General features: G+C 40.6%; 82 protein-coding genes, 3 tRNA genes and 1 other RNA gene. 74 read left to right on the forward strand and 12 right to left on the reverse strand.

The features are described from left to right. Positions 1-1225 precede the first annotated feature (1225 nt). From AAC000_RS18490 to AAC000_RS18595, 22 genes are all read left to right on the forward strand, one after another. On the forward strand, positions 1226-2050 hold the full coding sequence (locus AAC000_RS18490; RefSeq protein WP_339724806.1) for a flagellin: 825 nt from the start codon (positions 1226-1228) through the stop codon (positions 2048-2050). Positions 2051-2132: 82 nt separating this feature from the next. Further along, positions 2133-2555, forward strand: a complete 423-nt coding sequence (locus AAC000_RS18495; RefSeq protein ID WP_339724808.1) for a flagellar protein FlaG — start codon at positions 2133-2135, stop codon at positions 2553-2555. A 59-nt stretch (positions 2556-2614) separates the two neighbouring features. Continuing rightward, on the forward strand, positions 2615-4072 hold the full coding sequence (gene fliD, locus AAC000_RS18500; protein ID WP_339724810.1) for a flagellar filament capping protein FliD: 1458 nt from the start codon (positions 2615-2617) through the stop codon (positions 4070-4072). A 40-nt stretch (positions 4073-4112) separates the two neighbouring features. Next, the gene (gene fliS, locus AAC000_RS18505; protein WP_339724812.1) at positions 4113-4544 is read left to right on the forward strand and encodes a flagellar export chaperone FliS; all 432 of its coding nucleotides are present in this window, start codon (positions 4113-4115) and stop codon (positions 4542-4544) included. Beyond that, positions 4541-4849, forward strand: a complete 309-nt coding sequence (locus AAC000_RS18510) for a hypothetical protein (RefSeq protein ID WP_339724814.1) — start codon at positions 4541-4543, stop codon at positions 4847-4849. The genes fliS and AAC000_RS18510 overlap by 4 nt, the downstream gene beginning before the upstream one ends. Positions 4850-4939: 90 nt before the next feature. After that, complete coding sequence (gene pseB / locus AAC000_RS18515) at positions 4940-5941, forward strand: UDP-N-acetylglucosamine 4,6-dehydratase (inverting) (protein ID WP_339724816.1); 1002 nt, start codon at positions 4940-4942, stop codon at positions 5939-5941. A gap of 12 nt (positions 5942-5953) precedes the next feature. Beyond that, on the forward strand, positions 5954-7099 hold the full coding sequence (gene pseC, locus AAC000_RS18520) for a UDP-4-amino-4,6-dideoxy-N-acetyl-beta-L-altrosamine transaminase (protein WP_339724951.1): 1146 nt from the start codon (positions 5954-5956) through the stop codon (positions 7097-7099). Further along, positions 7096-7797 (forward strand): pseudaminic acid cytidylyltransferase, encoded by a 702-nt coding sequence (gene pseF / locus AAC000_RS18525; RefSeq protein WP_339724818.1) that lies wholly within the window; start codon positions 7096-7098, stop codon positions 7795-7797. The genes pseC and pseF overlap by 4 nt, the downstream gene beginning before the upstream one ends. Continuing rightward, on the forward strand, positions 7790-8848 hold the full coding sequence (locus AAC000_RS18530) for a hypothetical protein (protein WP_339724820.1): 1059 nt from the start codon (positions 7790-7792) through the stop codon (positions 8846-8848). The genes pseF and AAC000_RS18530 overlap by 8 nt, the downstream gene beginning before the upstream one ends. Further along, positions 8841-9893 (forward strand): pseudaminic acid synthase, encoded by a 1053-nt coding sequence (pseI, locus tag AAC000_RS18535; RefSeq protein WP_339724821.1) that lies wholly within the window; start codon positions 8841-8843, stop codon positions 9891-9893. The genes AAC000_RS18530 and pseI overlap by 8 nt, the downstream gene beginning before the upstream one ends. Before the next feature lie 7 nt (positions 9894-9900). Continuing rightward, positions 9901-10938, forward strand: coding sequence for a UDP-2,4-diacetamido-2,4,6-trideoxy-beta-L-altropyranose hydrolase (gene pseG / locus AAC000_RS18540; protein ID WP_339724824.1), 1038 nt, complete (start codon positions 9901-9903; stop codon positions 10936-10938). Next, on the forward strand, positions 10935-11528 hold the full coding sequence (pseH, locus tag AAC000_RS18545) for a UDP-4-amino-4,6-dideoxy-N-acetyl-beta-L-altrosamine N-acetyltransferase (protein WP_339724826.1): 594 nt from the start codon (positions 10935-10937) through the stop codon (positions 11526-11528). The genes pseG and pseH overlap by 4 nt, the downstream gene beginning before the upstream one ends. Next, on the forward strand, positions 11525-11779 hold the full coding sequence (locus tag AAC000_RS18550; protein ID WP_339724828.1) for an acyl carrier protein: 255 nt from the start codon (positions 11525-11527) through the stop codon (positions 11777-11779). Before pseH ends, AAC000_RS18550 begins: the two co-directional genes overlap by 4 nt. 7 nt (positions 11780-11786) lie before the next feature. After that, complete coding sequence (locus tag AAC000_RS18555; protein WP_339724829.1) at positions 11787-13073, forward strand: class I adenylate-forming enzyme family protein; 1287 nt, start codon at positions 11787-11789, stop codon at positions 13071-13073. A 16-nt stretch (positions 13074-13089) separates the two neighbouring features. Then, complete coding sequence (locus tag AAC000_RS18560; protein ID WP_339724831.1) at positions 13090-13815, forward strand: SDR family oxidoreductase; 726 nt, start codon at positions 13090-13092, stop codon at positions 13813-13815. A 71-nt stretch (positions 13816-13886) separates the two neighbouring features. Next, positions 13887-14840 carry a glycosyltransferase gene (locus tag AAC000_RS18565; RefSeq protein WP_339724833.1) on the forward strand — a complete coding sequence of 318 codons (954 nt, stop codon included), beginning with the start codon at positions 13887-13889 and terminating at the stop codon, positions 14838-14840. After that, on the forward strand, positions 14841-16004 hold the full coding sequence (gene glf / locus AAC000_RS18570; RefSeq protein WP_339724835.1) for a UDP-galactopyranose mutase: 1164 nt from the start codon (positions 14841-14843) through the stop codon (positions 16002-16004). Between the two features lie 201 nt (positions 16005-16205). Further along, entirely contained in the window at positions 16206-17426 is a 1221-nt protein-coding gene (locus AAC000_RS18575; RefSeq protein WP_339724837.1) for an NAD-dependent epimerase/dehydratase family protein, read from the forward strand. A gap of 2 nt (positions 17427-17428) precedes the next feature. Then, the gene (locus AAC000_RS18580) at positions 17429-18361 is read left to right on the forward strand and encodes an NAD-dependent epimerase/dehydratase family protein (RefSeq protein WP_339724839.1); all 933 of its coding nucleotides are present in this window, start codon (positions 17429-17431) and stop codon (positions 18359-18361) included. 53 nt (positions 18362-18414) lie between these two features. Continuing rightward, on the forward strand, positions 18415-19377 hold the full coding sequence (locus AAC000_RS18585; RefSeq protein WP_339724841.1) for a glycosyltransferase family 2 protein: 963 nt from the start codon (positions 18415-18417) through the stop codon (positions 19375-19377). 5 nt (positions 19378-19382) lie between these two features. Beyond that, positions 19383-20135, forward strand: coding sequence for a Stf0 family sulfotransferase (locus AAC000_RS18590; RefSeq protein ID WP_339724842.1), 753 nt, complete (start codon positions 19383-19385; stop codon positions 20133-20135). Positions 20136-20166: 31 nt separating this feature from the next. Then, on the forward strand, positions 20167-22254 hold the full coding sequence (locus tag AAC000_RS18595; protein WP_339724844.1) for a glycosyltransferase family 4 protein: 2088 nt from the start codon (positions 20167-20169) through the stop codon (positions 22252-22254). A gap of 18 nt (positions 22255-22272) precedes the next feature. Here the strand turns inward: AAC000_RS18595 and AAC000_RS18600 are convergent, their stop codons facing one another. From AAC000_RS18600 to AAC000_RS18615, 4 genes are all read right to left on the reverse strand, one after another. After that, complete coding sequence (locus AAC000_RS18600) at positions 22273-22905, reverse strand: phosphoadenosine phosphosulfate reductase family protein (RefSeq protein ID WP_339724846.1); 633 nt, start codon at positions 22903-22905, stop codon at positions 22273-22275. A 152-nt stretch (positions 22906-23057) separates the two neighbouring features. Then, complete coding sequence (locus AAC000_RS18605) at positions 23058-23687, reverse strand: class I SAM-dependent methyltransferase (protein ID WP_339724847.1); 630 nt, start codon at positions 23685-23687, stop codon at positions 23058-23060. A 64-nt stretch (positions 23688-23751) separates the two neighbouring features. Next, positions 23752-24462, reverse strand: a complete 711-nt coding sequence (locus AAC000_RS18610; protein WP_339724848.1) for a methyltransferase domain-containing protein — start codon at positions 24460-24462, stop codon at positions 23752-23754. An 89-nt stretch (positions 24463-24551) separates the two neighbouring features. Continuing rightward, entirely contained in the window at positions 24552-28061 is a 3510-nt protein-coding gene (locus AAC000_RS18615) for a 6-hydroxymethylpterin diphosphokinase MptE-like protein (RefSeq protein ID WP_339724850.1), read from the reverse strand. A gap of 249 nt (positions 28062-28310) precedes the next feature. Here AAC000_RS18615 and AAC000_RS18620 point away from each other — a divergent pair, with 249 nt between their 5' ends. The 35 genes from AAC000_RS18620 to AAC000_RS18790 all read left to right on the forward strand — a co-directional run bounded on the left by AAC000_RS18620 (position 28311) and on the right by AAC000_RS18790 (position 65587). After that, on the forward strand, positions 28311-29114 hold the full coding sequence (locus AAC000_RS18620) for a flagellin (protein WP_339724851.1): 804 nt from the start codon (positions 28311-28313) through the stop codon (positions 29112-29114). Positions 29115-29307: 193 nt separating this feature from the next. Further along, complete coding sequence (locus AAC000_RS18625; RefSeq protein ID WP_339724853.1) at positions 29308-30744, forward strand: sigma-54 dependent transcriptional regulator; 1437 nt, start codon at positions 29308-29310, stop codon at positions 30742-30744. 346 nt (positions 30745-31090) lie between these two features. Beyond that, on the forward strand, positions 31091-32287 hold the full coding sequence (locus AAC000_RS18630; RefSeq protein WP_339724855.1) for an ATP-binding protein: 1197 nt from the start codon (positions 31091-31093) through the stop codon (positions 32285-32287). A 3-nt stretch (positions 32288-32290) separates the two neighbouring features. After that, entirely contained in the window at positions 32291-33643 is a 1353-nt protein-coding gene (locus AAC000_RS18635; RefSeq protein ID WP_339724857.1) for a sigma-54 dependent transcriptional regulator, read from the forward strand. Between the two features lie 296 nt (positions 33644-33939). Further along, on the forward strand, positions 33940-34266 hold the full coding sequence (gene fliE / locus AAC000_RS18640) for a flagellar hook-basal body complex protein FliE (protein ID WP_339724859.1): 327 nt from the start codon (positions 33940-33942) through the stop codon (positions 34264-34266). 10 nt (positions 34267-34276) lie between these two features. Next, a complete protein-coding gene (gene fliF / locus AAC000_RS18645; RefSeq protein ID WP_339724861.1) occupies positions 34277-35977 on the forward strand; it encodes a flagellar basal-body MS-ring/collar protein FliF in 1701 nt (566 codons plus the stop codon). 37 nt (positions 35978-36014) lie between these two features. Then, complete coding sequence (fliG, locus tag AAC000_RS18650; protein ID WP_339724863.1) at positions 36015-37049, forward strand: flagellar motor switch protein FliG; 1035 nt, start codon at positions 36015-36017, stop codon at positions 37047-37049. 33 nt (positions 37050-37082) lie between these two features. Then, the gene (gene fliH / locus AAC000_RS18655; RefSeq protein WP_339724865.1) at positions 37083-37865 is read left to right on the forward strand and encodes a flagellar assembly protein FliH; all 783 of its coding nucleotides are present in this window, start codon (positions 37083-37085) and stop codon (positions 37863-37865) included. Between the two features lie 3 nt (positions 37866-37868). After that, entirely contained in the window at positions 37869-39203 is a 1335-nt protein-coding gene (fliI, locus tag AAC000_RS18660) for a flagellar protein export ATPase FliI (protein ID WP_339724867.1), read from the forward strand. 9 nt (positions 39204-39212) lie between these two features. Beyond that, complete coding sequence (gene fliJ, locus AAC000_RS18665) at positions 39213-39647, forward strand: flagellar export protein FliJ (protein ID WP_339724869.1); 435 nt, start codon at positions 39213-39215, stop codon at positions 39645-39647. Between the two features lie 188 nt (positions 39648-39835). Continuing rightward, positions 39836-42142 carry a flagellar hook-length control protein FliK gene (locus tag AAC000_RS18670; protein WP_339724871.1) on the forward strand — a complete coding sequence of 769 codons (2307 nt, stop codon included), beginning with the start codon at positions 39836-39838 and terminating at the stop codon, positions 42140-42142. Between the two features lie 98 nt (positions 42143-42240). Continuing rightward, positions 42241-42765 (forward strand): flagellar basal body-associated protein FliL, encoded by a 525-nt coding sequence (gene fliL, locus AAC000_RS18675; protein WP_339724873.1) that lies wholly within the window; start codon positions 42241-42243, stop codon positions 42763-42765. Between the two features lie 28 nt (positions 42766-42793). Beyond that, a complete protein-coding gene (gene fliM, locus AAC000_RS18680; RefSeq protein WP_339724875.1) occupies positions 42794-43852 on the forward strand; it encodes a flagellar motor switch protein FliM in 1059 nt (352 codons plus the stop codon). 29 nt (positions 43853-43881) lie between these two features. Beyond that, positions 43882-44304 carry a flagellar motor switch protein FliN gene (fliN, locus tag AAC000_RS18685; RefSeq protein ID WP_339724877.1) on the forward strand — a complete coding sequence of 141 codons (423 nt, stop codon included), beginning with the start codon at positions 43882-43884 and terminating at the stop codon, positions 44302-44304. Next, positions 44264-44776 (forward strand): flagellar biosynthetic protein FliO, encoded by a 513-nt coding sequence (gene fliO, locus AAC000_RS18690; protein ID WP_339724879.1) that lies wholly within the window; start codon positions 44264-44266, stop codon positions 44774-44776. The genes fliN and fliO overlap by 41 nt, the downstream gene beginning before the upstream one ends. Then, positions 44773-45528, forward strand: coding sequence for a flagellar type III secretion system pore protein FliP (fliP, locus tag AAC000_RS18695; protein ID WP_339724881.1), 756 nt, complete (start codon positions 44773-44775; stop codon positions 45526-45528). The genes fliO and fliP overlap by 4 nt, the downstream gene beginning before the upstream one ends. Positions 45529-45575: 47 nt before the next feature. Then, the gene (gene fliQ, locus AAC000_RS18700; protein ID WP_007618912.1) at positions 45576-45845 is read left to right on the forward strand and encodes a flagellar biosynthesis protein FliQ; all 270 of its coding nucleotides are present in this window, start codon (positions 45576-45578) and stop codon (positions 45843-45845) included. 33 nt (positions 45846-45878) lie between these two features. Next, on the forward strand, positions 45879-46664 hold the full coding sequence (gene fliR / locus AAC000_RS18705) for a flagellar biosynthetic protein FliR (protein WP_339724889.1): 786 nt from the start codon (positions 45879-45881) through the stop codon (positions 46662-46664). A gap of 17 nt (positions 46665-46681) precedes the next feature. Next, positions 46682-47806 (forward strand): flagellar biosynthesis protein FlhB, encoded by a 1125-nt coding sequence (gene flhB, locus AAC000_RS18710; RefSeq protein WP_339724890.1) that lies wholly within the window; start codon positions 46682-46684, stop codon positions 47804-47806. A 106-nt stretch (positions 47807-47912) separates the two neighbouring features. Continuing rightward, positions 47913-50012: a flagellar biosynthesis protein FlhA gene (gene flhA / locus AAC000_RS18715; RefSeq protein ID WP_339724891.1), complete on the forward strand. Its 2100-nt coding sequence runs from the start codon at positions 47913-47915 to the stop codon at positions 50010-50012. A gap of 45 nt (positions 50013-50057) precedes the next feature. Then, complete coding sequence (gene flhF, locus AAC000_RS18720; RefSeq protein WP_339724892.1) at positions 50058-51365, forward strand: flagellar biosynthesis protein FlhF; 1308 nt, start codon at positions 50058-50060, stop codon at positions 51363-51365. Next, positions 51362-52228 carry a MinD/ParA family protein gene (locus AAC000_RS18725; RefSeq protein ID WP_339724893.1) on the forward strand — a complete coding sequence of 289 codons (867 nt, stop codon included), beginning with the start codon at positions 51362-51364 and terminating at the stop codon, positions 52226-52228. The genes flhF and AAC000_RS18725 overlap by 4 nt, the downstream gene beginning before the upstream one ends. Beyond that, positions 52225-52956: an RNA polymerase sigma factor FliA gene (locus tag AAC000_RS18730; protein ID WP_339724895.1), complete on the forward strand. Its 732-nt coding sequence runs from the start codon at positions 52225-52227 to the stop codon at positions 52954-52956. Before AAC000_RS18725 ends, AAC000_RS18730 begins: the two co-directional genes overlap by 4 nt. A 57-nt stretch (positions 52957-53013) precedes the next feature. After that, positions 53014-53397, forward strand: a complete 384-nt coding sequence (gene cheY, locus AAC000_RS18735) for a chemotaxis response regulator CheY (RefSeq protein WP_039989185.1) — start codon at positions 53014-53016, stop codon at positions 53395-53397. 33 nt (positions 53398-53430) lie between these two features. Further along, on the forward strand, positions 53431-54195 hold the full coding sequence (locus AAC000_RS18740) for a protein phosphatase CheZ (RefSeq protein ID WP_339724898.1): 765 nt from the start codon (positions 53431-53433) through the stop codon (positions 54193-54195). Between the two features lie 12 nt (positions 54196-54207). Beyond that, on the forward strand, positions 54208-56319 hold the full coding sequence (locus AAC000_RS18745; RefSeq protein WP_339724900.1) for a chemotaxis protein CheA: 2112 nt from the start codon (positions 54208-54210) through the stop codon (positions 56317-56319). 67 nt (positions 56320-56386) lie between these two features. Then, positions 56387-57499 carry a chemotaxis response regulator protein-glutamate methylesterase gene (locus AAC000_RS18750; RefSeq protein WP_339724902.1) on the forward strand — a complete coding sequence of 371 codons (1113 nt, stop codon included), beginning with the start codon at positions 56387-56389 and terminating at the stop codon, positions 57497-57499. A 99-nt stretch (positions 57500-57598) separates the two neighbouring features. Then, positions 57599-58378 (forward strand): ParA family protein, encoded by a 780-nt coding sequence (locus AAC000_RS18755; protein WP_339724905.1) that lies wholly within the window; start codon positions 57599-57601, stop codon positions 58376-58378. After that, positions 58375-59088: a chemotaxis protein CheW gene (locus tag AAC000_RS18760; protein ID WP_339724907.1), complete on the forward strand. Its 714-nt coding sequence runs from the start codon at positions 58375-58377 to the stop codon at positions 59086-59088. Before AAC000_RS18755 ends, AAC000_RS18760 begins: the two co-directional genes overlap by 4 nt. A gap of 25 nt (positions 59089-59113) precedes the next feature. Beyond that, a complete protein-coding gene (locus AAC000_RS18765) occupies positions 59114-59608 on the forward strand; it encodes a chemotaxis protein CheW (RefSeq protein ID WP_293750551.1) in 495 nt (164 codons plus the stop codon). 90 nt (positions 59609-59698) lie between these two features. Next, entirely contained in the window at positions 59699-60121 is a 423-nt protein-coding gene (locus tag AAC000_RS18770; RefSeq protein WP_339724912.1) for a DUF2802 domain-containing protein, read from the forward strand. Positions 60122-60287: 166 nt separating this feature from the next. Then, on the forward strand, positions 60288-61208 hold the full coding sequence (gene metA, locus AAC000_RS18775) for a homoserine O-succinyltransferase (RefSeq protein WP_339724914.1): 921 nt from the start codon (positions 60288-60290) through the stop codon (positions 61206-61208). Positions 61209-61240: 32 nt separating this feature from the next. Then, a complete protein-coding gene (locus AAC000_RS18780; protein ID WP_339724916.1) occupies positions 61241-62305 on the forward strand; it encodes a homocysteine S-methyltransferase family protein in 1065 nt (354 codons plus the stop codon). A 9-nt stretch (positions 62306-62314) separates the two neighbouring features. Then, positions 62315-64978 (forward strand): methionine synthase, encoded by a 2664-nt coding sequence (gene metH, locus AAC000_RS18785; protein WP_339724918.1) that lies wholly within the window; start codon positions 62315-62317, stop codon positions 64976-64978. A gap of 21 nt (positions 64979-64999) precedes the next feature. Beyond that, positions 65000-65587: a DUF938 domain-containing protein gene (locus AAC000_RS18790; RefSeq protein ID WP_339724920.1), complete on the forward strand. Its 588-nt coding sequence runs from the start codon at positions 65000-65002 to the stop codon at positions 65585-65587. 17 nt (positions 65588-65604) lie between these two features. Here the strand turns inward: AAC000_RS18790 and AAC000_RS18795 are convergent, their stop codons facing one another. Further along, positions 65605-66768 (reverse strand): GNAT family N-acetyltransferase, encoded by a 1164-nt coding sequence (locus tag AAC000_RS18795; RefSeq protein WP_339724922.1) that lies wholly within the window; start codon positions 66766-66768, stop codon positions 65605-65607. 622 nt (positions 66769-67390) lie between these two features. On the opposite strand from AAC000_RS18795, the gene alaS reads away from it, so the two are divergent. The 8 genes from alaS to AAC000_RS18835 all read left to right on the forward strand — a co-directional run bounded on the left by alaS (position 67391) and on the right by AAC000_RS18835 (position 74462). Then, positions 67391-69988 carry an alanine--tRNA ligase gene (alaS, locus tag AAC000_RS18800; RefSeq protein ID WP_339724924.1) on the forward strand — a complete coding sequence of 866 codons (2598 nt, stop codon included), beginning with the start codon at positions 67391-67393 and terminating at the stop codon, positions 69986-69988. 139 nt (positions 69989-70127) lie between these two features. Further along, complete coding sequence (gene csrA / locus AAC000_RS18805) at positions 70128-70343, forward strand: carbon storage regulator CsrA (protein WP_339724925.1); 216 nt, start codon at positions 70128-70130, stop codon at positions 70341-70343. A gap of 286 nt (positions 70344-70629) precedes the next feature. Then, positions 70630-70719, forward strand: a tRNA-Ser gene (locus AAC000_RS18810). A 26-nt stretch (positions 70720-70745) separates the two neighbouring features. Then, positions 70746-70822, forward strand: a tRNA-Arg gene (locus AAC000_RS18815). Positions 70823-70885: 63 nt separating this feature from the next. Continuing rightward, a tRNA-Arg gene (locus AAC000_RS18820) sits at positions 70886-70962 on the forward strand. Positions 70963-71245: 283 nt separating this feature from the next. Further along, positions 71246-71512, forward strand: coding sequence for an OadG family transporter subunit (locus AAC000_RS18825; protein WP_339724926.1), 267 nt, complete (start codon positions 71246-71248; stop codon positions 71510-71512). A 25-nt stretch (positions 71513-71537) separates the two neighbouring features. Next, positions 71538-73322: a sodium-extruding oxaloacetate decarboxylase subunit alpha gene (gene oadA / locus AAC000_RS18830; RefSeq protein ID WP_339724927.1), complete on the forward strand. Its 1785-nt coding sequence runs from the start codon at positions 71538-71540 to the stop codon at positions 73320-73322. Between the two features lie 9 nt (positions 73323-73331). Further along, positions 73332-74462 carry a sodium ion-translocating decarboxylase subunit beta gene (locus AAC000_RS18835; protein WP_339724929.1) on the forward strand — a complete coding sequence of 377 codons (1131 nt, stop codon included), beginning with the start codon at positions 73332-73334 and terminating at the stop codon, positions 74460-74462. Positions 74463-74527: 65 nt separating this feature from the next. Here AAC000_RS18835 and AAC000_RS18840 read toward each other — a convergent pair whose 3' ends face one another. The 6 genes from AAC000_RS18840 to pspF are packed head-to-tail and all read right to left on the reverse strand — an operon-like array spanning position 74528 to position 80966. Beyond that, on the reverse strand, positions 74528-75316 hold the full coding sequence (locus tag AAC000_RS18840) for an ATP-binding cassette domain-containing protein (RefSeq protein ID WP_339724930.1): 789 nt from the start codon (positions 75314-75316) through the stop codon (positions 74528-74530). Beyond that, positions 75316-76311 carry an oligopeptide/dipeptide ABC transporter ATP-binding protein gene (locus tag AAC000_RS18845; protein ID WP_339724931.1) on the reverse strand — a complete coding sequence of 332 codons (996 nt, stop codon included), beginning with the start codon at positions 76309-76311 and terminating at the stop codon, positions 75316-75318. Before AAC000_RS18845 ends, AAC000_RS18840 begins: the two co-directional genes overlap by 1 nt. Then, entirely contained in the window at positions 76311-77204 is an 894-nt protein-coding gene (locus AAC000_RS18850) for an ABC transporter permease subunit (protein ID WP_339724933.1), read from the reverse strand. Before AAC000_RS18850 ends, AAC000_RS18845 begins: the two co-directional genes overlap by 1 nt. Next, the gene (locus AAC000_RS18855; RefSeq protein WP_339724935.1) at positions 77191-78222 is read right to left on the reverse strand and encodes an ABC transporter permease; all 1032 of its coding nucleotides are present in this window, start codon (positions 78220-78222) and stop codon (positions 77191-77193) included. The genes AAC000_RS18850 and AAC000_RS18855 overlap by 14 nt, the downstream gene beginning before the upstream one ends. Continuing rightward, complete coding sequence (gene sapA / locus AAC000_RS18860) at positions 78222-79859, reverse strand: ABC transporter substrate-binding protein SapA (RefSeq protein WP_339724937.1); 1638 nt, start codon at positions 79857-79859, stop codon at positions 78222-78224. Before sapA ends, AAC000_RS18855 begins: the two co-directional genes overlap by 1 nt. 9 nt (positions 79860-79868) lie before the next feature. After that, positions 79869-80966: a phage shock protein operon transcriptional activator gene (pspF, locus tag AAC000_RS18865; RefSeq protein WP_339724939.1), complete on the reverse strand. Its 1098-nt coding sequence runs from the start codon at positions 80964-80966 to the stop codon at positions 79869-79871. 218 nt (positions 80967-81184) lie between these two features. Between pspF and pspA the strand changes: the two genes are divergently transcribed. The 7 genes from pspA to tyrR all read left to right on the forward strand — a co-directional run bounded on the left by pspA (position 81185) and on the right by tyrR (position 87984). After that, positions 81185-81862 carry a phage shock protein PspA gene (gene pspA / locus AAC000_RS18870; protein ID WP_339724941.1) on the forward strand — a complete coding sequence of 226 codons (678 nt, stop codon included), beginning with the start codon at positions 81185-81187 and terminating at the stop codon, positions 81860-81862. A gap of 30 nt (positions 81863-81892) precedes the next feature. Beyond that, complete coding sequence (gene pspB, locus AAC000_RS18875) at positions 81893-82129, forward strand: envelope stress response membrane protein PspB (protein ID WP_339724942.1); 237 nt, start codon at positions 81893-81895, stop codon at positions 82127-82129. Next, positions 82126-82590 carry an envelope stress response membrane protein PspC gene (gene pspC, locus AAC000_RS18880; RefSeq protein ID WP_339724944.1) on the forward strand — a complete coding sequence of 155 codons (465 nt, stop codon included), beginning with the start codon at positions 82126-82128 and terminating at the stop codon, positions 82588-82590. Before pspB ends, pspC begins: the two co-directional genes overlap by 4 nt. A 77-nt stretch (positions 82591-82667) precedes the next feature. Beyond that, the gene (locus tag AAC000_RS18885; protein WP_339724945.1) at positions 82668-84098 is read left to right on the forward strand and encodes a YcjX family protein; all 1431 of its coding nucleotides are present in this window, start codon (positions 82668-82670) and stop codon (positions 84096-84098) included. Continuing rightward, complete coding sequence (locus AAC000_RS18890; protein WP_339724946.1) at positions 84095-85156, forward strand: TIGR01620 family protein; 1062 nt, start codon at positions 84095-84097, stop codon at positions 85154-85156. The genes AAC000_RS18885 and AAC000_RS18890 overlap by 4 nt, the downstream gene beginning before the upstream one ends. Positions 85157-85318: 162 nt before the next feature. Continuing rightward, positions 85319-86119, forward strand: coding sequence for a phenylalanine 4-monooxygenase (phhA, locus tag AAC000_RS18895; protein WP_339724947.1), 801 nt, complete (start codon positions 85319-85321; stop codon positions 86117-86119). A 305-nt stretch (positions 86120-86424) separates the two neighbouring features. After that, complete coding sequence (gene tyrR / locus AAC000_RS18900; protein ID WP_339724948.1) at positions 86425-87984, forward strand: transcriptional regulator TyrR; 1560 nt, start codon at positions 86425-86427, stop codon at positions 87982-87984. Between the two features lie 118 nt (positions 87985-88102). Here the strand turns inward: tyrR and AAC000_RS18905 are convergent, their stop codons facing one another. Continuing rightward, positions 88103-88570, reverse strand: a complete 468-nt coding sequence (locus AAC000_RS18905) for an Lrp/AsnC family transcriptional regulator (protein WP_339724949.1) — start codon at positions 88568-88570, stop codon at positions 88103-88105. Positions 88571-88784: 214 nt separating this feature from the next. On the opposite strand from AAC000_RS18905, the gene AAC000_RS18910 reads away from it, so the two are divergent. Beyond that, positions 88785-89834 (forward strand): Glu/Leu/Phe/Val dehydrogenase dimerization domain-containing protein, encoded by a 1050-nt coding sequence (locus AAC000_RS18910; RefSeq protein ID WP_339724950.1) that lies wholly within the window; start codon positions 88785-88787, stop codon positions 89832-89834. 105 nt (positions 89835-89939) lie between these two features. Next, an RNA gene (gene ffs, locus AAC000_RS18915) (signal recognition particle sRNA small type) lies at positions 89940-90036 on the forward strand. The last annotated feature ends 37 nt before the right edge of the window (positions 90037-90073 follow it).

A 90073-nucleotide genomic window follows, 5' to 3' on the forward strand; every position in this document is an offset into this window, starting at 1 on the left:
CAGAAATAACACCTAGTGATTCAAGTGATCAGTTCTTAAACGATCAGTATTACGCAAAGGCGGGAACCTCCATCAACATCTGAGAAATCGATAAAGAGCCTTGTTTTCAACTTCTTAAAAAATGAGTAAAAATATAACTTTATTGTGTTTTCTTTAAAACATTTCAATTGAGTTTACGGTCGCTATTAGTAGGTTCCCGCTTTCGCGAAAATGACGTGTAATAGCTTGTAAATCCTTACCTTCTGCAATCTGTAATAAATGCTAACTCGGCAAGCAAGCCATGACTGTCGGTAAATGGCACATCTGAGTAGTTCGGATTTGGGCGATAAGCAGAGACTAGTAATAATAAAAAGCAAAAGACTAAAGCTTCTCACCACAGAGTACACCGGGCGCCGAGCGTCGGGTGCCGAGCGTCGGGCGCTTCGCTGCACAGAGAAAAGCGATTAAAGACCCTAAATATCTTTTCCTCTGTGCTCTCTGTGCTCTCTGTGCGCGGCACCCGGTGCCCTCCGAGGTTCAATATTTTTGCTTCAAACCACCACGGAAATGACAGGTATTGGCACAAAGCACTAATTCCGGATTCATAGCTCTGTAACCGCTTTGGCACATTTTATCTACAAAAATTAGGGAGTGTGTTTCTTGAATTACTCAAACTTTCAAGAAATGCTATATAGATATTAAGGTTTGAATTTTTGTGTAACACCTTTGAGTTTTATGCCCTAACGGGCACTAGCACGGATGATGTCGCGAAGCGTGCTTATGCTCTTCCGAAATAACGCCTATATAAAATAGAGACCGAAAGTTTCCCTTGGTAATTATCGATTACGATACAACCCCTTGGTAATCACACGATTTCATATGTTTATTTTTCTCAGTGTGCTCTTAGTAGTGATGCGCTCAGTGGTGTATAACCCTTAGTCTTTAACTATCTACTATCTACTATCTACTTGTTTCTGCCTTTCGGCTTTTATCTAACTACTCGTTTCTATTCACTTTCTACTGAAAATTATTTTTCAAAAAAAACTAAAGTTACTGTTGTAAGCGTCGATAACGTTAGTTGAGGGGTGATCTAATTGATTACTTTTAGTCTCGTTTAGCAGTAGAGGTGCTACTAAACGAGTTAAGTGAGGTGATGGTCAAGAAGAGGTTTTTGACCATCAAAATTGAGGCAAACTTACTGGTACAAACACGTTATCGGCGTGCGGTGAGTTTTCAGGAGGTTTTTATGGGTTTATTTGTTAACACAAATGTTTCGTCTTTGAATGCTCAGCGACAACTGTTTAGTTCTGGGCAATCTTTGAATACATCTTTCGAAAGATTGTCTTCAGGTTTTAGAATTAATCGTGCTGCTGATGATGCCGCGGGTTTGCAGATTTCAGATCGGTTAACTACGCAAGTTCAAGGTTTGAATCAAGCTGTTCGAAATGCCAATGATGCAATTTCACTCACGCAGACTGCAGAAGGCGCATTGGGTGAAGTCACTACTTCACTACAACGTATTCGTGTATTGGCGGTGCAATCTCAAAATGGTATCAACTCGTCTGCTGATCGTGCGGCGTTACAAAAAGAAGTCACGGCACTGAAGAATGAAATCAGCCGAATCGCGTCTGATACTCAGTTTGCAGATACGGATCTATTAACAGGAAGTTTTTCGTCTACTTTCTTAGTCGGAGCGAATGGAGGGCAAAATATTGCCGTTTCTCTTGAGCGCTCGGGCGGTTATGGTGCTTCAGGTTTAAGCCTAGCTGATACCACTGTAGCCACTACCGCAGGAGCGTCGGGTGCGCTTGCAGCAATAGATGATGCAATTTCTGCTATAGGTGGTGCCCGAGCCGACTTAGGTGCGTTACAAAACCGTTTTCAGTCAACTATTCGAAACTTAAGTAATATATCTGAGAACATTGCGGGCGCTCGTTCTCGAATTCGTGATACTGACTTTGCTGAAGAAACAGCGGAATTAACTAGAAATCAGATAATTCAACAAGCATCTTTGTCAGTATTAAGCCAAGCCAACCAAAGACCGCAAGCTGCCTTGTCTTTACTGAGCTAAGCTAAACTAAACTGAATAGGATTAGGAGTCGAAAGGCGCTTTTAATTACGAGTGGTCTTTCGACCTTAATATGAGGTGATTTATGGACATTAATGTATCACAAGTTGGCCAAAATTTTGCTTTGCCTAGAGCTGAGGTTGTGCCAGAAACCGCTCGAGTTGATCTAGCAATAGAGAAAGCTGGGGAGGTAGCACAACAACAAGCTAAAGGTTTATCTGTATCTGCCGACATAGTAGAGACAGAGGAGTCTATCGACGTTAACGCTGAGCAAATAGCAACGGCTGTGACACAGCTAAGCGAATTTTTGCAAACCAGTAATAGGCAGCTTAATTTTTCGGTAGACGAAGGAAGTAATAAACAAGTTGTAAAGGTGACTGATGCTGAGTCTGGAAAAATTATTCGGCAAATTCCAACTGAAGAGGTCTTAAAACTTTCAGAACGTTTGCAGGACTTGCAAACAGAAGTTGGTACAGCAGTTGGTTTACTTTTTAATAAACAGGTTTAATATTCAGTTTTTGAAGTAAAAGTATCTCCTACAAATTTTTGTTGGAATAGAGGTGGTGTATGTCAATTCAGTCATTAGGTGTAGGTTCAGGTTTAGATCTCGAAAGTCTTGTGACTCAATTACTTGAGGCTGAAAGTGTACCTAAAACTGAAGCTTTAGATGCAAGAGAAGAAAGTGTCGAAGCGGAAATATCCGGTCTTGGGAAATTAAAGTCTACACTTGAAGACTTTCAAGATACGGTTGATTCTCTGCGCAGCGAAGCTAACCTCAAAGGTCGTGAACCGACTATAAAAAATCCATCATCAGATGTAGAACCTTTTACTGCAGATGCATCTGATAGTGCGTTAGAAGGCGATTACAATATAGCGGTAACACAACTCGCTAGCGGCAGCCGAATTGAAACGGCAGATGCAGTCAGTGGTGGATTCAATAATTCTACAGATTCAGTACTAAGTGCTGGGACTGCCAGTCTTACTTTCAAAATTGATGCAACCAGTGATTCTTTTACAATTAACTTAAATGCCGGCAATACACTGGAAGATTTACGTAATGCTATTAATGCATCTAACGATAATTTTGGTGTCACTGCCAGTATCATCGATACAGGTACAGCCGATGGTGGCGCTAAGTTAGTGTTTACCTCTAGTACCACTGGTATAGGCAATGATTTAGTTATTGTTAATGATAATGACGTGGCAGAGCTGGATCTTGTATCAACCACTAATTCTACTGAGGCCGCTACTTATTTGACACCCGTCACCTCAGCGCAAAATGCTAAAGCCACTATCGACGGTATTAAAGTCGAGAGTGACAGCAACGAGTTTGAAAATGTAATAGAGAATGTCAGTTTCGATGTATCTGAATTGTCAGAATTAAACGCTGATGGCGTAACCTTCAAAACCTCTAAACTGAGCATTGGTTTTGATAAAGAAGCGGTCGAAGAAACTATCAGAGAATTTGTGACTAACTTTAATGCGTTGCAAGCAGAAATCAAGCTGCTCACAAAATACGGTGAATCTGATTTAGAAGACGATGGAGCATTAGCCGGAGATTCTTTAGTTAGAGGCATACAGAATGGCATTAGCAATATTATCTTTTCTTCTGTTAACTCTTCGGCATTAGGTGGATTGTTTCAAATTGGTATCGAACTTAATGATGATAATGAGTTAGAAATAAGCTCTTCTGATAGAATCGGCTTAGGCAGTGGTGACGACCGTTTACAAGATGCTTTAGATGATAATTTTGATAACATTGCTGCTTTGTTTACCGATGAAGAAAATGGTATTGCGGTTCGTCTCTACGATTACTTAGAAGAATATACCAGTTACAGTGGTTTACTTAAATCTCGTGAAGATACTGCTAAGGATCAGCGTGAACAAATCTATGACGAGAGATTGACCTTAGAATTAAGACTCGCAAGTACCGAACAAATACTGCGTGCTAAATATTTGAATCTTGACCAAACAGTTGCATCACTCAATTCAACTAGCTCGGCTATGTTAGCGACCTTAGGTTAATTGCAATGCAAATGAGTAGTCAAAAACACGGAAAATCAAGATGGCGTTAAAAGGTATCAATGCCTATAAAAAAGGCAATCTTAAACAAGATGTGAGTCAAGCGGATCCCCACAAGTTAACTTTGATGTTAATGCAAGGTGCACTAGACAAGCTTGCCTATACCAAAGGTTGCATTGAGCGAAAAGATTATGCCGGTAAATCAGAGCATATTTCTCGAGCGACAGCTATATTAATGAACTTGCGTGAAACCCTTGACTTGGAATCAGGTGGAGAGGTTGCTGGCAATTTATATGCACTCTATGATTATATGGTGCAACGACTTATTGACGCTAATGTACAGAATAGCTTGAAGATTGTTGATGAAGTGATTACTCTGTTTTTACCCATTAAAGCAGCCTGGTCGCAAATTCCTGAGTCAGCAAAACAAGAGGCTTACGAAATGCAAAGGCAAAAACGTCAAGCAACGGTTTGAAAAAATTAACTCTCAATCATTCTTATACCCCTGCACCCTTAAAAAGTATTAATCAGCGCCTATCCGAGCTTACTACTGAAAATGATCCTGATGAGTCTATTTTTTTAAAACTCGCGATTGAGCGAGATGAATTTATCCAGAATTACATTAAAACCCTCTCTGATGATGAAAGAAATCATTTTGTTACTGCAGAATTGCAGGTAAATGGCGCGTTAGTTGCTTATGCTGAAGGATTATTTAAAGAGTCACTAAAACAACTAAGTGGTTTGATACGTGGCCGTAAAGCGGTAAAAAAATATCGATGACTATCAAAAATTTCAACGAATTAAATCAACTGGGTGAGACATCAAAAAACGATGGAATTTATCCAAGCAAAATGATGCTAAGGGCTGCTTATGTTTAATGACAAATCTATTTTAATCACAGGCGGAACAGGATCATTTGGTAAGCGTTTCTCTGCGTACTTAACAAAACATTATTCTCCTAAAAAAGTCATTATCTACTCACGAGATGAGTTGAAACAATTTGAAATGCAGCAACATTTTAACGCACCTTGTATGCGTTATTTTATTGGTGATGTGCGTGACAAAGAACGTTTAATATCTGCGATGCGCGATGTCGATTACGTTGTACACGCTGCGGCATTGAAGCAAGTGCCAGCTGCAGAATACAACCCAAATGAGTGTATCAAAACAAATATTTATGGTGCACAGAATGTCATTGATGCTGCTATTGATGCTGATGTGAGTCGTGTAATAGCGCTGTCTACCGACAAAGCTGCCAATCCGGTTAACCTTTACGGTGCCACTAAACTGGCGTCAGATAAATTATTTGTTGCAGCGAACAATATTTCCGGTGCAAAAGGTCCTAGATTTGCGGTGGTGAGATATGGAAATGTAGTTGGCTCAAGGGGATCTGTGGTGCCTTTTTTTCACCAGCTATTAAAAGATGGAGTTAGCAAGTTACCTGTCACCCATGAAGAAATGACACGGTTTTGGATCACCTTAGATGAAGGCGTGGAATTTGTAGTACAAAACTTTCAGCGAATGCAAGGTGGAGAGATATTTGTACCTAAGATCCCTTCTGTGCGTATCTTAGACTTAGTTGAGTCTATTAGTGGTAATAGAGATTATGAGGTTGTGGGTATACGTCCCGGTGAAAAGTTACATGAAGTGATGGTGCCGGAAGAAATGGCACATCATTCACTGGAGTTTCAAGATCATTATGTGATTACGCCAGCCATTAAATTTTTTGATAAAACAGTTAATTACCTTAAGAATAAATTAGGTGAAACCGGTAAACCTGTAATAGATAAATTTGAATATCACTCTGGTACTAACCCCCATTTTTTGAGTGTACAAGAGCTAAAAACGCTCGATAAAGAAACACTGTATTAGGGCCATTAATTGATGATCCCTTATGGTAAACATCTTGTCGATGAACAAGATATAAATGCAGTGGTAGATGTATTACGAAACCAGCATTTAACTCAAGGCACAATGGTGCCTCAATTTGAGCAGGCCTTATGTGACTATACTGGGGCGAATTATTGTGTTGCCGTTAACAGTGCAACCTCTGGTTTGCATGTGGCGTGTTTAGCCGCAGGCGTTGGTGCAGGAGATTGTGTGTGGACAGTTCCTAATTCTTTTGTGGCATCGGCAAATTGTGCCCTTTACTGCGGTGCCAGTATCGATTTTGTGGATATAGATCCTGTTACACGCAATATTGATGTAGGTGCATTAGAAACAAAATTAATGGATGCAGCAAAGCGGAATTGTTTACCTAAAGCGTTAATAGTGGTGCATTTTTCTGGCCTGAGTTGTGATATGCAGAACATTAGTCGTCTGACTCAATTGTACTCTGTCAAATTAATTGAAGATGCTGCTCATGGCTTAGGTGGCAGTTATCAGCAGTCCAAGATTGGTAGTTGTGTCTATTCTGATATGACTGTCTTAAGCTTTCATCCTGTTAAGTCCATAACCAGTGCCGAAGGTGGCGCTGTGTTAACGAATCAAAACCAGTATTATAAAAAACTACAATTATTTGCTAAACATGGTGTGACTAAAGACCCAACACAGTTTAAAGGAGACAGTCATGGACCTTGGTATTATCAGCAACTTGAACTGGGTTACAATTATCGGCTGAGCGATATGCAGGCTGCATTGGGTGTATCGCAATTAAAGAAACTAGATCTCTTTATTCAAAGGCGAACTGAAATTGCTAAGCTTTACGATAAAGCGCTTGCTGAATTACCATTGAAACTCCCCCTTGTAGAACTTGATACCCGCAGTGCTTGGCACCTCTATATGGTCGAACTTACCCATCACGATCGCCAAGATATTTATCAGCAACTTCATGCTAAAGGGGTGGCGGTTAATGTGCACTATATTCCTATTCATTTGCATCCCTATTATCAGCACCTTGGTTTTAAACTGGGAGATTTTCCTGCAGCTGAAAATTTTTACAATCACGCTTTGACTTTGCCACTTTTCCCCAGCCTAACTCATGCACAGCAAAATACTGTGATTACAGTTTTACACGAGGTTTTACAATGAACCTCGCTATTATTCCAGCTCGCGGCGGCAGTAAACGTATTCCCGGTAAGAACAGCAAACTATTTGTTGGCAAGCCTCTGATTGCCTATTCGATTCAAGCGGCCATTGACAGTGGTGAGTTTGATAAAATCATTGTGTCTACAGATAGCCCAGAACTGGCAGAATTAGCTAAAAGTTATGGTGCTGATGTACCTTTTATGCGACCCGAGGCTTTGTCAGGTGACTATGTGGGCACAGGGCCTGTCACTAAACATGCAATCGAATATTGTCAACAGCACTTTTTCGAGCCCACTTTTTGTTGTTGTATTTATGCAACAGCGCCATTTTTAGAGGGACGATTTTTATCTCAAGGTTTACATGCCCTAGAAGCGGATGAACATAAAAACTTTGCATTTTCAGCCACCAGTTTTGCATTTCCTGTGCAACGGGCGTTAAAGAGGGTCAAGAACGGAGTTGCGCCAATGTATCCAGAATATATTGGTAAGCGCTCTCAAGATTTAGAAGAAGCCTATCATGACGCAGGGCAATTTTATTGGGGCCGTCCTGCAGCATACCTACAAAACAAACCTATGTTTAGTGAGCAAAGTATTGCCATTATTCTACCTCGTCACTTAGTGCAGGATATCGATACGCCAGAAGACTGGCAGCGTGCAGAACTCATGTATCAAGCTTACATTCAGGGGCAAAAAAGTGAATGAGTTATTAGAGTCAAATTCTGAAAAAATTCTGTTTATCAGGATGTTAAGTTCGGCAGATGTAGGTGCTATTGGACTTCCTGTGTTACGTTATTTTCAAAAACAAAACCCCAATGCAGAACTACACTTTTTGACCTTTGGTGATGGCGCTGAGTTAATTAAATTGGGCGAACCTAGGGTATGTGTTCACCAGGTTACTCAGCAGCAGTGGCCAGATGATTTCTTCCTAGCGATGGAATCATTTTTAGGACTTGCAGAGCAGATTATTGGCGAAAATTACAGTCAAATTGTTAATTTAGATACTACTTTTATGCCCTGCTTTTTAGCACGTTTTCTGGCAGATGCCGGGGAGCCAGTTAGCGGTAATTATTTAAATATGTCGGTTGAGACATTATTACAACAAGTCCAAGACCAAAGTTTACAAGCTGATTACGTTAATTCGACACAGGCGTTTATGGCGAGTTCATTTACTAATATGCATAAATGGTTTGGTCGTTGGTGGCAATATGATGCAGCAGGTGAGGGCGGTTACCCAGAGTTTTATCTCACTAAATGTTGTGGATTAGTGGTTGATAAATTAGATCAGGCAATTAATGCTGGCATTGATAAACGACTGGCTAAAAAGGCTAAATCAAATAAAGTAATTGGTTTGTGTCTTAACCAATCTGATGATGGTTATCTTTATCCTTTTACAAGTCGTTTAAAAAAGTTGCTCGAGCAAAAAGGTTTTGTTGTTTGGACTGACTCTGATGCAAACAAAGACATACGCTCACTTTTAAAAATGCTTGCTGCCAGTGACTTAATGGTATGTAAACCAAGTGGCAATCGTTGGTATGCACAAGCGGTGGATTGTCCAACCTTATTGATCAGTGGAGCTGGTGAGCCTGCTTTATTAATGCCTGAATTTGCCACTGATCCCGTTGTACCCTGTTTGAAACACAGCGCCAATTCGAACATCAGTGATGCTTTAGAGTGTAACTGCGATAAGCCAGAAGATTTAGTAGAAAGCATAGAGTCGATATTTGCCCACTTCGCGGAGCAGGCCAATGGGTGAGATTAAAATTGGCCAACACATTATAGGTGCAGCTTTTCCCCCATTTATTATCGCTGAGCTAAGTGGTAATCATAATCAACAATTAGAGCTTGCCATACAAATGGTTGAAGCCGCCGCCAAAGCCGGCGCCCATGCAATCAAATTACAAACCTTTACCGCTGATAGCATGACACTAGATGTTGATAATGAGCACTTTGTGATCCAAGAAAAAGACAGCCTATGGCAAGGTCAATCCTTGCATGCTTTGTATCAAAAAGCCGCTACGCCTTACGAATGGCATCAACCTCTTTTTAATAAAGCCAAGTCTTTAGGTATGTTGGCTTTTAGCTCACCTTTTGATGAACAGGCTGTGGATTTTCTTGATGAGTTAGACGTGCCTTGTTTTAAAATTGCTTCCTTTGAATTAACCGATATTCCGCTTATTCGCAAAGCCGCGAGTAAAAATAAACCTTTGATCATGTCAACCGGTATGGCCAGTTTGAGTGAAATTGAACAAGCAGTAAACACCGCTAGAAATGTAGGATGTGACGACATTATCTTGCTAAAATGCACTAGCACCTATCCTGCCGAGCCAACCCAATCAAATATCTTAACTATCCCGCACTTACGCGATGCTTTTGGTTGCCAAGTGGGCTTGTCTGATCATACTGCAGGTGTAGGTGTTTCTGTAGCCGCTGTGGCGCTGGGCGCCACTGTGATAGAAAAACATTTTGTATTAGACAGACAAGCTGGTGGAGTGGATGCGGCTTTTTCTTTAGAGCCAGATGAACTGGCGTCTTTGGTGATGGAAACAAAACGCGCCCATCAAGCCTTAGGCCAAGTCACGTATGGTGGCACCCAAGCGGAAGAGAAATCTAAGCAATATCGCCGTTCTATTTATGTCAGTGAAGATATACTACAAGGGCAAAGATTAAGCGTAGAAAATCTTCGCATAGTGCGCCCAGCTTATGGCTTAGCCCCGAAAAACTGGGACAAAGTGTTGGGCAAAGTAGCTAAACAAAATTTAGCAAAAGGCACGCCTCTAGATTGGTCAATGTTCGAGTGACATGTTAATGCGCGTGGCTTTTCGAGTTGAAGGTAATCCCAATATTGGTTTAGGCCACTTAATGCGCTGTATGGCCTTAGCGCAAGGGTTAGTTAACAGTGGACATCACGTATTTTTTTTTATGTCCGACGCGTCACAGCAATTTTGTCGCCAGCGCACAGATTGGTTAGGCGATATTATCCCCCTTGCCGAATTAGATAAAAAAGCTGAGCCAGAATGGCTAGTTAATCAATGTGGCAGTTTACAGGCTGACTGGTTAGTGCTTGATGGTTATCAATTTGATCAAGCATACCGGCATTCATTACAATCGATTAAATTTAAACTGGCGGTGTTTGACGATATTAATAATAGTGGTGCACTGTATGCGGATTTGGTCATCAACGGCGCGCCAAATACGGCTTTGCTTGATTACCAGTCAACTGCACCTAATGCCTTACTGGCCCTAGGTCAAGACTATCAAGTACTAAGACAGGAATTCCTGCAAGTTAATAACAATGATTGGGCAGAGCGTGAAAACTTAACCCTAACGTTTGGTGGCAGTGATCCTAAAAACCTGACCATAAAGTTATTAAACGCCTTACAAAAACTTAGCCTATCTATGCCAATAACGGTTATTACTGGGGCCGCTTATCCGAGTTTGTTAGAGTTAAAAAACGTCATCAAAAATAGTGATTTAGATATTAATCATCTACATGACTGTCAAAATATGGCGCAACTATTAGAAAATACTAAATTAGCCATCTCGGCAGCAGGGGGCAGCCAGTTTGAGTTGCGCGCCTGTGCGGTGCCAGCCATATTAGTAGTGGTAGCTGATAATCAATTACTTGCCAGCCAAGAAGCAGCTAAGCAAGGTTGGTGTCAGTTAGCCAATCATGAACAAGTAAATGCCGACGAATTAGCCCAACAGTGTTTATCTTTGTGGCAACAACCTGACTTATTGCACAGTATGCATAAAATGGCAGGATTGTTTCCTGTGGTGGATGGTGCAAAAAATATCGTCAAGTTGATGTCAGAAAACACACTAGTGGGTGAGGATAAAGCATGAACACTTCGATCCCAACACATAGCTTTCAACCTTTGATGCAAGAACAATTAGCGCTTGTTTGGCAATGGCGCAACAGTGAAAGGATCAAACAAAATATGCATAGTGATTCACCGGTGAAATGGGATGAGCATTGTGCTTGGTTTGAAAAACTGCAAATGGATAGCAGTCGCCATTTCTTTGTTTTTTTACAAAATCAGCGCCCAATTGGGGTATTAAATTTTTCTGATATGCACACAGCCACACCAGAATGGGGCTGTTATTTGGGTGAAACCAATGTGTGGCCAGGCAGTGGTATTATATTAGAATTAGCCGCGTTAGATTTTACCGCCAGTCATAGCCAGTTTAGTCATTTATTGGCCCAAGTATTGTCCTTTAATCAGGCCGCCAATAAAATGCATAAAGTGTTTGAATATGAACAAGTTAGTAGTAAAAAAGGTGGCCAACGTAACGGCCTAGATTACGATATACTTCATTACAGTTATGAACTTAAACTGTGGCCACAAAAGCGTGACCAAATACTTAAAAAGTTGCCAAAAAATATCGCGTTGGCTGCGTCTCAAATCGAATTTTTAGGAACAGGATCAAAGTGAACTTAGAACAACAAATTAAACAAGCCATGCAGCAAGTTGCAGAGCTTAGTGACTGCACCTTAGTTGAACCAATTGAGCCTAACACTTTGTTGCTTGAGTGTGGCTTAGACTCTCTGGGTTATGCCATGTTGGTGGCTCAGCTTGAAGAAGACTTAGGCTTTGACCCTTTTACAGAATTACACATTGAGACTTATCCCAGTATCTTTGCTGAGTTTTTAGCGATTTATCAGCAATGTGCGAATAACCAATAATATTATTATGCCAAGCCTGCTAGCGCGATTAAAAAGTCAGCCCCAAACTGGGGTGATAACCTACGCAGGCAAGCGCTGCGCTGTGGCTGGGCTTATGACCCAAGCTGATAAAATCAGGCAGCAGCATCGGCAATTAGCGCATCAGCCCATTGCCTTAAACTTCACAAATTTGGCTGAATTTATCTCAGCCATTATCGCCTTTGATGGTTGGTGTTCCGCACTTTATTTATGCCCTCCCAATGTGTCGATAGCACAAATTGAATTGATACAATGGCCGCTTGAAAGTGACCTTAGCGACCAAAGCACTGCTAAAGAAAACAACACTGTCTCAACTAATCAGCAGACTGCTTGGTATCTGGCCACATCAGGTACCACGGGCCAACCTAAATGGTATTCCCACACTTTTGCGTCTTTAACTGCCAGCAGCAAATACAGTGAACAACTACAGAGCTTAAACTGGGCATTGTTGTATCAGCCATTTCGTTACGCTGGACTACAAGTGTTGTTGCAAACTTTGTTAAGTGGCGCTGATCTCGTGGATGCCACTGAGCATGAACCTTTGGCGCAGCTAGCAATATTAAAAAAGGCTAAGGTAACCGCCATATCGGCCACCCCTAGCTTATGGCGACAATTATTAATGACAGGGCAGTTGGGTGATTTAAAGCTCAGATATATGACCTTAGGCGGCGAAATTGCCGATCAAAGTGTATTGGATAAGTTAAAAGGGTTATTTCCCAAGGCAAAATTACGCCATATTTACGCATCAACCGAAGCGGGAGTAGGGCTGGTGGTCAGTGATGGACTGGCCGGTTTTCCTGCTAAATGGCTAGGTGACCACTCACAGTCTGTAGGCTTAAAAGTATCAGATAAGCAACATTTGCTGGTAAAACCTAAATTTAACCTTTGCCAAAACTTAACAGCTCAAACCGATAGCCAAGGTTACCTGGACACCCAAGATAAAGTGGCAATCAAAGATGACAGAGTACTATTTCTAGGGCGCGCAACAGGCACTATTAATGTAGGTGGCAATAAAGTGCACCCCGAAAAAGTCGAACAAGTGTTATTACAATGTGCCCATATCAGCCAAGTCAGGGTGTATCCTAAAACGAGTGCTTTGATGGGGGCATTGGTGGTGGCAGATGTGACAGTTAAAACTGAAGCTGATCAACAAGAGGTTAAGCGAGAGCTGCTTCAATTAGCTAAAAATCAATTGCAACGCTTTGAAATACCTACCAAAATCAATATAGTGGATAAGATCGAACATGATCCCAGTGGCAAATTAAATAGAAAGTGACACAGGAAGCGATTAGATGACTGATTACGTCATAATAACAGGCGCCAGCAAAGGCTTAGGCCTCGCCATTTGCCAACAAGCAGCAGAGCAAGGCTACGGCGTGATTGGGATCGCCAGAGCGCTTTCTGAGCCACTTAAGGCATTACAACAAAACTACCCTGAACTGGTGCACTTTTATGCTGCGGATTTAGCCGACTTAGATAATTTGTCACAGCTGTGTAAACAACTCATTAAAGAGTACGGCCGGCCTTACGCCTTAGTCAACAACGCCGCTGCAGGCCATGATGGCGTGTTAGCCACTATGCCAAATTCGTCCATTGAGCATTTAATGCGACTAAATGTGCAAGCACCGATTTTACTCAGTAAATATTTAGTGCGTTCCATGCTGCTAAACCGCAAAGGCCGGATCATCAATATCTCTTCTATTATCGCCAAAACAGGGTTTAATGGCCTAAGTGTCTACGCTGCCAGCAAAGCCGCGTTAGAAGGTTTTAGCCACTCTTTGGCACGGGAAGTAGGCAAAGCAGGGATCACGGTCAATTGTGTCGCCCCAGGCTATATGCAGACCGACATGACCAACAGTTTACAGGGCGATAAACTAGAAAGTGTAAAACGCCGAAGTCCGCTAGGTAAACTAGCCACAGTAGATGATGCGGCAGCCATGGTGGTGTATTTACTAAGTGATAAAGCGTCGGCCATTACTGGTACTGTGATGACTGTAGATGCGGGCAGTACCGCTTAAGCACATTGGCTCAAGCAATAGGTGAAAGAGCCGATAAATAAAGGCCTGTGCTTGGCATATATTGAGGACATATGAAACTATCTGTATTAGTGCCTGCTTATAATTTGCAGGATTACATCGCCCCTTGTTTATTATCAGTGTTACAGCAAAGCACTGATTTTGATTTTGAAGTGATTGTGTGTGATGACGCCTCAACAGACAACACAGCAACAAAAATTGCTGAATTAGCTTTGTTGTATCCTCATAAACTGCGACCAATTTACAAACAAAAAAACGCTGGGTTGGCCGCAAATATGCTAACTTTGCTTAACGCCGCTACTGGACAATACATTGCATATCTGGATGGCGACGATATTGCTTTGCCCACTAAGTTACAAAAACAAGTAGATCATCTAGATCAACATCAAGATTGTCAGATGGTGTATCACGAGTCTGATATGTTTGATTCGCTGACCGATAACACCATCAAGTTATATTCTAAAGAGTTTTATAACTGGTCACATATTCCATTGCGCTCAAATATCGAACATATGATCCGATACGGCACCTATATGCAAGCCAGCAGTGTGATGTTTAGAAACCATAAAAATCTGCAAAAAACCGTATCACCAGAGTGTAAAATCATCTTCGATTATGCGTTTTATATTAATAATGCAGGATATTTAGCCGCGAATATTGATTTTATTCCCGAAGTCTTAGGGCGCTATCGTATTCACGAAAACAGTTTTGGTCAGCAAACTAGCCGCAGCTATTCAAGGCGCGAACAGTCATTGAGGGATATTGAAATAGCCTGCATGCAGGCTGCCCAGTTTGGTGTGAGTCAAACAATCATAGATGCAGGCATTGCCCACCATCGTTTTGCAGCTGCGCTATACTTTTTGGCGAGAGGCGCGCATGAACTGTTTATTCAATACATTGAAATGGCCTCGAGTAAGCAATGTTTCTTTAACTCCAAGCACCAAGCCGTATACGAGAATAGACATGATCCAGCTCAGCTAAAACAACTGTTAAGTGCAGCGGCTTAAATGTGTGAATTTGATGTCATAGTAGTAGGTGCTGGTTTTTCCGGAGCAGTGATGGCAGAGCGTTTCGCTTCTCAGCAAGATAAGAAGGTTTTAGTGCTTGAACAAAGGCCTCATATTGCGGGTAATTGTTATGACTATAGCCATGAATCAGGTATTACTGTGCATCATTACGGCCCACATTTGTTTCACACCAGTAAAGAACATGTGTGGCAATATTTAAGTCAGTTTACCAAGTGGACGCCCTACGAGCATAAAGTGTTAGGATCTATTGATGGTAAACTGGTACCCATCCCCTTTAATCTGAATACCCTGTATCAACTTTATCCCGTTGCGCAAGCACAGGAAATCGAAACCTTATTGATTGAACAATATGGTGCCGGGGGCAAAGTGCCTATTCTTGAACTGAGAAAAAGTCAATTTGCGACGCTGCAACAATTAGCAGAGTTGGTCTATGAAAAGTTTTTTGTGAATTACACCACTAAGCAGTGGGGCTGTTCTCCTGAAGATATTTCACCGGAGGTTACCGCTAGGGTACCCATAGTTGTCTCTAGAGATGACCGCTATTTTCACGATAAATATCAAGCCATACCTAGCCAAGGCTATACCCAACTGATAGGCAATATTTTAAAACATGACAATATTGAGGTGCGCCTGAATACCGACGCTTGCAGTTTGCTTGCTTTAAACAATAAAAATAAAACCGTTATATTTGACGAGCATGAGTTTACCGGTACATTAGTATTTACTGGTATGTTAGATCAGTTATTTGATTATTCTGAAGGCGAATTGCCTTACCGCTCACTACAATTTGATTTTCAAACTTTAGATACCAAAGAGTTTCAACCTAATACAACGGTTAATTACCCTAACGAACACGCCTATACACGGATCACGGAGTTTAAACATATTCTGCAGCAAACCTCAGATAAAACTGTGATTGTAAAAGAATATCCACAGGATTATGACCGCCATGATCCCACGAAGAATGTACCTTATTACCCGATTTTTAATGATAAAAACCATCGGCGATTCGATGCTTATAAAATGCGTCTCAACGGTTTCGATAATGTGATCAGTGTTGGGCGTTTAGCAGATTACAAATATTACAATATGGATGATGCTGTAGGGAAAGTATTAGAGGTGTTTTCCAGCTTGGCTGATTAGTTTGTAATCAAAGTGGGTATGACATAATTTTGTTGAATTTAAGCTTTATGTAAAAACGGCCGATAATAAATTAACAGAGTTGTTTTAGCAGTGATTTAATTGTCTGTAAGTGGGATTTCTATTAGTACTCAATTAAGAAATCATTCACTATATAGGTAAAAATTATATATAGGCTTCAGAGCTTATATTTGGAGATGAGACATGAAAATTTTAGTTTTAGGTGGTGATGGTTTTTGCGGCTGGCCCACCGCTCTTAATTTGTCTGATAAAGGTCATGATGTTGTCATAGTGGATAATTTGTCTAGACGAAAAATAGACGTTGAATTGAGCACGTCATCATTGACACCTATTGAAACGATCGATAATAGGCTTGCAGCATGGAAAGAAATCAGCGGTAAAAAAATTGATTTTGAGTGTCTTGATATTTCAGCTGACTTTGCAGAATTAGTGCAATTATTATTAAAACATCAACCAGACACCATTGTACATTTTGCCGAGCAGCGCGCGGCACCTTATTCGATGAAATCTTCAAGATTGAAAAATTATACAGTTAGAAATAATTTATGTGGAACCCATAATATTTTAAACGCTATTGTTGACAGTGGTCTGGATATACATCTTGTTCATTTGGGAACTATGGGCGTTTATGGCTATGGTACTGCCGGCATGAGTTTGCCTGAAGGTTATTTGCAAATATACGTAAAAGATGAACAAGGTAATCACCTTCCACAAGAAATACTCTATCCAGCCAATCCTGGTTCTATTTATCATATGACTAAGACACAGGATGCCTTGTTCTTTCAATTTTATAACAAGAACGACAAAGTACGGATTACCGACTTGCATCAGGGCATAGTCTGGGGAACTCAAACTGAGCAAACCAGTTTAGACGAAAGGCTTATTAATCGTTTCGATTACGATGGTGATTATGGCACTGTATTAAATCGATTTTTGGTCCAAGCTGCGATGGGCTACCCTATGACAGTTCATGGAACAGGTGGACAAACTAGAGCGTTTATCCATATTAAAGATTCTGTGAAATGTGTCGAATTAGCAATAGATAACCCGCCAGCAATAGGTGAAAAAGTACAAATCTTTAATCAAATGGCAGAGTCTCATTGCTTAATAGACTTGGCTAAAAAGATAGCCAAAGAAACGGGTGCTGAAATAGCGTACGTACCTAATCCTCGTAATGAAGCCCCAGAAAACCAGTTAAGAGTTAAAAATGATAAATTTAAGGCACTTGGCTGGAATCCGAAAACCTTAGATCAAGGTTTGTTGCAAGAAGTTACTGATGTGACTTCAAAATATATGCATCGTTGTGACAAAGACAAAATACCCTGCCAGTCGCTGTGGACGAAAGACTGCAAAGCCGGTGCTCCAAACCCTAAAGTACAACCCAAGCTTAAAAAGGTAGTTTAAAATTGAAACAAAAACTGGGCAACGTTTTAATTACTGGTGGTGCAGGCTTTGTCGGTTCTAATTTGACCAGATTTTTAGTCAAAAATAATTTGGCAGATAAGATAAGCATTTTGGACAATGAGTCAGTGGGCTCGCGTACCGCAGTTAGTGACTTTGATGTTGAGTTTATTTTGGGGGATTTGCGCGATAAAAACGTTGTTATGCAAGCCCTAAAAGGGATTGATGTAGTCATTCACCTGGCCGCTGATACTAGGGTAATCGACTCCATTAAAAACCCACGTTTTAATTTTGAAAATAATGTAGTGGCAACCTTTGAGTTAATGATGTCAATGGTTGAAAGTGGGGTGAGTAAATTGATCAACGCTTCAACCGGAGGTGCGATATTGGGCGAAGTGCCGCCTCCTGTTCATGAGTTGATGGTGCCAAATCCATTATCCCCTTACGGGGCTTCAAAATTGGCGATTGAAGGGTACAGCAGTGCGTTTGCCGAAATATATAATATGAATATCATGAACTTGAGATTTTCAAATGTTTATGGTCCTTTGTCTTTTCACAAGGGAAGTGTTGTTGCTACCTATTTAAAGGCATTGTTGAATCATTCCCCAATTGTGGTATTCGGTGATGGTGAACAGACACGTGATTATATTTACACAGAAGACTTGTGTAAGGGCATTGTACAAGCGATTCAATCTGATTTATCTGGGGTGTTCCAACTTGGTACTGGTGTGGCTACCTCAATCAATCAGCTGATTAATAACATGAAGGCCGTGATAGGCGATCAACTTGCGATAAATGTTGAATATAAGGAAGCTCGTTTGGGCGAAATTATTCATACTCATTGTGATATATCAAAAGCACGACAGGCGTTTGGGTTTAATCCATCTACTCAAGTAAGAGAAGGGATTGGTTATACTTGGGAATGGTTTCAAGGCTAATCTGAAGATGTCGAGTCATACAAAATATACTGTTTTGTTTTTGAGCTAGCTGCATGGTTATACTGTCAATCATTATGCCGGTATTTAATGTTGCCGCCTATTTAGGGGCTGCCATTGACTCGATTAGCAATCAGACTTTCGGCGATTTTGAATTTTTGATCATGGATGATGGTTCTACTGACGATACTCTTCAAATAGCCAATCAAGCTGCAAAACAAGATCCAAGAATAAGAGTCTTCCCAAGAGAAAATAGAAAAGTTGCTGCTTGTCTAAATGAGTTGGTTACTTTGGCTAGGGGAAAATATATAGCACGAATGGACGGTGATGATATTGCTTATCCAACAAGGCTTGAAAAGCAATTGAGCTATCTTCGAAATAATCAAGATGTGGCAGTGGTTGGTTCCTGGGTGCAAACCTTCGGGGAAAAAAACGAAATTTGGCACTTTCGTAGTTCCGATAATTATTCAAGAAATTTGTTGTTTTTTGGTGTCACTATCTTGTGCCATCCTACCTGGATGTTGACCAAATCATTGCTGCTAAAATATCCCTATCTTGATGCTTTCCGATTTATTATTGACAGAGAATGGTTATCTAGGGTGGCCAGTGCTGAGCCTTCACTTAAATTTGTGGCCATTCCAGAGGTATTGTTAGAGTACAGAATGCATGACTCATCCGTTAGTGGCGTGCATCAGCAACAGCAACGCCTAAGGACAAATAATGTTATCGATCTGTATCTTAAAACATTCCATATAAATCTCTCGGCAGATGAGCTGGAGTTATTTAGTAATATTGCATTTGCAGAAGTGATTGAGCCTAACAAGTTAATACAAGCCGGACGAGTTATTGAATTGGTCCAAAAAACTGTTTCAGCATTTCTTGCCGATGACCACAAAGTGTTTCGGGAGAAATGGTTGAGGTTTTGCTGGGCTAATAATGCTTTTTATCTTGCCGATAAATATTTGTCAGATAGTGAATTTGTTTTTTTTATTGAACATAAACACGGATCACACTCTTAATCCTTATGACAATTAAGAAAAAATTTATTGTGTTGGCCTCTGCAAGAACAGGTAGCACAATGTTATGTCGCACGCTCAATGAGCATCCATCCATCACTTGTTATGGTGAACTATTTATTAATAATGAAGAAGTGCCTTGGATGCTTGATAAAACCATACAGCGAGGGTTACCTTCTCTTTATGCTAGCAAAGATGCTCGTGAAAAAGATCCTGTCAGATTTATTAATGATGTTATGACCTATCATCAAGAAACCGATATATTTGGTTTTAAATTAATGATCTCACAAAATGAATCTGTTTTGAGGTGGGTCATTTCTCAACCAGATTGGCAAATTATAAATTTATACAGAAGCAATTTACTCTCAGTGTATGGTGCTACAAAAGTAGCCCGGGCTAGTCGTCAATCACATGTTGAGATTGGTGAAAGAGTGAATCAAATAAAAGTTCATTTTGACGCAACTGAATTTAACAATTTGCTGCAATTTAACCAAACACGTCGCCGCCAAGTAGATCAGATGTTAGTTGAAAAACAACACAATTATTTTCCCTTAGATTATTTGGCTTTATCATCAGAATCCGGCATTGACCAAGTCTTAAACTATTTAGATCCAACACCCAAGAAAGAGTTGACCCCGCAACTCGCAAAGCGACATGATTGGAATGTATTAGATCGATTTGCCAATCCTGAAGTGGTTGAAAAATATTTGATCCAGCATAACTTGTGCGAATGGTTAGTCGAGCAGCCTTTTAAAAACTGAACTTCAGTACACTAATAAAAGAAGTACTTATATGCAAAAAGATACCTTTGAAATAGAAAAATTTCCCGACCTAAGTGAGTTCTCTAATAAAGACTCTGGAGCAAAGTTACGGGTATGTATCGCCACAGAAGAGATCCTAGGGCCGGTTAGAAATGGTGGGATTGCCTCAACTTACTACCATTTGGCTAGAGGGTTAGCATCACAGGGACACGAGGTCACTATTGTCTTGCTCAAAGGTTCAAAAGTACAGCAATACACGCCTGAATATTGGGTTGAACATTACGCAGAATTTGCAGTTAAATTAGTGTATTTGGAATGGCCAAACGAGTCATTTGTGCATGTTTCTCATCCTTGGCAAGGGCGCTGTTTAGCCTTTTATAACTGGTTAAAAAATTATGATTTTGATGTGGTTCATACATCTGAATGGAGGGGAGGCGCTTATTATGCCCTAGCGGCTAAACGATTAGGGCTGGCATTTCAGCGTACCTTGTTTTTAGTAAAAGCGTCATCACCTTTTATCTGGAATCGTCATTATCAAATGCAACCAATTGAAATGCATAATCTTTTTTCAGTTTCATTTTTGGAACAAAAATGTATTGAATGGGCCGATGTGATCATTGGTGGTAGTGCGCATTTATTGAGTTTTATGGATCATATTGGTTATAACATGCCAATTGGCGGAACATATGTTCAGCCTAATATCGTGGACTTTAGTGAATTAAAAATATCCGATAGTCGTAAAAAAAGTCAATATGGTGATCTAGTCAAATCTAAAAAGCTAGTGTTCTTTGGAAGACTTGAAAGCAGGAAAGGTTTAGAAAATTTTTGCCGCGCCTTAGACATTTGTGTCAGAGCGGGTGATTGCCCAGAGCATGTGACTTTTTTGGGTAAACAAGGGGTTTTATCCTCAGAAAAAGACTTTGCACAGCCTATAGATTATATCTTAGCTAAAGCAAAAGATTGGCCTTTTGAAATTGACATTATTACTGATAGAGGCCAACCAGAAGCGCTGACTTATCTTTGTTCCGATGAGTTTATTGCAGTCATGCCATCGTTAATTGAAAACTCTACTATGACAGTTTACGAGGCATTAGTGCACCGTATTCCTTTTATTGCTACTGATGTGGGAGGAACCGCAGAGTTAATTGCCGAAGATTCGAAGCAATATGCCCTAGTCGAGCCTACCGTATCTAGTTTAGTAACAAGACTTAAAGATGTTTTGGACAAGGGGCAATTCATTTCTTACCCTGCTTTCGACAATGGCGAAAATCTGCAGGTTTGGTATAACTTTCATCACTATTTAGCGAAGCAATTTTCCACACAAGCTGATGTGACTTGGCAAAATGCTCTCGTAGCAAAACGTATTAAGGCTCAGGTAAAACATTTATCTTTAGTAGTAGCCAATGAAGGTAGCATATCCAGTGAAAATTGGGCTGTGGCTCAATTTGATAAAGTGATTATCTGCGATCTCACAGGTCAATTAACCACAGGAAAGCAATCTTGGCCAAGTAATTTTGAAGTTTTAGATTGTTATGGAGTACCTAAAGGTGAAGCCTTTAATTTTGCTATAACAGAACATGTAAAAGACGCATTTATTGTAGCCAGTGAACCGCCAAAATGTATTGCAGAAAAAGCCGGCGACATACTTAAAACGGCTTTATCTGAGTCACCCGAGTCCATTTTAACCTCATTTTTTCGAGTGCCTATTGATACCAATAATGAACTTGGAAAACTGGTGACGCCTTTGGGAGGAGACATTGGACATCAAGTTATTGACGACAGAGTTTACGGTGCTGAGTTTATGGCATTGAGGAAAGATTGTTATAAGCGTGTCGGTCAATTCGAAAATTATGATATTGCAGATGGGGTAATACATGAGTTTGTTTCTCGTGCGTTATTAACTGATCTGGATTTTTTTGTCATACCTGAAGTTTTGTTTGAGTCTGTAAAAGGCGCAACTCATAATTTATCAGTAGATAAGTCATATAAGTATTTAAAGGTTAAGGCTGCAATAGATAGTTTGCCTTTACAATTAAAAAAATTGGTACTTTTTGCTGCATCAGAGCAGGGTGCTAAAGCCTTAGTGAATATTGATATTTATAACAAACAAAAAGAGTAGATATATTAAATAAATAGCTCAGCTAAAGTGAATACCGCATTCTGAGTGATAGCTTTTTTTTGTGGTGTCTAAAAAGGTTTTGATATGCTTTTGGGTAAATTCTGTATGTTCTTCAATATGAATGTTTTTAAAATTAAAAAGCGGGGCGACGCGTATAATGTCATCCTGATAATTGGAAAATATATTTAAGTTTGAACGGTAAGAGGTTTGATGTTTCTGTATCCCAGTAAACCAATAATCAGGTTTAAGGGCCGTCAATCCAGCATGAAAAGGCGCTACTTTGACCTCTTGCTGATAAGTGCTAAACCTTGCCTCACAAATTGGGATCCCGTCCTTTAAATATTTATTTATAACTTCGTTTTTGGGGCGTTGTATATGAATATTAAGGTGGTATTTTTCTATTAGTCTAGTGGCATTGTCGATAAAAGCTTGAGTTAAAAAACCTGTATCAACCCAAAGTACAGGTATACTTGGGATTTTCCGGGTAACCATCTGGATAAAGAATTCTGCGTAAGGTCCAAATTTTGTCGATATTATAGGTCGTTTTGCTTGGACTAATACCCGATCAATTATTTCTTCAGGTGCCAGAGATGCATAGCCGTCATTTAATAACTTAACTTTTTGTTGTTTACTAAATTCAATTGAACTCATATTAAGATCCACAGTACACCTGTAGATAATCTATCGGCTAATTGACACAAACGTTTAACTTCTAGTGATTTACTAGATGTCTGTATAGAATTAGCTTGATTGAACATACTTGAATCGACAATACGGATTAGCTATTTTGAATCATAAGCTTGTTACTTTTGCAGAACAGTCCAATAAGGTTCACAGTACTCTTCGACTTTCTTTAATCCATATTCTGCAACCAAATATTCTTCCGTTATAATTGCAATGTGGGCCTCTTCGCGTTCCTCTTTTGTGTATAATGAAAAATCATAAATATCAGAATAAAATTCACTTTTCTTCAATGACTCTTCTTTACTCGCCAACGTCCAGTAAACATCATCAAAGGCTATTCGGCCACCTGCTTTTAATAAGGGGATACATGCAAATGCGGCAGCAAAATCGACGTATAAGGTATGATGGCCGTCCAAATATATTAGATCGAATTTTTTGTTTTCTCGTTTTAATCTAATTAAGTTGTACAGATAGGTGCCTACAGAATTGCTCATAAATCTCATGTGATTGCGATTGATACCTGCGTTATCAATCGTTTCTTTATGCATATTGCATACTGTCTCAAAGTCTACCCCAACATATTGAATATTGGATTGACTCATTATTTCGATTCTATCAAGACGCACTTTAGGGCCAATTCCTATTTCTAAAAATTCACCTCCAGGTATTTCTGAAATCATGTTTGCGATATTCTCGTTCACTTTCTTTCTATGCCCTTTTGGCGGCACGTATCCTTTAGGAACAACCATTGTTTACCCTCTAATTTGCTCTAACTATTACTAGCATATAAATAATTAACGGTTAAATTTCTCGTTATTTATTTTCGTTTAGCCACTTTTTCTTTAAACGGACTAATGTTCTTGGATGTACTAGTGGCAACATATCTTCATTTGTGAGTTCCCGCGCCTTTTTTAATGCTTCATGATTTTGTATTACTGAGTCATGGGCGTACAAAATTGTATTTTGTCGATAACAGACCTGAATTTCCGTGTTAGACCATATTATGGGTCTAATAAAATCAATGGCTCGATAGTCAAATTGTGAAAATAGTCTTGCCCAATGGTGTTGCCACATCTCGTTGATATGATTATCTCCCCCTTGATCTGGTATCGCAGCTGAGAACAAAACGATTGGTGCCAGCTTTGTCAAATCTTCAACAAATGACTTTGCTCTAGTTATCGGCAAATGTTCAGCTACCTCTAATGAGCATGCAAGATCATATTGTCGTTCCAATACAATGGGCTCTCGCAAGTCTCTTTGGTAGAAATTTTCTGCTGGAATGAGCATTAAATCCTTATTAATGTAGTCACCATCCACGGCATGAACTGTTTTTATCCCTTTATCCATAAAGGCTCTAGGCCATGTCCCAACGCCACATCCAATATCTACGACACTATTTATATTGCCACACATGTCTATCACTAACTTAGCAATCACTTCAGATGCATTTTTCTTTTTCTGATTACTAACTTGTCCTTGAAAGAACTTGTCATCGTACTTATCGAGTTGAATTTCATCACTCATTATGTGCTCCTTCTACAAACATTAGCCAAATTTTTAGGAAATTGGATTGCTAAAAACGGATCGTGTTTTGTGTACTTTTGTAAATGCATTTATTCGTTGTCGTTAAAGGTATTATTCTTCACAATTTTTACGAACTCTTGGTCTGAAATTACCTTGTTTATCAAATCATTCCACACTAAGGCCCTATTAATTAACTTTCCTCTGGTACCTGCTTTGGATACAAGATTTTGAGTTGCTGGGTTTTTAAAACAAGCAATATGGCTTGAAAAGTCTACATAGCTGTTTATACCTGCTAGGTTATCAATAGTTTGTTGGCCAAATTGAGCTGGATTTTTGGTGTTATATTTTAGGAGAATTAATGGGCAACTATGCTCACTCAATGTGAATAAAATTGCGTGTGTAGCCAAAAAGTAATCAATGACAATAGTGTCTGTTTCGTCAAATGGTATAGGACAATATGTCACACCTTTGGGTACTAAAATCGAATCTGAAATGTTGCCAGATTTCAGCATAAAAATAGTCGAATGAGTGCCCCGTTGTTGAAACTGAAAAAAGGGTGATTCATTCGTCTTATCTTGATATACGATGACATGATCAAATGACTTTTCCTCATTGCTATCTAGTCTGTTTGAAAATGTCACATCCCCCTTAAAACCAAACTTATTAGCTAAGGTTAACTTTAGCGATTTTTTAAAATTATCAGAGTTAGAGATAACTAGTATCGAATTTTTATCTGAGTGTTTTGCTAATAAAGCTTTTTCTCTTTTTCTAAGATTAAAATGCGACAAGTCGAAATTTACATTGTCGTCAATGAGGATGTTAGAGATTTCATTGATTTTAAGTGCCCACAAATCGATACATTTGTGAACAGTACTGTCGGGTTTCAATAACTCAGTATTTAGCCCCAGCTTAACAAATACCGCATTAGTATAATTTACGGTACCGTATAAGTAATAAAACAGTAATGAATTGCCGTTTTTATATGAGCTAAACAACATTTCTTTTTGTTTGTTAATTATTTTTTCCAGCTCATCTTTATGTCTCACTTTGTTCTTTAACAGTATCTCAAAAGCTTTAAGTTCTTCCATTAAAACTTGTTGAGAGAAAATTTGATTGAACCTTTGAATATAATGGCCAAGGTCTTTATTTGAAAATATAACGGTTTTTAGTTTATCAAGAGCCTTTGCTTGCTGTGGCTTACTTGCCATGATTAACAACTCATCTGGCCTTAGCGGCAACGTACCCTGAATTTTGGCTCCATCACTACAGTTATAAAATGCTTGGTCCTTAGGTTTGCCACTAGTCACTTGTTCAATGATTTGTCGAGACACTTTAAACTCATGTTTAGTGTTAACTTTGGGGCGAAAATTTCCCGGCACAATTAATGATGTATTGGCGCTATCCGTATAGTCGTAAGTTTCTTGGCCGTCTTGTTGATAATAGCCAGACAACTTGGAGTGATGATGCTTAACGTCTACAAATCCCAGATCAACACCAATGAGGTAAATACTGGTAAATCCTATGGTGCTAAATAAATCACAAACAAAATTACTAACAGTAGGAAAGGAGTTTTGTAGTACTTCAAAATTCTGTCTTCCTAATACACTTAAAGCAGATACGGTTGAAGATTCACCTTCTTTAAACGCTATCAATACATCTTTGTACAAATCGCAAGTGTCTGGATGAATGCCGTTGCAGGATATAAGCGTGATTTTTTTAAGATAGTCTAAATCGCCTATTAACACTGCCCAATCAAATGTACTTCTGTTTTGTTCTATCTCTGCGTGGAAATCTGGGGTAATGCCGTGTCGATGCAAGGCTTGTAAGGTGGTGCCACAACTAACCACTATGGCTTGGCCTTGCCATTCTTTAATGGCGTCAATTGAGCTGTCCAATGACGGCCCATTACCAACTATAAATATCGGTACTTCTTTATCGTCATAACTCAGTTTACTCGCTGGGTTTGCCGTTAATATTGGGATCTTTCGCCGCATACCTTCTTTGGTATGGGCGATGCCGTAGTAGGCGTGGTCAAAGTATTCACCCATAGAGATCACTACTTGCAACTGTTCTCTGAGTTGGCTAATAGCAGAGTTTAAAGACGCGTTGTAATAACTTTGATAAAAGTAGGTGCTATTTAAAAGGTAGGGGCCAATGGCATAAAATTGACTCAATAAATCTCTAAATAGGTTGCTACCGTCGTCGCCTATGTTCAGGTAGATACGAGTTTCTGAGTTTTCTACTGTTTCGAATAGTTTTTGCCAATCGATGGCAAATAATGATGCATAAAAAAAGTCTGGGTTAGGCTCACAGATAAACAGTTTTTCTACAGTATGTTCTTCAAGCAATTTTTCTAATTGATAACCCACCCCTAAACCAAACATAATGATTGATGGCACATTGTTTGGCAGTGCGCCGACTTCTTCTTCAGCTTCTTTAAGGAGTTCTTCGGTTTCTTTGACAAATTGGTAATGAATGTAGTGGGCGAGTTTAGTGCCTTTGTAGCCCAGCACTAAGCCATCTTTATTAGGTTGTTCGTTAAAGTTATCGAAGTTTTGGGTACAATCTTGCTTAGGGGATTCTCCATACCATGATTGTAAACTGTCGATTTTAACTAGGTTAACTTCACCTGTTGAGTTGCTAATTGGCAGCCATTTTTGGGGCGTATAATCTTTATATTCCTTATATATGTCAGGAAAATATTTTTTAAATGCACTGAGGTTGTTGCTTAACATCTTATTGGGGCTGGTCAACAACGTTTGCCTATCTAAGTCTATATTGGGTGTCCAGTTCGGTACAAAGTCTAAGTAACTTTCTTGGGAGCTTATCTTAAATCCCCCGTCTGCAATGTCGTTCCAACTGCGCTCTGTCAAATCTTTGTATAAAGAGTCGAAGACTTCATGATTGTAGTGTTTGTAAAGATGGAAGTGGGTAATGCCGCAGTGCTGTACTAGTTCATTTATGTCCTGAATGAGATCTCGGCCATCTTTTTCTAATTGTAGAAAAATAGCGGTATCGTGTTGTTTTGCTAACGTAAAAATATCTTGCCATGATGTGGCCATAACCGAACATTGGAAGTACTGTAATTCTGGTTCGTATATCAGTAGGTTTTTGATTTTGTGTTGTTTCAACAGATGACTTAAGTGAATGCCTAGTCCACATCCGAGTACCACTAAACACTCAATTTCATAAGGCATAGGTTGTTGCTGGTTTCTGAGCTTGACACTTTCTAGGTCTTCAATACGTTTAATGTGCGAAGCATGCTCCCCGTGACTGCTTAAAGGAGCTTGCAATACCACGTGGGGGCAGTGTTGTTCTACGCGATCTATTTGTTCTAGTACCTCTGCTTCTGGATGAAATCCATAAAAGGTGCGGCCCATACCGTAATCGACAATGTTATTTTCAGCGTATTTATTAATAAAAATAGAGTAGTTAGCAAGGTCGACGTTTTGCACGTAAGGCAATAAAGAAGGGATGTTACGTTGAAATGTATTGATATTGCCATTATGCGTGGTAAGTATGTGTGCGGCTAATTTTTCATCTAATAGCGCTTGCTCTTGTTCATCTTTAGAAAGATGTAAACGGATATTCTTCAACATACTTTATATAAACTCACAATTTACTCGCACAACACAATGCGTATTATCTTATTCTATCGGCAGCACTAAAAAAAGAATAAGTCTTTGAATTTATTGTGAGAAGTGAATATCAAAGGGCGCTAGAAAATTGTAGTTTTAGCTTGTATTTATAAGTTTTTATGGTTTTGCATACCCTAGGCTGATTGCTTGTATTTTACACATATGTGGTCACTCTGCTATTCTATTGCATAGTTAACTGAGGGTAAGTCTATGATTGGTTTTAATACTGAATCTAATACATCGTTGTTACAACAAATTCAAAATAAGCAAGAGTCTATCCTAGAGAAGCTTTCTTCAGGTAAACGTATCAATAGTGCCGCCGATGGAGCAGCAGCTCAGCAAATAATTGATCGCCTTACCACTCAGGTTGAGGGTAACCGTCAGTCTATTTCAAATGCCTTCGACGGTGTGTCATTGACTCAAGTGGCTGAAGGTGGCTTAGCGAATATTAATCAAGATGTGAATCGTATTCGTGAGTTGTCGGTGCAATCAGGTAATGGTTTATTGAGCGACGCCGACCGTCAGGCAATTCAATCCGAAGTGACTCAGTTACAAGAGAACATATCGCAAACGATTGAACAAACAGAATTTGCCGGTAAACCATTGTTATCAAGTGATGCAAATATTGATTTTCAAATTGGGGCTAATGCGGGGCAGAAAATTGCTGTGTCCACCAATGACGTTGCCGCTAGCTTGAATGATATTTTAAACGTCGATTTAAGCACTGCCCAAGGCGCAGAAGAGGCGTTAGCAGTTTCAGATGACGCATCTGAATTTGTAAACAGTGCGAGGGCCGATTTAGGTGCCACCCAAAACCAATTTGAAAGTGCGGCGCGAAACCTAACCCAAACTGATGTGAATGTGTCTGCAGCCAGAAGTCGAATTCAAGATACCGATTATGCCCAGGCCGCGTCTGAAAATGCTGCAGCAAACATATTGAGCCAAACGAGCCTTGCAGTACAAAGCATTGCAAATCAACAACAAGGTCAAGTGTTGTCTTTGTTAAATGGCTAACCATAGATGATGCTTGATTCCAAAGAGTGGCTTAGCCACTCTTTTTTTTGATCAAAATTTCCTACACTTTAAACACTGCACAAAAAGATTTAGTGCTTAAAAATGCCTTAATTAATATTGCTATCCCAACTCGAATGGTTAAAATCATATACAATACAGTGAATTATAAAAACAACATTAGGCTGGAAGTGGAATGAGCAATATTTTGATTATTAGTTCTGACATCGCGCGGGCAAATAATCTGAGTACCATTCTAACTTTTCTCGGTGAGCCTTGTAGCAGCGTTTTATTCCCTTCAGCGATAGAAACCCTTAAAAGTAAAACTGAGATTAAGTCCGTTTTAATTGATGCAGCTACGCCCGAATTAGCCAGCGATATCAGTGAAAAGTTTCCTCAGCATCCTTTTGTGTTAGTAGGTAATTATCAGGCATTTGAGCCCCGCACAAATATTGTGGGTGCCATCAGTGAGCCTATTACTTATCCTGAGCTGACCCAAATGTTGCATCGCTGTCAAGAATACAAACGCAGTCAACCCAATGTTAAAACCAGCGTGCACAACAAAACTCGCCTTTTTAGAAGTTTGATTGGCAAAAGTAAACAAATTCAGGGTGTTAGACATCTTATAGAACAAGTGGCACCCACCGAGGCCAATGTACTTATTTTGGGTGAGTCAGGCACGGGCAAAGAGGTGATTGCACGTAATGTCCACTTTTTGTCAAATCGAACTGATAGTATTTTTATCCCAGTAAACTGCGGTGCGATCCCGGGAGAGCTCCTTGAAAGTGAGCTTTTTGGTCATGAAAAGGGCGCCTTTACCGGCGCCGTAAATTCTCGAAAAGGTCGCTTTGAGCTTGCTGAGGGAGGGACGTTATTTCTTGATGAAATTGGTGATATGCCATTACAAATGCAAGTTAAACTGCTCAGAGTGTTGCAAGAAAGAACTTACGAAAGAGTAGGGGGCACTAAACCTATTAAGTGTAATGTTAGAGTGATTGCTGCCACCCATAGGGATTTGGAGGTAATGATTGAGGAAGGGCAGTTCAGAGAGGATTTGTATTATCGCTTAAACGTATTCCCAATTGATAGCCCCGCTTTGCGAGAACGTACTGAAGACATCCCTCTGTTACTGCAAGAACTGGTGTCGAGACTAGAGCTTGATAATGCGCAAATAAAGTTTACGGCCAATGCCATGGCGTCTTTGATGGAACATAAGTGGGCTGGAAACGTCCGCGAGTTATCGAATTTAGTTGAGCGATTGATGATTTTATACCCTAATCAACTTATCGATGTGAGTGATTTACCCAACAAATACAATCATTTGGATATCGCAGCTTACGAACCTGAATACCCAGATGAGTTGTTAGAGCGTGATGCAATAAACGCTATGTTTGGAGGTGATGATGTTGAAGATAGCGAGGAAGTCGACACTAACATCGATCAAACCTTGTCGACTGAACTACCCGTAGAAGGACTCAATTTGAAAGAGTATATTTCAGAATTAGAAGTTAATTTGATAACCCAAGCTTTAGAACAGCAAGACTGGGTCGTCGCGAGAGCAGCAGAAACACTTGGCATGCGACGTACCACTCTGGTTGAAAAAATGCGTAAGTACAATATAAGTAAAGATTAGTTGTAACCCTTCTATACCCATTGATCTTGATTTATTTCCTCTGTGAACTTTAGCGCTCGGTGACCGGCGCTCGGCACTCTCTGTGGTGAAAAGCTTTCTAATTGAAAAGCCATAGAACACAATATTTGAACCACCGAGGACGCACAGAGCACAGAGAAAAACCAAGTATGTTGATTATCCAAATCTTGTTTTGAGCAAATCATCAACCCTAAGTGTCATTTCATTGACGTTGTGAATTCTTGAATTCCACCCCTAAGCTTATGATTTAAATGTAAATTTTTGTTGGCATGGCATGTGCTTTAGTCCACCTGTAATTATTCTGTCTAAGTTTTGACGTGAGGAATGTATGGGTACTAGTAACATCTTGAATGAAACACAGCGGGATTCTTTATCTGCGCTTGGCGAAGTGGTTCGGAATGACGCTTTACAAAAAGCGTCCCATGTATCAAAAAATCAAGAATTAGACGCATTGCGTTTGCAAGCAAATCGATTAGAGCATTTGCTACAAGTTATGCCAGCAGGTGTAGTAGTGATAGATGGCAATGGATTTGTCAGGCAGTCAAACAATTTGGCGAAAGCCTTATTGGGAGAGCCCTTGGAAGGTCAATTATGGCGAACCATCATCGCCCGTTCATTCAAACCTCAAGCAGATGATGGTCATGAAGTGTCACTTTATGACGGTCGCAAAGTCAAACTGTCAATTACCCCCTTAGAAAAAGAGCCGGGGCAACTCATTGTATTAACTGATCTAACTGAAACCAGAAAACTGCAACAGCGTATCGGGCATTTACAGAAATTATCTTCCTTGGGAAAAATGGTCGCTTCACTGGCACACCAAATTCGTACGCCTTTATCGGCAGCAATGTTGTACGCCGCTAATTTGTCTAATAACTCCCTAAACAACACTTCCCGGGAAAAGTTTAGCAACAAACTGGTTTCAAGATTGCGAGACTTAGAAAGTCAAGTAAACGACATGTTGTTGTTTGCCAAAAGTGGTGACGAACAAGTGATAAGTGAAATATCACTACACAGCCTGATGCAAGAAGTGCAACAAGGTGCTGATGCCATGCTACAAAATCATCAGGCAAAGTTAGTATTGAATTTGCCTGAACCCGATGTGGCTATATTAGGCAATAAAACGGCCTTGGTTGGCGCGTTACAAAACCTTATCCATAATGCGCTCACTGTAAAGCCTCATCATGCGTTAATAACGATTAATGCAAATCGTCAAAGTGACAACCCTGATTGGGTGAATTTGTCGGTTACGGATAATGGTCCAGGCATTAAATCCGAGTTTATCAATCGTATATTTGAACCGTTTTTTACCACTAAAAGTAATGGAACAGGTTTAGGGCTTGCTGTGGTCAGAAGTGTTGCTCAGTCCCACCAAGGCAAAGTGCATGTGACGAATTTAGCTGATGGTGGAGCCTGTTTTACTTTGTGTTTACCTACTTATGATATCAATCAAGTTACACCTCAAGTCATTGTGCCTAAACAGAGCGCGCAGCCTCAACAATATTATGCCAATGTGGCCAGGAGCTAAAGAATGACTCAAGCAAAAGTTCTGATAGTAGAAGATGATGCTGGCCTAAGAGAGGCCCTAGTCGACACCTTGTTGCTTGGTGGATATCAAGTCATTGAGGCGGACAGTGGTGAACAAGCCATGATTAAGTTATCTGAACATTCAGTTGACTTAGTGGTAAGTGATATTCAGATGGGGGGCATGAGTGGCTTGACATTGCTCAAGAATATAAAAAATAAATATCCTAATTTAGCGATATTGTTAATGACGGCTTACGCCACCATAGATGATGCGGTGCAGGCTATGCGAGATGGTGCGACTGATTACCTTTCAAAACCTTTTGCCCCAGAAGTGTTACTAAACTTGGTTGGACGATATGCACCTGCTCAAAAAGTGGAGTCATGCACACCAGTCGCAGATGATCCCAGTAGTCTACAATTACTCGCTTTGGCCAAAAAAGTGGCTAGATCAGAAGCGACAGTGATGGTCTTAGGACCTAGTGGTTCAGGCAAGGAAGTGTTAGCGCGTTTTATTCACGACCAATCTAATCGCAGTCAACAAAATTTCGTGGCGATCAATTGTGCAGCTATTCCTGAAAATATGCTGGAAGCGACACTTTTTGGTTACGAAAAAGGTGCGTTTACCGGTGCCATTCAAGCCTGTCCGGGTAAATTTGAACAAGCGCAAGGTGGGACTATTTTACTTGATGAAATCAGTGAAATGGACTTGAATTTGCAAGTTAAATTATTGCGTGTGTTACAGGAAAAAGAAGTTGAAAGATTAGGTGGGCGTAAAACCATTGCTTTGGATGTCAGAGTAATAGCGACGAGCAACCGTAACTTAAAACAAACTGTAGATGCCGGTGAGTTTAGAGAAGATTTATATTATCGCTTAAATGTGTTTCCACTGACCTGGTTACCTCTTGATAAAAGAGGTGGCGATATCATACCTTTAGCCGAGCATTTGATTGAACGACATTGCCAGAAGCAGGGCAGTGAAATTTCAAAGTTAACGGCGGCAGGTCGCAGTAAACTGCTGCAGCATAATTGGCCAGGTAATGTACGAGAGCTTGAAAATGTGATCCAGCGGGCATTAATTTTGTCTGATGGAAATCAAATAGATGCGCAAGACTTAATGATAGAGCAAGATATTGCGGTAATGGCAACAACCTCAGAATTCGAAATCGAAAACATTGAAGAAGATAACAGTAAGTTAGGGTCTGAGCTACGTCAGCAAGAGCACCAGATCATTCTTGATACCTTGCAAAGTTGTAAAGGTCGTCGTAAAGATGTAGCAGAACGATTAGGGATCAGCCCCAGAACGTTACGTTACAAACTTGCCAAAATGCGTGAAGTCGGTATTGAGTTGCCTGCTTAAAAAAGAGTTTATAGTGTCGCAGATGCGAGTCCTTTGGCCACCTAGAACGGTGGCTTTTCTTTTTCTGGCGATCCTCATTTGGGCTTAAATCATGGCGACCTAAGAGTTTACTTGTTTGAAATTTCAGCTGTCAAGAATATGACACCACAAATCGTCTCAAATGTTTCCGTTTAAAGCATTGAATTTATTGAATATTTTATAATGTTTTTGGCATTTATTATTTGGCACTTACCTTGCTAATGAAGTAGTTAGTTAACTCAAACGACAAATTACGTCTTTTGCCAGCGGAGCGTCTTATGGACATCAAAGCACAGTCACTATACCAAGAAATGCAAGGCATGGCCGAGCAATCAAAATTAGGTTTGGGTGAAGGAAATGCCATTCAAGGTAATCCTTCTTCACAGAATTTTGCTGACTTACTGAGTAACGCTATTGGTACTGTTAATGACATGCAGTTAGAGTCTAAAGACATGGCCATGGCATTTGAGATGGGTGACAAAAATTTAAGCTTAGCGGATGTAATGGTAGCCAAAGAAAAAGCTGGTATTGCCTTTGAGGCAACTATTCAAGTGCGCAATAAAGTGCTTGATGCCTATAAACAAATTATGAACATGCCAGTTTAGGAGCTAACAAGTGGCTGAAGCAGCAAGTACAGAACTGGCAATGAGTGATATGGATACTGATATGTATCCAGATGATTCAAATGCAGAACAAAAATCTGGTTTTATGGACTCAATCGGTAGTACTGATATGATGCGCCAGATAACTTTGATTATCGCCTTAGTGATATGTGTGGCGATTGCTGTGTTTATCTTAATATGGGCCAATGAGCCTGACTACCGCCCGATGGCAAGTATGGACACTCAAGAGTTAATCGAAACCCTTGATTACCTTGATCAGGCTCAAATTGATTATCGCTTAGAAGGTAATACCGTCTATGTGAGTAGTGAACATTATCAAAAAATCAAATTAGGCATGACTCGTCAAGGCATTACCCAAGGTGAATCGGCAGGTGCTGATATTATCATGCAGGATATGGGGTTTGGTGTTAGCCAACGTGTTGAAAAAGTCCGATTAAAACATGCCAGAGAAAAACAAATTGCCAGTACGATCGAAGAAATGACGGCAGTTTCACGAGCCAAAGTACTCCTAGCCTTACCTAAAGAAAATGTATTTGCCCGTCGCGAAAAACAAGCCAGTGCCACTGTTGTTGTTACCACTAGGCGAGGTGCAATGATTTCAAGTGGAGAAGTGAATTCCATTATCGATATTGTAGCTTCGGCGGTACAAGGATTAGAGCCTGATAGGGTTACAGTCTCAAACAGTAACGGACGTTTGCTGAATTCAGGATCCCAAGGCGCTGAATCGGCTCGTTCACGCAAAGAATACGAACTAGAAAAAAAGCGTGAAAGTGCTTATATAGAAAAAATAGACTCTATTCTTATTCCCGTGTTGGGGTTAGGTAACTATACGGCGCAAGCAGATGTGACTATGGATTTTACATCGGTCGAGCAAACGCAACGTAGTTACAATCCAGACTTACCCGCAGTGCGCAGTGAAATGACGGTCGAAGAAAATAGCATTGGTGGTGTGATTGCCGGTATTCCGGGGGCATTAACTAATCAACCTCCTTTAGATTCGAATATTCCAGAGCGTGCCAGCACTAGTGCAACCCAGCAAACCCCTGGACGCAATCATAAAGAAGAAACCCGCAACTACGAATTAGACACCACAGTCAGTCATACTAAACAGCAAGTGGGAATGATTCGTCGTTTAAGTGTGTCTGTGGCATTGGATTATGTCAGTAGTACCGCAGCGGACGGAACAGTATCAAGTGCACCTAGGTCACAAGCAGAGTTATTGGATATTCGCCGTTTATTGCAAGGTGGCATTGGCTTTGACGTCACACGGGGAGATTCGTTAGAGGTTGTGAGCATTCCATTTAACCGTGAAGGTGAAGTGGAACTGGCTGAAGTGCCGTTTTGGGAAGATCCCAAATTATTACCTTTAATAAAATGGATAGGTAGTTTCTTTATTATTGTCTTAATGTTCTTTGTGGTTGTGAAACCTATGGTGAGCAAACTCATTAATCCAGACGATATGAAATCTGATGAGTTTGATGCTGATGAAGGGCTAGACTTAGGTGACGAAACCATTAGCCTATTGGCCGAAGAATTTGATGAATCGCAAGTTGGGTTTGCAGCAGATGGTACCTTTATGCTGCCAGACTTGCATAAAGATGAAGATGTGCTGAAAGCCGTCAGGGCGCTGGTCGCAAATGAACCAGAGTTATCTTCGCAAGTAGTGAAAAACTGGATGATGCTTGATGATTAAGTCTAGACTTAAGATCTGGCATTCTGAGGAATAAATTGTGGCTGAAGAACAAACTGAAGAAACTGGGTACGACGTAGGTAAATTAGAAGGTGTAGATAAAGCCGCTATTTTACTGCTTAGTTTAACCGAAGATGATGCGGCGCAAATTCTAAAACATTTAGAGCCTAAGCAGGTCCAAAAATTGGGTCAAGCAATGGCGCAAATTGATGATATGACACAGTCAAAAATCACTGCTGTGCATAAACACTTTATCGAAGAAATCCAAAATTACAGCACCATTGGGTTCCAAAGTACTGACTTTGTGAAACGCGCGCTGACTTCTGCCTTAGGTGAAGATAAAGCGGCTAATTTGATTGACCAAATCTTGATGGGAACCGGCGCTAAGGGCTTGGACTCGCTGAAGTGGATGGATTCTAAACAAGTGGCCAGTATTATTCGCAACGAGCATCCACAAATCCAAACTATTGTTATGTCGTATCTAGATGCTGAACAATCTGCAGAAATTCTCAGTCAGTTCCCTGAAAAAGTTCGTCTAGACTTAATGATGCGTGTAGCGAATTTAGAAGAAGTGCAACCTGCGGCATTACAAGAATTAAATGAAATTATGGAGAAACAGTTTGCTGGGCAAGCAGGTACTCAAGCAGCCAAAATGGGCGGCTTGAAGTCAGCTGCAGATATCATGAACTACTTAGATACCAATATTGAAGGTCAGTTGATGGATGCCATCCGCGAACAAGACGAAGAAATGAGCCAACAAATTCAAGACTTAATGTTTGTATTTGATAATTTGGCAGATGTCGACGACAGAGCCATTCAGGCTATTCTTCGTGAAGTACAACAAGATGCGCTTCTCAAAGCCATTAAAGGTGCGGAAAGCGAACTCAAAGATAAGATAACTAAAAACATGTCGAAACGGGCAGCTGAAATGCTGATTGACGATCTCGAAGCTATGGGACCTGTGCGTATAAGTGAAGTGGAAACTGCCCAGAAGGAAATTTTGTCTGTGGCCAGACGTTTAGCTGACGCCGGTGAAATTATGTTAGGCGGCGGCGGTGGCGATGAATTCTTGTAATCCAACGAAAGATAATTCTAAGGCATCTAAAGTATGACCGTTGATGAACAAGATGATGAGTTTAAAGCATGGGATTTACCCTATGTGGAAGACACTAATCTAACAGAAGATAACAAAACCACAAACGCCCTCAACCGTAAATCAGATTGGAAATACGAACCTCCAGAACCTGAAATTGAAATATTGCCTCCTACAGCTGAAGAAATTGAAGCCATTAGAACGGCTGCTCATGCAGAGGGATTTTCTCAAGGCCATCAAGAAGGACATGCACAAGGTGCTGAAGAGGGATTATTAAAAGGTCACGAAGAAGGGTTCGCTAAAGGTTTAGAGGAAGGTACTAAACAAGGCTTATTGGCTGGCGAGGAGCAAGTTCAGCAACATTTAGCCAGTTGGATATCGTTAATTGATAGCCTGCAAAACCCTGTAGCAAATGTCGAACAAGCATTAGAGAAAGAGTTAGTATTATTGGCGGTAAGTCTTGCAAAAGGAGTCATTCGTAGTGAGGTAAAAACCAACACGGATCTTATTTTTCAGGCATTAAGTGAAGGTTTAAAAGCCTTACCTATTCAAGAAAAACATTACCAAATTCACTTACATCCCGATGATATTGAATTGGTTAATAATCATTTTAGTCCTGAAGAAATCACTAAACATCGTTGGGATTTTATGGAGTCCCCTGAATTGTCTGCGGGGGGATGTGAGATTGTCACTCAATCCAATGCAGTTGATGTCACCGTAGAAAGACGCGTCAAAGATGTCATAGACAAATTCCTGTTAGAACAAGGATTGAGTCAAATTAGCGAAAGTGACGAGTAAATTATGTCCACGGCTATGTTAGACAGAATTAAACGACTAAAAGACCAGGTGCCACAAGCGCCAGTAGTCGCTTGCGGCAAACTAGTGCGGGGCATAGGGCTGACCCTCGAAGCTGTAGGTTGTCAAATGCCTGTTGGCAGTCAGTGCTTGATCCAAACCATACAAGGTGAGATTGAAGCTGAAGTGGTAGGTTTTGCCGAAAACATTACCTATTTAATGCCTACTGAAGCCGTTAAAGGCATAGTACCTGGCTCTCGGGTGCAACCCCTCAACCGTGAACAAGGCTTAGCCGTAGGCATGGAGTTATTAGGTCGAGTAGTAGATGGGAATGGCCAACCATTAGATGGCCTAGGCCCAGTTAAAGCTGAAAAACGTGTACCTTTGTCTAAACCTCCTATGAATCCACTCATTCGTAAACCTATCACGCAACCTTTAGACGTGGGTGTTAGAGCAATCAATTCAATTGTGACAGTTGGCCTAGGTCAGCGTATGGGCTTATTTGCAGGCAGCGGTGTGGGTAAAAGTGTGTTAATGGGCATGATGACTCGAGGTACAGCCGCTGATGTAGTGGTAGTCGGCTTAGTAGGAGAACGGGGCAGGGAAGTAAAAGAGTTTATACAGGATATATTGGGTGAAGAAGAACGTGCTAAATCAGTAGTGGTGGCAGCACCAGCCGATACCTCGCCACTTATGCGATTAAAAGGGTGTGAAACTGCCGTTACTATTGCCGAATATTTTCGAGATAAAGGATTAAATGTTTTACTCCTGATTGATTCTCTTACACGGTATGCCATGGCACAACGTGAAATTGCCCTTGCTGTGGGTGAGCCACCCGCAACTAAAGGTTACCCACCATCGGTGTTTGCACGATTACCAGCCTTAGTAGAACGAGCCGGTAATGGTAGTGAAAACCAAGGTTCGATCACTGCTTTTTATACAGTATTAACCGAAGGGGACGATTTACAAGACCCCATTGCAGATGCCGCACGGGCGATCTTGGATGGGCATATAGTGTTGTCTAGGGATTTAGCAGATTCAGGCCATTACCCAGCGATTGATATTGAAGCTTCAATCAGTCGTGTTATGCCTATGGTGGTGCCCGAAGAACATGTGTTAGGAGCCAGACGAATTCGCCAAGTGTATTCTAATTATCAACGCAATCGCGACTTAATTAGTATTGGTGCATACAGCAAAGGCACTGACCCTCGGATTGATTTGGCTATTAACGCTGAGCCTGCCATCAATGCTTTTTTACAACAAGGTATGCAACAAATTATCGATTTTGAGCATAGCACCGCTGATATGACCACCTTAAGTGGCGGCTTGGGCAAAGGGTAGAGGTATTTTATGGCGCATTCTCAATTACAGATGGTGGCAGACTGGGAGCGACAAAAAGAACAAAAGTTGGTTCAAGATTTTCAATTGGCGCAACAGTTTGCTCAAGATAACAAACAAAAACTGTCTGGATTAGAAAACTATCGTTTAAATTATTTGCGCGAGGCTCAAACCCGGGCAAAACAAGGCGTTGGCAGTGTCACCTTTGGCCAGCATCAGCAATTTATTGGCAAGTTAGATAAAGCCTGTGAGATGCAGTTACACACTCTAAATCAGGCATTAAGAGTGGCAGACCAAAGACGAATGCAATGGATGGCACAGCAGCGAAAACGCAAGGCAGTGGAAATGTTGTTAGATAAACAACACAAAGCCAAACTTAAACGCGAAGACAAGTTAGAACAAATAATGCTAGATGAGCTTTCACTGCAAAAATTTATGCGCAAGTGAGGATAGCACAAGTTGTCTAGATGCAAGTTGGAATGGTCTTTGCTGAGTCATACATTAATACCCAATATTAGGGTTAATTTAAAACTGGGCTTATGACAGAGATGCTAATTTTAACAGCAGTAAAAAATGAAAATCTCTTATAAGTCAGTAAATTAGCCAAATTGTCTCAGTTCGAGGGATAAAAAATAATGATGCAACATGTTGCCACTAGCAAATCAGAAGTTGCCGCTTTTGCCACAACTGCAGAGTCCCATTCATTGGTAGACTCTGGAACCAATGCGCAATTTGGTCAGTTATTTCAAGATCAAAAGGTGACTAATCCCGTCATTGTTAAACCTAAAGTCCCGTCGTCACAAGCGCCAAGTAACAATGGCAGGCCGTCTACTGATGAAGTGAATGATGCTACTTCATTGGTAAAAGAACACTCAACAGACAATAAACGCTCTGAAAGTGTCAATGCTAAAAGTCTTCCCAATTCAAGTTCGTCACAAGATAAGACTGCCACTGAAGCTATTGAGAAAACTGTAATTGAAGACCAAGGCGATAATCGTAACTATAGTGAAGTACCTGAAGGGGCCGATGCTACTTCTGAGTCACAATTACTGTCAGTTGCAGATCAAAAGGCTAAAAAATCATCCGATGAATCATCTGAGATAGTTGCCGAAGAATGGGTTTTATTGATTGATAACTTGAAAAGGTTGGCAGGTAACGATGAATCTCTTACCTCTACCTTAGAGCAGCTTAATGAAACGGCAGCTGATTTGACTCTAATCAAACAGGCTGAATCAGAATTGTCTGAACAAATAGCAGATAATACATTTGCCGATAATTCTAGGATGTCATTAGACGGTTTTGTTGCTGCGTTGGTGACAGACAGCAAAGATCCAAATGGGCCGGTCGTCCCCACTAAAAAACGAGTTGAGCAGACAAGCTCCATGAACGCTGCCGAAGTTACCGGAGCCACCAATGTTGATGTGTTAGTGACAAAAACGCAATCCGAGCAATATTTTACTGACCTTGTTGATAAGGCGTTATCCGAGGTGTTAGCTAATGCAGACGCTGAGCAATTACCCCCAGAAAAGATAATCCAAAAAACCGCCGAGTTATTACTGGAACAGCCAGATGTTATGCAAAAATTAATCAATCAGTTGCAGGGTGCGAGTCAACAAAGTGACTCAGCAGAACACAATGCTCCTGATGTCACACTAGATAGTGCGATTAAAAATAATTCAATTTTGGCGAATCAACTACCCGAAAGTGTTTCACAAGCGGACTTAACGCATTCTGAGAATAAAAACTTATTAAGCACCTTAGTGGTTGAAACTGAAACTAATACCAACAATACAATTGCCCCTGACAAATTGCCTAAGGTTGAAGGAACAAAAACGGCAGCAACAGTAGCGCAAATCCAAGACGCTGAGGTGGGTATAAAAACAGTAGAATCATCTGTTGACCCGTCAGTTGAATTGGTTGAACAAGAGGTTCGAATCAATCAAGAGGTAACAAGTAATCAACTCAAGCTTAATAAAACAGAGATTGCGCTGGACAACAAAGACATAAAAAGCCTTTTGAACTTATCCGATAGTAAATTAGATAAAGTTTTAGAAAACATTGCGCAACGTGTTTTTGAGAATAAAAACACGGCTGAATCTATCAGCCCAGAACAAGTTGTTCAACAAGTCGTAACTCCGAAAACTGCTGAAATCATCAGTGCGATGGAATCCTCTTCAAAGGATTTTGTTTCTGCCTTGAAGTCAGGATTAGAGGAATTTAAGAATCAATTATCCCAAGGTAGAGAGCCAGGCATTGATTTAAAAGCGTTGATTGCTGAGGCATTATCCAAAACTACCGATTCGGCAACGGCAACTGTGGCTAAAGCGCCTGTTAACCTAGAGCAAATAGCGAGTAGTGTTTCTCAAGTGTTAGATTTGGCTCAATCAATGAGTCGAACCATTGAGGAGCGTCATGATCAAGTTTATAGCGCGACTTTAAGAGAAGTTGCCCAAGTTCAAGGGGAGCAAGTTAAACAAAGTCAATTAAATCAGCTTGAGTCAAAGTTTGAAAAAGCGGTTAGTATAACCAAGCCAGAAGGCCATCAGCAGTTAGCTGAAAAAGTGCGTTGGATGGTAAATACTAAAAACCTAGTGGCTGAAATTCGACTTGATCCTGCAGAATTGGGGTCGGTTCATGTCAAAGTTGCTGTGTCTGGTGAGTCTGCCACTGTTAATTTTGTGGTGCAATCTCAACAAGCAAGAGATGCGGTTGACACAGCCACTCCTAGGTTAAGGGAAATGTTGGCCGAAAAAGGCATAGAGCTTGGGCAATCATCGGTGCGTCAAGAAAGCGACGGTCAGCAAAGCCAAGGTGAGGGTGAATTTACCAGACAAGGCGGCAGTGGTAACAATGAGCTAGAAAACCTTGAGGTTTCTGAGCAAGTTCTGGCTCAGCAAAATATTGTTAATGGTGCCTTAGGTGGCATAGATTATTTTGTATAGTTCACGATTAAATTTGCAAGTAAATCGCTTAAAGCGCTTTGCCAATTTAACTTTGGGGCTGATACTAACACTACTATTTGGCAATTTGAGAGATTAGCATGGCTGAAGAAGAGTTAAAAATGGAAGAGGGCGGCAAAAAAAGCAAACTGATAATTATTATCGTTGCTGTTGTTGTACTTATCGCGGGGGGAGGTGCGGCCTATTACTTTTTGATGGCTGACGATGCATCAGAAATGTCAACGGTTGATGGTGAGCCTATGGTACAAGGAGAGGAAGGAAGGGCCTCTGCTCTTGTTAAAACTGGTACTGCCTTGTATGTCGCTATGCCCAGACCTTTTGTATTTAATGTGCCAGGGTCAACCCGTGACCGCTTAGTTGAAATTAAAGTGCAGTTAATGATGCGTGGGTCCGATAACGAAGAACAAGCCAAGATGCATATTCCCTTGATTGAAGGTACCTTGTTAAAAACCTTTAGTACTGCCAATGCCGATGACCTAGTCACTGAGGCGGGTAAAATTGCCATCCGTGACAGTGCATTGAAAGAAGTGCAAAAAACTATGTTAGATGTCAGCGGTAATCAAACAGTGGAAGAAGTGCTTTTCACTGGTTTTGTCATGCAGTAAGCACTGATTAGATAATGAGAGAGTTAGATTGAGCGATTTATTATCCCAAGACGAGATTGATGCACTATTACATGGTGTAGATGATGTTGAAGAAGAAGAAATTGACAGTGGTGTGTCTGATGGCTCGGCCATGGAATACGACTTTTCTTCTCAAGACAGGATCGTTCGTGGGCGAATGCCTACGCTTGAGATTGTAAACGAACGCTTTGCTCGGCATATGCGAGTCAGTCTATTTAATATGATGCGTCGTTCTGCAGAGGTCTCTATTAATGGCATCCAAATGATTAAATTTGGCGAGTATATTCATACTCTGTTTGTGCCTACTAGTTTGAATATGGTGCGTTTTCGTCCTCTTAAAGGCACAGGACTGATTACCATGGAAGCTAGGTTGGTGTTTATTTTGGTGGACAATTTTTTTGGTGGCGATGGTCGTTATCACGCAAAAATTGAAGGCCGAGAGTTTACCCCAACAGAGCGTCGTATTATTCAGATGTTGTTGAAACTTATTTTTGAAGATTACAAAGAGGCTTGGGCACCCGTTATGGATGTGTCATTCGAGTATCTAGACTCAGAAGTTAATCCCGCCATGGCTAATATTGTAAGTCCAACTGAAGTGGTAGTAATCAGTTCTTTCCATATAGAGCTAGATGGCGGTGGTGGGGACTTCCATGTTTCTCTGCCTTATTCGATGTTGGAGCCTATCCGTGAACTGTTAGATGCAGGTGTACAAAGTGATAAGGAAGACACAGATCTACGCTGGAGTAAGGCACTAAGAGATGAAATCATGGATGTGCAAGTGGCGTTATCCACCCATATGATGGATCTTAAATTGACTTTAGAAGACATCATGGAGCTAGAGGCGGGTTATGTGATCCCTATTGAAATGCCTGAACATATTACGGTATTAATTGAAGATTTACCGACCTTTAGAGCCAAGTTAGGGCGCTCAAGAGATAATGTGGCACTTAAAATAATTGAGAAAATTCCGCGCCCGACTTCTGTGAAGTCTGAGCTGCAACTGTTAACTAAAGGTGGTCGAAGAATTGACAGCGACGCCGAATTGCAAACCCTTGAAGATGATTGGTAATCCCTGTTATCGAGAGAATGGAGTAAATAATGAGTGAAGAAGACGGTTTAGACGATTGGGCTGCTGCAATGGCCGAACAAGCTGATGAAGAAAGCAAAGGTGAAGGCGTTTCAGATGATGAGGCCGCTATGGGGGCAGAGGTGGCTGAACTTGAAGAATTCGATGAAGACAGAGAAATCACACCCAAGGAAAAACGCAAACTTGACACCATTTTAGATATTCCTGTGACTATCTCTATGGAGGTCGGTCGCAGCAATATTAGTATTCGAAACTTACTGCAGTTAAACCAAGGTTCAGTGGTGGAACTTGACCGGGTTGCTGGAGAGCCATTAGATGTTTTGGTAAATGGCACGTTGATTGCTCATGGAGAAGTAGTAGTAGTCAACGATAAATTTGGTATTCGATTAACTGATGTTATTAGTCAACTGGAAAGAATCAAAAAGCTTAGATAAACAAAACGCTTATAAAACATGGGCTTGGATAACTCTTGGCTCATGTTTAAGTCTCTCTTTTGAGGCCAATTCAGCGCCTCAAACCCTATCAAACCCTACATCAATAGTGTCAATTTTCCTGTCTTTATTGCTGGTTATTGGTGTGGTATTTATGCTGGCGTTCTTAATGCGTCGGTTTAACGTCACTCAGTCTGGTACTTCAAATCTTAAAGTTGTTGCATCAATGATGGCTGGCACCAAAGAAAGAGTCATGGTGATCGAAGTGGCCGGTGAGCAACATTTATTAGGGGTGACCGCTCACAATATTAATCATTTAGCGACCTTATCTAACCCTATTGATACTTCGACATCATCGGCTTCGGGTAACGATAAATTCAAAGACAAGCTTGCACTCTTTATGGCCGGTAAAATAAATCCTGCTATGGCACAAAATGATAAAACAACCATAAAAACTCAGAGAGATAAATCATGAAAAAATTATCTATGAGTCTTTGTTTAATGATTTTGTTTTCTATTGTCAGTGGACAGGTCCTAGCCGAACCGGGGATCCCCGCATTAACGCTCACCGATAATCCAGATGGCAGCAAAGATTATACAATGACGTTGCAGGTTGTCGCTATCATGACGTCCTTAAGCCTGCTTCCCGCTTTTGTGATGATGATGACGTCTTTTACGCGGATCATCATAGTGTTATCTATTTTGCGTCAAGCAATTGGTTTACAACAATCACCGTCAAACCAGATTTTAATCGGTGTGAGTTTGTTTTTGTCGATGTTTATTATGGCGCCGGTGTTTGAAAAAATGAACGAAACCGCTTTGCAGCCTTACTTAAACGAAGAAATCACTTCAATACAAGCCTATGAAATTGGTAAAGAACCATTACGGGCTTTTATGTTGGCGCAAACTAGGGTTAAGGATTTGGAGACCTTTGTGCAAATTGGCGGTATGGATGGACAATTTCAAGATCCCCAAGACGTACCAATGAACGTGTTGATCCCTGCTTTTGTAACCAGCGAACTCAAAACCGCATTCCAAATAGGTTTTATGTTGTTTATTCCCTTTTTGATTTTGGATTTAGTGGTGGCCTCTATCTTGATGGCCATGGGTATGATGATGTTGTCACCTATGATTGTGTCATTGCCCTTTAAATTGATGTTATTCGTTTTGGTAGATGGTTGGAATTTAGTCTTTGGCACTCTAGCTAACAGTTTTGGAATGGGGTAGCGAATGTTAATTAGGCAAATAAATAGTCAAATGAATAAGGTACACCCATGAGCCCAGAAGTCTTTGTTGAAATACTCAAAGAAGCATTGCAGATGGTTATTCTGTTGGTTTCGGCGATTATCCTGCCCAGTTTATTTGTGGGCTTAATTGTTGCTGTGTTTCAAGCCGCTACCTCTATCAATGAACAAACTATGAGTTTTTTGCCGCGTCTAATAGTCACTTTGTTAGCACTTAGTTGGGGAGGACATTGGCTAGTGCAGAAACTGATGGACTTCTTTTTTACTATGGTAGAACGCATACCTGAAGTGGTGGGTTAAGGGTGTTGATTTTTCAGGCTAAAGGTTAACACCTTGGACATTACCACTACTACCATAATGCAGTACTTGGCAGACTTGTTGTTGCCATTTATGCGCATAACGGGGTTATTCACTTCAATGGTGGGTTTAAGTGCTAAGACTGTAACGCCTACTACTAGAGCGTTATTGACGCTGTTTTTGACTCTTATCATTATTCCAGTTATTCCTCCTGTACCCATTCCTGCAGCTGAACTCTTTTCTGTCGGCACGTTTTTGTTAGTAATTCAGCAGTTAATCATTGGTATCGCTTTAGGTTTTATATCAAATATGGTGCTCAATACCTTTGTGTTAGCAGGGCAAATTGTGGCCTTGCAAACGGGTTTGGGTTTTGCATCTATAGTCGATCCGGTAAATGGCATTAATGTTCCAGCCGTCGGCCAGTTTTATCTTATTTTGGCAACCTTGCTATTTTGGGCGCTAGATGGACATTTAGCGATGATCCGTATGGTGGTGATGAGCTTCGAGGCTTTCCCCATAGGTGAGGCTTGGTTTGCTCCTGAACAATTTCGAGATATTGCCCATTGGGCGGGGTGGATGTTTATTTCAGCTGTCACCATTTCTCTGGCGCCAATTGTGTCATTACTCATTGTCAACTTGGCCTTTGGGGTGATGACCAAAGCCGCTCCGCAATTAAATATTTTTAGTATTGGTTTTGCCATCGCGCAAATCATGGGACTGCTGATAATTTGGTTAACTTTAGACAACTTAACCCATCACTTTGAAGTGATGTGGGATCGGGCACAGCACATGATGTGTCAGCTCGTATTAGTGTGTCCGTAGATTAAGTGAGGTAAATCATGTCTGATGCAAATGAAAAAACAGAAGAACCCACCTCCAAAAAAATTGAGGACTCCCGTAAAAAAGGACAAATCGCACGCTCTAAAGAATTGTCAACGGCCTTAGTTTTAATAGCAAGTGCAGTCAGTTTCTTACTCATTGGTTCAATGATTGCCAGCGCAATATTCGAAGTGACACAGCGTACTTTTACCTTGTCTCGAGATGAAACCTACGACTTCACGCATATGTTTCAAGCATGGGGGTTTGCCTTCGATACCATTAGTATGCCTGTGTTGTTGTATATGGTGATTGTGACTATTGCAGGTATTTACGGGAACATTGCACTGGGTGGTTATAATTTCACTTGGGATGGCGCCAAGCCAAAAGCGCAGAAAATAAGCCCTATTGCGGGTTTTAAACGAATGTTTGGTATGAACAGTGTGGTGGAATTATTTAAAGCTATCGCAAAATTTGTAGTGGTGGCATTAATGGCTTACATCGCATTGATAACCTTCCAGGATGAAGCATTACATTTAGACTTAGAGTTATACCCCCTTAATCTATTTCATGCGATGGACTTAATTGCATGGGGTTTTTTAATAATGTGTTGTGCATTAATACCTATAGCCGTTTTCGATGTGCCTTATCAGAACTACAAACACAATAAAGAAATGAAAATGTCTATGCAGGAAGTCAAAGACGAACGTAAAAATGCTGATGGTGATCCCCAAGTAAAAAGTAGAATTCGTAAGTTACAATATCAAGCCGCTGCAAATCGTATGATGCAAGAAGTGCCTAACGCTGATGTTGTTGTGACTAACCCCACTCACTTTTCCGTGGCGCTAAAATATGACCAGTTTGGTACTCGGGCGCCAACTCTAGTGGCTAAAGGAGTGGATGAAATGGCCATGCATATTCGTACTATTGCGAACGCACATGAGGTGCCAATTGTTGCCTCTCCTATGCTGGCTAGGGCGATATATTATTCCACCGAAGCCGAGCATGAAATTCCAGAAAAACTATTTATGGCAGTTGCCCAAGTACTGGCCTACGTTTACCAATTAAAAGCCTTTAAACAAGGCAAAGGTAAACGTCCAAAACCATTAAATCGTAACCTACCTATTCCTCCAGAGTTGAGACGTTAAACGTCAACTTCTTTCAGGTAATTATACTGTCGAATAGACTTGGCGCACTAGTTGCTTTGAAAGCTATTAAGGCTAACAAAATCAACAAAGCGTCAATAATTCGTTTATGCAACTAACATCTTATTTAGGTAGGTTTGATAAAAACCAATTAAAATCCGTTACCTCTGGGTTAGGTGCTCCAATAGTCTTGTTGGCAATTATGGGCATGGTGATTTTACCTATGCCAGCATTTTTGTTGGATATTCTCTTCAGTTTTAATATTGCCCTTTCGCTGGTGGTTATTTTGGTTTCGGTATTTACTAAAAAGCCCGTTGATTTTGGTATCTTCCCCTTAGTGTTACTTATCGCAACTGTATTGAGACTTGCCTTAAATGTTGCGTCTACAAGGATAGTGTTACTCGAAGGCCACGAAGGCGGAGATGCAGCCGGTAAAGTAATTCAAGCTTTTGGGGAGGTGGTGATTGGCGGTAACTATGCAGTAGGTATAGTGGTGTTTGCCATATTACTCATTATAAACTTTAAAGTGGTCACCGCTGGAGCCGGGCGTATTTCAGAAGTCAGTGCGCGTTTTACCTTGGATGCTATGCCTGGTAAACAAATGGCCATAGATGCGGACTTAAATGCGGGATTTATTGATTCTGATGAGGCCCGTAAACGCCGATTTGAAATCACTAGCGAAGCAGACTTCTATGGCTCGATGGACGGTGCCTCAAAATTTGTTAAAGGCGATGCCATAGCCGGTTTATTTATCATGTTAATCAACATAGTGGGCGGCTTATTTATAGGCATGATCCAGCACGATCTAGCGTTTGGTGATGCAATTGAAATATATACCTTATTGACTATTGGTGATGGACTTGTAGCGCAAATTCCATCATTACTCCTTTCAGTCGCCACCGCCATTATTGTGACCAGAGAAAATGACTCTCAAGAAATGGGGAGCGAGTTGAGTCGGCAGTTGGGAAATCAACGCGCGCTGTATATTACTTCCGCTATTTTGTTTGTCATGGGTATTGTTCCTGGTATGCCACATATTGCGTTTTTGGGGTTTAGCGCCGTGGTTGGCGGATATGCTTATTATAGTCATTGGCGAGCGCAGAAAATTGCCAATGAGCCTGAAGTAACAAAATCTCTACCTGAACAAAACCAACAACCTTTAGAAGTAAAAGAGCTTGGTTGGGACGACGTTCAGCATGTTGATACTATTGGCTTAGAAGTGGGCTATAGGTTGATCCCCTTGGTCGATAAAGCCCAAGGTGGAGAATTACTAACTCGCATTAAAGGGGTGCGCAAAAAACTATCTCAAGAGCTGGGCTTCCTTATCCCTCCTGTACATATTCGCGACAACTTAGATTTGAGTCCTAATAACTACACTATCGCTATGTTAGGGGTCACTGTGGGTGAAGCTGAATTAAGCCATGATGATGAATTAGCGATTAATCCCGGCCAAGTATTCGGAAAATTAGAAGGGAAAGCGACCAAAGATCCAGCCTTTGGGCTTGATGCCGTATGGATCAGAGCCAATCAAAGAGAACACGCACAAACCTTAGGTTATACAGTAGTGGATGCTGCCACTGTTGTGGCTACACATTTAAGTCAATTGTTAACCAACAATGCTTATCAACTCTTAGGGCATGAAGAGGTTCAACAATTATTAGACCTGTTAGCCAAAAACAGCCCTAAATTAGTGGAAGGTTTAGTACCAGATATTTTGCCTTTGAGTACTGTGGTAAAAGTCTTACAAACCATGCTGTACGAAGGAGTGCCAATAAGAGATATGCGCAGCATAGTACAGACCTTATGTGAGTTTGGCCCTAAAAGCCAAGATCCCGACGTTTTGGTGTCTGCGGTGCGTATCGCCCTAAAACGATTAATTGTGCAAGAAATAAACGGCGGTTTGGCTGAAATTCCTGTTATTACTTTGGCGCCAGAACTGGAACAGATGTTGCACCAGTCTCTGCAAGCTGGCGGAGCTGATGGGGCTGGGATTGAACCTGGTCTAGCAGAACGCTTACAAGGTTCGTTGAACGATGCCGCTCAACAACAAGAATTAGCGGGTGAGCCTGCAGTTTTATTGACCTCAGGTATGTTGAGACCGGTATTGTCAAAGTTCTTAAAACACTCAGTGAGTGGGTTGCATGTATTGTCTTATCAGGAAATACCTGATGACAAACAAATCAAAATTGTCAGTGCCGTGGGTCAATAATCTGACGGGATGAAATAGCGTAGTGTGGGTATTTAAGGGGTATATATGAAAATCAGACGTTTTTATGGCAAAGACATGCGAGAAGCGCTCAAACAAGTAAAGGATGAGTTGGGTGGAGATGCAGTTATCATGTCAAACAAAAAACATGCTGACGGTATCGAAATAGTTGCCGCATACGATAAAGAACCCAATGCGCAAGTTTTGGCTGATAAAACTGAATCGCCGACCCAAGCTCAAGTTTCAAGAAAAACACCTACTTTGAGTGAAATTATTGGTGATACTGGTCCTGACAGTTTAAAAGCCCTATTAGAAAAACAGGCTCAGTCTAATTCTCCTGCGCAAATTAAAGATATTGAACAGCCTTCAGAAAAAAATCAGCAGTTTTACTCAAATCGCCCCGCTCCTGCTAAGCAAGATAACCAGCAACAGGATGCTCTTAAAGAAATGCGCCAAGAGTTGTCGTCTTTACGTCACATTTTGCAGTTTCAAGTATCAGGCTTGATTGAACAAGAAAAGAATCGTAAACATCCATTACATGGTTATTTGTTTCAAAGGTTACAGCAAATGGGGATTTCGGACGCTTTGGCAGAAGAAGTGGTTTCATATGCGCCAGAAGACGCTGATGAGAGGCAATCTTGGTTATTCCTGTTAAAACTATTGGCTAATAGATTACAAACCAAAGCGGATGATATCTTATCCCAAGCAGGTGTGGTTGCATTGATGGGACCTACAGGTACAGGTAAAACAACCACTATCGCTAAACTTGCTGCACAAGCCGCTCATAAATTTGGTGCTGACCAAGTGGCTATTATTACCTTAGATAATTATCGAATTGGCGCATTTGAACAAATTGCTACCTACGGAAAAATAATTGGCTGCAGTGTTAAACAAGCACAAAATTCAAACGATCTATCAGATTTACTTTATCAATTTAGAAATAAACGTTTAGTATTGGTAGATACCGCTGGTTTTAGTCAAAAAGATGCCAGATTAATCAAACAGTTAGATACTATGAAACAGAATTCTTGTGCTAACATTAGAAATTATTTGGTGATGCAGGCAAACTGCCAGTACCGTGTCATGCAACAAACTGTAAATGAGTATCGACAGATTTCTTTGCAAGGGTGTATATTGACTAAATTAGATGAGTGTTACAGTTTAGGAGAGGTAATTAGCGTGGCGATTGAGAACAAATTACAAATTTGTTATCTGGCCGACGGGCAACGAGTCCCTGAAGATTTACAAGCAGCAAGCACAAAATTTTTAATTACTAGTGCTGCTAAGCTTTATAAAAAATTCGGTTTAATTCATACTAACCCTAATCACGTTAATAACGCAGCAGTGGCAGTATGATTGAGGACCAAGCGAGTAGCTTAAGAAGAATGAATCAATCTAGGTTAATTAAAGTCATAGCCGTGACAGGTGGTAAAGGTGGAGTAGGGAAAACAAATGTTACCCTCAATACTGCAATATCACTTGCTCAACAAGGCAAAAGAGTCATGGTGTTGGATGCCGATTTAGGCTTAGCTAACGTAGACGTGCTTTTAGGTCTTAGGGTAGAAAAAAATCTGTCTCACGTATTGTCGGGCGAATGTACCTTAGATGAAGTGCTTGTTGAAGGTCCTTATGGGATCAAAATTGCACCGGCGACCTCTGGAAGCCAATCAATGACAGAGCTAACGCCTACAGAACACGCAGGTCTTATCCGCGCTTTTAGTGAGTTACAAACACAAATTGATGTATTAATTGTGGATACTGCGGCGGGCATATCAGATATGGTGTTAAGTTTTTCCAAGGCTTCACAGGACATAATGATGGTTGTCTGTGATGAACCCACGTCTTTGACCGATGCCTATGCTTTGATAAAAATTCTCAATAAAGAACATGGTATATTCCGATTTAAGATTGTTGCCAATATGGTGCGCAGTATGCGCGAAGGTGATGAACTATTTTCAAAATTAACTAAAGTAACCAATAGATTTTTAGATGTGGCATTAGAACTTGTAGCTGTTATTCCATTTGATGAAAATGTTCGTAAATCCGTTAGAAAACAAAAGGCGGTTGTTGAGGCATTTCCTACTTCACCTGCAGCTATGGCTATTAGAAGACTTGCTAAAAAAGCAATGGAGTGGCCTATTCCTAATCAACCTGGTGGTCACTTGGAGTTTTTTCTTGAACAATTGGTCACGAAAAAAGTAGTAGGCGATAACAGGTGAGTAGTAAAGCTGCTGCTTACCAACAACTGGCTGATAAGAATGAGTTGGTTGAAAGACACGCATCTTTGGTTAAGCGAATTGCGCACCATTTAATCGCTCGTTTACCTGCTAGTGTGTTAGTCGATGACTTAATTCAGGCGGGTATGATAGGCTTATTAGAAGCTTCCAGAAATTTTGATGGAAGTAAAGGTGCTAGTTTTGAAACCTTTGCAGGGATCCGTATTCGAGGATCTATGCTGGATGAAATTCGTAAAGGTGATTGGACGCCTCGTTCTGTACATAAGAATGGTCGTGCTATTACCGAAGCTATTAATCAAGTAGAACGAGAAACCGGCCGTGACGCTCGCGATTTAGACGTCGCAGTAAAATTGGAAGTCAGTATAGAAAGTTACCACCAAATGTTAAATGAGGTGAACGCTGGAAAAATTATTGGCATAGAAGATTTAGGTGTCACAGAAGATGTAATAAGTACCCAGCAAACCAAAGGTTCAGATTCGCCCTTTGAAGATTTTCTTCAAGGTTCGTTTCAAAAAGCACTGGCGCATGCCATTACAACATTGCCAGAGCGTGAGGCAATTGTATTGTCTCTATACTATGATGAAGAGCTGAATTTAAGAGAAATTGGTGAAGTACTGGATGTAAGTGAATCCAGAGTGAGTCAAATACATAGCCAAGCCATGTTGAAACTTAAGTCTCGCATGCAGTCTTGGCGTTCAAACGAAAAATAATTATAGCAATAAAGTTGGGTTTTAACCTGAGTGTTGGAACTCTTACCGGAGGTGGTTTTGGATAAGAATATGAAGATCCTTGTTGTTGATGATTTTTCAACGATGCGTAGGATTATCAAGAACTTACTTAAAGATCTTGGCTTTGCAAACATACAAGAAGCAGATGATGGTAGTACTGCATTACCCATGTTACAACAGGGCGATTTTGATTTTGTAGTAACGGACTGGAACATGCCCGGTATGCAAGGTATTGATTTACTTAGAGCCATACGAGCAGATGCTAATCTAAAACATATTCCTGTTTTGATGGTAACTGCCGAAGCTAAAAAGGAACAAATTGTTGCTGCAGCTCAAGCTGGCGTCAATGGTTATGTTATTAAACCTTTTACTGCTGCAACATTAAAAGAGAAATTAGCAAAAATATTTGAAAGACTTGGTTAAGTTCAGGCTAATCTGATTACGAGGAAAGACTGTATGACGGCCTTGAAAAATGCGCCAATTTCTCTTGATGACGCAAAAAAATTAGTAACGCTTTTAGAAAACGGAGATAACCAAGGGGCGCAAGATTTACTTGAATCCGCCGGCGCCCAAAACTCCGTAGAGTTATTTGCTGAAGTGGGCAAATTGACACGCCAACTCCATGATTCATTAAATAATTTTCAGCTCGATCCTCGTATAGTCGATATGGCGAACGAAGATATTCCAGATGCGCAAACAAGACTAACCTATGTAATCGAAGCAACGGAAGAGGCGGCAAATAAAACCATGGATTTGGTTGATTCTTGCATGCCTATTGCCGAAAAATTGCATGACGGCATAGTGAAGGTATTACCCGAGTGGAATAAACTGATTGCTCGAGATTTGCAATTGGGTGAATTTAACTTACTCGTAAAGGAACTGGATACGTTTCTGAAAAATGGTAGTGAAGATTCTGCGAAGTTAACCGGTCTGTTGACTGAAGTACTCATGGCTCAAGGATATCAAGATTTAACTGGTCAAGTTATAAGACGAGTTATTGAGCTAGTTAAAGAAGTTGAAGACAATCTAGTCTACATGCTCACTATGTTTGGCGGCGTCGCATCAAAAGATGGTGCCGAGGTGATTGAAAAGCCTAACAAATCTGAGAATGAAGCCGATATGATAAAGGCTGAAGGTCCAATTTTGGATGCCGACAGCAGAGAAGACGTAGCGTCAGATCAAGATGACGTTGATGATTTGCTTTCGAGTCTGGGATTTTAAGGGGGCTTTAAAATGGCTTTTGATGTTGACGAGGAAATACTAGCTGACTTTCTGGTTGAAGCCGGGGAGATCTTAGAGTTATTGCAAGAGCAGCTCGTCGATCTAGAAAATAATCCAGAAGATGCAGATCTGCTTAATGCCATTTTTAGAGGCTATCATACCGTTAAAGGTGGGGCCGGGTTTCTATCGCTGACTGAACTAGTCGATATATGCCATGGCGCAGAAAATGTGTTTGATGTCATGCGCAATGGCCAACGAGCCCTTACGCCTGAACTCATGGATGTAATATTACAGGCCACCGATGAAGTTGTGCAAATGTTCGACCTTGTCAAAGCGGGCGAGCCACTCGTTGCAGCTGAGAAGAGCCTTATTGATACACTTACCAGACTCAGCAAGCCTGAAACGGCTGACGAGGCAGCAATTTCAAAAGCACCTGAAACCGTTGTCAGTGAATCTGTGGCTACTGATGAAGTGGTAACAAGTTCCGATGATTTTAGCGAAGATGAATTTGAAGCTTTATTAGATGAGTTGCATGGCAGTGATGCCCCTGGTACTAAGGAAGCTGTTAAAACAGAAGAATCATCTACCAGAGATAGTGATGAAGATATCAGTGATGACGAGTTTGAGGCACTTCTAGATCAATTACACGGTAAAGGTCAGTTTAAGGGGGATGAAACTCCAACCCCTGTTACGGAAAAACAGACACCTACAACCTCAGAGGAGGATAATTCCTCAGGAGATGATATATCTGATGATGAATTTGAAGCTCTTTTAGACCAACTTCATGGCAAAGGCAAAGGACCGGCAGTCGAGTCAGTGAGTGTCAAAGAAACAAAACCCGTTGCGGTGCAGCCAGCTGAGGTTAAACCGACACCAGCCCCAGCTAATAAAGTAGAAGCAGTTAAACCTGCAGTCCCTAAGAAAGAAGAGAAAAAGTCAGCACCTCCTCCTCAAGCTGAAACCACTGTAAGGGTGGATACTAAGCGCCTTGATCAAATAATGAATATGGTTGGCGAGTTAGTACTGGTTAGAAACCGTCTACTCAGCCTGAGTGCCAATGCTAATGATGAAAGTATGGCAAAAGCCATAGCGAATCTAGATGTTGTCACTGGTGATTTGCAAGGCGCGGTCATGAAAACCCGTATGCAGCCCATCAAAAAAGTATTTGGGCGTTTTCCTCGTGTTGTGCGTGATCTTGCGAGGACATTGAAAAAAGAAATAACCCTTATTCTTGAAGGTGAAGAGACTGATTTAGATAAAAATTTGGTTGAAGCTTTGGCCGATCCTTTAGTGCATTTGGTTCGAAATTCTGTTGACCATGGTATTGAAATGCCAGAGGACAGGAAGGCTGCTGGTAAACCTGCTATGGGCACGGTTAAGTTGTCTGCTTCTCAAGAAGGTGACCATATCCTACTCAGCATTATTGACGATGGTAAGGGCATGGATCCTGACAAATTGAAGGAAATTGCGGTTTCCCGAGGTGTGATGGATGCTGATACCGCTGCGAGAATGACCGATGTTGAAGCTTTTAATTTGATTTTTGCTCCAGGATTTTCAACAAAAACTGAGATATCTGAAGTATCTGGCCGTGGTGTCGGTATGGATGTAGTAAAAACTAAAATCAATCAGTTGAATGGTTCCGTGAATATCGACTCCAAGATGGGCGTGGGTACTACACTTGAAATAAAAGTGCCATTAACCTTGGCAATCTTACCCACGCTGATGATAGTGATTGGTGAACAGACCTTTGCGTTGCCCCTAGGATCTGTGAATGAAATTATCAATCTTGATATGAAAAAAACCAATACTGTTGACGGTCAGTTAACCATGATCGTTCGCTCTAAAGCCATTCCACTATTTTATTTGGGAGAGTGGTTGGCAAGAGGGGAAGTGAATATTGATAAAACCACAGGTCATGTTGTTGTTGTGCAAATCGGTACCCAGCAGCTTGGTTTTGTAGTAGACGCGCTGATTGGACAGGAAGAAGTGGTTATCAAACCTTTGGATGAGTTACTTCAAGGTACACCCGGCATGGCAGGCGCTACAATAACCAGTGACGGTGGTATTGCCTTGATATTAGATGTGCCAGGATTACTGAAAAGGTATGCGGCCAAAAAAACATAGGTACTTATGCGCTTAATAAGCCTAACAAAGAAAGTGATAGTTATAGATACGGGTAAAATAGGCGAAGATGACATATAGGATTTTGATAGTTGATGACTCAACTTTTTTTCGCCGCAGAATAAAACAGATACTTGAAGAAGATGCTGAATTAGAAGTAGTAGGTGAAGCCAAAAATGGTGAGGAAGCCTTAACCTTAGTTGCTTCTTTAAAACCTGATGTTGTGACAATGGATATTGAAATGCCTGTCATGGACGGGATCACAGCAGTGAAGAAAATAATGGCCAGTAACCCTGTTCCTATTATTATGTTTTCGTCACTTACTCAGGAGGGCGCATTGGCAACGTTGAATGCATTGGATGCCGGTGCATTAGATTTTCTCCCTAAAAAATTCGAAGATATTGCTTTAAATAGAAAAGAAGCCATTTTGTTGCTACAAAACCGGGTCAAGGCTCTGTGCGGTAGAAAGGTATTCGGCTCTCATTTTTTGTCAAGAACACGCTCTGAAGCATTTAATTCAGCGAATACGCTGCCAACCCATAATGTAAACAGAATTGGTAGTACAGCCAGTAGAAAAACGAACTTAGGTGCTAGCCATTTAAGTCGCTACGAATGTTTAGCTATAGGCACCTCTACAGGTGGCCCTGTGGCGTTACAGAAAATTTTAACTGAGTTACCGAGTGATTTTCCTATTCCAGTCGTGCTGGTGCAGCATATGCCCGGCTCTTTTACTCAAGCATTTGCCAAACGCCTCGATGATTTATGTGATGTGACCATAAAAGAAGCGGCTAATGGTGACTACTTAAAACCTGGGGTATGTTATCTCGCGCCAGGTGGTAAACAAATGACCTTTGAAGGCAGAGCAGGTCACGTGAAGATCGTCATTTCTGAACCAGAACGTTTTCCAGATATAACCTATAAGCCAAGTGTTGATGTGACTTTTGAATCTGTAGCCGAGGTGTATTCTGGAAATGTACTGGCCATTATCTTAACGGGCATGGGGGCCGATGGCCGAGAAGGTTGTAAAAAGTTAAAAGCCAATGGTGCTAAAATATGGGCACAAGATGAGCAGAGTTGTGTTGTTTATGGGATGCCTCAGGCTGTTACTGTCGCCAATATATCCCAAGCGAATTATGATATTGCTCACATGGCAGGCCATATCATTAACGAAATTGTAGGTTAGGGGAAAAGGAGCTCTGTGGGTGTTGTTTCAAAATGAAAATGTTGGTCTATCTGTCATGGCATTATCCTTAACGCTGTTTCGTAAAGTGTGGATGTTACTGTGGTAGTTTGGACTGTAGCAAACCATAAAGGTGGTGTAGGTAAAACAACCACAACAGTGACACTTGGCGGTTTGTTGGCCCAAAGTGGGCAACGAGTGATTTTGATAGATACCGATCCGCAGGCTTCATTAAGTTATTATTTTGGCGTTGACTCGGAAGAATTGTCTGCAAGTTTATATAACGTGTTTATGGCAGGAAAGTCTGTTACTAAAGAAAATGTTTTAGACTGTTTAAGCCCGACTAAATTAGACTCTTTATTTATTTTACCCGCTACAATGGCACTGGCTACTTTGGACCGAAAGTTAGGTACACAAAGTGGAATGGGGTTAATTTTGCGGCAAGCCTTAGATCTTATACGCGATGAGTTTGATTACGCTCTTATTGATTGCCCACCAGTTTTAGGGGTGTTAATGATTAACGCTTTGGCAGCCTGTGACAGAGTTGTAATCCCAGTACAGACTGAATTTTTAGCATTAAAAGGTTTGGATAGAATGATACATTCTATGGAAATCATGCAGAAATCTTTAGCAAAAACGTTCGCTTATACTATAGTGCCGACTATGTACGATAAACGTGTGAATGCAGCTACTGACGCATACAGTACGTTAACCCGTACCTATAAAGAGAGTGTATGGGTTGGATTAATTCCAATTGATACACGATTTAGAGATGCCAGTCAGGCGCAAAGTCCTCCATCAGTATATTGCCCTAAATCCCGTGGGGTTTTCGCTTATGCTAAGTTACTTAGTTACCTACAAAAATTGGAAACACAAAAATGAGTGGTACTCCATTCGCTAACGAAGATGTGATGGATGATTATATGTCAGCCTTGTTGACAGATGAGCCCATTCTTGAAGATGTTCAGCGACAATCTGTTGAGCAGTTATTAAAGACCGCACCGATTCCAAGAACCGAGCCGTTTATTCAACCTGCAGTAGAAACAGTTGAAGCCGTGCCAGTGATTGCTAAAGTTCTTGAGCCTCAGGTCGAAAAAAAGTTAGTAGAGACTAATACGCCAACCAAAGTGTTTATTCCTGTTATTCCTAAAGGGGAGTTTCAGGTACTTTTGTTCGAGGTTGCGGGTATGACAATGGCAGTACCTTTGACTGAATTAGGCGGAATACATCAGATAGAGAGTATTAACCCACTTTTTGGCAAACCTGCATGGTTTAAAGGCGTTTTGCTGCATCGAGACGAAAAGTTTAATGTGGTCGACACAGCAAAGTGGGTAATGCCAGAAAAATCTGCTGAAAAGCTGGCAGAATCCACAAAATATCAATATCTTATAGTATTAGGTGAAAGTGGTTGGGGGTTAAGCTGTGAAAGTTTGGTTGCCACCGAAACATTGATACCAGATGACGTTAAGTGGCGAAATGTAGAAGGCAGTCGCCCTTGGTTATCTGGGATGGTTAAAAAGAAAATGTGTGCCTTGGTGAATGTACAACAGTTGATCAACATGTTGAATCAAGGTTTAAGCAGCAACGATTAGCCTATTTTGGGCCGGAGCAATGGGAATGAGTGACGACAGAAATTCAAGTAATACAGTAGCCGCAAATGGTGATGAAGTCCTGCAGTGGGTTACGTACAAATTAGGTGAAGAAACCTACGGTATTAATGTAATGCAGGTACAAGAAGTGTTGCGTCATACTGAGATAGCCCCAGTCCCGGGTGCTCCAGATTATGTATTGGGGATAATTAACTTAAGAGGCAATGTTGTTACGGTTATCGATACACGTTCGCGCTTTGGATTACCTTCGTCTGACATTTCAGACAATACCCGAATCGTCATTATTGAATCTGATGACCAAGTGGTAGGTATACTCGTGGACAGTGTGGCTGAAGTGGTTTACCTGCGTTCTTCTGAAATCGACAGTGCCCCTAATGTGGGTACTGAAGAAAGCGCCAAGTTTATTCAGGGTGTGAGTAACCGAGATGGTCAACTACTTATCCTAGTTGATCTAAATAAATTACTCAGTGACGAAGAGTGGACCGAAATTACCAATATCTAAGCGTACAACTTAGACTGCACGTCTTACTATACGTAAAATTCCTGATTACGTTATAGTGGGGCGTGTATTGTTACCTTTTTAGAGATAATTATGAGTTTCCCATTACTACTAGGCTTAATAGCATTGCTTGTCTCTATTGTTAGCTTAACGTTTATATTGGTGCTGTTTAAACGAAATAGCACTCAAAATAAAGCCATTGCCACGCAAACTCACTTGCAGTCTGAACTTAGCAAAAAGCTCAATGACCTTAAAGAAGAAATACATGAAATCCGTAGTGGCAATTATGGTGTTATTAGTCGTGTCAAAGAATTGGTGCATCAAGTCGATAGTTTACAAACAGCCCAACAAACTTTAGCTGAAAGTCTTGTAGAACAAGATCCCCAGAGTCGCTTCTATAGCAAAGGCGCAAAGCTTATTAGTCAAGGGGCTAGCCTCGAAGATGTAATGCGCGAATGTGACATGCCAGCTGCAGAGGCTGAGTTACTATTCAATCTTCATAATAGACAAAGATAACTCTTCTATTTTTCAATTTAGATTAAATTATGGGTTCCAACTGACAGTCTAAGACTGTTTTTATAATATTTTATCAATTTCATTTAGACGTCTAGACGTAAAGATGTTGACTTTTTTATTGTATTAAGCCAAATTTGTTAACACCATTTTCAGCCTTAGATCCTTTATGCCAATTCGAATCCCAAGTAATTTGCCTGCACAAAATGTCTTAAACAAAGAAAATATCTTTGTGATGGATACCGAGCGCGCTGCGACGCAAGATATCCGGCCGATGGAGGTGGGTATTTTAAATTTGATGCCAAATAAAATGGAAACTGAAGAGCAGTTTTTACGTTTGCTTTCTAATACACCTTTGCAGGTTAATATCGATTTAATTCGTATTGATAACCAGGCACCCAAAAATACCCCTGCTGCACATATGGATAATTTTTACGTTGAGTTTGATGATGTGGCAAATAAAAAATATGACGGGCTAATTGTGACAGGGGCACCTCTGGCACACCTTGCTTATCAAGATGTGAAATACTGGGAAAAAATGACTGTTATCATGGACTGGGCGCGCCGTCATGTGCAGTCTACTTTATTTTCTTGTTGGGCTGCTCATGCTGCAATTTATCACTTTTTTGGTAAAAATAGGGCACTTCGTGATCAAAAATTAAGCGGCGTTTATCGACATTTTGTGCAAAATGAACACGATGAATTGCTTCGGGGGTTTGACCCGGCTTTTTACGCACCACAATCTCGTTATGGCGAAATAAGCTTGGATGATTACGCATCCATTCCTGGTTTGAATGTATTGGCTAAATCTGATGAAGGAGGCGCATATATAGTTGCGTCAGAAGACAAACGTTTGGTATTTGTCACTGGGCATCCTGAATACGACCCTGAAAGTTTAAAACAAGAATACCAAAGAGATTTATCGACTAATGGTCAGCCGCAAATCCCAGTAAACTACTTTGTCGATAACGATCCAAATAAAGAGCCTATTGTTAATTGGCGAGCCCATGGCAGTTTATTGTTTACCAATTGGTTGAACTATTATGTTTACCAAAATACTCCTTATGATTTGACTCAGCTTGCTGAGTGAAAAGAAAATTTTATAGGTAAGAAAAAAGAGGAATGACATTGAGTCAAAGAATGACCGAGAAACAACTGATTGAAGCAGCCAATAAGCGTATTTTGTTGCTCGATGGGGCCATGGGCACCATGATCCAAGAACATAAATTAGAAGAAGCGGATTATCGCGGTGAACGTTTTGCTGATTGGCATTCCGATGTAAAAGGCAACAATGATTTATTAGTGTTGAGCCAGCCTGAAATTATTTACGACATTCACTGTGCTTATCTTGACGCGGGTGCAGATATAATTGAAACCAATACATTTAATGCGACTACTATTTCTATGGCCGATTACCATATGCAGGATTTGGCAAAAGAGATAAACATTGAAGCAGCCAAGTTAGCTAAAAAAGCAGCGGATAAGTTTACTGCGCAAACTCCCGATAAACCTAGGTTTGTTGCGGGAGTATTGGGACCAACTAGCCGCACCGCTTCTATTTCTCCAGATGTAAACGACCCCGCTAAACGCAATGTAACGTTTGATGAATTAGTGGTGGCTTACGTGGAAGCGACCCATGGATTAATTGAGGGCGGAGCAGATTTGATTATGGTGGAAACCATTTTTGATACCTTAAATGCAAAAGCGGCGGTATTTGCAGTGCAAACTGTGTTTGATGAGCTTGGTTTTAATCTACCCGTGATGATTTCTGGTACCATTACCGATGCCTCTGGTCGCACACTTTCAGGTCAGACGGCTGAAGCTTTTTATTATTCGATGAACCATGTTGACCCTTTTTCCTTTGGTTTAAATTGCGCATTAGGCCCCGATTTATTGCGTCAATATGTTGAGGAAATATCTCAGGTATCTGAATGTTTTGTTTCTGCTCATCCGAATGCAGGTTTGCCAAATGAGTTTGGTGAATATGACATGGAAAGTGATGAGATGGCTTCGCACATTAAAGAATGGGCAGAGTCTGGTTTATTAAATATTGTAGGCGGATGTTGTGGCAGTACACCAAAACACATTGCGGCCATCGCTGATGCGGTAAAAGATTACGCGCCTCGTAAAATAGTAGAACGAGAGGTGAGAATGCGCCTGTCTGGTTTAGAACCTTTTGTCCATTAGGCGGTTGAGATGAGTATAAATGACGTAGACAATGAGCAGACCATTCTTATAGTGGCTAAGTCCTCAGCAAATTTTATCAATGTAGGTGAACGTACTAACGTCACTGGTTCTGCTATGTTTAAGCGCTTGATCCTTAATGATGAGTATGAAAAAGCCTTAGATGTAGCCCGTCAACAAGTTGAAAATGGTGCGCAGATTATAGATATCAACATGGATGAAGCCATGTTGGACTCTGAAGCCGCCATGACACGCTTTTTAAATTTGATTGCTTCTGAACCCGATATTTCTCGGGTGCCTATCATGATTGATTCATCGAAATGGTCTGTCATCGAAGCAGGTTTAAAATGTGTGCAAGGCAAAGCCATAGTTAACTCCATTAGTTTGAAGGAAGGTGAAGAAAACTTTTTACATCAAGCCAAGTTGTTAAAGCGCTACGGTGCCGCGACTGTTGTTATGGCATTTGATGAGTTAGGGCAAGCAGATACTGAAGAACGAAAATTTGAGATTTGTGAGCGCAGTTATAAATTACTCACTGAAAAAATTGGCTTTCCTCCCCAAGATATTATTTTTGACCCAAATATTTTTGCTGTGGCAACGGGTATTGAAGAGCATAATAATTATGCTGTAGATTTTATCAATGCGACTCGACGTATTCGCCAAAACCTACCTCATGCTCATGTCTCGGGTGGTTTATCAAACGTCTCTTTCTCTTTTCGAGGTAATAATCCAGTACGTGAAGCCATGCATTCGGTATTTTTATACCACGCAATTAAAGCCGGTATGGATATGGGGATCGTTAATGCCGGGCAATTAGAAGTGTATGACCAAATTCCTCCAGAGTTAAAAGAAGCGGTAGAGGACGTGATATTAAATCGTCATGATCAAGCTACAGATACTCTTTTAGAGCTAGCGCCCAAATATCAAGGCGATGGCAAAGCAGTGGTCAAAGACAATCTTGAATGGCGTAAATTGTCAGTGAACAAACGTCTAGAGCACGCATTGGTGCGTGGCATAATGGACTTTATTGAAGAAGATACTGAAGCTGCGCGCCTTGCTGCTGACAAACCACTGCATGTTATCGAAGGGCCTTTGATGGACGGCATGAATGTAGTGGGGGATTTATTTGGTGAAGGAAAAATGTTTCTTCCGCAGGTAGTTAAATCAGCTCGGGTAATGAAAAAGGCGGTGTCTTATCTCAATCCTTATATCGAACTTGAGAAAGACCAAGGCAGCAGTAACGGCAAAATATTGTTGGCTACTGTAAAGGGGGATGTTCACGACATCGGAAAAAATATAGTTGGTGTTGTGCTGCAATGTAATAACTTTGAGATCATTGACCTTGGCGTGATGGTGCCTTGTGCTAAGTTATTGCAAGTAGCCAAAGACGAAAATGTTGACATGATTGGTCTTTCAGGATTGATTACCCCTTCTCTTGACGAAATGGTTCATGTTGCAAAAGAAATGCAACGTTTGGACTTCGACTTACCTTTGCTAATTGGTGGTGCTACAACTTCAAAAGCACATACTGCAGTAAAGATTGAGCATAACTATCAACATCCAGTGGTGTATGTTCCTAACGCCAGTAGAGCTGTTGGAGTTTGTCAGAAACTGATCACCGCAGAAAATCGTGCCATCTATGCAGAAGAATTAAAACTCGATTATGAAAAAGTGCGTGAGCAACACGCTAAGAAAAAGCCACGTACAAGACCCGTTACGCTAGAGCAAGCCCGGGAAAATGGCTTTAAGTTTGATTGGGACAATTACCAGCCCCCTGTACCCAATAAGTTAGGAGTGACAGCGGTGAGTGTTACTTTGGCTGAGTTGGTTGACTACATAGACTGGACACCTTTTTTCTTAACTTGGTCTTTAGCAGGAAAATACCCACGTATTTTGCAAGATGAAGTGGTAGGAAAAGAAGCCCAAAATCTATTTGATGATGCCCAAGTTATGCTGAAAACCTTGTGTAACAATCCCAAGCTTAAAGCCAGTGGTGTCATGGGGATATTCCCAGCCAACCGCGTCCAAGATGATATTCAAATCTATAGTGACGAAAGTCGTAGTGAAGTGGCATATGTTGCCCACCATCTGCGTCAACAAACCGAAAAACCCAAAGGAGCGAATAATTGTCTTAGTGACTTCATTGCCCCTAAGTCGTCAGGAAAAGCCGATTACCTTGGCGCATTTGCAGTGACTGCGGGCACTTGGGAAGATGCGTTAGCAAAAGAATATGAAGACGATGGCGATGATTATAATTCTATTATGGTTAAATCACTTGCCGATAGATTTGCTGAAGCCTTTGCTGAATATCTACATGAAAAAGTGCGCAAGGAAATTTGGGGCTTTGTACCTGATGAAAATTTATCTAACGAAGAATTGATCCGAGAAAAATACCAAGGAATAAGACCCGCGCCCGGTTATGCGGCTTGCCCAGAACATACTGAAAAACAATTGATATGGGATTTGCTCGATACTGAAAAAAACACTGGTATGAAACTCACTGAAAGTTACGCCATGTGGCCTGGTGCCGCAGTGTCTGGGTTTTATTTTTCGCATCCAGAATGTCGCTATTTTGCGGTGGCGCAAATACAGGAAGATCAGTTACTGGATTATGCTGCTCGCAAAAATTGGAGCAGATTGGAAGCTGAAAAATGGCTAGGGCCTAACCTTCAATAATAAATGAGGATCGCTATCACTATGGTCGATAAACCTTTTAGTCAAGCATGTGAAAATAACAAGCAACCCATCTTAGAGGTATTGAATCGGGTGTTGGCTGATAGACAAAAGCTGTTAGAAATAGGATCTGGTACAGGTCAACATGCTGCGTATTTTGCACCTAAACTTAAGCACCTAGAATGGCAAACAAGTGATATGCCTAATAATCACCTAGGCATAAAGGCCTGGCTCGACGAAGCTCAGGTAAGCAACTTGCATCAACCTATTAGTTTTACTGTTGGTACTAATGATTGGCCGTTAGGGAACTTTGATGCGGTGTATACCGCTAACACCACTCATATAATGCAACCGTCGGAGTCTAAACTTATGATGGAATTAGTTGCTGATAATTTGCCTCATGGGGGCATTTTTTGCCAATATGGCCCCTATAATTTTCAAGGGCAATATACCAGTGACTCAAACGCAGCCTTCGACCAGCATCTAAGTGAGCAAGGATGTGGTGGTATTCGAGATATTGATGAGTTGGTCACATGGGCGAGGCCACTAAATTTAATTGAAACTATTGCTATGCCAGCTAATAATTTTATGTTGATTTGGCAAAAAAGATAATTATCACATTACACAGGTTATTCGTCTGTTTGTCTAAAAGGTAACAGTTTTTCAGCGTTGTTTTTATATTCTGTAATATGGGTGTTTTCTTGTTGAATAAAGCGTTCAACGGCTTCTTGGAAGGCTTGTTCTCTAAGTGAGTGATTTGAGTAACAATATATGGGCTCAAATCCTCTTAGAATTTTATGTTCACCTTGAGTGCCAGGGTTAAAATGTGCGATGTCTTGTTCAATACAGAACTCTATACCTTGGTAGTAACAACACTCAAAATGTAAGTTTTGTATTTCTTCTAACGCCCCCCAATAACGTCCACAGAGTTGGTTTTTATCAAAAACAAATAGTGCGCTTGCTATTGGTTGTTGATCTTTTAAAGCAATAACTAACATTAAGTTCTTATGTAAATCTTTGAAAATTTGTTTAAAAAACGCTTCTGTTAAATAACCGTTATGACCACTGCGTTTTAAGTAGGTTTGTTGGTAACAATGATAAAAAAAGCCCATTAGTTCTTCGGTTAAACTGTCACCATGTAAACGTACAACTTTTACTCCCTGATTAGTGATTTTTAGACGTTCCTTTTTTACATTCTTTCTTTTTCGCGAATTAAAGAACGTTAAATAATCTTCGAAAGACGTATATTGATGATTAAACCATTCAAATTGAACCGCTTTGCGTTGTATTTGCCCATGGGTATGCAACAACTGACTAAGGTTTTGCTCAACAAATAACCAGTGCATGGAAGACATGCCGCTCACTTCTAGTTGATTGCTTATTTCTTGGCATAAAATAGGTAACAGCTGTTGTTTATCTACTTCTTTATTGAGCATTAATCTGGCGCCTGTTACGGGTGTAAAAGGAATGGCGGCCACTAACTTAGGATAATAGTTTACTCCGTAGTGTCGATATGTGTTTGCCCAAGCAAAATCAAATACATACTCTCCGTAACTATGTGTTTTTTTGTATAAAGGTAGGATGCCAACAGGCTGCGAATTTTGATAGATTACTAAATGATAAGGTTGCCATCCAGATTGACCGCCAACCGATCCTGAAGTTTCTAAGGCATGCAAAAAAGTGTATTGGCAAAATGGGCTGCAACCCATTGCTAAATCGTCCCATACAGTTTGACCAATTTGTTCAATAGAGGTGTTAAATTTAAATCTGTAGTTTGAGCTTAAAATTGACAATTTTTGGCCTAACCTTTTGCTAAGTTTACTACCCTAATATGGCAGAGAATGATGCTAAGATCATTAAATATACCATCACTAAGTTACTTGCGGGACGAGAGCACAGTAAACACGAATTACTCAAGACGCTTTTGCGACGGGATTTTGAGTGAAACCTTAGCCTAGAATGGATTAAAAAATTTAATCCGCATAACGTACAAAGCAATGAGCGGTTTGCTGGATCTTTGATTCGAGGCCGCGCCAATAAAGGCATAGGCGAAATAAGAAAACGCCGTTAATTGAAAGAACATCAAATTTCCGAAGAAATAGACACGGCAAGCAATGTTTGCGCTAAGTATCGCTTGGTTTGAGTTGGCAGCTAAGGCTTTCAACAAAAAATATGCTAACAAGCCCGCTAAAGATGATAAAGAGCAGCAAAAGCAGTAATGATTTTTATATTATCGCGGTTTTACTCATGAACAAATTTGCTATGGGATTGAATCATCAAAAGAATAAACTCTTTAGTGTTAACGCTAGCCTTAACAAAAGACAACTAAACTGATATCTTTGGCGCGATTACCAGTATTTATGCCGCTTTGGGCATATTTGAACCCCATTAATAATTAACATTTCAGGATTGTAAATGAGTAAAACAACCGCCGAGATCCGGTGCGCATTTTTAGATTTTTTTGCCGCAAGAGGACATCAAAAAGTATCCAGTTCATCTTTAGTTCCAGCAAATGATCCAACACTTTTGTTTACAAATGCAGGAATGAACCAGTTTAAGGATGTATTTTTAGGCACTGAATCTCGTAGTTATGACAAAGCGACTTCTTCGCAACGTTGTGTGCGAGCAGGTGGTAAACATAACGATCTTGAAAATGTTGGCTATACAGCACGTCATCACACTTTTTTCGAAATGTTAGGCAATTTTAGCTTTGGTGATTACTTTAAGACAGAAGGTATTCAGTATGCTTGGGACTTCTTAACCAATGAATTAGGTTTGCCCAAAGATAAATTATTGGTGACCATTTATCATGAAGATGACGAAGCTTTTGAAATATGGAATAAAAAGATAGGCTTACCTGAAGATAAAATTATCCGTATTAGCACCTCTGATAACTTTTGGTCTATGGGCGATACAGGGCCTTGTGGGCCATGTTCAGAGATCTTTTATGATCATGGTGAACATATCTGGGGCGGACGCCCAGGCACACCTGAAGAAGACGGTGACAGGTTTATTGAAATCTGGAATCTGGTCTTTATGCAATTTAACCGTCAAAGTGATGGCACAATGGAGCCCTTACCTAAGCCTTCTATTGATACAGGTATGGGCTTAGAAAGAATTTCTGCTATTTTGCAAAATGTACATAGTAATTATGAAATTGATATTTTCCAAAACTTGATCGAAGCCGCAGCCAAAATTGTGGGGACTGATGATAAGGAAAATAAGTCTTTACGAGTTATTGCCGATCATATTCGTTCGTGTAGCTTCTTGATTTGTGACGGTATAATTCCATCAAATGAAGGGCGAGGATATGTGTTGCGCCGCATTATTCGTAGAGCAGTCCGACATGGTAATAAACTAGGTGCTACTGAGGTGTTTTTCTATCGTCTTGTTGAGGCTTTGGAAACTCAAATGGCTGATGCTTACCCTGAACTCACTAACAATCGCGAACTCATCGAAAAAGTATTAAAAACCGAAGAAGAACAGTTTTCTCGCACGCTGGAGCGTGGCATGAGTATCCTTAACGAGGCGCTAAAAGAATTAACTTCTGATGTGGTGCCAGGTGAACTAGTCTTTAAGCTATATGATACTTACGGCTTCCCTGCTGACTTAACCAATGACATTGCCAGAGAGAAAGAATTACGTATTGATGAAGACGGTTTTCAAGCTGCAATGGCTGCTCAGCGCAAACGTGCGCAACAGGCAAGTCAATTTGATACGGATTATAACGAGCGACTAAAGTCTAATAGCACTTCTGAATTTACGGGTTATGATCACTGTGCCAGTCAAGCAGAAATTGTTGAATTGTTTGCCAATGGCCAACAAGTAGAAAAATTGAATTCCGGTGAAGAAGGGATTGTAGTGCTTAATAAAAGCCCTTTTTATGCTGAGTCCGGTGGTCAAGCCGGTGATAGTGGTGTACTTAAAAGCGCTAATGGTAGTTTTGCAGTACGAGATACAGTAAAGCTCGGCAATGCCATTGCTCATAAAGGTACCGCGCAATCAAATTTTAAACTTGGTGACAAAGTACAAGCTGAGTTCGATATAGAGCGCCGCGAATCAATAAAATTGAATCACAGTGCAACACATCTTATGCATGCGGCTTTGAAAAAAGTGTTAGGCGAACATGTAAACCAAAAAGGGTCACTAGTTTCTGAAGATCGTTTTCGATTTGATTTTTCACATTTTGAAGCTGTCACTAATGAAGAGCTACAAAGTGTTGAAACCTTGGTCAACGAGCAAATTCGAGCTAACCATGGTTTACAAACAAAGTTAATGAATTTGGACGAAGCCAAAGCGGCTGGAGCAATGGCTTTATTTGGTGAAAAATATGCTGAAGATGTGCGCGTTGTTTCTATGGGAGAATTCTCTATGGAACTGTGCGGCGGAACACATGTCAGAAGAACAGGTGATATAGGATTCTTTAAGATTGTTTCAGAAAGTGGTATCGCTGCTGGAGTCAGAAGGATTGAAGCTGTGACTGGCGCAAAAGCACTAGAGTTTGTACAAAGCCAAGGCCAACAAATGAGCCAGATTGCCGGTTTATTAAAAACCGACCCTCAAGGTTTATCGGCCCGAATTCAGCAGATGTTAGATCAAAACAAACTAGTTGAAAAAGAATTACTAAAATTAAAGCAACAGATAGCCAGTAATGCCACCACAGACGTGTTGTCTGATGTTGTTGAAATAAAAGGTGCGAAAGTCCTGTCAACTGTTTTACAAGGCGTTGAAGCTAATGCACTTAGAGTCATGGTAGACGACTTTAAAAATCAGTTAGGTAGCGCGGTCATTGTTTTGGGCATTGCGCAAGATAATAAAGTCAGCTTGATTGTAGGCGTGACCAAAGACTTAGTATCTAAAGTTAAAGCTGGGGAGTTGGTTAACTTCGTTGCACAACAGGTTGGTGGTAAAGGTGGAGGCCGTCCTGATATGGCTCAAGCAGGTGGTTCTCAACCACAAAATTTAGACTCAGCTATCGCTTCAGTGAGCGCTTGGTTAGAAGACAAATTGTAACGATAAGAATTTTTCGGTTGTTTTTTGTGGTGACAACAAAAATAGGGAAAAACCGATAGGGTAAGTTATCTGGCTTTGCCGGTAACTTACGCTAACTTTAAAGATGGATCGTATTTTTAACGGATAAAGGAGCAATAGAATGCTAATTTTAACTCGTCGTGTTGGTGAAACCCTAATGGTTGGTGATGACGTCACCGTAACAGTATTAGGTGTAAAAGGTAATCAGGTACGAATTGGTGTGAATGCGCCTAAGGAAATATCTGTACATCGTGAAGAAATTTATATGCGAATCCAAGCTGAAAAGAATGTGCAACTTGCAGCCCATGAACAGGCAGTGAGTACTGACGACGACTAGAAGTGATTGGACTTAAATAAAGCTGGGTAACCAGCTTTTTTTATGTCTGGATATTTCAAATTTTGCTTCAAATAAGACAAAAAATAAGCACTTAGCCAATAATCGATTAAAATGCCAGCAAGCTGTCATTAAGTTAATAAAAAGTGTTTGACTTACTCATGTGGATCGGTAAACTTCGGCTCCTCATTTAGGAGAGGTTAACCCTGAGACAGGGGGAACGGAGCTAAACACTTTGATTTGTAATCTGAGTTTAGCAATTCTAAAATGAGTGTAAAATCTAAGTTCCGGAGAGGTGGGTGAGTGGCTGAAACCAGTTCCCTGCTAAGGAACCGTACGTTTATTCGTACCGAGGGTTCGAATCCCTCCCTCTCCGCCATTGGGTTTTAGTGTAAAAATGTTTAAGCGCGTGTAGCTCAGCTGGATAGAGTACCTGGCTACGAACCAGGTGGTCGGAGGTTCGAATCCTTCCACGCGCACCATATTTTAAGATTTTTTAGAAGATAGCTAAAGTTTAGTTATACTTCTAAAGCAAACCGGTTAAAGCGCGTGTAGCTCAGCTGGATAGAGTACCTGGCTACGAACCAGGTGGTCGGAGGTTCGAATCCTTCCACGCGCACCATATATTAAAGCCCTTAAAGATTTATCTTTAAGGGCTTTTTTGTTTCTTTAAAAGAATTTTCAAATTGCTGTTGCCCACATCAGATAAGACAACTCAATAGTGTGAGTTATGACACCTGATCTAAGTAAAGGTGTTAATGATTCAGTAAGCTTGGGTAGGTATTCACAATAACCGAATATTTTCTTATTCTTTATGCACTTTTCCTCTTGGTGTTTTGTTGTGTTTTATAAGGCTGCATGGTACTTATTCCTTATAAAATCTTAAATGTTGAGATCTCGTTTTTATGCAACCTGAAGTCGCAAATGCTCTTGCTGAGGCCGCTAATTTATTATTAGTTGGAATGGTCGTGGTATTTTTATTTTTATCGATGCTAATTGGTGCAATTACCCTTATTGCGTGGGTTATTAAATTAATACCTGATGAGTCATTAAACTCGATAGAAAACCAAGGCAAATTGACAAACAGCACCTTACCTAATAATCAAGGAGTGTCTCCTAAGATAGTGGCCGCGATCAGCGCAGCAATCTTTCAACATAGACAGTCTCACTAGTTTCAATTTTTAAGGAAGTATCCCCATGCGTAAACCACTAGCGATAACAGATGTTGTATTGCGTGACGCTCATCAATCATTGTTTGCAACCAGAATGCGTCTTGAAGACATGTTACCTATAGCAAGTAAATTAGACGATATTGGTTATTGGTCATTAGAAACTTGGGGTGGGGCGACGTTTGATGCTTGCATTCGTTATTTAGGGGAAGATCCATGGGAGCGCATTCGTCAGCTTAAAAAAGCCATGCCTAAAACTAAACAGCAAATGTTGTTGCGAGGGCAAAACCTTTTAGGCTATCGCCACTATGCTGATGATGTAGTTGAAAAGTTTGTTGAAAGGGCGCACGCAAATGGTGTAGATGTTTTCCGTATTTTTGATGCGATGAATGATATCCGTAACCTGCAAACTGCAGTTAAGGCCGCAATTAAGCAAGGTGCTCATGCTCAGGGCACTATGTCCTACACTGTGTCGCCAGTGCATTCATTACAAACATGGTTAGATATGGCTAATCAATTACAAGACATGGGCGTGCATTCCATATGTATTAAAGACATGGCGGGGCTGCTTAAGCCGTACGAGTGTGAAGAGTTAGTTACCAAATTAAAAGAATCTATTGAAGTGCCTATTGCCATGCATTGTCATGCAACGACTGGCTTAAGTGCTGCAACTTATCAAAAAGCGATTGACGCAGGTATTGATATTCTAGACACCTCTATTTCGTCAATGAGTATGACTTACGGGCATACAGCGACTGAAACCATAGTGTCTATTGTAGAAGGTACTGAACGTGATACAGGTTTAGCATTACCTGCATTTACCGAAATTGCCAGTTACTTCCGTGATGTACGTAAAAAGTATGCTCAGTTCGAAGGTAGCCTTAAAGGTGTTGATGCACGCATTTTGCTCGCTCAGGTGCCTGGAGGCATGTTAACCAACATGGAAAGTCAACTAAAAGAGCAGGGTGCTGAAGATAAAATGGACGAAGTACTGCTAGAAATTCCGAGAGTTAGAGAAGATCTAGGTTTTATTCCTTTAGTGACACCAACGTCACAGATAGTTGGTACTCAATCTGTTATCAATGTAATTACTGGCGAACGTTACAAGAGCATCAGTAAAGAAACCGCTGGCGTACTCAAAGGTGAGTATGGGGCTACTTCTGCACCTGTTAACAGTGAGCTTCAATTGCGTGTATTGGAAGGCAAAGAAGCCATTACATGTCGACCAGCAGACCTAATCGAAGACGAGTTAGAGGCGCTTACCTCTGAACTGACAGATATTGCTAAAAAAGAATCGATACAAATGGCAGATGATTTGGTAGATGACGTATTGACCTATGCGTTGTTTCCGCAAATCGGACTCAAGTTTCTTAAAAATAGAAATAACCCTGATGCATTCGAACCAGCACCAAGTCAAGAGTCTCAAAGTACTGCTAGCCCTTCTGTTGTGACTGAAGCGAATAGCTCTGGTACTGCCGCTTATTCAGTGCGTGTTGACGGTCAAGTGTTTGCGGTAGAAGTGGCGCAAAGTGGTGAGTTGACTAATGTGCAAGCAACTTCTAGCGCCGCGCCTCAGAATAGTATTACTCCATCTGCAACTGGCCAAACATTAAATTCACCCTTAGCAGGGAATATATTTAAAGTGCTTGTCAAAGAAGGTGATCATGTCAATTCAGGTGATGTAGTCATCATTATGGAAGCGATGAAGATGGAAACCGAAATTCGTGCATCTGTATCAGGCGTAGTATCTAAAATCTCAACTAAAGAAGGTGATGCGGTGCAAACGGGTCAACCTTTATTAGCAATAGGATAAGGAATACAGATGGAAAAGCTCGAATTATTATGGCAAAGCACCTCTCTGGCTCATTTTGAGTTAGGTCAGGTGATCATGATGAGCGTTGGTGGATTATTGCTTTATTTGGCTATTGTTAAAAAGTTTGAACCTTTGCTGCTGCTTCCAATTGGTTTTGGGGCTGTGCTTACCAATATTCCATTGGCGGGCTTTAGTGACCCCGGTGGTTTGCTTTACCTTGTTTATCATGTAGGGATTGATACAGGGGTCTTCCCTTTGCTTATTTTTATGGGCGTGGGGGCCATGACAGACTTTAGTGCGTTGATTGCCAATCCTAGAATGCTGCTACTTGGCGCTGCAGCACAATTTGGTATCTTTGGTACTTTATTTGGCGCTATTGCCTTAAACATGGTGCCAGGTTTCGAATTTACTCTACAAGATGCGGCGGCTATTGCAATTATTGGTGGTGCTGATGGACCAACCGCAATATTTTTAGCCTCAAAACTCGCCCCAGATCTGTTAGGGGCTATTGCGGTCGCTGCATATTCTTATATGGCCTTAGTGCCAATTATTCAGCCTCCAATTATGCGACTATTAACCAATGCCGAAGAAAGAAAAATAGAAATGCCGCAACTTAGAATTGTGTCTAAGCGCGAGAAAATTATTTTTCCTTTAGCTGTGCTATTTTTGTGTGTATTATTTTTACCTACTGCCACACCTTTAGTGGGCATGTTTTGTTTAGGTAATTTAATGAAAGAATCAGGCGTGGTAGATAGATTAAGTAACAGTGCACAAAACGAATTAATTAATGTGGTGACTATATTTTTAGGACTGGCAGTTGGCTCAAAATTATCAGCCGAAAAGTTTTTGACAGTAGAAACCTTAGGTATCTTGGCGTTAGGGGCAATCGCTTTCTCCATTGGGACTGCTGCGGGAATATTGATGGCAAAAGCAATGAGTAAGCTAAGCAGCCAAAAAATCAATCCATTGATTGGTGCGGCGGGTGTGTCGGCGGTGCCTATGGCTGCAAGAGTTGTGAATAAGGTAGGTCTAGAGGCAAACCATCATAACTTCTTGTTGATGCACGCTATGGGGCCTAACGTGGCTGGTGTATTAGGCTCTGCCGTAGCTGCAGGGATATTGTTGGCGCTAGTAGGATAAAATTATCAGAAAGTGCTGGGTAACCTAGCTAGTTAACGCTAGCTCAAGTTACTTAGCGCAGTTAATTATTTTAGATTTTGCCGATTAACTAAGGCCTGATGTGAATCAACTAACTTTTTAGTGTATTCATCTTTAGGCCAATTAAAAATCACATCGGTTTTCCCTGACTCTACCACTTTCCCATCTTTCATAATGATCACTTTGTCAGATATATGCCTAACAATACCTAAATTGTGAGAAATAAAGATAAAGCCTAAACCTAAATCAAGCTGTAGTTTCATCAGTAAATTAACTGCTTGTGAACGCACCGATGGATCTAAAGCGGCAAAGGGTTCGTCGGCAACAATCACCTTGGGGTTGAGTATTAGTGCACGGGCTAGCGCTATTCTTTGTCGTTGTCCATCTGATAGCATATGCCGATAAAAGAAACGGTGTTCTGACATTAACCCAACTTGTCTTAAGGTACGCTCGATTAGAGAGGTGCGTTGCTGCGCATTGAGTTTAGTGTTGAGACGTAAAGGTTCTTCAAGAATAGATCCAAGTGTCAATCCAGGGTTAAGGGATTCATTACTATTTTGAAAAATCATTCTAATATCGTGGCACCTCACACTAATATTCGATTTATTTAAGTCCACACCATCCATAAAAATTTTTCCACTTTTAGGTGTTTCTAAACCCACAAGTAGCTTGGCCAACAAGGACTTACCTGAACTATTATTGCCAACAATAGCCAAGGTTTCACCTTCTTTAAGGTTGAAACTTACTGGCCCTAAATCAAAAGTTATTTTGCTCTTTGACCACATTTTTTTAATGGAATTTTGAAAGGTTAAGTCTTTAACATTGAGTAAATCCATTACTTAGCGCCCCAATGGAGTGGAAAATGGCAGCTATAAAAATGTGTATGTACTCGTCTAATTTGAGGTATGGCTACACACTCTCTGCGAGCTCGCGGGCATCTTGGACCTAATCGACAGCCAATAGGTAAGTTATGTAGAGTGGGGATAGTGCCATCCAGTGAGCTAAGTGGAGATTTTGGAGGCAAGTCCTTGCGAAAACTCGGGGCACTATCAAGCAAAGCTTGGGTATAGGGATGGAAGGCACGTTTTCTAAGTTGTTGTAGTTCACCACTTTCAACTGTTTGACCACAATATAGAACCGTCATATAACTGGCCATGTTGGATATCGCTAACAAGTCGTGGCTTACGAATAAAACACTCATGCTTTTAACTTGGTTGACCCTAGTGAGTAACTTCAATATTTGAGTTTTTGCCGTGACTTCCATTCCCCTAGTAGGATCATCAGCAATAATTAACTTAGGCTCAGAAGCAAGTGCCATGGCAATCATAAACTTTTGTACTATATCGTTGGCAATTTGATGGGGATAACTTTTCAAACATAGTTGATGATTTTTGATACCTACTTTATGTAATAGTTTGATTGCTAATGCTTGTTTCTCTTTATTGCGCTGCCAAAACCAAGTTTTAGTGAGTTTATCAGTAGGTAGCATTTCTTGTAGCTGCTCTCCTAAGGTCAATAACGGGTCGAGAGAATTAATCGGATTTTGAAAAATTACTGAAATATCCTGGCGAACAATTTTTCGCCTTGCTTTGACCGACATGGTTAATAAGTTTTGTCCTTTCCATGTCATGCGGTCTGCTGTGATCCGCCAGCGGACAGGCAGTGCACCAACAATCGCTTTGACGATCAAACTTTTTCCTGACCCAGATTCACCCACCAAGGCGTGAATTTGCTTCTCATGGATAACCATGTTTATTTTATCAAGAGCCTTTACCCAGCCCCCAGATATATCAATTTCCAATGTTAGGTTTTTGATATCGAGCAAAACCATTAGTGTAATAACCTATTTCTAAGGGCCGAACGCAGACCGTCGCCAACTAAATTAATTGAAATTATCATGACAAATAAGGCGCCACCGGGTACAGCAAAAGTCCAAGGAGCAATGTAGGCGACTTCAATTCCTTCCAAGAGCATTGCACCTAGTTCTGAGGACGGAGCTTGAGCGCCGAGCTTGAGGAATCCTAAAGCACTGATATCTAGGATAGAAACAGACAGTGCTAGCGTCCCTTGTACCACTAACATTTCACCCATATTCGGTAAAATAGAATGAATAAAAATATGGGTTTTGCTAGCACCGTCGAGTTTGGCAGCCATAATGTATTCTTTGGACAACTCATGTCTAACAAAGTCACGAGTTTGGTGCACAAATTGCGGAATAAGAGCAAGTGCTATAGCCCACATGCTATTAACAAGCCCAGTACCTAAAATAGCGATAATGATGATGGCGATAAGCAGAGTGGGTATGGCTTGAATTGAGTCTAATGTATGGTTGAGAATACTTGAGCGGAATCCTCTACTCATTCCGGCTAAGGCGCCTAATCCTACTCCCAACAGCATTGCCACCATCACTAACCACAGACTAACCCCAAAGGTCGTTCTGCAGCCATAGATAATCCGAGACAATAAATCGCGACCTAAAGCATCAGTTCCAAACAAGTGGCTGATGCCACCATTGGGATACCAAGAAGGAGGGATCAGCAAATCCCCTATTTGTTGCATATTCGGATCAAAAGGTGCCAATAAAGGGCAAAAAATAGTGATAATTAGAAAAAAAGCAAAACAAAATAGTCCAGCAACAGCAATATGGTTTTTCTTAAATTCCATCCAAGTGTATTGCAGTGGAGAGGGGTAGTGTTCTTCTTGATATAAACTAGATTGTGGCACGGTCAGCCCTTCTACGTCTTGGATCGGTGAGACGGATAGTAAGATCAATCGACATGGTAAATATCACAACTAAAACAGATACGGCTAACATGCCTGCTCTAATTGCGGGGTAATCTTGTTGATAAATGGCCTGAATCAACCAATTACCAATGCCCGGCCAAGAAAATATACTTTCTACTATCATGGCATTAGTTAACAGTGTAGGAAATTGCATGGCTAGGAGTGGCAGTATAGGTATGATTGCATTTCTTACACCGTGACGCATTAATACTTGTGTAGGGTTGAGACCTCTTGCGTAGGCAGCTAAGATAAACTCACTATTTAAAGTTTTTATTACCGAACGTCTGGTGATACGCAATATCAGTGTTGTTGTGACAACCGCAATGGATAAAGTAGGCAAAATAAGATGTCTTAAAGCACTAATGAAGGCGGCTTGTTTATCGGTAGTATCAGACAATAAAATATCGATTAAAATGAAACCTGTGGTCCTTGGTACTTCAAATAACAAGCTGATACGCCCAGAAAGCGGAAACCATCCTAGTTGCAGAGAAAAGACAAAAATCATGATCAAGGCTAACCAGAAGACTGGAATGGAATAGCCTAATAAGCTCACCGATAGCAAACTATAGTCGGTTAATTTATGGTGTCGTAAAGCCGCTAAAAAGCCTAATGGCAAACCAATGAAAAAAGACAGGAAAAGTGCATAAGCGCTGAGTTCAATACTAGCAGGCAGATAATGACTAACATCATCATAAAGTGGTAAACCCGAACTAAAACTGACGCCCCAATTACCAGCAAATAGTTCTCCCATGTAATGCCAATATTGAATAAATATATTGGCATCTACCGCGTATTTTAACTCACTAGTTTGCAGCTCGGTTAGTTCATTAATCCTCAAGCCTGTAAGATTCTCTACTGCTTGCCCTGGAAATAAATAAGCCAAGAGAAAAGACAATAAGCTCAAAACAAATAGTGTGGCAAAAACAAGATTTGTATAACGCAGTAAAACATTTGCCATTACAGTTTTCTCACCCCACCAAAACGCACTCCGCCATAGGGATTAATGACTAACCCCTGTAATTCTTTTCTATGGGCTTGATATCGTGACGCATGAGCGATGGGGATCAAAGGCAGTTGTTCTGCCAAAAGTTCATTGGCCTTGCCATAAAAATAAGTTCGTTCACTGATTTCAGTGTACTGTAATGCTTTATTAATCAATAAATCATATTCATCTGAGCACCACATTGCTCTGTTTGTGCCTGATTTAATGGCTGCACATGATAATAAGGGCCGGTAAAAATTATCAGGATCACCATTGTCTGCAGACCAACCAATTAACACAGAGTCATGAATGCCCTTAGTTAAACGTTCTCTAAAGGTTGACCATTCGTAGCTAACAATATTGACCTTTATGCCAACATCTTGCAAATAGGCTTGGATTAGTTCCGCCATTTTTAAGGCATTGGGATTGTAAGCGCGCTGCACTGGCATGGCCCAGACCGTCATTGAGAAGTCCTCGGGTATCCCTTGCTCACGTAATAATTTTTTTGCCGCAATAGGATTATAACTGAGGGGCTTCACGTCAGATTGAAACGCCCAAGATGTAGGAGGGACAATGTTTTTTGCTAGAATAGCACTGTTAAAGTAAATCGCGTCTATTAAGGCATTTTTATCGATTGCCATGCCTAAAGCTCTGCGTACCTCTGGATTATTAAAGGGAGGTTTCGATGTATTAAACGCCCAGAACCCAACATTCAGGCCAGGCTTTTCATCTAATACTAAATCATCTTGTTGCCTGATCACCTCCAGTTCACTATGGGCTGGCAATGCAATTGCATCACATTCGGAGGTAAGTAACTTTGCGAGTCTAACAGAGCTTGAAGGTGTGATATCAAAAATGAGTTTGTCACTTAACGGGATCTGGCGCCAATATTTGGGGTGTTTTGTAAAGCGTATATAGCGGTCTTGACGAAAGCTAGCCAGTTGATATGGACCCGTACCAATTGGTTTGTGATCTATTAACTCTTTTTGATTTCGAGATATCAATTTTTCTGCATACTCCGCAGATAAAATCACCGCAAAGTCTGTTGCGAGGTTAGCTAGAAACGAGCTTTCAGGTTTATTAAGGGTTATTTCAACTCGGTAGCCATTAATACGCGCCACCTTTGTTATTAAGTCGCCAAGGTTCAGACTGTCAGTATAAGGATACCTACCGCCTGCTATATCGTGATAAGGGTGATCCTTCAATCGCCATCGATCGATACTAAACAACACATCGTCTGCATTAAAATAGCGCGTTGGTGTAAACGTTTGTGTTTCGTGAAAAGAGACCTCTTGCCTTAATTGAAAAGTATAAGTTTTACCGTCATTACTGACTAGCCAACTGGTGGCTAATGCGGGGACGATATTCCCAGTTACTGGGTCAAAATCAATTAAGCGATCATAAATTTGATGAGACGAAGCATCCACAGTTGTGCCAGAGGTATCTAATTGTGGATTAAAGTTGGCCGGACTACCTTCTGAGCAATATATAATACCATTAGGGTCAGTTTTCGATTGAAGAAGCGCATCGCATGCACTTAAGCAGGTACTCGCTAAAACAATTGAGATTGCTTTGAACCAGTCATTTTTATTGCGCTTTTTGAGAATATTCACGATATGAGCTTAATCGATATCTTCATTAGTTTGTTCTAACAAATTGTATTTTTTTAAATAACCACGTAATTGATGATATGTTAATCCCAACTTTTCGGCAGTTTTCTTTTGATTAAATTGGCTATCAGCCAATGCTTGATTAATTAAATCTATTTCAAAGTCTTGAGAAAGTTCTTTTAAATCAACTGGAAAATCAAAGGCAGTGTTGGTTTTGAGCTCAGAGGTTATGGCAACATGTGGCAAAGGTTCAGGCAAACTTACAGGAGATGACACAGTCTCTGGTTGTATCATTCTGTCCTGTGTTTTGACTCTTTTTTGCGGTCGGTAATTAGACTCAAAGGGATCCAAAACAATATTATGCACTGGCAGGTTGGGGTTGTTACTGCGATAGACAGCGCGTTCCACCACATTTTTTAATTCGCGGATATTCCCCGGCCAGTAGTAATCCAATAAAGTGCGTTTGGCTTTTTCAGTAAAACCACTGAATAACTCCATATCTAATTCTCTGGCCATGTTAATGGCAAAGTGTTCCGCTAACATCATGATGTCTTCTCTGCGTTCCCGTAGTGGGGGAAGAGTAATAACGTCAAATGCTAATCTATCCAATAAGTCGGCTCGAAATTCGCCTGAGTCAGCTAAGGAGGGTAAGTCTTCGTTGGTCGCAGCTACTAGTCGTACATCGACCTTCACACTTCGGGACCCCCCGACACGTTCAAACTCTCCATATTCAATCACGCGCAGCAGTTTTTCTTGCACCATACCAGAAGTATTGGCAAGTTCATCCAAAAATAAGGTGCCGTTATTGGCGGATTCGAATCGTCCTTCCCTGCGTTTTGCTGCGCCGGTAAAAGCCCCCGCTTCATAACCAAACAATTCACTTTCTAATAAACTTTCGTTTAGAGCTGCACAATTTAATGTTAAATAGTTCTGTTCCCAGCGTTTTGACAAAAAGTGCATGCGGGCGGCGACAAGCTCTTTTCCTGTGCCTCTTTCTCCAATAATTAATACGGGTTTATTCAAAGGTGCAATTTGTGAAATTTGCTCTAACACCTCTAAAAAGTTATTAGAGTGACCTAGCAAGTTATCTTGTTGGCGAAAGCGGCTCATCAATATCCTCAAAAAGTGGTCTAAACGACTAAGTAATAGTCTGCTTACTAATTATTGTAGATCTCAGTGTTCGGTGTGTAAATTAATATTTCTTTAAAATCAATAATTTAGTTAAAACACCATGTTGGCCTAGTAATTGAATAATAGTTGCTAAGTAACACCAGTAATCCAGTTAAGTAACAGTATTTAACTTACATTTGATAATAGAGGTAAAGACTATGGGTATCTTCTCGCGTTTCACAGACATAGTGAACTCAAATATTAATTCCATTTTAGATAAGGCCGAAGATCCTGAAAAAATGGTGCGTTTAATTATTCAGGAAATGGAAGACACTTTAGTTGAAGTACGCTCTGCTTCAGCAAAAACTTTAGCGAGTAAAAAAGAAATTTCTTCGCAAATTGGTAAAGTGCAAAACGAAGCTAAGGATTGGAAAGGTAAAGCAGAGTTGGCTATCAGTAAAGATAGAGAAGACTTGGCCAGAGCAGCGTTGCAAGAAAAGAAAAAATGTGACGAACATGTTAAAGCTTTGTCCTCTGAACTTAGGGTAGTGGACGAGCAAATTACTAAGTTACAAAGTGAAGTAGGGCAGTTACAAGACAAATTGGCCGATGCTAAAACTCGTCAAAAGGCGATAATATTACGTCAGAAAACGGTCAGCTCTAGGCTTGAAGTGAAAAAAACCTTAGACAGTGGCAAAGTTGATGCTGCGATGGGACGTTTTGAGCAATATGAACGCAAAATTGATGATTTAGAATCACAAGTTGACGCCTATGACTTAGGTAAAAAGACACTCGCTGATGAGTTTGCTGAACTTGAATCTGATGATGAAATTGATGATGAATTAGCAGCGTTGAAGAAAAATATGCAAAGTAAGTCAACCGCTAATAAAAAATAAGACCTATTCGAGTTAAAAAGGAGATAAATTGTGGAAGACGTGATTGGAATCATAGTAGCACCTATCATTATATTTATGATCTTTGTCGCTCCGATATGGTTGATAATGCATTATCGGAGCAAAAAACAAATGAGTCAGGGACTGACTGATGACGAATACGGCACATTGCAAGAATTAGCTGATAGAGCCGAAAAAATGGCAGATCGCATTCATACATTAGAGTCTATTTTGGATGCTGAGGCGCCAGAGTGGAGGAATAAGGTATGAGGACTTACGGTACTTTGCACAGAGATCCGAGTAAAGGAAAAATTGCAGGAGTCTGTGCTGGCATAGCAGAGTACTTTGGCATGGAAATCTGGTTAGTGCGAATTCTTACATTAACGGGGTTTTTCTTACTAGGAGGCCCATTTTTCTTTGTTGGTTATATTGCTGCGTGGTTTATTTTAGAGAAAAAACCTAAAGGTTATATTGCAAAACCAAGAGGGGAAGCGTTTGGGCGTAAAGGTCATCAAAACAAGGAACAAGGTAAAGGATGGCACAATATACCCGAAGAGGAATCAGAGAAGGTTGTGGTCAAGTCTAAAATTTGGCAAGCAGGAGAATCACCAAAACAGGCTTTTATTGATATAAAACAGCGCTTTGAAAAAAATGAAACTAGACTGAGAAAAATGGAAACTTATGTGACCTCATCTGAGTTTCAACTCAACCGAGAATTAAGCAAACTTTAACCTAATCAAAAAGGGCTAGCATAAGACTAGCCCTAATTGTTGCGCTTTTAAAAATTATACAAGGTTGATATATTTTTATGCAGACGTCTTTTTTGCAACATCCAAACATTCAACTCTCCAAACAAAAGCTCAAGTTAACCGCTGCTAGATTGGTTAATCACCATGTTAATTTGGCCGTAACTGGATTGAGTGGCAGTGGTAAAACCGCATTTATTACATCACTCGTTAATCAACTAATTGAAGCTAATGAAGGTGCACACCTGCCTTTTTTCTCAGTGGTCAGAGAATCACGGTTAATAGGGGTTAAAAGGGATGTGCAACCTAACTTAACCTTTAGTCGTTTTGCTTACGAAGAAGCAATGGCAAAGCTAACCCAAACGTCGCCACAATGGCCTTCGTCTACCAAAGGTATTTCACAGGTAAGGTTGAAAATAAAGTACAAGAAGAGTCGCGGTTTGAGTAAATATTTAACTGAAGACGCCACGCTAACTCTTGATATTACCGACTACCCTGGAGAATGGTTGCTTGATTTACCGCTGCTAGAGATGAATTATGCCCAGTGGTCTAGTCATTGTGAAGAGGAGCTTAAAGATCCGAAGCGAAACGTTTTGGCAAAATCGTTTTTTGCGGCACTGTCAGATTTTGATTTGAACGCTAAGGGAGATGAATTGGCCCTGCAAAACATTGCAGAGTTGTATACTCAGTATCTTATTGATTGCCAAGCTAATGGTTATCAATTATTACAGCCCGGACGATTTATATTACCTGGAGAGTTGTCAGGAGCACCGGTTTTGCATTTTTTCCCTGTGAGCAGCGAACAATTAGAACTGCAAAACGTTGACCTCAGTCATCCTGCTAAAGACAGTAATGCTGCGTTATTAATGCAACGCTACAAACACTATAAAACACAAGTGGTGCAACCCTTTTATAAAGAGCATTTTAAGCGCTTTGACCGACAAGTTGTTTTGGTGGATTGTTTATCAGCATTAAATCGGGGTTTTCATAGCTATCAAGACCTGCAGAAAGCACTAGATTGGCTGATGGGGAGTTTTCAATATGGATCTTCCAATATTCTTAATCGTTTATTTCAACCTAAAATTGATAAATTAGTGTTTGCTGCAAGTAAGGCTGATCACATCACACCAGATCAGCAAACTAACTTGGTCAAGTTATTGGAAAGTATGCTGCATAGCGCAAGGAAACAAATACAATATGATGGTGTGGTTACCGAGTCGACTGCGATATCGGCTATTCGCGCTTCGAAGTCGGGTCTTGGCCAGCTAAATGGCGAAAGCATTCCTGTTCTGCAAGGCAGAAATACACAAGGCGACGCCATTACTTTGTATCCTGGCGAAGTGCCACAAAGTTGCCCAGCACCAGAATTTTGGACTCAACAACAATTTGAATTCCCAAAATTATCGCCACCAGTTATGAATTCTGAACATGTGTTGCCCCATATTAGAATGGATCAAATTCTCGATTTTCTATTAGCGGATAAATTAACATGAAACCATCGTCTCTATCCCTAGAACAACAGTTAGTGGAAAACTCAGCTCCGAAAATCAAAGGAGCCCATGTTTTTGACAGCCAAGAAGCCAATACCCCGGCACAACCAAAAGTTAAACCAGCGGTCATGGTGACTGATCTTGATTCCATTGAGGTGACCGAAGAACCCATTCCTGACAGATTACCTTTACCGCAAGCAGAAGAATTAACCATAAAAAAAACTGGGCGCAAATGGATCGCGGTTTTATTCGCCATTGTATTGTTAGCAAGTGGTGCGGAGTTAGCTTTTTTTATTCTTGCCACGGTTGAGAAAATGGATTGGTTAGCAGGCGTGTGGTTGGCTATTTTTTCTGTGTTGGGTATATGGGTTCTGCGCCAAATTATTATCGAATACAAAGGACTCAAACAACTTAAACGTCAAGAAAATATTCGTAGCCAATCCCAACAAATGGCCTCTACTAGTGTGATAGGGTTAGCTGAACAACATTGCTTAAAAATTGCAAATAGTCTGCCTAAGGATTATCAAAATTTGGTGGTAAATTGGCGCGATAGCGTTGATTCACATCATTCAGATAGTGAGGTGTTATCTTTATTTGAACACCAAGTATTAGCCCCTATTGATAGATTGGCCCTAAAACAAGTGAGCAATAATGCTTCGGCAGCAAGTGTCATGATTGCAGTTAGTCCTTTTGCATTATTAGATATGTTGATAGTACTGTGGCGCAATATTCGAATGATGAACCAAGTCAGTGCGATTTACGGTTTACGCTTAGGGTATTGGGGCAGAATAAGTTTGATCCGAAAAATATTCCACACCATGCTGTATGCAGGTGCCGCAGAGATTTTATCCGATGCAGGTAATTACGCATTGAGTGCCGGGATCACCGGTAAAATTTCCACACGTATCGCCCAAGGAATGGGGGCTGGTGTGCTTACTGCCCGAATAGGTCTAAAGGCGATTAATGAAAGCCGTCCTTTGCCTTGGTTATCAGAAAAAAAACCTGGGTTGTCGGGTATCAGCAAACAGTTGTTAGCTGATCTTAATAAGCACCTTAGTTAATGAATTCCGCTTAGTTAGGTGGGTTATATAATGATTTTTCTGTTGCATTTGTAAGCTTTTATTTACAGTTTTACCGCTACACTATTACACCGCTATGACTTTAGATTTAGGGGAGGGTGAGTACACTTTTCCATGGTTTAACTAACAAATTAGTGTAATTTCATGTCAAAAAACACTCGTTATGAGTCTCATCAACCAGATGAGAGCGGTCTGGTAAATTGGAGTGGAGAAGAAAATAAGGTTTGGGCTGCATTGTTGCAAAAACAATTGGGATTGCTCAAAGGACGTGCATGTGATGAATATATGCATGGCCTGAAGCTGCTGAATTTACCCTCTGAACGAATTCCACAGTTAGCGGAAATTAATGCCGTTTTGATTGAAGCGACTGGGTGGCAAGTCAAGCAAGTCCCGTCTTTGATAAATTTTGATGATTTTTTTGGTTTATTAGCGAACAAACAATTTCCAGTCGCGACATTTATACGTTCAAATGAAGAATTTGAGTACTTACAAGAACCCGATATCTTTCATGAAATTTTTGGGCATTGTCCGTTACTCACCAATCCAGCCTTTGCTCACTTTACTCATACCTATGGAAAACTTGGTTATGCAGCAAGTAAAGAAGAAAGGGCTTTTTTGGCTAGGTTGTATTGGTTCACTGTTGAGTTTGGTTTAGTGAATACGCCTGAAGGAACTCGAATTTATGGGGGCGGGGTTTTGTCTTCACCCGGTGAAACAATTCATGCAGTCGAGTCCGATGATTGTGTGCACATGCCAATGCAGCCATTAGACGCCTTAAGAACCCCTTATCGTATTGATATTATGCAGCCGATTTATTATGTGCTGAAGTCATTTGACGCCCTTTTTGATATTGCCGAAATGGATATTATGACTTTGGTTAGTCAAGCCAAAGAGCTAGGACTGTATGCACCAAGGTTTTTACCAAAAGACAAACAGGCTGGTTAATTGTTTATTTAACCCTATTCTCACAATTAAAAAGTGGAGTGCTTGAACCCTAAACTTACGAGGGCAGTATTAGGCATGATATAACAAATAGCTGCTGCAGTTAGGGTCGTAGTCTCCACTTCAAGCGTTTTAACCTCTCATTGAAACGGTAGTTTTGCCTGTAGTATGTCTAGCCTCTTTATAAACAAAAATTATGCTGTATCAATTACTAACGAATAACACTGTCTAAGCTCAAAAAATTGTAATAATATCTTTACGCTTTCCCAAGTTGGGTGGGTCTAGTTTTGTATTCAATGAGGTTGCAAATGCGCTTAGAAGTAAACTGCCAAGATCGCTTGGGCATTGCCCAGGATGTGTTAGATATTTTAGTCGAACATGAGATCGATTTACGTGGAATTGAAATTGATGAACAAGGAAAAATTTTTCTTAACTTCCCGAATATGGAATTTTCAGACTTTCAACATTTGATGCCCAAAATACGCAAAATTGAAGGTATAGAAGACGTAAAAACCACTCCTTTCATGCCTATAGAGAGAGAGCAATATCAGCTAAAAGCATTATTACAGACCTTGCCCGATCCCGTTTTTTCAGTGGATACTAAAGGAAAAATCATCTTAATTAACGATGCGGTAGTAGCCAATCTAGAAATTCCCAGACATGACATTATTGGTAGCGATATTGCTGAGTTACTTAAAGGGTTTAACGTTATTCGCTGGTTGGAAGGTAAAAATCCTCAGTCTCAGGCACAAAGGATCAGATTCTTAGAACAAGATTATTTGCTTGATATGTTACCCGTAATGGTGCCTGACTCAGACGGCGCTGATATTTTAGCGGGTGCAGTATTTATGTTGAAGTCTGAACTTCGCTTAGGGCAGCAACTTACTGTTTTTCATAAGGCAAGCGTAGACAGTTTTATTTCTATCCAAGCGGATAGCAAGGCTATGAAAAACGTTGTCAGAGAAGCCAAAAGAATGGCTGAATTGGATGGACCTATCATTATCTTTGGTGAAACAGGCACAGGAAAAGAGATGCTTGCTAAAGAATGCCATGAAGCGAGTCGACGTAATGAAGGGGCATTTTTAAGATTAAACTGTGCCTCTTTGCCGGATAATGTCGCTGAGGAAGAGTTATTTGGAAGTGCTCAGGAATTGCACGGACAAATCGAAAGTAAAGTGGGTTTGTTAGAACTGGCTAAAGGTGGCACTTTGTTCTTAGACGAGGTAGGTGAATTGTCAGCACAGCTTCAAGTAACACTTTTGCGAGTTTTACAAAAGAACAGCTATCGTAGGTTGGGTGATGAAAAAGAGCTGCAGTTGGATGTGCGTATAATTTGTTCGACTCAAAAAGACCTAGGTAAATTAATGCAGGAAGGGCGCTTTAGAGAAGATTTGTTTTACCGTTTAAATGTGCTGAGTTTAGTTTTACCACCATTACGAGAACGAAAATCAGATATTATTGCTTTAGCTGAACGTTTCATAAAACAGCACAGTGTTAAATTAGGTCGAAAATCGCCTAAGATGACCAAGGCTTGTGTTGATTATTTACATACTTATCCTTGGCCTGGCAATGTGAGACAACTTGAAAATGCACTTTATCGCGCGATTTCATTGCTAGAAGGCAACGAATTAGAGAAGGAAAATATTCAACTTCCTTCATGTTCTGCAACTGTCAGTTTTGTTTCAGAAGAATTTGCAGGAAGTCTAGATGATGAGGTAAAGCGTTTTGAAAAAGACATTTTGATGCGGCTGTACCCCAGCTATCCAAGTACTAGGCAGTTGGCGAAAAAACTAGGGTTAAGTCACACCGCTATTGCCAATAAATTACGAGATTACGGGATCAATAAAAAAACAGTAAAGATTGTTTGAAAATGGGATAGTCATTATTTTATGAGACTATTGTTTCAGCTAGATTTCAAGGTCGCCTATTTACAAATTAATTAAATTTTTTTCAATCAATCTGCTAGTCGTCAACTAGCAGATTTTCTTATAGATTCTTAATCGGTAATTCAGTGGTATTTTTAACTTGTTTAAGTGCAAAAGTAGAACTTAAATGGTCGACTAAAGGCAGATTAGTCAGCTTAGTTTTAAGTAAATGCTCATATTCTTCAATACTTTCTACCACAACCTTCAATAAATAGTCTTTATCTCCACTTGTGGTATGGCACTCAACTATGGATTCAATACTTTGCACCGCTTTTTCAAAGTCATTTAAAGATTCGCCATCATGATTTTTTAAGGTGACATAGATAAAAACTGACACACCCAGATTTAATTTTTTGCTGTCTAATAGCGTGACTTTTTGCAGAATGATTTTGTCTGCTTCCAAGCGTTTAACTCTTCTCCAACATGGTGTGTGTGATAAACCCACTTTTTGACTTAAGTCAGCCATTGATACCGTCGCATCCTTTTGCATTACCCGCAAAATTTCTCGATCGAATTTATCTAATTTCATAAAATATTTGTTTAATTAAAAGAGTGAACTTAATTTGTAGCATGATGAAAGTTTAATTCTTTTTCAAGACAAAAATGAGGATATTTATCCTAGTGACTGATTTCTTCGGTGATTTATCAGTGTAACTAAATTAGTAGCCCAAGAAAGTAGCAAAAGATGTCCTATATCTTTTGGGATATCATTGCTTTATTAGATAAGTTAACGAGAGAATAAAATGTCGGTTTTTGAGCATAGCGAATTTGATGGGCACGAACATGTGGCTTTTCACCAAGATAAGGCATCTGGATTAAAAGCAATCATAGCTGTTCATAATTCAAATCTTGGAAACGCCTTAGGTGGCTGCCGAATGTGGCCCTACCTTAGTGATGAGGAGGCATTGCGAGACGTGCTGAGATTATCTAAAGGCATGACATATAAAGCAGCAATGGCTGGTCTTAGTCAAGGAGGAGGCAAGGCTGTTATTTTGGGGAATCCTCGTACTGAGAAAACACCAGAAAAAATGTTAGCCATGGGCAAATTCATTGATAGTTTATCTGGGCAGTATATCAGCGCTGAAGATTCAGGTTTAAGTGTTGATGATTTGAAGTTAATGGGCAAACAAACTGCCTATGTGTCAGGGATCCAAGCCAAATATCATATTAATTCAGAACCCGCTGACGGTAACCCTGCACCGTCAACAGCTTATGGCGTGTATGTTGGACTGAAGGCGACTGTCAAATACGCAATGAATACAGAGCTAAAAGGTGTGAAAGTGGCTATTCAAGGTTTAGGGCATGTAGGATTACGTTTGGCTAAACATTTACATAGTCAGGGCGCAATTTTATATGTAACTGATATCCATCCGGAAAATATTGAAATAGCGGTTAATGAATTTTCAGCTATCGCAGTTAAGCCACAAGATATCTATGACTTAGATGTGGATGTATTTGCCCCATGTGCAATGGGAGCCATTCTAGATGACGACAATATTGCGAAACTAAAGGTAAAAGTAATTGCTGGCGCAGCCAACAATCAGTTGGCAAAAGAAGCCTTTGGCCAGTTATTAGCAGACAAAGGGATTGTGTATGCGCCAGATTATGTCATTAATGCCGGTGGAATAATCGACATATACCATCAATCAATCCCTAGCTCTGATAAAGGATTACGAGAACATATTGAAAAAATCAGCGATACACTAGTAGAAATATACCAGCGTGCTGAGTCACAAGGAATTGCTACCAATATTATTGCTAATGAAATTGCAGAAGAACGATTCGGTAAATAATTAAATTGTCCTAAAAAGTGGGTTGCATATGACATGAGCTTTGTTCATAATGCGCCCGCCTTAATGAGAACCGCAAATTTTCACTAAGGTTTTTCAATGGTGACCTTTCGGTCCCCTCGCAATGATACTTTGTGAACCCGGTCAGGCCTGGAAGGGAGCAGCCGCAGCAAACGACTCATGTGCCGAGGTGTGGCTGGAAGGGCACCACCAATCCACTCCGAACCGCTCGACAAGCCTTG

It is taken from the genome of uncultured Paraglaciecola sp., from assembly GCF_963977085.1.
GTDB lineage: Bacteria > Pseudomonadota > Gammaproteobacteria > Enterobacterales > Alteromonadaceae > Paraglaciecola.

Bases quoted from the DNA above. Each gene is read 5' to 3' on its own strand.
- AAC000_RS18490 (WP_339724806.1), top strand. From the start codon at position 1,226: ATGGGTTTATTTGTTAACACAAATGTTTCGTCTTTGAATGCTCAGCGA.
- AAC000_RS18495 (WP_339724808.1), top strand. From the start codon at position 2,133: ATGGACATTAATGTATCACAAGTTGGCCAAAATTTTGCTTTGCCTAGA.
- fliD (WP_339724810.1), top strand. From the start codon at position 2,615: ATGTCAATTCAGTCATTAGGTGTAGGTTCAGGTTTAGATCTCGAAAGT.
- fliS (WP_339724812.1), top strand. From the start codon at position 4,113: ATGGCGTTAAAAGGTATCAATGCCTATAAAAAAGGCAATCTTAAACAA.
- pseB (WP_339724816.1), top strand. From the start codon at position 4,940: ATGTTTAATGACAAATCTATTTTAATCACAGGCGGAACAGGATCATTT.
- pseC (WP_339724951.1), top strand. From the start codon at position 5,954: ATGATCCCTTATGGTAAACATCTTGTCGATGAACAAGATATAAATGCA.
- pseF (WP_339724818.1), top strand. From the start codon at position 7,096: ATGAACCTCGCTATTATTCCAGCTCGCGGCGGCAGTAAACGTATTCCC.
- pseI (WP_339724821.1), top strand. From the start codon at position 8,841: ATGGGTGAGATTAAAATTGGCCAACACATTATAGGTGCAGCTTTTCCC.
- pseG (WP_339724824.1), top strand. From the start codon at position 9,901: ATGCGCGTGGCTTTTCGAGTTGAAGGTAATCCCAATATTGGTTTAGGC.
- pseH (WP_339724826.1), top strand. From the start codon at position 10,935: ATGAACACTTCGATCCCAACACATAGCTTTCAACCTTTGATGCAAGAA.
- AAC000_RS18555 (WP_339724829.1), top strand. From the start codon at position 11,787: ATGCCAAGCCTGCTAGCGCGATTAAAAAGTCAGCCCCAAACTGGGGTG.
- AAC000_RS18560 (WP_339724831.1), top strand. From the start codon at position 13,090: ATGACTGATTACGTCATAATAACAGGCGCCAGCAAAGGCTTAGGCCTC.
- AAC000_RS18565 (WP_339724833.1), top strand. From the start codon at position 13,887: ATGAAACTATCTGTATTAGTGCCTGCTTATAATTTGCAGGATTACATC.
- glf (WP_339724835.1), top strand. From the start codon at position 14,841: ATGTGTGAATTTGATGTCATAGTAGTAGGTGCTGGTTTTTCCGGAGCA.
- AAC000_RS18575 (WP_339724837.1), top strand. From the start codon at position 16,206: ATGAAAATTTTAGTTTTAGGTGGTGATGGTTTTTGCGGCTGGCCCACC.
- AAC000_RS18585 (WP_339724841.1), top strand. From the start codon at position 18,415: ATGGTTATACTGTCAATCATTATGCCGGTATTTAATGTTGCCGCCTAT.
- AAC000_RS18590 (WP_339724842.1), top strand. From the start codon at position 19,383: ATGACAATTAAGAAAAAATTTATTGTGTTGGCCTCTGCAAGAACAGGT.
- AAC000_RS18595 (WP_339724844.1), top strand. From the start codon at position 20,167: ATGCAAAAAGATACCTTTGAAATAGAAAAATTTCCCGACCTAAGTGAG.
- AAC000_RS18600 (WP_339724846.1), bottom strand. From the start codon at position 22,905: ATGAGTTCAATTGAATTTAGTAAACAACAAAAAGTTAAGTTATTAAAT.
- AAC000_RS18605 (WP_339724847.1), bottom strand. From the start codon at position 23,687: ATGGTTGTTCCTAAAGGATACGTGCCGCCAAAAGGGCATAGAAAGAAA.
- AAC000_RS18610 (WP_339724848.1), bottom strand. From the start codon at position 24,462: ATGAGTGATGAAATTCAACTCGATAAGTACGATGACAAGTTCTTTCAA.
- AAC000_RS18615 (WP_339724850.1), bottom strand. From the start codon at position 28,061: ATGTTGAAGAATATCCGTTTACATCTTTCTAAAGATGAACAAGAGCAA.
- AAC000_RS18620 (WP_339724851.1), top strand. From the start codon at position 28,311: ATGATTGGTTTTAATACTGAATCTAATACATCGTTGTTACAACAAATT.
- AAC000_RS18625 (WP_339724853.1), top strand. From the start codon at position 29,308: ATGAGCAATATTTTGATTATTAGTTCTGACATCGCGCGGGCAAATAAT.
- AAC000_RS18630 (WP_339724855.1), top strand. From the start codon at position 31,091: ATGGGTACTAGTAACATCTTGAATGAAACACAGCGGGATTCTTTATCT.
- AAC000_RS18635 (WP_339724857.1), top strand. From the start codon at position 32,291: ATGACTCAAGCAAAAGTTCTGATAGTAGAAGATGATGCTGGCCTAAGA.
- fliE (WP_339724859.1), top strand. From the start codon at position 33,940: ATGGACATCAAAGCACAGTCACTATACCAAGAAATGCAAGGCATGGCC.
- fliH (WP_339724865.1), top strand. From the start codon at position 37,083: ATGACCGTTGATGAACAAGATGATGAGTTTAAAGCATGGGATTTACCC.
- fliI (WP_339724867.1), top strand. From the start codon at position 37,869: ATGTCCACGGCTATGTTAGACAGAATTAAACGACTAAAAGACCAGGTG.
- fliJ (WP_339724869.1), top strand. From the start codon at position 39,213: ATGGCGCATTCTCAATTACAGATGGTGGCAGACTGGGAGCGACAAAAA.
- AAC000_RS18670 (WP_339724871.1), top strand. From the start codon at position 39,836: ATGATGCAACATGTTGCCACTAGCAAATCAGAAGTTGCCGCTTTTGCC.
- fliL (WP_339724873.1), top strand. From the start codon at position 42,241: ATGGCTGAAGAAGAGTTAAAAATGGAAGAGGGCGGCAAAAAAAGCAAA.
- fliN (WP_339724877.1), top strand. From the start codon at position 43,882: ATGAGTGAAGAAGACGGTTTAGACGATTGGGCTGCTGCAATGGCCGAA.
- fliO (WP_339724879.1), top strand. From the start codon at position 44,264: ATGTTATTAGTCAACTGGAAAGAATCAAAAAGCTTAGATAAACAAAAC.
- fliP (WP_339724881.1), top strand. From the start codon at position 44,773: ATGAAAAAATTATCTATGAGTCTTTGTTTAATGATTTTGTTTTCTATT.
- fliQ (WP_007618912.1), top strand. From the start codon at position 45,576: ATGAGCCCAGAAGTCTTTGTTGAAATACTCAAAGAAGCATTGCAGATG.
- flhB (WP_339724890.1), top strand. From the start codon at position 46,682: ATGTCTGATGCAAATGAAAAAACAGAAGAACCCACCTCCAAAAAAATT.
- flhA (WP_339724891.1), top strand. From the start codon at position 47,913: ATGCAACTAACATCTTATTTAGGTAGGTTTGATAAAAACCAATTAAAA.
- flhF (WP_339724892.1), top strand. From the start codon at position 50,058: ATGAAAATCAGACGTTTTTATGGCAAAGACATGCGAGAAGCGCTCAAA.
- AAC000_RS18725 (WP_339724893.1), top strand. From the start codon at position 51,362: ATGATTGAGGACCAAGCGAGTAGCTTAAGAAGAATGAATCAATCTAGG.
- AAC000_RS18740 (WP_339724898.1), top strand. From the start codon at position 53,431: ATGACGGCCTTGAAAAATGCGCCAATTTCTCTTGATGACGCAAAAAAA.
- AAC000_RS18745 (WP_339724900.1), top strand. From the start codon at position 54,208: ATGGCTTTTGATGTTGACGAGGAAATACTAGCTGACTTTCTGGTTGAA.
- AAC000_RS18750 (WP_339724902.1), top strand. From the start codon at position 56,387: ATGACATATAGGATTTTGATAGTTGATGACTCAACTTTTTTTCGCCGC.
- AAC000_RS18760 (WP_339724907.1), top strand. From the start codon at position 58,375: ATGAGTGGTACTCCATTCGCTAACGAAGATGTGATGGATGATTATATG.
- AAC000_RS18765 (WP_293750551.1), top strand. From the start codon at position 59,114: ATGAGTGACGACAGAAATTCAAGTAATACAGTAGCCGCAAATGGTGAT.
- AAC000_RS18770 (WP_339724912.1), top strand. From the start codon at position 59,699: ATGAGTTTCCCATTACTACTAGGCTTAATAGCATTGCTTGTCTCTATT.
- metA (WP_339724914.1), top strand. From the start codon at position 60,288: ATGCCAATTCGAATCCCAAGTAATTTGCCTGCACAAAATGTCTTAAAC.
- AAC000_RS18780 (WP_339724916.1), top strand. From the start codon at position 61,241: ATGACATTGAGTCAAAGAATGACCGAGAAACAACTGATTGAAGCAGCC.
- metH (WP_339724918.1), top strand. From the start codon at position 62,315: ATGAGTATAAATGACGTAGACAATGAGCAGACCATTCTTATAGTGGCT.
- AAC000_RS18790 (WP_339724920.1), top strand. From the start codon at position 65,000: ATGGTCGATAAACCTTTTAGTCAAGCATGTGAAAATAACAAGCAACCC.
- alaS (WP_339724924.1), top strand. From the start codon at position 67,391: ATGAGTAAAACAACCGCCGAGATCCGGTGCGCATTTTTAGATTTTTTT.
- csrA (WP_339724925.1), top strand. From the start codon at position 70,128: ATGCTAATTTTAACTCGTCGTGTTGGTGAAACCCTAATGGTTGGTGAT.
- AAC000_RS18825 (WP_339724926.1), top strand. From the start codon at position 71,246: ATGCAACCTGAAGTCGCAAATGCTCTTGCTGAGGCCGCTAATTTATTA.
- oadA (WP_339724927.1), top strand. From the start codon at position 71,538: ATGCGTAAACCACTAGCGATAACAGATGTTGTATTGCGTGACGCTCAT.
- AAC000_RS18835 (WP_339724929.1), top strand. From the start codon at position 73,332: ATGGAAAAGCTCGAATTATTATGGCAAAGCACCTCTCTGGCTCATTTT.
- AAC000_RS18840 (WP_339724930.1), bottom strand. From the start codon at position 75,316: ATGGATTTACTCAATGTTAAAGACTTAACCTTTCAAAATTCCATTAAA.
- AAC000_RS18845 (WP_339724931.1), bottom strand. From the start codon at position 76,311: ATGGTTTTGCTCGATATCAAAAACCTAACATTGGAAATTGATATATCT.
- AAC000_RS18855 (WP_339724935.1), bottom strand. From the start codon at position 78,222: ATGGCAAATGTTTTACTGCGTTATACAAATCTTGTTTTTGCCACACTA.
- pspF (WP_339724939.1), bottom strand. From the start codon at position 80,966: ATGAGCCGCTTTCGCCAACAAGATAACTTGCTAGGTCACTCTAATAAC.
- pspA (WP_339724941.1), top strand. From the start codon at position 81,185: ATGGGTATCTTCTCGCGTTTCACAGACATAGTGAACTCAAATATTAAT.
- pspC (WP_339724944.1), top strand. From the start codon at position 82,126: ATGAGGACTTACGGTACTTTGCACAGAGATCCGAGTAAAGGAAAAATT.
- AAC000_RS18885 (WP_339724945.1), top strand. From the start codon at position 82,668: ATGCAGACGTCTTTTTTGCAACATCCAAACATTCAACTCTCCAAACAA.
- AAC000_RS18890 (WP_339724946.1), top strand. From the start codon at position 84,095: ATGAAACCATCGTCTCTATCCCTAGAACAACAGTTAGTGGAAAACTCA.
- phhA (WP_339724947.1), top strand. From the start codon at position 85,319: ATGTCAAAAAACACTCGTTATGAGTCTCATCAACCAGATGAGAGCGGT.
- tyrR (WP_339724948.1), top strand. From the start codon at position 86,425: ATGCGCTTAGAAGTAAACTGCCAAGATCGCTTGGGCATTGCCCAGGAT.
- AAC000_RS18905 (WP_339724949.1), bottom strand. From the start codon at position 88,570: ATGAAATTAGATAAATTCGATCGAGAAATTTTGCGGGTAATGCAAAAG.
- AAC000_RS18910 (WP_339724950.1), top strand. From the start codon at position 88,785: ATGTCGGTTTTTGAGCATAGCGAATTTGATGGGCACGAACATGTGGCT.